Here is a 115,343-nt window from a genome sequence, read left to right on the forward strand (position 1 = left end):
GATTTCTCTCTGTTATCCCCCTCCATAAGGCAGGTTACCCACGTGTTACTCACCCGTCCGCCACTAGATAACGTATCTTCCGGCCGAAGCTTTCCAATACGCATCTCGTTCGACTTGCATGTGTTAGGCACGCCGCCAGCGTTCATCCTGAGCCAGGATCGAACTCTCATAAAAAGTGCTTTTCTTACAAAAAGCATTATCCGCTCTTCCGAGCGGTTTAAGTTCAGTCCAAGTCAAAACGCGCTTAGCTTGTTTTTCCTTTTTACTGTTAAAGTTTGTTTTCGCTGCACATTTCTGTGCTTCTGAATTTTCTCTGCCGGAACTCCGGCTTTTCGTTCTTCTTAGAAGAACTTCTTTTCAAGAATCTTCAGGGTCTGTGTATTATTCGATCTTTGATTTTCAAGGTTCAGTTTTTCTGTCGAGTCAATAAAACTTTAATCGTTTCCTCTTAATTTTTTTATTTTCTCTTCAGACTTTACTGTTCTCTTTCGAGACAGCCATGCTATTATAACAAAGTGATTAACTTTGTCAAGCACTTTCCGAAAAAATATTCAGAAAACGGAGTAAGAGGGATTTGAACCCTCGCGCCGGTTGCCCGACCTACACCCTTAGCAGGGGCGCCTCTTCGGCCTCTTGAGTATTACTCCTCGTTTATCCCTGCCAAAAGGGATTCACCTATACTTTTGAATTTCTTCTTTCGTACCGAACATTTGGTTCTTAGGTGCCTAATTAGAGTAGCAAATTCCCCATTTACTGTCAAGAAAAATTTATATTTTTTTTAGCCCTACCGGACGTATAGTTTTATTTCTTATTTCCATATTTTCTTATCACTTTCCGATTATGTTCTTTATTATTTGCTCTTTTTAAAAAATCCACTCCGGTGATTTTTTTCCGGAATGGATTTTTTTAGCTAATGAATAATATTCAGGAATCAGCTTTTTTATTCCTTATTTTCTTCATTTCGCTCTTTTTAATTCTATTCTTTTTGCTTCTATTTTTTTATTCTATTCTTCTTGATTCTGTTTTTTTATTCTATTCTTCTTGATTCTCTTTGGTATCCTCTCCATTTATTTCTGCGATTTCTGTATCCGCATCTTCTCCCGGATCCGCTTCTGAATCTTCTTCTCCATCGTTTTCACTTTCTCTTACCTTGGCAACGGAAGCAATGGTGGTATCTCCATCCTTATCGATATTCATCAGTTTTACCCCTGAGGCATTTCTTCCGATGATACTGATATTTTCCAGACTCATCCGAATCATAATACCCTCTGTGGTAATCAGAAGAATTTCTCTATCCTGGTCACAAAGCTTAAAGCCTACCAGATCTCCGGTTTTCTCCGTAATCTTGTAGCAACGCATACCCTTTCCGCCACGGTTTTGTGCCTTAAAGGCGGATTTCTCCGTAAGCTTGCCGTAACCCTTTTCAGAAACTACCAGCATATTTTCTCCCTGAGAAGATTCCTGCATACCGATTACTTCATCTCCATCATTCAGTCGGATACCGATTACACCCATGGAGGAACGTCCAGTTCTACGCACATCCTTCTCATTGAACTGAATAGCCATTCCCTTCTTGGTCACCAGAATAATATTTTCATCCTTGGAAAGAAGCTTGGCTTCTATTAACTGGTCGTCTTCCTTCAAGCTAATGGCAATTAAGCCGTTTCTTCGTACATTGGCATATTCGGAAAGGGCGGTCTTTTTCACCATTCCGGACTTGGTGGTGAGGATTAAGTCCTGCTCATCCTTCGGATCTCTCAGGCAGAGGCTGGCATTGACCTTTTCTCCCTCCTGCAAGGGAAGAAGATTCACTAAAGCCGTACCTCTTGCGGTTCTGCTGGCTTCCGGAATCTCATAGCCCTTAATACGGAAAACTCTTCCCATATTGGTAAAGAACATAATGTAATGATGGTTTGTGGTCATAAAGAGGTCTTCAATATAGTCCTTCTCTATGGTCTGCATTCCCTTAATACCCTTTCCGCCACGGTTTTGTTGACGGAAATTTTCCGGAGACATCCTCTTGATATAACCAAGGCTGGTGGAAGTAATCACCACATCATCGTCGGCAATTAAATCCTCCGCATCCAGGATATCATCATAGCTAAAGGACGTTTTTCTATCCTCTCCGTACTTATCTGCAATAACATCCAACTCTTCCTTAATTACCGCAAGAAGCCTTCTCTCATCTCCCAGAATTTCCTTATAGTAGGCAATCTTTGCCAGTAAATCCTGGTACTCGTTTTCCAGACGTTCTCTTTCCAAACCGGTAAGAGCACGCAAACGCATATCTACGATAGCCTGGGCCTGCACTTCGGTAAATGCAAAGCGGGTAATCAAGTTTTGCTTAGCCTCTTCTACATTTTTCGCGGCACGGATAATGGCAACAATCTCATCAATATGGTCAAGAGCCTTTAATAATCCTTCTAAGATATGGGCTCTGTCCTCACATTTTTGTAAATCGTACTGCGTTCTTCTGGTGACCACCTGAATCTGATGTGCCAAAAATTCTTCCAAAATTTCCAGAAGATTTAAAATCTTCGGCTCCCCTCGAACGATACAAAGCATAATCACACCGAAGGTTTCCTGTAACTGGGTGTGCTTATACAGCTGGTTCAGAATTACATGGGGATTCACGTCTTTTCTGCACTCAATGGCAATCTTTGCTTTGGAATTCTTTCCTGCCGCATCGTGGATATAGGTGATACCGTCAATTCTTTTATCTTTTACAAGCTCTGCAATCTTTTCAATGACGCGGGAACGGTATACAAGATAGGGAAGCTCCTTTACCAAAATGCGATTTTTGCCGTTGTGCATGGGCTCAATCTCGCAAATCGCCCGCATCTTAATCTTTCCTCTTCCGGTTCTGTAAGCTTCTTCAATTCCTCTTTTTCCTAAAATCGTCGCCCCTGTAGGAAAATCCGGTCCCTGAATAATGGGAAGAAGTTCTTCTATTTCCGTCTTTCTTCCCGCAATTTTATTGTCAATAATGCAATCCACACCCTTAATCACTTCTCTCAGATTATGGGGAGGGATATTGGTGGACATACCTACTGCAATACCTGTGGCACCGTTTACCAAAAGATTGGGAAAACGGGAAGGAAGAACCACCGGCTCCTCATATTCGTTGGAGAAGTTCGGCATGAAATCCACGGTGTTCTTATTGATGCCTGCCAGCATTTCTCCGGCTAATCTGGACATCTTAGCCTCGGTATAACGCATTGCCGCCGGGCTGTCTCCGTCCTCGGAACCAAAGTTTCCCTGCTTATCAATCAGGACGTGCCGCATAGACCAGGGCTGTCCCATATAAACCAAAGAGCCGTAAATGGAGGAGTCACCGTGGGGGTGATATTTACCCATGGTTTCTCCAACAATTGTGGCACATTTTTTGGTTTTTTTATCCGGAGTAACGCCCAGACTTTGCAAAGCATAAAGCACTCTTCTTTGTACAGGCTTAAGACCATCCCGAACATCGGGAATCGCTCTGGACACAATGACACTCATGGCGTAGTCGATATACGCATTTTCCATGGTCTTTTTTAAGTCCACATCCTGCACTTTATCAAAAATATTTGGCTCCAAAATTGGCCTCCTTTAACTTGCAATTCTTTTTGGAAAAGTCTTTAAATATCCAAATTCGTAACATAGCGGGCATTTTGCTCGATAAATTCTCTTCTGGGCTCTACCTGATCTCCCATTAAGGTAGTAAAGGTAATATCCAGCTCCGCCTTATCCTCGTCACTCATATTTACACGAAGCAATGTTCTGCTTTCCGGATCCAGCGTGGTTTCCTGCAGCTCCTCCGTATTCATCTCTCCAAGACCCTTGAATCGGGATACGTCTGCTCCATCAGATCCGATTTCCTTTAAAATTCTCTGATATTCCTCATCAGAGTAAGCATAGTAATGCTTTTTGTTCTTCTGAATGGTAAAGAGTGGCGGCTGAGCCAGATAAACATGTCCTTTTCGGATAAGCTCCGGCATAAAGTTATAAATAAAGGTCAGCATCAAGGTGGAAATATGAGCGCCGTCCACATCCGCATCCGTCATAATGATGATTTTGTGGTAACGTAATTTGCTTAAGTCAAAATCTTCGTGGATACCTGTTCCAAAGGCGGTAATCATTCCCTTGATTTCCTCATTGGCATAGATTCTATCCAGTCTGGCCTTCTGCACATTTAATACCTTACCTCTAAGAGGCAGTACGGCCTGGGTTTCCGGATTTCTTCCTTCCTTGGCAGGTCCCAATGCGGAATCTCCCTCTACAATAAAGATTTCACATCTTTCCGGATCCTTGCTGCTGCAATCCGCAAGCTTACCGGGAAGTCCCACACCGTCCAATGCGGACTTTCTTCTGGTTAAATCTCTGGCTTTTCTAGCTGCGGCTCTTGCTCTTTGCGCCAAAATAGACTTTTCGCAAATCACCTTGGCAACCGCAGGATTTTGCTCTAAAAAATAGGTCAACTGCTCGGAAACAATACCCTGCACTGCCACCTGAGCCTCTGAGGTTCCCAGCTTCTGCTTGGTCTGTCCCTCAAACTGGGGATCCTCAATCTTTACGGAGATAATGCAGGTTAATCCCTCACGGATATCCTCTCCGGAAAGGTTGGCTTCACTATCCTTTAAAAGCTTATTCTGTCTTGCATAGTCATTAAAGGTTTTGGTTAAAGCATTTTTAAAACCGGTAAGGTGGGTTCCGCCCTCCGGGGTATTGATGTTGTTTACAAAGGTATAGATATTTTCCGTGTAGGAGTCGTTATGCTGCATAGCAACTTCCACCATAATCTTTTCCTTCTCTCCCTCACAGTAAATTACATCCGGATAGAGAGCTTCCTTTCCCTTATTCAAGAAAGTAACAAACTCCTGAATTCCTCCCTCATAGTGGAACTCCTTTTCTTTCTCCTGCCCTTCCCGCTCATCCACAAGACGAATCTTCAGATTCTTGGTTAAGAAGGCGGTTTCCCGAAGACGAATCTTCAAGGTTTCAAAGTCATAAACGCTTTCTTCGAAAATGCTTGCATCCGGAAGGAAGTGTACTTCGGTTCCCTGCTCCTCTTCGCTGCAAGTTCCGATACACTCGATAGGCTTTGTTACCTTTCCCTTGGCAAAGGACATGGTGTAAATCTTGCCCTCTTTATAAACCTTTACATCCAGCCACTCAGAAAGGGCATTTACCACGCTGGCTCCTACACCGTGAAGACCGCCGGAAACCTTATATCCGGCTCCTCCGAACTTTCCTCCTGCATGAAGAACGGTAAAAACAACTTCCAAGGCGGACTTTCCCGCCTTTTTTTGTATATCTACAGGAATTCCTCGTCCATTATCCCTTACGGTAATGGAGTTATCCTGATGAATTTTAACGGTAATGGTATTACAAAATCCGGCTAATGCCTCGTCTACAGAGTTATCCACGATTTCATAAACCAAATGATGCAAACCGCGAACGGAAGTGCTTCCGATATACATTCCCGGTCTTTTCCGAACCGCTTCCAGTCCCTCCAAAATCTGAATCTGATCTGCACCGTATTCCTTAGAACCATGAAGAAATTCTGCTTCATTTCCTCCAAATTCTTCCATCTCTATAGACATAGTTCCTCCTCTTTACTGACACTGCACCTGTCCATTTTCCACATAAAACACATGGTCTATGGGGAATCGATGCTTTACCAATTCTTCCAATCCTGTACATGTAATCAGGCTTTGTAAATTCCCTAACTGCTCTAATAAAAAATTCTGTCTTTTTTGATCCAGCTCTGAAAACACATCATCCAACAATAAGATGGGGTTATCCTGAATTCTTTCTCTCACCAAATCAATTTCCGCTAATTTTAGGGACAAGGCGGCGGTTCTTTGCTGTCCCTGAGAACCGAAATGCCGGATATCCTGACCGTTAATCTGAAAGGACAGGTCATCTCGGTGGGGACCGGAGAGGGTGGTCTGTTGTTTTTTCTCCGCCTCCCTGTTTTTTTCCAGCTGCAAGGAGAAATTTTCCTCGGAAACATTTTCCTCGTAGCTTAGAAGAAGCTCTTCCCGCTTTCCGCTGATTTCCCCATGGATGTTTTCCACCTTTTTCCGTAAATTTTCCACAAAATCTCTACGGAGGGAAATCACCATCTTCCCATGCTTTACCAGTTCCTCATCCCAGGCAAAAAGAGTTTCCTCCAGTTTTGGCCGAAAATACAGTTCCTTTAAAAGCTTATTTCTTTGCTGCAACACTTTATTATACATGGATAAGTGGTAGAGATAAATCTTATCCAGCTGACAAAGCTCCAAATCAATAAATCTTCTTCTTTCCTTTGGCCCGTTTTTAATCAAGGACAGATCCTCCGGAGAAAAAATAATAATATTTCCCAGACCGAAAAGGTCAGAGCTTTTCTTCACCGGAAATCCATCTATAGCCACTCCCTTACTTTTATTTTTCTTTAGGTGAATGTCTATCCGGTGGGAAATTCCCTTTTTCTTCAGGATCATTTTTAAATGGGCTTCCTCCGCCCCGAAATGAATCAATTCTTTGTCCTTACAAAAGCGAAAGGACTTTCCGGTGCTGCCAAAGAAAATGGCCTCCAGAAGATTGGTCTTCCCCTGGGCATTGTCTCCGTAAAGGATGTTATTCTTCTCTCCCAGAGGAAGCTTCAATTTTTCTATATTTCTATAATTTTGTAATTCTATGGATTCGATAATCATCCTACGGCTTCCGCATTAAAGTTAACCGGTAAAATCATGTAGTTGTAGCTTTCCTCCTGATCCCGAATAAAGACGGGAGAGCGGGAAATAGTAAAGTACAAATCCACCTCTTCCTCTTCAATATTCTGAAGAGCATCCATCAGGTAAGTAGGATTAAAGCCGATGAGTAGATCCTTTCCTTCCTGCTGTACCGGCATTTCCGCATCCATTCTTCCGATGTCGGAAACAATTTTCAAAGATAGGCTCTGGTCTTCAATTTTTAAAATCAAAGGCTGCTTATCATTGTCTCTGGCCAGGATTCTGGCTCTGTCGATATTTTCCAAAAATTGCTTACGATTTAAGCGAATCTTGGTTTCGTAATCGGAGGACAACATCTGGCGAACATGGAAATATTCTCCCTCCACCAGCTGGGTTACCACGATGGTGTCTTCAAAGGAAAATTGCAGATACTGCTTGGAAAAGCAAATCTCCACCTTATCCTCCAGCCCTCCGCTGATAATCTTGGAAAGCTCAGACAGAACTTCCTTGGGAACAATGGCGGAGCAGTTGTCATAGGACTCGGAAAGCTCGGTCTTTCGAATGGCAATTCTATGTCCGTCCAAAGCGGTAATGGAGAATTGATTGTCGATAATTTCGAAATATTCTCCTGTCATCTTCTTATTATTCTCCCCCGAAGCGGTGGAAAAAATAGTCTGATTAATCATGTTTCTTAAACTCAGTTGAGAAATCTCTACAATTTCCTGTTTCTCTACGGAAGGAAGGGAGGTAAATTCCTCAGGATTTCTGCCCATGATTTTAAAGACGGACTTTTCACACTGAATGGTACAATTTCCGTTTTCCTCTGTACTGAGAAGAATATTTTTTCCCTCTGTCTGGGGTAAACGTTTGATAATCTCTTGGAAAAGTCTTGCCTCCAAGGCAATCTTTCCCGGCTCCAATATGTCTCCCGGACAAATGCTTTCTATTCCAAAATCATTTTTGTTTCCTGTTAAACGAATCTGCCCCTCAGTGGCGTCCACCAGGATGCACTCCATAATGCTTAGAGTGGTTTTGGAAGCAACAGCCTTCCCTACCACTTGCAGGGTGGAAAGCAAATCATTTTTTTGAAAAGATAATTTCATAGGAGTCCTTTCTTTTTATTCTATAGGAGCTTTATGAAAAGCCGCTAATTTTTATTCTTAACAAGTATCGCTCGTGAGCCTCGTGATATTTTGTTTTTGTTCTTTCTTTTTCTTTAGTAGTGTTATTAGGGGATGTGGAAATGTATAATCCCTAAAACACCTTGATTTTTCAATACTTTATTCTTGCTTTTTTTCTGTGGAAAGGGGAAGGAATAAATGGGGATTAGGGAGAGATTTTTTTCCGTAAAACCTCTATTGTGGATTGCAATTGTTCATTTGTGGACAATTCCTTGGATATCTTGTCGCAACCGTGAATGATGGTGGAATGGTCTCTTCCTCCCAAAAGTTCTCCCACAGTATTTAAGGGAATACTGGTCATTTCTCGGCAAAGGTACATGGCAATCTGTCTGGGAATCACGATTTCCTTATTCTTTCTTTTGGAAACAAGGTCGGAAAGACTCAGACCGTGATGCTCCGCCACTACCTCAATAATCCATTTTGGGGTAAGCTCCTTTTTCTCTGCCGGAGTGATATTGTCCTTTAAAAGCTCCTCTGCAAGACTTAAGGTAACGGGCTGTTTAATCAGGCGGGACTTTGCCACCACCTTGGTTAAGGCTCCTTCCAACTCCCGGACATTGGACTTAATGTTGTCTGCAATATATTTGATAACTTCGTTGTCAATGTTATAGCCTTCCAGCTCTTCCTTTTTCCGAAGAATCGCCATCCTGGTTTCCACATCCGGAAGCTGGATATCCACGGTGAGTCCCACCTCAAAGCGGGAGAGGAGTCGTTCTTCAATATTGTCAATCTTCTTCGGCGGCTTATCGGAGGCGATAATAATCTGTTTTCTATTATCATAAAGGGCATTGAAGGTGTGGAAGAATTCTTCCTGGGTTCCTTCCTTTCCGATTAAGAACTGAATATCGTCTATGAGCAGAACATCCAGTTCTCTATACTTTCTTCTGAATTCCGCCGGGGAAATGTTATTTTTATTACGGATACTGTCGACAAATTCGTTAATAAAGGTTTCGGAGGTAACATAGCGAATCTTGGCATTTTTGTTTTGTTGTAATATGTAATGGGCCACAGACTGCATCAGGTGGGTTTTCCCCAGGCCTGCTCCTCCGTAAATATAGAGAGGGTTATACTGTTCTCCGGGCATTTCCGCCGCCGCCACACAGGCAGCATGGGCTAAGGCGTTGGAGGAACCTACTACAAAGCTGTCGAAGGTATAGCGAGAATTCAGGTTGGCATTTTTTAAGGCCTCCTCCAGTCCAGGCTTTTCTTCCTGATTTTTCTTGGGATAGAGTTCTTTCAAACCTTCTTCATCGGTGATGAGAATCTCAGTATAGATGCCGGTGATTTCCATAATGGAAATCTTCAAGGTTTCGGCATAGCGTTTCCGAATCATACTGATGAATTGCTTCATCTCTACCAGTATAATCAGTTGATCCCCTATAGAATCGTATAATTTTAAAGGGGCAATCCAAATATTATAGGCTACATCCGGCATTTCATTTATTTCTCTGGTATGTAGGAGGATTTCTTCCCATTTTTCTTTTATGAGGTTAAAGTCTTTTGCCATTCCCAGACTCCTTAAAATCAACGACAAGGGGTTTCTCGCTATTTTTTCAAAAAAAAAGTAGCTTTTTTCTGAAAAGACAGTTCTTTTTATTTTACAGCAAGAGAGCCTCTTTCGCAAGTTCACATCCCTAAGGAAAGAAGAATAATTCTTTTCAGAAAATATAGAAAAAAGACAGAAGAATTATTGGATTAAAGATTAAAAAAATAGCGAAAAAGAGTATAAATGGAGTATAAAAATAAAAGCTGTCCACAGAAGAAAGCTAAAAGAAGCCTTTTACCATAGGAAAAAAGAAAAATTATACACTTATCCACAGTTTATAAACAGTTTGTGGATAAGGTGAACAGATGTTTTTGTGGATAGAATTTGTGGATAAGTGCATAATTTTGTGGATAAACCATGTTTTTACAGGATTTTCCGGCTTTATTTAGGAGATAAAGAGGATAAGATATACACATTCCTTTCGAAAAATAAGTTTTTTTCAAAGGGTATTGACGATTTATAGCCCTTTCTATATAATAATCTGCGATGTTTACCCAAAATTAGGAGTTTATTCGGGACCTTTCGTATAAGGACGAATAATTCCCGGAGAAACGATCGGTGGCTTCAGGCCATACACTAAAAAAAGGGAGGTGTCCGTATGCATAAGGGAAAAATGACTTATCAGCCAAAGACAAGACAGAGAGCAAAAGTGCATGGATTTAGAAAGAGAATGTCCACAGCCAACGGTAGAAAGGTTTTGTCTGCTAGAAGAGCTAAAGGTAGAGCAAGATTATCTGCATAATGCAGAAACATAAAGGAAGCTTTCTTGAAAAGCTTTACGGGTAATAAAAACTACCCTGTAGAATACAGAAATGAGGCCGCTGGAAAGCGGTCTTTCTTCAACCTTGGAGATATTTTATGAAGCGTTTTCCTTCCATGAAGTCAAATGAAGAGTTTCAGCATTGTTATAAAAAAGGAAAATCCTATGCCAATGCTTATTTTGTGATGTTGATCGTGGAAAACGGTTTAGACTATTCCCGGCTGGGAATATCCTGTTCCAAGAAGGTGGGAAATTCTGTAGTTCGTCATGGAATCAGTAGAAAGCTTCGAGAGATATTTCGATTACACAAAGAAATCAAAGAGGGGTTAGACATCGTTTTAGTCGTAAGACAGAAGGTAGCTTTTGCAAGCTATTCGGAATTGGAGATTGCTTATCTCGATTTATGTAGCAGGCATCATATACTTAGTAATGGAGAGAAGTTCTGAAATTCTGATTTTTTCAAAGGGAAAATAAATCCCTATTATAATAGGAAGAAACTCGGATAGAAAATACGTTTTATCAGGAAATAAGTTGATAGAAATTGCGAAGCAGCTTATTCCGAAGGAGAGCTTTGATGAAAAAACTGATGTTAAAGATGATTCGTTTTTATCAAAAATTTTTATCTCCTATGAAGGGACATTCTCATTGTAAATACACACCCACATGTTCTCAATACGCCTATGAGGCCATACAAAAGCACGGGTGTGTGAAAGGACTATTGTTGGCAATATGGAGATTACTGCGTTGTAATCCCTTTGCTAAAGGCGGATATGATCCTGTTCCCTAGAGATGAAGGGAGAAAAACTTGATTCAAAATCTGATTATTTTAACCAAAAACACATCCAATCTACCCTTGTTCGGGCCTATCTGGAACTTGATCGTAAGTGCTTTAGGTTGGATTATGAACTGGATTTACCTTTTCTTAGACGGAATTGGTATTCCAAACATTGGACTAGCCATCATTCTGTTTACCTTGGTAACTCGTATTTTGCTGTTCCCAACTTCTTTAAAACAGCAAAAATCCTCCAGAATGATGCAGATTATGCAACCGGAAATTCGTGCTGTACAGGAAAAGTATAAGAATAAGACGGATAATGCTTCCATGATGGCGCAGCAAACCGAGATGAAAGCCATTTATGAAAAGTACGGCACTTCTATGACTGCAGGGTGTTTGCCTTTGTTTTTACAAATGCCGATTATTTTCGCCCTGTATCGTATTATTATGAACATTCCTGCTTATGTTCCTTCCGTAAAGGCAGTTTATGAAAGCGTTTCCACTGCTATCGGAGGCTCTTCTGCGGCACAAAGTCTTCTGGACTTCGGAAAAGCTAATGGCATGGAATCTATTTTAAAGACCTTACACAACTTAGGTCTGGATGACCCCAGTAAGTATAATGCAGATGCAGTTCATAACTTCGTAATTGACTTTTTGTATAAGTTAAATCCTGCGCAGTGGGCCAAGCTTCCGGAAATTTTCCCCTCTGCTACCCAGGTAATTCAGCAGGCTGCAGCAAAGTCTACAGAGATTAACAGCTTTTTAGGCTTAAACCTTTCCACTGCCCCCTCTGCCTATGGATTTACCCCCAATATTTACTGGTTAATTCCTATTTTGGCAGGCTTAAGCCAGTGGGCTTCTACCCTGCTGATGCAGAAGCAGAGTATGCCTGTGGCAACAGAGGAGGGAGATCAGTCCCAGCAGATGATGAAGAGCATGAACGTTATGATGCCTTTGATGTCTGTGTGGTTCTGCTTCAGCTTCGCTTCCGGAATCGGTTTATACTGGATTGCTTCTTCCGTATTTATGCTCTTACAGCAGTTGATTTTAAACTGGTACTTCGGAAAGAAGAGCAATGAAGAGCTTTTACAGGATGCTATGGCTAAGGCCAATGAAAAAAGAGCAAAAAAAGGCTTACCTCCCATTGATGAAAAGACCGTGGAAAACAGATTAAAGCTTATGCAGGCCAAGGAAGATTCTGAAGAAAAGAATCGTATGGAAAAGATTGCAAAGCAAAATCTGAAGACAAAAGAATCTACAGACTATTACAATCAAAATGCGAAAGAGGGATCATTAGCCAGCAAGGCAAACATGGTACAGCTTTACAATGAAAAGCATGAGAAAAAAGAGAAAAAGTAAAAAGCTTAGGGAGAAAAGCTATGGACAAGTTTAGAGTTTCTGCAAAGACGGTAGAAGAAGCGATTACGAAGGCAACCATCTCTTTAGGTTGTACATCAGACAGAATTTCCTACAATGTAATCGTACAGGGAAGCAACGGCTTATTTGGTATCGGGGCAAAGCCCTGGATTATTGAAGCCTGGGAAAAAGATGAAGCGGAAATCGCAAAAGACAAAGCTGCAGCGGAAAAGCCGGTGGCAGTAGAGAAAGCGACATTTGAAAAGAAGGAAGCGGAAGGAAAGAGGGAAAGCTCTTCTGTAGATGAAAAAATGCAGTCTTCCGAGAAAAAAGAAGAAAAAGCTTACGAGGAAAATAAAACATTTTCCCATAATTCTTCTCAGGAAAAAAGAGAGAAGAAGTTTGAAAAGAGGGAAGGTTTTAAGGGCTTTAGCAGAGGAGGCTACGATCCTATCCCTGCGCCTATGTCTTCCGCTCCCGTAAAGAGAGAGGAAAAGTCCTTTGAAGGAAGAAGTTCTGAGAAGAGAGAACTTACGCCTCTTTCCGAAGAGGAGATTGCAGCGGTGACTAAGGCTGCTTTAGATTTCTTAAACTCTGTATTTCAGGGTATGGAAATGGAAGTGGAGCTTCAGACAGAATTTAGAAACAGCAGCAATGAGCTTTACATCAACCTTATAGGACCGGATATGGGCATCCTTATCGGAAAAAGAGGACAAACCCTGGATTCCTTACAGTATCTTTGTTCTTTAGTGGTGAATAAAAACCACGGAGATGAGTATCTTCGGGTAAAGCTGGATACGGAGGATTACCGTAAGAGAAGAGAGCAGACTTTGAGAAGTCTGGCTAAAAATATTGCCTACAAGGTAAAGAAAAATAGGAAATCTGTTCATTTGGAGCCAATGAATCCTTACGAGAGAAGAATTATCCATGCCGCACTGCAAAGTGACAGTCAGGTTTCCACAAAATCCGAGGGAGAAGATCCCTTCCGTCATGTGGTGATTTTCTGTAAAAATGGAGGAAAGTTCCAAAAGGATTTTCGTCATAAGGGAAACCGGATGAGAAGAGACGAAAGAAAAGAAGAAAAGAGAGAAGAGAAGGGTGAAGCATAAGGCTTTCTTGCACCCCATGGAAGAAATAAGAAGAATAATTAGTAAGAAAATTCATTCGGTAAGAGGAACATATTCAGTAAGAAGAAGTCGTCAAAAAAAGTCATAAAACCTAAGTTAAAAAATTGTGTGATGTTGATCAGTAGAGGTCTGAAATAGGGAGAGTTAGTTCTACCCTGATTTCGGACCTTTATTGTTTATCGAGTATATAAAGCTATTTAGCCTTATTTATCATTTCCTTCCTAGGCTTTTCATTGCATTGTAGTGCAAATCTTAGTAAAATACAGAATTGCTGAGGAGGTGAGGATTTGGAAAATACCATTAGCGGCATTGCCACCGCATTAGTAGAAAGCGGAATCGGCATTATCCGGATTAGCGGAAATCAGGCTGTGGAAATTGCCGGAAAAATTTTAAGAACTAAGGGTGGAAGACCTTTAGATATCAGGGAAAGCCACCGGATTCGCTATGGCTTTGTTTTTGACGGCGAAAAGGAAATTGATGAGGTTTTGGTTTCCACCTTTTTAGCACCCAAATCCTTTACCGGAGAAGATACGGTGGAAATTAACTGTCACGGCGGAATCCTTTTGATGCAAAAGGTTTTTCAGGCCACTCTTAAGGCCGGAGCAAGACCGGCGGAACCGGGAGAGTTCAGTAAACGTGCCTTTTTAAACGGACGAATCGATCTTTCTCAGGCGGAGGCAGTGGCGGATTTAATTGCTGCCAAAAGTGAGGACAGTATTCGTTCCTCTCTTTCTCTCCTACAGGGTTCATTGAAAGAGAAAATCAAGAGAATGCGGAGCAGAATCTTGGAGGATACCGCCTTTATTGAGGCGGCATTGGATGATCCGGAGCATATTTCTTTGGAGGGATTTTCGGAGCAGTGTCAAGGACATGTGGAAGAGATTCTTTCCGACATTCAAGAACTTCTAAAGCATCAAAGGGAAGGAAGACTTTTAAAGGAGGGAATTCAAACCGTTATTGTGGGGAAGCCCAATGCGGGAAAGTCTTCTCTTTTAAACTGTTTGGTAAAGGCGGATAAGGCCATTGTGAGCAATATTCCGGGAACTACCAGAGATACGGTGGAGGAGGATATTCGCATCGGTTCCCTTTCCCTTCATTTGATAGATACCGCAGGAATTCGGGAAACGGAAGATATTGTGGAAGAAATCGGTGTGAATCGGGCAAAGGAAGGAATTGAAAAGGCAGACTGCGTTCTTCTGGTTTTGGACGGAAGTCTTCCTTTAGAGGAGGAGGACCGAAAGATTTTAGCTCTTTTAGAGGGAAAAAAGGCTGTGGTGCTTCTCAATAAAATGGATAAGGAAAGCATTTTACAAAAAGAAGAGCTGGAAAAGCTTAGCGGTTTTCCCGTGCTTCCTATTTCCGCCAAGGAGGGAAGGGGCATGGAGGAGCTTGGCCAGAAGCTGGAAGAGCTTTTCTATACCGGAAGTCTTTCCTTTTCCACGGAAACTTATATCCATAGTGAACGGCAGATTGCTGCATTGGAAGAAGCAAAGTCTGCTTTGGAATTGGTCTTGGAGGGAATCCGTCTGGAGTTGTCCGAGGATTTCTTAAGCATAGATTTAATGGGGGCATACAGTGCCTTAGGAAGAATTCTGGGAGAGGATGTTTCCGAGGATTTGATTAATGAGATTTTTGCAAAGTTTTGCATGGGAAAATAGTAAAGAGGGAATATGGCATTTTTAGAAGAACAGGTGGATATTGTAGTGGTGGGAGCAGGGCATGCAGGAGTGGAAGCGGCCCTGGTTTCCGCTAAGCGGGGGCATAAAACCCTTCTTTTTACTCTGAGCCCGGACAGCATTTCCATGATGGCCTGTAACCCCAATATCGGCGGAAGCTCCAAGGGGCATCTGGTCAGAGAATTGGATGCCCTGGGGGGAATGATGGGAAAGGTATGCGACCAATCCTTTCTTCAGTCCAGGATGTTAAATCAATCCAAGGGTCCGGCGGTACATTCCTTAAGAGCCCAGGCAGATAAGCAGGTCTATTCCCAGAATATGCGTCATCTTGTGGAAAATCAGGAGAATCTTCATATTCGTCAGGGAGAAATTGTTTCTCTACTGTGCAATGAGGAAAAGACGGAAATCCGCGGAGTTGTGAGCAGTACCGGAGCCAGATATTATGCCAAGGCAGTGCTGATTTGTACCGGAGTGTACTTGAACGCCCGTTGTATTTACGGGGAAGTTTCCGAGGAAACCGGGCCAAACGGTCTTCGCAGAGCTACAAAGCTGAGTCAGGCCCTTTTGGATTTAGGCTTTCGTTTGCAGCGTTTTAAAACCGGAACCCCTGCCAGAGTGGACAGAAGGTCTCTGGATTTCAGTAAGATGGAGGTACAGAAGGGAGATGTACCTGTGGTGCCCTTCTCTTTTTCCACGGATCCTGATACGGTGCAGATTCCTCAAGAGGATTGCTACCTGACCTATACCTGTGAAGAAGGTCACGAGATGATTCGGGAAAATATTGACCGCTCCCCCATGTACAACGGGGTGATTCAGGGAACCGGCCCCAGATACTGCCCTTCCATCGAAGATAAGGTCATGAAGTTTCCGGAGAAAAATCGCCACCAGATTTTTGTGGAGCCGGAGGGAAGATACACCAACGAAATGTATCTTTCCGGTCTTTCCTCTTCTCTTCCGGAAGACGTGCAAATGAGAATTCTTCGTACCATGGCGGGCTTTGAAAAGGCGGAAATGGTGCGGTGCGGCTATGCCATCGAATACGACTGCCTAAATTCCCTGGAATTGGAAAATACCTTGGAGACAAAGAAGATTTCCGGCCTGTATTTTGCAGGACAAATGAACGGCTCCTCCGGCTATGAGGAGGCGGCGGTACAGGGATTTATGGCGGGAATCAACGCGGTACAAAAGATTGAGGAAAAAGAGCCCTTTGTATTGGATCGTTCCGAGGCCTATATCGGCGTTTTGATTGATGACCTGGTGACAAAGGAGAATAAGGAGCCCTACAGAATGATGACCAGCAGGGCGGAGTATCGTCTTCTGCTTCGACAGGACAATGCAGACCTTCGCCTTCGGGAAAAGGGCTATGCTCTGGGTATGGTTTCCGAGGAGGAAATCAAGGCCACCAGGGAAAAGCAGGAAGCCATCCTAAAAGAACTTCGCCGTATGGAAAATACTTATATCGGAGCAAATGCGGAGAATAACAGAATTTTGGAAAATATTCCCTCTTCTCCTATCCAGTCTGGTATTTCTCTGAGAGAACTTTGTAAGAGACCGGAGTGTAATTATCAAAATATTGCTCCTTTGGATCCGGAAAGACCTTCCCTTTCTCCTTTTATACAGGAAGAAGTGGAAATCGAAATTAAATATGAGGGCTATATTAAGAGACAGATTCAACAGGTGGAAGCTTTTAAGAAGATGGAGCGGAAAAAGCTGCCAAAGGATATCTGCTATCATGATATTCATAATCTCCGTTTGGAAGCCAGACAGAAGTTGGATATGATTCGTCCGGAAAATATGGGTATGGCTTCCCGTATCAGCGGTGTCAGCCCTGCGGATTTATCGGTGCTTTTGGTTTATCTGGAGAAGGAAAAGGAAAGAAGAAAGGAAGAGAAATGACCGAGTTTTTTCGAGAGAAGCTTTCCCATTTAGCAGAGAGCTTAGGACTTTCTTTAACAGAACAACAGCTTTTACAGTTTTATCAATATTATCAGATTCTGGTAGAAAAAAATAAGGTGATGAATCTTACCGCCATTACGGAAGAAGAAGAGGTCATTGTGAAGCATTTTGTGGATTGCCTGGCAATCTGTCAAATGAATGTTTCACGTGAAACATTTTCGGAATGGATAGAGGGAAAGGCGGTGATGGATGTGGGAACAGGGGCAGGATTTCCCGGGCTTGTTCTAAAAATTGCCTTTCCAAGTATTCAGCTTTCTTTAAGTGATTCCTTACAAAAGCGGATTCGCTTTTTGGAAGAGTTGGTGGAAAGCCTTGGCTTAGAAGGGGTAAAATTTTATCACGGTCGGGCTGAGGATCTGGGACACGATAAGAGCTTGCGGGAACAGTATGATTTGGTAGTTTCCCGGGCAGTGGCAAATCTTGCCACTTTAAGTGAGTATGACCTTCCCTTTGTGAAGCCAGGAGGCTATTTTCTGGCTTTAAAGGGCAGAGAAGTGGAAGAAGAATTGGAGCAGGGTAAGAAGGCTATTTTCCTTTTAGGAGGAAAATGTGTGGAGAAGAAAATCTATACCCTGCCGGAAACCGATATGGGAAGAGCTATGCTTTTGATTCAGAAGATAGAGCCCTGCGGAAAAAAATATCCTAGAAAGGCGGGAACTCCGGCTAAGTCACCCCTTAGTTAGAGAAATATTATCAAGTGGAAAAGTTAAATGAAATAGAGGAAGAAAGCATTTTCCCAAAAGAACAGGAAAGGCTTTTGACAGAAAAAGAGCATCCCTATAGGGAGAGAAATAAGGGAATCATTATTCTTTTGATTACGACTGTGATTTGGAGTTTGGCCTTTATTGCCCAAAGTACCGCAATGGATCAGATTGGTCCCTGCGCCTTTGTGTTTTATCGGCACTTTTTATCCGGACTTTGCTTATTGCCCTTTGCCTTTTTAAAGCCATGCTCTAAGGAGGAAAAAAGAGCGGGAATCAAAGGGGGAGCCATTACCGGTATTGTACTGGGATTTGCCAGCGTGATTCAGCAAATTGGCGTCAAAGAAACCACCGTGGGAAAGGCAGCCTTTTTAACGGTACTTTATATTATCCTGATTCCGATTTTTGGCTTAGTTATCGGAAAAAAACCGGAAAAGAAAGTCTGGTTTTGTGCAATTCTGGCTTTGGTCGGGGTTTATTTTATTGCGATTAAGGCAGGAACGAAATTTACTATCGGCATAGGAGATACTTATATCATTCTTTGCTCGGTGCTTTATGCCGTTCAGATTATGCAGGTAGGACACTATGTAAAGAAGGTCAATATCAGCTGGTATATGTCCATACAGTTTTTAGCAGGCTCTTTGGTGGGATTACTGGGCTTTATTTTCTTTGAAAAGTTCTCTTTAATGAGTTTGAAAGCAGCTTTCCTTCCCATTGCTTATGCCGGTATTATGTCCGGGGCAGTGGCTTTTACCATGCAAAGCTATGCTCAAAAAAGATTGGAGGATACTCTTGCTTCCCTTCTCATGTCCACTACCGCCATTTATGCGGCGATTTGGGGATGGTTGTTTTTGGGAGAGTCTTTGGGGATTCGGGAAATCTTCGGCTGCATCATCATGACCATTGCGGTGGTTTATGCCCAGCTGCCGGAAAAGCAGAAAAAAAGAAGCTAGAATTTTTTGTTTTTGGAAGAAGGATAGCAATGGAATAGCTGCTAAAAGAGATAGCTTAGCAAGGAAATAGATAGTAAAAAGTAGCGGGAAGATAAATTGACAGTAATATAGAGCTGGGCTAAAATGTTTCACGTGAAACAAAAGCGGAAATGGAATACAATTCATAGCAAGAATGGGTATAAATATCATATGCGAATATCGTATTTAAATATCGGTAACCAATAGCTTGTTAGGAAATAGTTACAGCACAAAAAGAAAGGCTAAGGGGACTTATGGCGAAGATTATTACAATTGCAAACCAAAAGGGGGGTGTGGGGAAAACCACCACCGCTGTCAATTTGGCGGCTTCCTTAGCGGAGGCAAAACAGAGAGTTTTGCTTTTGGACTTTGATCCTCAGGGAAATGCGGGAAGCGGTATTGGCGTCCGGGAGGAAGATATCAGTATTTACCGGATTCTTAGCGGGGAATTTCCTATAGAAAAGGGCATTGTTCGGGAAGTTTTGGAAAATCTGGATTTTATTGCAGCAGACAGGAACCTTTCCGCCATGGATGCGGAGCTTGCAGAGGAAGAGAATAAAAATTTCTTATTAAAGGAAGTTTTGGAGAATATTCAAAAGGACTATGATTATATCTTTATTGATTGTCCTCCCAGCTTAGGTACCCTTACGGTAAATGCTTTAACGGCTTCTCATTCCGTACTGATTCCTATTCAGTGTGAATACTATGCATTGGAAGGACTTAGCCAAATGATGGAAACCATTTCCATGGTAAAGGATGCCCTAAATCCGGATTTAACAATCGAGGGCATTTTATTTACCATGTATGACAGTAGAAACCTCCTGTCTCAGGAGGTGGTTAAGGCGGTGCAGGAGCATTTTTCAGATCCTATCTTCAAGACGATTATTCCCAGAAATGTTCGTCTGGCAGAGGCCCCCAGCCACGGACTGCCTATTTCCCTGTATGACAACAGTTCTACAGGAGCGGAGGCCTATAGAAAGCTTGCAGCAGAGATTCTGGAAAAAGATATTGCGTATTAAAAACTTGCAGTGGAGATTCTGGAAAAGGATATAGCATATTAAAAACTTGCAGCGGAGATTCTGGAGAAGGACAAAGCGTATTAAAAGCTTGTAGCAGAGATTTTTGCAAAGAATATTATTTACTAAAGTTTAGAAAAATCGGAAAATCAGGAAAGAACAGAAGCTTAAATATAGATTTCAGTCGGATAGAGAAAGGAAGGGAAGGACATGGCAAAGCATGGTTTGGGAAGAGGGGTGGATACCCTTTTTGCCGGAAAGAAGGATGGACGGGAGAAGAAAGAGGAGCAGGCAATGGTGAAGCTTTCCCTGATTCAGCCCAATCCAAAGCAGCCCAGAAAACAATTTTCCCAGGAAGAGTTAGAGGAACTTTCTCAGAGTATTAAACAATTTGGTGTATTACAGCCCTTACTGGTAAAAAAAGAAGGCCCTCTCTTTGAAATTATCGCCGGAGAAAGGAGATTCCGGGCGGCAAAGATGGCCGGTCTTACGGAAATTCCCGTATTGATTCGGGACTATGACGAAAAGCTCAGTAAGGAAGTCGCCATCATTGAAAATATCCAAAGAGAAGACTTAAATGCGGTGGAGGAAGCCATGGCTTACCAAAGTCTACTGACAGAATATCATTTGAGTCAGGAGGAATTGGCGGAAAGGGTGGCAAAAAAGCGTTCCACCATTGCCAACAGTCTTCGTCTTTTAAAGCTTGAGGAAGAGATTTTAGAATATCTCCGTCAGAACCTTTTGTCCGAGGGACATGCCAGGGCCTTGCTATCTGTGGAAAATAAAGAGAAAAGAATTTCTCTTGCCAAGGAATGTGTAGAGAGAAAGTGGAGTGTCCGGGAAATGGAAAGACGGGCTAAAGAAGAAAAAACTCCGACGGAAAGGCAGGAAAAGCCCAAGAATTTAAGTTCTCAGTGGAAAACCATTGTTCACGGCTTGGAAGAGAAAATGAAGGAACATCTAGGGACCAAGGTAAAAATTACAGCAAAGAACGAGGATAAGGGCAAGGTAGAAATCGAATATTACTCGAAGGAAGATTTGGATAGAATTACCCGGATTTTAGAGGGAAGGGGAGAAGAATAAATGGAAGTATTGTTACAGCATGGTAAATTGGTCTTCGTACTGGTTTCCACATTGATTTCGCTCGTTTCTCTCTTTATCGCCCTGAAGGCGGAGGCCAAGTATAAAAAGCTCTATCGCCAGTATGATTATTTCATGCGGGGGAAGGATGCGGAAACTCTGGAGGATTATTTTATTGAGCTGCAGAGGCATGTGGAAAAGCTGGAAGACTTGGAAGAAGAACAGCGGGAAATGCTTAAGATTTTACATAAGAATATCAGACGTTCCTTCCAAAAATGGGGTATCATTCGCTATAATGCTTATGGCGGCATGGGAGGAAACCTCTCCTTTGCCTTGGCAATTTTGAATTATGATAACAGCGGCTTTATCTTTAACTCCGTTCATGCCAAAGAAGGAGGCTTCCTCTATATCAAAGAGGTGGAGGAAGGCAGCACTTCCGTTGAGCTTGGAGCCGAGGAAAAGCTGGCCTTGGAAGAGGCCTTAGGCTATAGGAAGAAGCCCCAGACTTAGGAAAAGAGCTAAATCAGGAAGAAGGTTTAAACTTTGTTAAATAGACTAGGAGAAAGTAAGCAGAAGTTTTGGAATAAAAGAAGAAGTAGGGCTTTGGTATTGGGCGGCATTTTTTTTGTCGCTCTGCTTTTTTATTTTTTCCATTCTTATCGTTCCATGGACCAAAACAATAGAATTTATGCCAATATGGGGAAAAGCAAATTGCCGGTGCTTCATGTATTTTCCTCCGGAAAAGAAATCAATCCCCTCTACGGCTATTTGCAGGAAATGGATGATGCCTTTGTGCGGGACAGCTTAACCTTGCTTCCGGAAAATCGCCGGTGTGAATTGATTTTGGAAGAGGGAAAGTCCGCCCCAAAATCTGTGCATTATGATATTCGCTCCCTGGATGGAGCAGAACTTTTGGAAAAGGACCAGGAGGGAAGCTTACAGGAGGAAGGGGGAAGGGTTCACATTATCCTTCCTATCCAAAACCTGATGAAGGAGGGAAAGGAGTATCTTCTTCGTCTTCAACTGGATCTGGGAGAAAGCAGCGTTTATTACTATACCCGTGTTTTACTGGGGAAGGAGGACATGGGACAGGAAGTTCTGAGCCTTGCGGAGGATTTTACCAGAAAGAGCTTTTCCAAGTCGGAGGCAAAGAGCCTTAGCACTTATCTGGAAAGTGACGATACTATGGATAACAGTTCTCTTGCCCATGTGAATCTGCACTCCTCCTTCCAGCAGATAACCTGGGGAGACAGCGGCATGGAAATGGACGGGGAGCCGGAGATTCGTTTGAAGGAGCTGGACGGTACCATGGCATTGGTACAAATTCAGTACGCCTCAAGAGCTACGGATCAGGACGGAAATGTGCACCGTTTCTTTAATGAAGATAACTATGTGATGCGATATGATCCTCAAAGAATTTTCCTGATGGACTTTGACCGAAGAACCAAGGAACTTTTTGACGGACAGAATTATCGTTACAAGGATAAGAAGATTTTACTGGGTGTGGGGGAAAAGAGTGATATTGAGGCCCTGCAATCCGCTACCAAGAATTTCTATGCCTTTACCGACAAGAATACCCTTTACCGTGCCGACGGAGAAGGAAAGGGCAATATGAATCGAATTTTCTCCTATTCAGAGGGGGAGAAGTCGGTGGAGAAGGAGAGTTTTACCCACGGCATTCATATTTTGAGTGTGGACACCAACGGGGATGTGGATTTTCTGGTATATGGCTATATTCGAAGGGGTCGACACGAGGGTTATACCGGCATTGTCTTTTATACCTATGACAATTCGGAAAATACGGTGGTGGAGAATTTCTTCCTGCCCTTAAAGGCCAGCAAGGAAAAACTGGAGGAAAACATTCAAAATCTTTCCTACTATGCGGACAACCGGATGTTCTACATTTTCTTTGCCGGCAGTATCTATGGGGTGGATACCAACAGTTTCGAGGTTATTACGCTGTCTACCGGTCTTTCGGAAAATGATTTTGCTTCCAGTAGCAGTAAGCAATTTATTGCTTACGGAGAAAAGAACAATGACGGAGAACTGCACAGGGAAATTTCTTTTAGAAATCTCCACGGAGATAAGAATTTGAGCATTTCCGAAGATGGAAAACGACTGAAGGTAATCGGCTTTCTGGGGGAGGATTTCCTCTATGGCTTACAGGATAGTGACAAGGATCAGATTTGGAATCCCCAGGGAGAAGTACCGGTATCGGAGATTCGCATAGTTGGGGAAGACATGAAAACCAAGCTTTCCTATAAAAAGGATGGCCTGTATTTTGCAAATTTCAGTCTGGAAGGAAATCAGCTTCGATTTGATGAATACCAGTTGCAGGACGGGGAATATCAGTATGTGGGGAAGGATAGCCTGCTTTCCAACAAAGAAATCAAAGATGAAAGAAAGATTGTCCTGGAATCCAAGGTTCTGGGAAATATTGGAAAACTGCAGTATCTTCCCATGGTAGGAAAGTCGGTTAGCCAGTTTAGCCTGCATTACCCGGAAAAGTTCTCTATTGAAAAGGCAGGCTCTATCGAGCTTCCGGGAGATACCAAGGAAGAGAATATCCTTTTTTCCGCCTATAGTCTTGGGCATTATCAGGGAGAGTTTTCCACTATGGAGGCGGCCTATAAGAAGATTTATGACCAGTTCGGTTATGTGGTGGATCAGAAGGAGCGGATTGTTTGGAACAGAACGGATCGCCCCAATACTGCTAACCTGAAAATTCAGGAAGAAGACATCAGCAATTTCGTTTCTCAGATTCCGGAGCTTCGAAGGGCTATGGACTATGACAATGGCGTGCTTCTGAACCTTTATGGTATGGATCTTCACGCCGCCCTCTACTATGTGGGGAAGGGATATCCATTGATGATTCGCATGGAGGATCAGTGGGAGTTAATCAGCGGCTACAACAATAGCTTTATCACCGTATACACCCTTGGGGGAAGCAGCATACCCAGAAATATCAGTAGAGAAGAAGCCATCGCCAGATACGAAAAGGTGCATAATGCCTTTTACGGCTATTTAAAGAAGTAAATTTAAAGCAATAAAATTTCCTAAGCAATATAGGTCTGAATGGGGGTATGCTCTCGCTAGCCTTGCTCTGCGTAGAGAAGGACTGCACTCGCTATAAGAAGACGCTCTGATACAGTGTGGGCTATAATTAGGGCACGCTCTCGCTAACCTCGCCTTGACTGAGCAGTGGTTTATGTTAACCACTGCTCACTTTGCTTTGCAAAGCAACTTCCTTCGGAAGTTGGTCTGCATCAGGACGACTTTTCTAATGAAAAGTCTGTCCTTACAGCACTAACTTTAAGCTTCGCTTTAGCTCGCTTTCAGTAAGAACCGGCGGGCTCAGATTGCCCTTATTATAGCCCCACACTGCATCATTCGCTTCAATTATTGATTTTACAGTCCTCCACATCGCTGGCCTTTCACAAGTATTAGGCTCAGACTATCCCATATTCAGACCTATATTGCCGAAAATGTCTTTACTCTTAACAAGTGGCGCAGGCGAAGTTAGCGAGAGCGTGCCCCGGGTTTAGACCTATTAATGCATATACAAAAGCTTGATTATTTTACAACTCCTTTTTTACTTACTCACAAAACCTGCAGAACACGGACTTTTGCTGTTCTTTCCACTCCGGATCCAGGTTATCGCTAATCTCTGCAAATTCATCCAAACTAAGAGTCTCTCCCCGCACATTTTCCGGAAAGGAAAGGGCGGAAAGTACGCTTTTAATCACTTCCTTATCTATGCCTAAACCGGCGGAAAGGGCGTTTACCAAGGTCTTCCGTCTTTGCATAAAGGAAGCTTTAATGGTCTTAAAGAGATATTCCGGATTCTCACATTCCACAGGGGATTCCTTATAAACAGAGAGGTGAATCACCATGGAACTTACCTTGGGGCGGGGAATAAAGCAGTGGGGAGGAACCTCCTGTACAATCTCCGGCTTACTGTAGTACTGCACCGCAAGAGATAAAGCGCCGTAATCCTTGCTACCGGGACCGGCCTGCATTCTCTCCGCCACCTCCTTTTGTACCATGACGGTGATGGAGCTAAGAGGAAGCTTCTTTTCCAGTAAGGAGAGTAAAATGGGGGTGGTAATATAGTAGGGAAGATTCGCTACTACCTTTACGGAATGAAAGTCAGGGTATTCCTTTAAAAGCTCCGTAAAGTCCACCTTTAAAACATCCTGATGCAGGAGGTGAAAATTTTCTTTACCGGCAAGGTTCTCCTCTAAAATAGGAATCAGCTTATCATCAATTTCAATGGCAATCACCTGCCCTGCATGCTCGCAAAGGGCTTCTGTTAAGGTTCCGATTCCGGGACCAATCTCAATCACCAGATCCTCTTTCTGAATCTTGGCGTGAGAAATGATATGATCCAAGACAGATGCATCAATTAAAAAATTTTGACCGAATTGCTTCTTAAACTGGAAGTTTGTCCTTTGCAATACGGCAATGGTCTCTTTGGAATCCACAAGCTTTGCCATCTTAATCCCCCCTCAAATTTTCTTTGTAAAATCTTGCCATATTTTCCTTAAGAAAGCAAGAAGAGAGACCATTCCTTTTTTGCGGAGAGAAATTGACGAAGAATAGCATATATAATACAATGTATTACAGATGAAAGGAGGGATGGAATGACAATCTCTTTAAGACTAAATGAGGCAGACTCTATACTGTTTAAAAAATATGCGGAATTGCATGGGATTAGCGTATCGGAATTGCTTAGACGCTCAGTGATTGAACATATTGAAGAGGAGTATGATTTGCAGGCTTATGAGGAAGCCATAGCGGAATATCATGAAAATCCCATCACCTACTCCCTTGATGAGGTGGAGAAAGAGCTGGGCTTAGGATGAGTTTTAGGGTTGTATTTTCTGATAAAGCATTAAAGCAGATGAAAAAGCTGGACAAGTACACAGCTTCTCTTATCGTTGCTTGGCTTAGAAAGAACTTAGAAGGCTGTGAAAATCCCAGGAAACATGGAAAGGGCTTAACAGCTAATAGAAGCGGACAATGGAGATATAGGGTAGGAGATTATAGAATTATTGCGGAAATCCAAGAAGATAAAGTAATTGTTCTGGTATTGGGAATAGGGCATAGAAGGGAAATTTATCAAAATGATATCTATGGAAAATAAATTGAGCCTAAAGCTACAGGATAGGGAATTTCCCTTTGAATATACTGACCATGACAGAGAAATTGTCCGGGGTATTGTCTTTGATGAAGAGAGGAATTTCTATTTTGTGAGAATTCATAGGGATGATTCTTTCGGAAAAGCCACCTTGATCGAAACTTCCGGCGGCGGAGTGGAAAAGGGAGAAAGCTTGGAGATGGCTATAAAAAGAGAGCTAAAGGAAGAGTTGGGAGCTGAGGTGGAAATCCTCCGAGAAATAGGGATAGTCAGTGACTATTACAACCTTATTCATAGGCATAATATGAATCATTATTTTTTGTGCAAAGTCCGTTCCTTTGGGGAAAAGAACTTGATGCCCTACGAAATCCGAGATTTTCATATGGAAACCTTGAAGCTGTCCTATGAAGAAGCCATAAAGGAATATGAAAAATGCAGTAATACAAAGTTGGGGAGGCTGATTGCCCAAAGGGAAGTTCCGGTTTTGGAAGAGGTAAAGAAGATGCTTTTAATGAATTAGACTTTTTAAAATTGTAAAACATTTGCCAAATAGAAAATAAGTAATATAATAGAAAGTAGGGATTTCCCTACTTTCTATTATATTGAAAGAAGAAGTATAAAAAAGCATATTTAGATTTAGAACTATATTTATGAATTAATGGGGGTGCTTTGGATGATGAATCAAACATTTATTGATAATGCAAAGGTTATGGCAAAAGGACAAGTAACAATTCCAAAGGATATTAGAGAAATTTTAGGGGTTTCTTGCGGTGATAGAATTACATTTGTTGTGGAAAATGGAAGTGTAAGACTTATTAATTCTGCAGTTTATGCTATGCAGATACTCCAGGCTCAAATGGAAGGAGAAGCTGAACAGAATGATTTATCTACAGATGAAGCTATTATGGATCTTGTAAAAGAAGTTCGTGCAGAAAGTGTAGAATAATGAAAATTCTTATTGATACAAATATATTAATATCTGCTGCATTAAGTAGCAAGGGCGTTCCCTATCAAGCATTTGTAAAAGCGGTTAGTTATCCAAATCATGGATTACTCTGTGAACAAAACATTGACGAAATGCGTCGTATTTTTAATAGGAAATTTCCTCATAAAATTCAGGCGTTAGAGGGTTTTCTATCTCTAGCATTATTAACATTGGAGGTGGTATCCATTCCTATTGAGGAAAGTGAGGTGGAAGTCAAAATCCGGGATGTAAATGACCGACCAATACTTAGAGCGGCTATTCATGCCGGAGTAGATATACTATTGACAGGTGATAAAGACTTTTTGGAGTCCGGGATTTTAAATCCTAAGATTATAACGGCGGCAGAATTTGTAAAAGAATTTTAGTGTATAGAGAAGAAATGGGAAAAGTATAGCTTTGTTTGCCCAATAAAAAGAAAAATAGCGAGATGGAAACTTCAAAAATATTAAAAAAATATCTGTCTAAGACTACTTTCCCTTTCTTTTTCAATCCGTTATACTATAAAAGATATATTGTGGCTATTTATGGAGGAATTTATGTTTTCCTTGATTTCAAATGATATCGGAATCGACTTGGGAACATCCAGTATTCTGATTTATATAAAGGGTAGAGGGGTTGTACTGAAAGAGCCCTCTGTCATTGCGGTAAATAAAGAAAATGATGAAGTGGTAGCCTTTGGTGAGGATGCCCGTCTTATGCTGGGAAGAACCCCGGACAATATTTCCGCTGTTCGCCCTCTTCGCCAAGGTGTGATTTCCAATTACACCAGAACAGAGCAGATGCTGAAGTACTTTATCAATAAGGCGGTGGGCAGAAGAACTTTAAGAAAGCCCAGAATCTGCGTTTGTATTCCCAGCGGAGCAACGGAGGTGGAGAAGAAGGCAGTACAGGATGCAGCCAGCCATGCAGGAGCCAGAGAGGTAAGCATTATCGAGGAGCCGGTGGCAGCAGCAATCGGTGCAGGCATCGACATTTACAAGCCCCAGGGAAATATGATTATCGATATCGGCGGAGGAACCTCCGACATTGCAGTCATTGCCTTAGGAGGTCCGGTGGTTTCCGAATCCATCAAGGTGGCGGGAGATGATTTTGATGAAGCCATTCTTCGCTATATGAGAAAGAAGCATAATCTTCTAATTGGGGAAAGAACTGCTGAGGAAATGAAGATCAATATTGGTTGTGCCAGCAAGAGACCGGAGAATGTTACCATGGAGGTTCGGGGACGAAACTTGGTTACCGCCCTGCCAAAGACCGTAGTGGTAAGCTCTGATGAGCTTTTGGATGCTCTCTTAGAGCCGGCAAGCATGATTGTGAATGCGGTACATCACGTCCTGGAAAGAACTCCGCCGGAGCTTGCGGCGGATATCTATGAGCGGGGAATCGTTATGACCGGAGGAGGAGCCCTGCTTTACGGTTTAGACAAGCTGATGCAGGAAAAGACAGGAATCACCACCATGCTGGCAGAGGATCCTCTTACAGCGGTGGCTATCGGAACGGGAAAGTCCATTGATTTAAGTAACGATGATGATGACTTCTAGTCTGGAAGAAATAGAAGGAAATGTATCCCATATCGTTTTTCGCAGCGAGGAAACGGGATACACCGTGTGTAGTATTACGGATAAGGGAGAAGAGTTCACTTTGGTGGGAAGCTTCTCCCATATTTCTGTGTCGGAAAAAATAAAGGCAAAGGGACGCTGGAAGGAACATCCGGTATACGGCAAGCAGTTCAGTGTAGAGGAATATCAGCTGGAGGTTCCGGACAGCCTTTTTGGCATTGAACAATATTTGGCTTCCGGGGCCATTAAGGGAATCGGTAAGGCCATTGCCGCCCGAATCGTAAAAAAATTCAAGGAAGATAGCCTACGGATTATGGAGGAGGAACCGGAGCGTCTTGCGGAAATTCACGGCATTTCCATGCAAAAGGCCATGGATATTGCTACGAACCTTTCAGGGCAACGGGAGCAGCAGGACATTTTCCTCCTCCTACAGGGCTATGGCATCAGCCTGAATCTATCCTATAAGATTTACCAGCATTTTCAGGGAGAGACGCTACGGGTTTTACAGGAAAATCCTTATCGCATAGCAGAGGAGCTGGAGGGAGTCGGCTTTAAGAAATGTGATGAGCTGGCAAAAAAGGTGGGAGTGGAGAAAGAATCCCCCTTCCGTATGCGAGCCGGCATCAACTATACCCTCTTACAGGGAGAGTGGCATGGACATTGCTACCTTCCTTTTTCGATTTTAAAAAGAGAGGCGGAGCGGATTTTAGAGATGCCTCTGGAGGACTTGGAAGAGCAGCTTCTGGAGCTGCAGTTGCAGGGGAAGGTGAAGGTCAAGGGGGAAAATGTCTACCGGGCCAGTACCTATTATCGGGAAATGCGGGTGGCTTCCCGTCTTTTACAGTTAAATGTGGAAGAGGAAGAGGCTCATGTGGATTCCTGGGAAAAGGCCATAGATAAGCTTTTGGACAGGGAAAAAATCACCCTGGACCCTCTCCAAAGAAAGGCAGTGAGCCTGGCCGCATCCTCCGGTGTTTTGGTCATTACCGGAGGGCCGGGAACGGGAAAGACAACTACCATCAAAACCATCTTACAGCTCTTTACCGGACAGGGAAAAAGCATTGCTTTGGCCGCCCCCACCGGAAGAGCGGCGAAACGAATGGGGGAAGCTACGAACTATCCGGCGAAAACTCTCCACCGGCTCTTGGAATACATGGGGCGGGAGGATCAGGAGCAGGAGGATCGGGATTTTTCCCTGTTCCAAAGAAATGAAGAAAATCCTCTGGAATATGATGTGCTGATTGTAGACGAAATGAGTATGGTGGATCTTTATCTGATGGATGCCCTTCTTCGTGCCGTTCCCGTGGGCTGTCGTTTGATTTTGGTGGGGGACAGTGAGCAGCTTCCCTCTGTGGGAGCGGGAAATGTGTTAAAGGACATTATTGCCTCTCAATGCATGAAAACCATTTCCCTAAAGAAGATTTTTAGGCAGGCCATGGAGTCGGATATTGTGGTAAACGCCCATAAAATAAACCAAGGGATAGAGCCGGATCTTGGGAAGAAATCCAAGGATTTTTTCTTTATCCGGGGGCAGGAGCCGAAGCAGATTCTGGAAAATATCGCCATTTTGATGAAGGAAAAGCTCCCCAAATATCTTTCCACCGACCCGCTTTCCATTCAGGTAATGTCCCCGCAGAAGAAGGGACTTTTGGGGGTGGAAAATCTGAACCGCTTTTTGCAGGAACGCTTGAACCCTCCCGGAAAGAACAAGCCGGAATATGAGGGAAGCGGCAACATTTTCCGGCTGGGAGATAAGGTTATGCAAATCAAAAATGACTACCAGCTGGCCTGGGAAATTCCCGGAAACTTTAACCTGCCCATAGAAAGCGGAGAAGGAGTTTTTAACGGAGACATCGGAAAGATTACGGAAATCAATGCCTATCAAAAGACGGTAACGGTGTTCTTCGAGGAAAAAAAGGTGGTTTATAGCTTTCAGGATTTAGAGAATCTGGAGCTGGCCTATGCCATTACCATTCATAAGTCACAGGGATCGGAGTATCCGGCGGTGTTGCTTCCCATGTATCCCGGTCCGAAAATGCTGATGAGCAGAAATATTCTTTACACCGCCATTACCCGGGCCAAGTCCTGTGTCTGCCTTTTGGGGCATCCCAAGGTCTTTCTGGAAATGCTTCACAACGAGCAGGAGCTAAAACGCTACTCCGGTTTGGCTCAGCAATTACAGACTATCGGAGAAAGCTTTTCCGCATCTTTTTCAATGGATAGCGGAAATCCATTTGCGGAATAGGATATCATTCTACTTTCGAGGGCTGTGATTTCTCTTTTCTATAGGTTATTATCCCATAAGCTATTATCACATCATAGGAAAGGGGACTGTATGGATCTTGTTAAAATCGGAAAGTATATTTCGGAAAAAAGAAAGAATTTGGGGCTGACCCAAAAGCAGCTTGCCGAGAAAATAGGTATGAGTGATAAGTCTGTCTCTAAGTGGGAGAGAGGTATTTGCCTTCCGGATGTATCGCTTTATTTTGACCTTTGTTCCATTTTAGGCATTAGTATTAACGAGTTTTTAGCCGGCGAAGATATTGTCCATGAGAATATCGAAAAGAAGTCGGAAGAAAATATCATCAGTGTTGTTACAGACAGTAAGCGCAAACAAAAAAGCTTGAAGTATATCATTTGTGCATTGCTGATTCTTTCCATACTTACAACTGCGGTAATTGCTACTTCCCTATATCGTGCCTATAGGCCGATGAACTATATTACACCGATGGCCGGGAATAGTGTGGAAATGCAGACGGTGAATCTGATTGCCGGGCCGGATGGAGTAAATGCTTATCAATTTACGACCACTGATAAGTTTGCTCGACTCAAGATTTATTATTCAGAATATCATAAGGGAAAACTGTTAAGTAAAGAACCTGTAGAGATTGGCTTTGAGGGTATGGATTCCCCGAAAAATGGAGGCATTATCATCGTTCCGGATTATGATCATGCAATAATAAAGCTTGTTGTTTGGACAGATGATGGATCCAAGTCTTCTGTAGATTTGCCTCTTATGGAAGGTGTTGCAGGAAGGGAATACTATATCAGATCACAAAGTCGAATCGAGGGAAAACCAGAAATTATTTATGACTTTGAAGACGTATTGCTGGGATTGGCTTACGATAAGGATGAGATCACAGTTCCGAATCTTCTTGATTTACTTTTAGGAAAAACCGATGCTTACTCTGAGAATGAGTATATCTATCTTTTCTCTTATGAGTTTTGCAAAAAATAAGGGATTTATATGCATCGAAGCGGAAAGTATTGGATTGACCCGGAAATAAGGGTATTAGTCCGGGAGGATTGTTATTAGCTCGGAAGTATTGGAATACTTCGGTAAAAGAATATCATGAAATCGAAAGATAGAGGAATAGGAGGAGCTATGGGAAAAAAGGAAGACTGGAAAGAAGCCATCATCAATGCCCTCTTTCCTCCTCGCTGCATCCTTTGTGATGAGCTTACGGAAAGCGGAAAAGAAGAAATCTGTCCTGCCTGCAAAGCTTACGAAAAAATCATGGAGGAGCCGGTCTGTAAAAAATGCGGACGAGGGATTCTTTTGGATACGGAGGAGTACTGCGGAAACTGTAAAAGACACCGTTTTTCCTTTTCTACCGGTATGATGCTGTATGAATTAACAGAGGAAGTAGAGGATGCTTTAGTGCTTCTGAAGTATAAAGGCAGAAAAGATAAAGGTGTCTTTTTCGGAAAGAAAGCCGGAGAAGTTTTTCGGGAAAAGATAGAAGAACTGGGGATTCAGGCCATTATTCCTGTGCCGGTTCATCCCATTAGAAGAAAGGAAAGGGGCTATAATCAGGCAGAGGTCATTGGAGAAAGTCTGGCAAAGGTCTGTGGCATCCCTCTGGTTTCAGAGTATTTACAGAGAGTCAAGAAAACAAGAGCTTTAAAGGACTGTAGCCCGGAGGAAAGACTATTAAATCTCTTGGAAGCAATTCACTGTGAAGCATTACCCTCGGATGTAAAGCGTGTGCTTTTGGTGGATGACATTTTTACCACCGGAGCCACCATGGAGGCTTGCAGCAGAAAGCTCCTGGAAGCCGGAGCGGAGGAAGTGCATATCCTTTCCATTGCCGGAAGAGTAGAGCGTTAATAAAAGGAGCTGTAGAAATCAATAAGCTGAAGCGACAGATGCAGTATAGGTATGAAAGAGAGCAATCTGAGCCCGCCGGTACTTGCGAAAAACAAAGGTACTGTAGTTTTTCGCTTAGTACCGATGCAGGGCGAGGTTAGCGGGAGCGTGCTCGATTTCATACCTATACTGCGTCTAAGCGTATCTTAGCAATGCATACAGCCCTTTTTAGAATGACTCTTCCTCAGAGAAGGAAGACCAATATTCCTCAGTTAAAGCAATTAATTCCACCAATGCCTTAGTTAAAGGCTTATCTTTCCTATACACTGCCACCGCATTCATTTTTGGATGTGTCTTACAGGGAATCAGGCGGATGCTGTCCGGTACATGGGCACGGTTATTGCTACCGATAAAGGAGCAGTAATCTGAAGATTCCACCAGAGCCATTTGATAATGGATTCCCTCCACATCCATAGGCACATAGGGGTCAATGCCTGCGTCTTCAAAGGCCATTTCCGCAACGGATCGTTCTGTAGAATCCTTGGGCGCCAGAACAAAGGGAAGTTCGGAAAGCTTAGCCAAATCAATTTCAGTAATTTCGCCCTCTTCTTCCAAAACCTCTAACAAAGGATGATTTTTGGCAATAGCCAAAAGCAATTCTACCTTTCCCAGAAGCTTATATTCCATACGATAGCTTTGCTTATCCCCCATTAAGACAATGCCTAAATCAATGGTGCCGTTTTTCACCAATTCCTGTGCCTTTAGCCCCTTCATGGAAGTAAATTGCAATTTTACATTGGGATGGCTTTCGTGGAATTTCTGGAAAATGTAGCACATCATATAGTCTCCCTGAAGTCCTGAGGCTCCGATGGCAATTTCCTCGTTATGAAGCTGGCTAAGCTCTGCAATCTTGGCATAGCAGTCCTTCTTCATATTCATCATTTTCCGGGCTGTTTCCACATAGATTCTGCCGGCCTCCGTTACGCTACATTCATTTCCTTTGCGGGCAAAGAGCTTTGTGCCCAGCTCCCGCTCCAGATTTAAAAGCTGTAAATTCAAAGCAGGCTGGGAGATAAAAAGCCGTTCTGCCGCCCTGCTGATATTTTTTTCCTCTGCAATTCTTAGGATATGTTCTAATTTCTTTAAGTCCATGCTGTCTCTAATACTCCTTTATCTCAGAAGGATTTTTCTTAAAATTTATGTTCTCAAAAATTCTTTGAGAAGCTTTTTCTATGCTACAGTTTTTGAAAATCCCCTAAGCTGTCTTGTAAAGGTATATCGGCAAAAAAGAAAAGCCTATCAATCTCATTTTATTTGACAGATTCCTTAGTTCCATGTAAAGTGAAAAAAATTTAAATGCAATTTTATTTTGCCACAAGGGAAATGCAATGAGGACACAAACGCAGCCTTTTAGATATATATTGCATAATAACGCCGAAATAAAATAGAGCATTTATTACTGCAAAGCATTAATTCCTTTGAAAGGAGAAAAATACATGAAAAAAAGAGAAGCAGGAGTATTACTTCCTTTATTTTCCCTACCGGGAGAAGAGGGAATCGGAACTATGGGAAAGGAAGCCAGAGCGTTTATAGACTTTTTGGCGGAGACGGGAAACCGGGTTTGGCAGATTCTTCCCATGGGGCCAACAGGTTACGGAGATTCTCCCTATCAGTCCTTTTCCGCCTTTGCGGGAAATCCGTACTTTATTGATTTGGAAACCCTGAAAGAGGAAGGTCTTTTGGAAGAGGCGGATTTGGAAAAGGAACGCTTTAAGGAATCCAAAGAGAAGATTTCCTATGGACTTTTGTATGAGCTAAAGCACAAAATCCTCCGAAAGGCCTATGAAAACTGGCTTTCCAAGGGGGGGAATCTTTCTGTGCTTTTGGATGGAAGAAGCAAGGAAAATTTTGACTATTGCCTCTTTATGGCTTTGAAGGACTTTTTTAACGGAATTCCTTGGCTTTCCTTTGAGAAGCCCTACCGGGATAAAGATCAGGCGACTATAGAGAAGTTTTTGGAGGAGCACAAGCAGGAAGTGGGCTATTATGCCTTTTTGCAAATGCAGTACGATAAGCAGTGGCAGGCTCTTTTAGCCTATGCCCATGAGAAGGATATCCTGATTTTTGGAGATATTCCCATTTACTGTGCCATGGACAGTGCGGATGCTTGGGGAAACAGAGCTCTGTTCCAGTTTGATGAAACAGGCTACCCCTCTTCTGTTGCAGGAGTACCGCCCGATGCCTTTTCCGAGACCGGACAGCTTTGGGGAAATCCCTTGTATGACTGGGAGAAGCACAAGGCGGAAGATTACGCTTGGTGGTGTAAGCGGATGGAATATTGCTTGAATCAATTTGACCTGCTGCGGGTGGATCATTTCCGTGGCTTTGAATCCTATTATGCGGTGGAGTATGGTGCGGAAACCGCTATGGTGGGAGAGTGGCGTGAGGGACCGGGATTCGGTCTATTTCAGGCGATTCAGAAACATTTTCAGAAGGAAGAACTGCCGATTATTGCAGAAGATCTGGGGGTAATCACCAAGGAAGTGGAAGAGCTGATTGCGAAAACCGGCTTTCCCGGCATGAAGATTTTGCAGTTCGCATTTTCCGACTTTGAAAATGTTTACCTACCCCACATGCTACAGGATAGTAATTCCGTGTATTATACCGGAACCCATGATAATGATACTTTAAGAAACTGGTTTGAAACCCTGTCAGATTGGGAGAGAGGAAATGTGTACCATTATCTTTCCCGTTCTCAAAATGACTGGAATGCAATGACAGAGCTTTTGATTAAGACAGCCCTTTCCAGCATTTCCTCCCTATGCATTATTCCGGCAGGAGACTACCTGGAATGCGGAGCAGAGGGAAGAATCAATGCGCCGGGAACTGCGGAAGGAAACTGGCAGTGGCGTCTTCCGGAAAAGGCCTTTAGCGAAGAAAAGAAGGCTCTAATTTCGGACTTGCTTAGGACTTATGGGCGTTTCCATAGTCCCGCGCCCCAAAAATAAAGGAGCCGATACGCACCATGGTAGCTCCTTCTTCGATGGCTACTTCATAATCTCCGCTCATCCCCATGGAAAGCTCCTTAAGGGGAAGAGCGGGGTATTTTTTTTGCAATTCCGTTAAGAGACTTTTTAATGCTCGAAAATGTACCCGGTTTTCCTCCGGATTCTCTGTAAAGGGAGCAACGGTCATCAAACCGCAGAGCTTGACATGGGGGAGGGATTTACATTCCTCCAAAGCTTGTTCCACCTCTTCTAAAAAGAAGCCGGACTTACTTTCCTCCCTGGCCACATTGACTTCCAATAAAACGGAGGCAATTTCCTCTTTCTTGGTGTATTCTTTTTCCACCTCTAAAGCCAAAGGAAGGGAGTCAATGGAATGAATCATCTTTACCTTCCCGGGAAGATATTTTACCTTGTTCTTTTGGAGGGAACCAATCATATGAAAAGAAGGAGCTTCCTTTTGCAAATGGGCGTCCTCCTGCAAGAGAGCAAACTTATCCCGAATTTCCTGTACCTTGTTCTCTCCAAAGTCCCGAATACCATAGCTATAGGCTTCCTGCACAGCAGCGTAGGGTTTTGTTTTGGAAACCCCTATGAGCAGTACCTCCTCCGGCTTTCTTCCGGACCTTTCACATGCCTTACGAATATTTTCCCGAACAATCTGAATCTCTTTTTCCATAGGAGCTTCCTTTCTATTAAAGACATATATACAGATAGCTCTATTATAAAAGCTTTTTAGAGAAAGGACTATAGAAAAAGAGAAGTTAAGCCGCGACTCATAACTCTAATGCAAGCAAAGTTAAGTTGTGACTTATAACTTCAGTGCAAGCAAAGTTAAGTTGCGACTTATAACTCCAGTGCAAGCAAAGTTGAGTTGCAATTCGTAACTCCAGCGCAAGCGAAGTGCAGCGCTTTCAAGTCTGAGCGATTTAGAACAAGCGGTATGTTCCCACTACGAAATATTCCTCCGGAACCTTCCACTCAGGCTTCTTCTCTACGGTGCCTACGGTCCAGCTATCAGGCTTATGGAAGTGGGCGGTAAGAACGGTATGGAAGTAAAACATAACGATACCGTCATTTAAATACCGATCTTCCCTGGTGATATGCTTAACCTCCCGATCCAGAAGATAGAGCATATTGTCCTCTATTAAGAAACGATAGGTCTGGCGATTCAATGCAGCCGGTGCAAGACTTGAGGCATAAAAGGCCTTTTCCCAGTTCGGATCCATGGCATCCTCGGCAAAATCACAGCTCTGTCCGAAAACAGACTGGGAAACCAGTTCAACCATGGCTATCTTAGGTGCAATATGTCCTTTGATTTTCTCCATGCGTACATCGGATCTGGACTTAATATCGATACGATTGCTGTCCTTCTCCGGATTACCGTGTCCAAAGCTGATGCAGGTGGTAACCGTAAGGGGAGAACTAATATTTAAAGCGGTTTTTACCGCCTTTGCTTCGTTAATCGATAAAAAGCAGGTATTTAATTTCAGTTCTGTAAGCTTTAACTCTAACTGTGCTGCCAGATAACCTGCATGGATGTAGCCTTCTTCGCTATCCTCTCCCAAAAGCAGAATATAGTTGGGAGCAAAAAAAGCGTTGCCCATATAACCTACAATTCCTTCTAAACGGGGACCTGCTTCCTTTCCCAATAGAAGAATCTCTGTCTTCTGCTCCGGAATGAGTGGGGACAGCTCCTTCATATACTGCCGTACCTGCTCCAGCAACTTTTCATCTACCTTCTTATCCTTATAGCTACGGATGGAACTCCGTTCCTTAATGAGCTCTCTCCACTTCATAATCTGTCCTCTCTTTCTCCTGAATCAGTGATTTTTTCCAGACTCTTCCTATAAAAATAGGAGAGTTTTTCTAAATAGACCAAAGCTATTTTATCATAAGTACGGGAAAAGCTCTAAGAGAACTTTGTATTTCTATATTTTTCATTGTAGAAAGTCCTGATGGATATTTGTAGAAAATGGAGAGACGAAGAGAAGAATGATATTCTTTTTGTGGAAAGCGGAGCAAAGAGGGAAAGTCATTTATGATATTTGCAGAGAAGGGAGTAAGAAGAGAAGCCTTATGCATCTCCGCTTCCGCGCCGAAATATGGGGTGTAGATTTCCTACTCTTTTTTTAAAATTCTCGAAAGAGTATTGCAGTAGCACGGGGGAAAGAGTATAGTAATAACGTTTCTTAATTTTAAATAGATAGAAAGGGAACAGATGGATTTAAAGAAAGAACATCTTGAATTTATTCAGCAGTTTAAAGAAATTACGGAAAATAAGGAATATTGTAAGTTAAAGGCGGTGCCTCGGCATGGAAGTACCAATACCTTCGACCATAGTGTTCGAGTAGCTTATATGGCGTATCATTTGGCAAAAAGCTGGGGCATGGATGCGGACAGCGCTGCCAGAATCGGTTTCCTTCATGATTTTTGTATGATTGACTATCATAAGGATGACGGTACCACCCATAACGGACGTTGGTACTGCTTTTATCATCCGGAGGATGCGGTGGAGAACTCCGAAGCACAGAATTTCGCTTTAACGGAGACAGAGAAGAGAGCGATTTTAACACATATGTTCCCTCTTTCTACCCGTATTCCCAACAGCAGGATAGCCTATTTATTGACCTTATCCGACAAGACCGTAGCCCTGCAGGAGTCCTGGCAAAATGCGGTGGATGCCTTTGCCAGATTCAGAGAGATTTTGCATCTTTCTCCCAAGAAGGCACCGGTTTATGTACGGAACAGAGAAGATGAAGAATAAAATTTTTCGGAGATTTTTCTCTTATATAAAAATGGAGCGACTTTCGGTTTTCGAGGTCGTTCTATTTTTTATTTTCTCTAATGAATCCATATTTTCGACTCTTTATAGCTCCATATTCCAATTTTTCCCGATGACTCTCTTTTTGATTCGAGGCTTTATACTATACCCTTGTGCTAAATAGGGAAAAGTTGTATTTTTATTTCTGGACAAAAGCTTTTATATGCATAGAGAAATATTATATTGTCGGATAACAATTCTATCGTCAAAAGAATACTATACAGCAAGAAGATTATTTGCTTCCTGCGTGAGAAGGTGAATATTTCATGGAACAAAATAAGGACAACAAAAAATCAATAGGGAAAATGCTCCTTCCCTATCTTTTATTTTTTATGCTGGGATTATGCTGCCTGTTTCGCTTGTCCTATCTTTTTCTGGTCAGCAACTGGGAAGAGCTTACGGTAGATGAGATTCTCTTTCATGTTTTCGCCCCTATGGGGGGAGCCAACGGGCATCTGGTACAGCTTTTTATTATCACAGCCTTGGCCCCTGCCATTCTTTTATGGCTATCCCTCTCTGTATTTTATTATTTTTTCTACCAAAAGCAAAAGATACGAATTTTCCTTCCCAAAATCAAGAAGGCCTTCCTGCCTCTATGCGGATTTTTCAGCATTTTCCTTGTGGCAGTGACCATTGCAGAAGCTTGGGACGGGATATCTCTTGGTTCCTTTTTAAGCTCTCAGTTTCAATCCTCCAAGTTTATTGAAGAGCATTATGTGGATCCGAAGAATGTGGACTTGAAATTTCCGGAGAAGAAAAGAAATCTTATCTATATTTATATGGAGTCCACAGAGCTTACCTTTATGGACAAGGAACACGGCGGAGACTTTCCGGAGAATCTTCTGCCCGAGCTGATGGCCTTGGGGGAAGAGGGAGAGGACTTTGCCGGAGAGGGTGAGAAAAGGAATGGGGGAATTGCCCTTCCCGGAGCCACCTGGACCATGGGAGCGATTTTTGGAGAGAGCACCGGTCTTCCTTTGAAAATCTCCATTGAGCAAAATTCTATGGATAGCCAGAAGCATTTTTTCCCTTCTGTTACCGCCCTGGGAGATATTTTGGAGGAGGAAGGTTATAATCAAAAATTCCTCTTAGGCTCTGTAGGCTATTTTGGCGGAAGAGAGCTTTTCATGGAGGATCACGGAAATGTAGCCGTGGAGGATTTTTCCTATTGGAAAAGAAAGGGAAAATTTCCCAGAAACTATTGGGTGAACTGGGGCTTTGAGGATGAGAAACTTTTTCTGTACGCGAAGGAGGAATTGGAAAATCTGGGGAAGGCGGAACAACCCTTTAATTTAACTCTGCTTACAGTGGATACTCATTTTCCGGATGGTTATGTGTGCAGACTTTGTGAAAGAAAACACCCGAAAAATCAGTATGCGGATGTGTACCAATGTACCTCCCGACAGGTATCCGACTTTGTTCATTGGATACAGCAGCAGCCTTTTTATGAAAATACGACCATAGTTATTTCCGGGGATCACCCCACAATGGATCATGATTTTTGTAATGATGTGGAAAAAAGCTATCAAAGAAAGGTTTTCACCACTTATCTAAATGCCGTTCCCGGGGTGGAAGAAAAAAAATATCGGGAATACAGTACTTTTGATGATTTTCCCACCACTTTGGCAGCCATGGGCGTAGAAATTCCGGGGGATAAGTTGGGGCTGGGCAGAAATTTATTTTCCAAAACCCCAACTCTTATAGAAGAGTATGGTCTGAAGCACGTGAAAAAAGAACTGGAAAAACGTTCCGACTTTATGATTTCTCTGGGACAGATTGATAAAGAATCCGCCTTTATTCAGAAAGAAGAAAAGAAGAAAGAAAAAGAGGAGAAGAAAAAGAAGGAGGTGGAGGAGCAAAGCAAAAAAATAAAAGAAACGCAGAGGAAGTGATGAAGGGTAAGCATTATCCGAAATCGCTTTCGCGCAGTATAGCTTGTAGCAGGGGCACGCTCCCGCTAACCTCGCCTCGCAGGGGTTCTAAGCTTTTAAAAAACAAAAGCCAAGAACCCGCGGGCTCAGATTGCCCCTTATTACAAGCTATACTGCGCGAAAGCTGATGGATACTCGCCTTGCTAACATCACTTCCTCTGTGTTTCTTTTAAAATTTATGCTTAGCGTGTAGGTGAGAGCTAAGAGTGTTCCTCTTAATACAAGCTATACTGTTCGAAAGCTGACGGATACTCGCCTTGCTATCATCACTTCTTTTGTGTTTCTTTTAAAATTTATGCTTAGCGTGTAGGTGAGAGCTAAGAGTGTTCCTCTTACTACGAGCTATACTGTTCGAAAGCTGACGGATAATCGTCTTGCTATCATCACTTCTTTTGTGTTTCGTTGTATTTTAAGATGTAGTCCACCGCCTGAGGCAAGCCGCCTTCCAGAATAGGGGCGGTGATGTAGTTTGCTACAGCCTTACATTCTTCTTTGGCGTTGCCCATGGCGATACCCATTCCCACATGGGAGAGCATTTCCACATCATTCCAGCCGTCTCCGATGGCGGCACATTCTTCTCTTTGAATGCCTAAAGCCTTACAAATGGCTTCTATGCCGGAAACCTTGGAAATATTTCTTTTGGTCACGTCAAAGGATAGACCGTCGGACCAGCGAACCAAATGGCAGTCCGGAATTCTTCTTTCCAGCTCTTCCACTTGCGCTTCATTGAGCACCGGTATCAGCATAAATAGAGGATTCTTCCTGGCTTCCGATAGGGGAAGGATGGGAGGAAGGCCGGATTTGATTTCCGAAAGACAACGTAGCAAAGCATCATTTACAAAGTTGGCATAGAGCCGTCTCTCTTCCAAAAACAGAATGGGAAAGGTGCTTTCTTCCGCCATAGCAAGGACATTTTCCACCATTTCTCCGGGGATGGCTTCTTGTAAAAGTACCTCTCCGTTTTTCGGATCAAAGTAAGGCAGGGGAAGCCCTGCCTCATCAATCAGGAAGTGGTAGTCCTTCGGCTTTTTGGCGCCCTGCTTTTGGAAAACAGGTCTTGCCTTTTCCGGATGCAGGATGTAGTCATAGCCTCCGTCCAAAGTGACAAAGGCATCGAAATACATATCCTCCACCAAGCCTTCATTATAGATTTCCACCCAGTGTCTTCCGGTGGCAATGGCACAAAGCACTCCTGCCTCCCGGGCTCTTTGGACGGCAGCCTTGCTATCCTCCGGAATGATTCCGGTTTCAAAGGGACGAAGAGTGCCGTCGATATCAAAGAAGATGATTTTTATCATGCTTCCTCATTTCCATTTATCTCTTCAGGAGCATCAAAGGCAGAGCTTTTTTCAGCTGCCGGAGTAGAGCTGTTCCCCGAATCGGAGTCGGTCACCGGAGCGGAGGGAGAAACGAGGGTTTCCTTCAAACTGCTTAACAAGCCTGCCATATTTTGGATATCGGAAGGAATAATGATCTTGGTAGCCTTTCCATTGGACACTTTGGCAAAGGTCTCTAAGCTGCGAATGCGAAGTACCGCATCATCCGCACCGGCTTCCTTTAGAAGGCGAATACCTTCCGCCTCCGCTCTTTGCACATTCAAAATCGCCTGGGCACGACCTTCCGCCTCACGGATTTCCTTTTCCTTCTGGGCTTCTGCGGCAAGGATGGCCTTCTGCTTGTCCGCTTGCGCGTTCAGGATTGCGGCCTCCTTGTTACCCTCTGCGGTAAGAATTGCGGACTCCTTGTTACCCTTTGCAAGAGTAATAGCCTCTCTCTTCTCACGCTCCGCCTTCATCTGCTTCTCCATGGCCTCACGGATAGCATCAGGAGGAAGAATGTTCTTTAACTCTACACGGTTCACCTTGATTCCCCAAGGATCGGTAGCCACATCCAAAAGAGAACGCATCTGGGTGTTGATTTCATCACGGGAAGTCAAAGTGGTATCCAAGTCCATGGAACCGATGATGTTACGAAGAGTAGTAGCGGTTAAGTTTTCAATCGCTGCGATGGGGTTCTCCACACCGTAGGCATAAAGCTTAGGATCGGTGATGACGAAGAAGACAACGGAGTCGATTCGCATGGTAACATTATCCTTGGTAATAACCGGCTGGGGCGGGAAGTCCGCTACCTGCTCCTTTAAGTTAATTCTCTTAGCGATACGATCTGCAAAGGGAATCAGGAAGTGAATACCCGGGCGCCATACGGTATGAAAGCGTCCAAGACGCTCCACAACCATGGCACAGGCTTCCGGTACGATACGAATCGTGGTGCTGATTAGAAAAATTACAATGACTAAAAAAACAATAAATGGCATAATTTCTATCCTTTCTTCTTATTGTAGGAAAATGTCGGTTTCGGCGGATTCGTTCCTTTCTTCATAACCGTATCCACCATTTGAGACTGACTGGGATTGTGTGCTTGTTTTAGGGGATTTACTTTGGGAGAAATCACCGAGGAGCCTTTGTGATCCACTTTATTTAATAAGGTGATTTTTCGCCCATTTCCATGATATTCACAGAAATCATCCGGAAGAGAATGGGAACGATTGATAAACACCCGGTCATCCAAAACCCAGGGATTTTTCACGATCTTTTTGCAAACCGGGCAAAAGCGATTCACTAAGGTAGAATCACATATCGGACAAATCAGCATGAACCCTCCTTTCATTAGTCTTAAAAAATATAACAAATGCAACCTTTTAAATATATCATAAAGGAAGAAAAAAGAACAGGGAGAAGAGGAAAAGGAAGAAAGGGGCTGTAATAAAATCGGATTTTGCTGCAAGTTTTGGTGGCATAGGTCTAAAAGGGGGTAATCTGAGCCCCTCAGTACTTACTGAAAGCGAGCAAGGCGATGCTTGAAGTTAGTACTGCTAGGAGGCGAGGTTAGCGAGAGCGTGCCCCCAACTAGACCTATGCCACCAAAACTTATTTATCCTTTTCCATTTTATTACAGCCCCTTTCTTCCTTAGAAAAAATTATAAAAATCGTAAAAAGATAAGATGCTCTTTTCTTGTATCTCCTGCGGAAAGCATGATATTATGGGGGATATTGAAAATCCTGATAGGAGGTTTTCGTGAAGGTCGACATGAAGGCTTTCGGGAAGGCCGATAGAAAGCAAAAGGAGAAGGATGGAAAGAAGAGAGTGGAAAAGGGAAGCCAGCAACGGGCTTGGGAAAATTTATAATGTTCTGTGGCAGGAGGAAAGCCTTGAAAAGAAAGGGATTCTTTTTGTTCTCCACGGGATGCAGGGGCATATCGGAAAATATCGTTACCTTTTTGAGTATATGGCGAAGCAGGGCTATGTGGTTTGCGGCATGGATATGCAGGGGCATGGAAAAAGTGCCAATATCCCCGGCTACTTTGGAGATAATTCCGGTTGGGAAAGTATGATTCATGATATTCACAGAAGCCTCTTGCAGATCAAGAAATGGTTTCCGAATCTGCCGGTTTTTCTCTTCGGCCATTCCATGGGTTCCTTCCTGGCAAGAGACTATGCGGCAAGCTATGGGGCGGACTTAAAGGGCTTACTGCTTTCCGGAACGGCAGGGGGAAGTCCTGTACTGCTTCCGGTGCAGGGCTACATTGCTGTTCAAAAGAAGCTTCGGGGAGCTAAGGATGATGCGCTAAAGGAAAGCATTCTCCTGGCGAAGTATTTCAACAGACATATTCCGAATCCCAAGAGTCTATCAGATTGGATTTGCACTAAGGAAGAGGTGAGTCAGGCAAATGGTCGGGATCCTTTGGCAGTGGGCTTTACTCTGGGAGCTTATGCCGACCTCTTGGCTGCTTTGGTAAGGGTTAATGAATATGCGGAAATCAAAAAGCTGAAGGATATTCCCTGCTTTATTTTTTCCGGCGGTGCGGATCCGGTGGGAGAATACGGCAAGGGTCCGGCAAGTCTTTATGCTATGCTAAAGCAACTGGGAAATCCCAAGCTTAAGCTTCATATTTTCCCCAAACTACGGCATGAAGTCTTGAATGAAGAGGTACGTCCGATTCTTTTACAGGAAATGACGGCGTTTATGGAAGAGGTAAGACAAGAACGTAACTAGGATAGAAGACAAGATTTTTACTAATTAAAATAAAGCGAATGAAAATACCGGGAAGGAGAGGAAATGGAGAAAAAGATACTCTATATCCATCGAAAAGATGTCGATAAAGTAAATAAGGTCCGGGGGGTGGCCATCATCCGAAAGATTCGGCTGCTGTCTGCACCGGAAGAGGAAATACTGAGTCTGCCGGAGGATGCAGAGCTTTTGAAATTCATCGGATTTTCCCCCAAGGAGGTGGGAGACTTTTTGACGGATTTAAAGAAGCTGGGAATCCGGGTGGATTTAAAATGTATGGAAACGGAACATAATAGGGATTGGAGTCTTTTGCAGCTGTATAAGGAGCTGGAGGAAGAGCACCGGTATATGATCGCAAGAAGACAAGAGCAGCAGAACGAGGAAAAGTCTTCTTAATAGAACGATTTTTAAATAAGAAAAAGTCTTCTTAAATACAATAGAACTATTTAGGAATTTATAAAGAGGAGCATTCATTATAAACGGTTTATGGAAAACCATAGTAAAATCAATGTTCCTTAGCGGTTCATGAACTGAAATAAAAAAAGGGAGAAGCTATGCAGGAAGAGCAGGATAAGAAAAAGAGCAGTCGGAAGAAGCCCCAAAGCTTTTTGGGAGAGCTTTTTGAGTGGGTGAAGATTCTTTTGGTGGCGGGAATTGCCGCATTTTTACTGAACAATTATGTGATTGCCAATTCCACCATTCCCACCGGATCTATGGAAAATACCATTATGGCGGGGAGCCGCGTTTTCGGCTCCCGGCTTCATTACCGTTTCGGCCAAGTGGAAAGAGGGGATGTAGCCATCTTTTTGTATGGCTACCAATGTCGAAACGACCATCAAATTTACCGGGAAAACGATAAGGGAGTCTGCCCCTATGACGGCCGGGAGGATAAGAGAAACCAGGTCATTTACTATGTAAAGAGAGTCATCGGTATGCCGGGAGACCATGTGGAAGTAAAGAAGACCGGAGAGGTGGATGCCGGCATGATTAAGAAGCTTGCGGTACAGTCCTCTTCCGGAAAGGTGCCGGTGGGTACCGTATACATCAATGGAAAAGCCATTACGGAAAGTTATTTACCGGAGCCAATGATTGTGGATGGCAACCAATTTCCGGAGGTAGATGTGACCGTGCCGGAGGGCTGCTACTTTATGATGGGAGACAACCGAAACAATTCTGCGGATGCCCGTTTCTGGGGAGAAAACCAGTTTGTAAAGCGGGAGAAAATGTTGGCTAAGGTATACATTTGCTATTGGCCTTTAAACCGGGCAGGATTCATCCATTAAGTCGGAACAGACAGGAGAGTAAAAAAGCGGTGAAACTCCGCTTTTTTTCACATTTTCAACACAGGAACACAGTAGAATCTTAAAAAACGCATTGAAGGAGGTGTCTTTATGGGAAAGACAGAGGGACAGAAGTTAGAAGAAAAGTTGTGTTTTAAGCCTCAGCATATCGCGAAGGAAAGACCGGAGGATTTGCAGAAGGCTATGGACTTTGCAGAGGGCTACAAGACCTTCTTAGACCGGTCCAAGATTGAGAGAGAATGCGTAAAGTACAGCGAGGAGCTGGCAAAGAAGGCAGGCTACAAGGAATTCACAAGAGGCGTGAAGTATAAAACCGGAGATAAGCTGTACTTTATCAACAGAGGCAAGAACATTTTCCTGGTAACCATGGGAAAGAAGCCCTTGGATCAGGGAATTCATTTTAATATTGCCCACATTGATTCTCCCAGAATCGACTTAAAGCCCAATCCGCTTTATGAGCAGGAAGAGCTTTCTTATTTTAAGACTCACTATTATGGGGGAATCAAGAAGTACCAGTGGAGTACCATTCCTCTGGCTCTTCATGGAAGAGTAATGTTCCGGGATGGTAAATATGTGGATTTTGACCTTGGAGAGAAAGAAGGAGATCCCATCCTGGTGATTACCGACCTGCTTCCCCACCTTTCCAAGAAGCAGGACGACCGTAAGTTAAGTGACGGTATCCGGGGAGAGGAGTTAAATATCCTTTTGGGCTCTACCCCCGTTGATGACAAGGAAGTAAAGGAAGCCTTTAAGCTGAAGATTCTTTCCATTCTTCATGAGCAGTACGGCATGGTAGAGCAGGACTTTATGCGGGCTGAGCTTACCTTAGTTCCTGCACAGAAGGCTTGCGATGTGGGACTGGATCGTTCCATGGTAGGCGCTTACGGACAGGATGATAAGGTTTGTGCTTATACTGCTTTGATGGCGGAGTTGGAGTGCAAGACTCCGGAATTTACTTCCCTTACCGCATTGGTGGATAAGGAAGAAATCGGCTCCACCGGAAATACCGGAATGCAGTCCGATGCTCTTCTCCACTTTGTAGAGGATTTGGCGGAGTGTGAGGGAGAGAGAGTACGGGATATCCTGAGAAATTCCATCTGTCTTTCTTCCGATGTAAATGCAGCATACGACCCAACCTGGGCGGATGTATATGAGAAGCAGAACTCCTGTTTCTTTAACCATGGCCCGGTTCTCACTAAGTACACCGGCTCCAGAGGAAAGGGCTATTCCAATGATGCTTCCGCAGAGACTATGCAGAAGGTTATCGGATACATGGAAGATGCCAAGGTTTGCTGGCAGGTGGGAGAGCTTGGTAAGGTAGACGAAGGCGGTGGAGGAACCATTGCCATGTATATGGGTAATATGAATGTGGATACCGTAGACTTAGGAGTAGCAGTTCTTTCCATGCATGCGCCCTTTGAATTGACAGCAAAGCTGGATGTTTATTATACTTACAAGGCATTTTTAGCTTTCAATAGAGAGTAAACTCATTGGCAGCAAAAATATCGAAAACAGGAAAAGAATTTTTCCAAGAAACTAAGGAGTATTATGAGAAAAAGAAAATTATTTGCATCGGCAGCCATTCTGGCTATGGCGATTATGGCAGCAGCCTGCGGCAAGAAGACAGAGACTAAGGAGTCTGAGAAGGCTTCCGGAAGTGAAGTAAGTTCCTCCACCTTAACCGAGGACAGTCCTGAGATTAAAGAGCTGGAAGCTCTGAAGGTTCCCGCTGAGCCTAAGCTTTCCGAGATGGGAAGCATCACTCTCCCGGATTTAAAGAGCATTACCGTTACGGTAGCGCCATTGGAGAATGTAACCCAGGAAGAAGTGGACAATGCCATCCAGCAGACCTTGGATCAGAATCCTACCGTGGTAGATGATGCGGCCAAGGAAGGGGATACCGTAAATATCGACTACAGCGGATCCATTGACGGAAAGAAGTTTGACGGCGGTACAGCGGAGAAGCAGGATCTGAAGCTTGGCTCCGGACAGTTCATCCCCGGATTTGAGGATCAGCTGATTGGCAAGAAGGCCGGAGAAGATGTTACCGTAAAGGTTACCTTCCCGGAGAGCTATGGCAATGAAGAGCTTGCCGGTAAGAATGCGGAATTTGCGGTAAAGATTCATGAAGTAAAGCGTCCTGCTACCTTAACGGATGAATGGGTAAAGAACTATGACGGCACCACTGCGGAAACCGTAGAAAGCTATCGCGATCAGGTTCGTGAGCAGCTTCAGGCCAGAAAAGATTTTAACTACCACTCCAACATTCAGGATCAGGCACTTCAGGCGATTAGTGAAAAAGCTACCGTTAAGCCCTCCGAGAAGCTTATGGAATATGCAAAGGCTTACCTTTTAGATGCAACTCTTAAACAGATGAAGAGCTACGGCCTGTCCGTTGCGGATATCATCAACATGTCCGGAAAGACCGTGAAAGAGTATAAAGAGGATGCCTATGCCAAAGCGGAGGATTATGCAAAGCAGCTTTTCTTAATGCGAAAGCTGGCAGATGATCAGGGCATTAAGGTAACGGATGCTTTATTAGATGAGCTGGCTGAGGCGGAGTCTTCCTTAACCGGAGAAAAGACCAATCGTGTGAAGCTGATTGAGCAGTACGGTAAGGAGCTGGTAGAAGAGGCTGCAATCCGTAATAAAGTGATGGAATACATTGAGTCTCAGATTACCGTTAAGAATGAAGAGCCTTCCGTAATCATGGAGCAGGACAGCGATAAGGGTAAGGAGAGCAAGGCAAGCGAAGCCGAGACAGAGGCTGCAAAGGAGCAGGAGTCTTCTGCAAGCAAAGAATCCTCCAAGGCTAAGGAGGATTCCAAGAAGAAGGAAGAGACTATCGCTTCTACAGAGGAAAGCTCTGTAATGGCTACCATCGAAACCAAGGCAAAAGAGTAATAGACAGCGGCGGAAATTTATTTCGCTTTATGGAAAAAGGTCTGAAAAAGGGAAGTTTCCCGATTTCAGGCCTTTTTTATGCGTAATGAGTACCACTTTCCCAGTGTGGGATATTTCGTTTGCCCCGGACGTATAGCCGGAAACTCTGTAATATCTTCTAAAAAAATCTTGACAAAAATACTTTAGCATAGTAACGTATTAGCATACTAATAAATCAAAGTAGAAAAGAGAAAGAAAGGGAGAAGAGTATGAAAAAGTTTGGAAGAAATCTTTTATGGATAGCAACTGCAGGAGTTTTGGCACTGGGAATGGTGGCTTGCGGAGGAAAGAATACTACCGGAAGTAGCTCCGGAAGCAAGGAAGAGGGCAGTACGCAGGCAGGCAGCGAGCAGGCCGGTACCGAGAAGGCAGGAGAAAAGGCAGAAGCCAAGGTGGAGGGAAGCAACGGAAGCTTCACCGTGGGCTTTGACCAGGAATTCCCTCCCATGGGCTTTGTAGGCGAGGATGGAAACTATACCGGCTATGACCTGGAGCTGGCAGAGGAAGTGGCAAAGAGATTGGATTTGACCTTTGTACCCAAGCCCATTAACTGGGATGCCAAGGATTTAGAATTAAATTCCGGAAACATTGATTGCATCTGGAACGGCTTCGGTATGGAAGGCCGTGAGGACAGCTATACCTTTGTGGGACCTTACTTAGCCAATAAGCAGGTTTTTGTGGTAAGAGAGGACAGCGATATCAGCAGTCTATCCGATTTAAAGGGGAAGGCGGTAGAGGTGCAGAAGGATTCCACCGGACTTACCGCATTAAATCGAGAGGAAAATAAGAGCTTAAAGGATAGCTTCGGCAGCCTCACCGAGGTGGGAGACTACCAGAATGCCATGATGGATTTGGAATCCGGTGCCTGTGACGCCATTTGTATGGATTCCGTAGTGGCGGAATATCAGATTAAGACTTTTAAAAAGAAGGCTAAGGTTCTTTCCGAAAGCCTGACTGAGGAGCAGTACGGTATTGGCTTCAAGAAGGGGAACACCGAACTTGCAGATAAAGTGAAGAAAACCCTTTTGGAAATGAAGGAAGAAGGTGTGATTGATAAAATCAATGAAAAATGGTTTGGCACAAGGGAAGGTTTTATTTTACAATAGGAAAGACAAAATTTTAAAACGGTAAATAAAGGCGTTTTGCAGAGAGTAGTATGGAACATTCACAAACACAATAGAGTGAATGGATCAAGAGAGAAAGACGAAATCAATAGAACAAGATGAAATCAATAGAGCGAGACTAAATCAGTAGAATAAGACTAAATCAATAGAGTAGTAGAGAAGAAATAAAGACGAAAAGGGGAGAAAAAATGGAGTGGACTGTGGTGCTGTGGAAGCTGGGAGAAGGATTGCTGGTGAGTCTGGGAATCTTCGCCATAACCCTCCTTTTTTCTTTGCCCTTAGGTCTTTTGGTGGCCTTTGGGAGAATGCATAAAAACCCCTTGATATCGGGAATCATCAAAATCTACATTTCCTTTATGCGGGGAACGCCCTTAATGCTACAGCTTTTTATGGTGTATTACGGCCCCTATTACATTTTCAAAGTAAGTCTCCATCCGGGTTACCGCATGACTGCGGTATATATCGGATTTATTCTGAATTATGCGGCATATTTTGCGGAAATCTATCGTTCCGGAATTCAATCCATGGACCGGGGGCAGTATGAGGCGGCGGAAATTCTCGGTTACAGCAAAATGCAGTGTTTCTTCCGTATTATCCTTCCCCAGGTTTGGAAGAAGATTCTTCCTTCCATTACCAACGAGGTGATTTCTTTGGTAAAGGATACTTCTTTAGCCTTTTCCATTTCCGTGATGGAAATGTTTACCCAGGCCAAGGCATTGTCTTCTTCCCAGAGCTCCATGTTACCCTTGATTATGGCAGGAGTGCTATACTACATTTTCAATTTTGTGGTAGCCTTTATTATGGAACAGATGGAAAAGAAGATGGCGTATTATCAATAGAATTGGATGGAAAAGCAGATGTGGGAGTGTCCATCTGAGGAATCAATAGGAGAGCGGAATGGCGATTTTAGAAATGAAAAATATCCGAAAGGCATTTTCAGGAGAGGAAATTCTGAAAGGAATTTCTCTGTCCTGTAAGGAGGGCGAGGTGCTCAGCATCATCGGCCCCTCCGGCTCAGGAAAGTCCACATTGCTTCGCATTGCCACCCTCCTGGAAAAGGCGGAGGGAGGAGAGCTTTTCTACGACGGAAAGGCGATTTTTTCGTTGACGGAAGGGCAGAAAAAGCAGGCAACGAAGGAAGAAAAGGAAGAGGCCAAAAAGCTTTTCGGCCTGGTGTTTCAGAACTTTAATCTTTTTCCCCATTGGACGGTTGTGAAAAATGTGATGGATCCCCTGATTCACGTGCAGAGAAAAACAAAGGAAGAAGCGGAAGAAAAAGCCAAAGCAGTGCTTTCCCAAATGGGGCTTTTGGAAAAGGCGGAGCAGTATCCCTATTCCCTCTCCGGCGGACAAAAGCAAAGGGTGGCCATTGCCAGAGCCCTGGCATTAGAGCCGAAGATTTTATTTTTTGATGAGCCAACCTCTGCACTGGATCCGGAGCTTACGGGAGAAGTGCTTTCCGTGATTCGCTCCCTAAAGGGACAGAAGATGGCCATGGTGATTGTTACCCATGAAATGACCTTTGCCAAAGATATTTCCGACCGCATCCTTTTTATGGCGGATGGAGAAGTAATCTGCGAGGGAAGTCCGGAGGAGGTCTTTTCTTCGGAGCAGGAAAGAATGAAAAGCTTTCTGGGAAATTATCAGAATCTTCTTTCCTAAGAGCTGCTCTTAAAAGAAATGAAATGGGGAAAGTAAGAATATCGTAACTTTTTTTCCGGATTTTTTGAATTTATCGAAAGCATAAAGGCAGAAAAAGAGCTTGGCAATGTGTAAAAGTGTAATTTTTGTGGATAAGTCCTCTTAAAATCCCATTTTTGGGAAAATGTACAAAGGACTTATCCACATTTTTGTCGAAATGGATGAATTGCTGTTACGAAAGCGAAAGGAATGAAAACTTGCTTCTTGATGTTCTATTCCCTATTCCTTTGGATGAAAAAATTGAGTCAAGGGAAGAATGGGAAATCCGGGATTAGGCGGAGGAAGCTCTTTCCAAGACAAAAGAACTAGGCTACAATATGGGGCAGAAAGTTTTGGGAAAAGAGCGGAAGAAGGGATTTTACTGTAATGGGGAAGAAAAAAGGAGAAAAGCAGGAAGGAAAAACAGTTTTAGCTAAGCATGAAAAAAGCTTAGCAAAAAAAGCGGAAAAGAAGGCGGAGAAAAAGCGGCAAAGGCAGGAAAGAGAGCAGGCTCTGGAGGCAAGGATTGCGGCTTTAGAAATGGCTTTACAGGAAAAACAAGAGAGAACAAGAGAAACGAACTTCGAGGAACAGAGTGTGAAAGAAGCGGGAGAAACGCTGCCGGAAGCTTCGGAAGAATATACGGAACAAGAGCAGGAAGCTTTAGAACAGGAGAACCCGGGTAATGCAAAAGAGGAAGCCTTAGAAGAGGAGAATTTGAATGCTTTGGAAGCGGAAAAACCGATTCATTCAGAAGATTCGGAGGCCGTTGTTATTGAAGAAGCTTCTGAAAGGAAAGGGATACCGGTCTTTGTGGAGGCTCGCTCCTCCTTCTTTTCTCCGGCCCTTCCTTCCTCCGGAGCAATCAAGGAATTTTTGCAGGCACCGAAGCTTTTACGGGGAGAAATCCGGGAGTACTTGGCGGATCCGGAAGAGGCCATGCTGAAGGAGAAGGAAAAGACAGGACATAAAAGTACCTCTCTGCTTTTTACTATCAGCTTGCTTCTGATGTTTTTCATCGGCTTATACCTTTCCAACGGAAATCCGGCAGCTTCTCTTCAATTTTCCCTGCTCTATGCCTTAAGCTTTTTGCTCTTTCCCTTCTTCCTGGTTCTGTTTTTTTCAGAGGGAAGAAGCTTTTCCTCCTTGTTTTATCTCTTTACCAGGGGAAGATTGGCGCTCTACCTTTTAGCAAGTCTATCCTTTTTTTCCTTGTTGCTAGGTTTTCCTCTGTTTTCCGTCTTTCTGTTTCTTTTGGGCATACCCTTGGGCATTGTGTTGGATTATACAGCCCTGAAAATAGAGTACGGTCAAAGCGGAAAGGTGCTGAAAATCTGCTTTTTATACAGCGTTTTCGCCCTAAGCTTATTCCTGTTTTTCGGATTCTGCTTCGTGGGCTTTAGTCTGCTAAATTATATTCTGGGGCGTTTATGGGAAGGAAATCTGAACCTGAAAGGATTTTTAGAGTTTTTGCTTTCTCATTTTCCAGAATAGGATTTTGTTCATCTTCTCTATTTTTTCAAGCAAAATAAACAAAGGAACTGACTTGTCACCGTATTCTTTCTTCCCTATAATGGGAGAGTACATGTGACAAGTCTTTTATTATTTGCCAAGGGCTTCGGAGGAAAACGGCGGATAGAAAAGACTTCATCTAAGGAGGACGAGAAATGAAGAAAAGAATCTTTGCGGCATTCCTGGCTTTGACCATGGCGTTCAGCTTAGCGGCTTGCGGTGCTTCCGGCGGAGAGAAGAAAGAAAGTGCAAAGACTACCGAGCAGGGTTCCGAGAAGGGTACAGAGGCAGGTTCCGAGAAGGCGGAGGAGAGCAAGGCGGAGAAGAAGGATGCTTCTTCCGGCAAGGGCCTGAAGGTTGGTATTGTTACCGACGTAGGAGGAGTAAATGACGGTTCCTTCAACCAGTCTGCTTGGGAAGGCTTACAGAGAGCACAGAAGGAGCTTGGTATCGAGGCAAAGTATCTGGAGTCTAAGACCGATGCGGACTATAAGCCCAATATCGAAACCTTTGTGGATGAGGACTATGATTTAATTATTTGTATCGGGTATGCTTTGGCAGATGCTTTAAAGGCAGAGTCCGCTTCCAACCCGGATGTAAAGTTTGCCATCGTGGATGATGCTTCCTTAGCGGATGTTTCCAATGTTACTTCCCTGATGTTCGAGCAGGCACAGGTTTCTTACCTTGCAGGATATGTTGCAGGAAAGACCACCAAGAAGAATACCGTAGGTATCGTTTTGGGTATGGCTACAGACATGATGAATCAGTTCGGATACGGCTACACAGCAGGTGTTTTGGATGCCAATGCAAGTGCTAAGGTTTTACAGGCCAATGCCAACTCCTTTGCAGATACTGCAGCAGGAAAGACTGCAGCAAACAACATGGTAACCAATGGAGCTGACGTTATTTTCCAGGTAGCAGGCGGAACCGGACTGGGTGTAATCGATGCTTGTAAGGAAGCGAAGATTTGGGCTATCGGTGTAGACAGTGATCAGAGCTCTATCGCTCCTGAGACCATTTTGACCTCTGCTATGAAGAGAGTGGACAATGCGGTATTTGATGTAAGCAAGGAATTGGTGGAAGGCAACATCAAGGGCGGTGTAAAGACCTATACTTTGGCTGATGAAGGTGTAGACCTTGCTCCCGGTACGGAGAACATTGATCCTGCAGTGGTTAAAGAAGTAGAAGAAATAAAGAAGAAGATTGTTTCCGGCGAGCTGAAGGTGCCAAACAACAAGGCAGACTTTGAAGCAAAGTACGGAGATGTTTACGAGTTAGACAACTAAGTACAGAGAAAATACTACAGGGATGTGAATTTTCTGAAAGAGTAAGACAGGGGAATAGAAAGGACAGAAAATGAAAGAAATATCCATGGAAAAAGTTGAAGCGGCTCGGCAGGCTATGCTGGAAACAGTAAAGTCAAAGAGCTTGACCCACGAGCAGAAGGTAGCCACAATGGCCAATCATGCGGACTCCCTTCTCTCTGTTCTGAACCTTCCCGAAGGACTTTTGGAAGTTTTACGTTGTGAGCCGGAGAAGCAGTGCATTTGCGACCTTTTCGAAGGAAATGCTCCTATGCGTCCCCGCTATATCATCCCGGATTATGAGAAATTCTTTCGAGAGGGCTCCGCTTTCTTGCAGGTAGAGCCTCCCAAGGATTTGTATGAAGCCATTAACGCTCTGCAAATCTTTTATAAGCATGTTCCATCCGTAACCAATTATCCGGTTTATGTGGGACAGCTGGACACCCTGCTGGATCCCTTTGTGCAGGATATGGACGAAGAGCTTGCCTTTAAAATGATTAAACTTTTCTGTATCCAGATGGACAGAACGATTCTGGACTCCTTCGCCCATGCCAACATTGGCCCCAAGGCTACCAAGGCCGGAAGACTTTTGCTTCGGGCTATGGCGGAAACCAAGGATGCAGTCCCGAACCTTACCTTGAAATATGATGAGGAGCTTACCGAGGATGACTTTGCCATTGAAGCCATTCGTTGTGCTATGGCCAGTGCCAAGCCAAGCTTTTGCAACCACCGGATGTATTCCAAGGATTTTTCCGGAAATTATGTGATTGCTTCTTGCTACAACGGCTTGGCATACGGAGGGGGAGCCTATACCCTTGTTCGCCTGATCTTAAGTAATATTGCCAAGAGGGCCAAGGACAGAAAGGATTTTCTGGAGAAAGAGCTCCCCTATATCATGGATCTTTGTGTGCGCTATATGGATGAGCGAATTCGTTTTATCGTGGAAGAGTCCGGCTTTTTCGAGAATAACTTCCTGGCGAAAGAAGGCTTTATCCATAGAGACCGTTTTTCCGCTATGTTCGGCTTGGTGGGACTTGCCGAGGCGGTCAATATTCTTCTGGAAAAGGAAGGAAAGGGTGATTGTCGCTTTGGCCACAGCAAGGAGGCAACGGAGCTTGGGGTAGAGATTATGGATTGCATTTCTGCCTTTAACGAAGCCCACAAGAATCCTTATTGTGAGGTCAGCAACGGACATTTCCTCCTCCATGCCCAGGTAGGGATCTCCACAGATGTGGAAATCAGCCCGGGAACCAGAATCCCCATCGGAGAGGAACCGGAGAATCTGGCAGACCAAATGGAAGTTCTGTCTCATTTCCACCATTACTTCCCCTCCGGAACAGGAGACCTTTTCCCCATTGACAGAACCATTCACCAAAACCCGGAGTATGTTTTGGATATTATGAAGGGGGCTTTCCAAAAGAATCTTCGCTACCTTTCCTTCTATTCCAACGATTCCGACGTGATTCGTATTACCGGATATCTGGTGAAGAAATCCGAGATGGACAAGCTGAAGCAAGGAAAGAGTGTTTTGCAGGACACCGTGGCTTTAGGTCTGGGTGCTGCCGAAAATGGAAAGATTTTGGAGCGTAAGGTTCGCTAAGCATTAAGGGATTGTATTATGTTTTTACGAAAGAGGAGGCGTATTCAAGCTTCCTCTTTTTCGTTATACTGGGAGAAGAGAGGAATTTCGTACCATGCAAGAATTAGCAGTAAAGAAAGAGAAGCAAGAAGATAGAGAAAAGCCGGAAAGTAGAGTCGGGGGGGGACAGGCAGAAATCAAAGTCCCGGTAAACAAGATTATCCCCTTCAGCTCTGTGGACGGTCCGGGAAATCGAACCGCAATATTTTTACAGGCCTGCAATCTGGACTGTAAGTATTGCCATAATCCGGAAACCAGAGCCCTGTGTATTCACTGCGGAGACTGCATTCCGGGCTGTCCCACCAAGGCCATTTATTGGGAAGAAGGAAGGGTAGCCTTTTCTCCGGAAAAATGTATCGGCTGTGACCAATGTATTCATGCTTGCTCACACAATGCCAGCCCCAGAATCCGCCGGATGAGTGCGAAGGAGGTGTTTCAGGAGGCTTCCAAGAACCTTCCCTTTATCCGGGGAATCACCGTGTCCGGGGGAGAGTGTACCCTTTATCCGGAATTCTTACGAGAATTGGGAATGCTCTGTAAAAAGAGGGGCATAGGATTTTTACTGGATTCCAACGGCTATTATGATTTTTCCAAGGACGAAAAAGATTTATTGCCCTACATTGACGGGGTGATGTTGGATATTAAGGCCTATAATGGGGAAGAGCATAAAAGGGTTACCGGTTTTTCCAATGAGGAAATTCTAAAAAATATGCGAATTTTGGCAGAATATGATAAACTCTTTGAGGTAAGGACGGTAGTGGTGCCGGGACTTTTTTCCGGAAAGGATACGGTGGAGAAGGTATCCAAGGAGTTGTCTCCTTATGTAAGGAAGGGACAGAAAATCCGCTACAAAATCATTGCCTACCGGGAGTTTGGGGTACGGGAGCAATATAGGCAGTTTGAGAGTCCCGGTGAGGAAGAACTGAAGGCTTTGAAGGAGCTGGCCGAACAGGAAGGGATGCAGGACATACTCTTGATTTAATTAGGAATTTAAGGGAAATCGAGGAAGGAGAGCATTTGGAAGATGGGAAGAGATGAAGAGACAAAGGCATGGGAAGGGACTCCGAATGCTACAGCTGAAGACGGGAAAGAGCAGGAACCGGTTATTGAAATGCGGGACATTGTGAAGCGCTTTGGAGATTTCGTGGCCAATGACCATGTGCAATTAAAGCTTCATAAGGGAGAAGTTCTTGCGATTTTAGGGGAAAATGGAGCAGGAAAGTCTACCCTTATGAATATTCTCTACGGCATGCTTCGCCCAAGCTCCGGAGAAATTCTGGTTCGTGGACAAAAGGTAGAGATGGACAGCCCGGAAAAGGCTATTTCCTTGGGAATCGGCATGGTGCATCAGCACTTTATGCTGATTCCTCCCTTTACCGTTGCGGAAAATATTATTCTGGGGGCGGAGCCCATGCAGGGGCTTACCGTGGACTTAAACGGAGCGAAGAAAAGGATTCGGGAGCTTTCCGAACAGTACCATTTGATGGTGGATGTGGATGCCAAGGTGGAAGACATCAGCGTAGGCATGCAGCAAAGAGTGGAGATTTTGAAGGTTCTGTATCGGGGTGCGGACATTTTGATTTTAGACGAGCCTACCGCCTCCCTTACTCCCCAGGAAATTGATGAGTTAATGGAAATTATTTCCCATTTGACCAAGGCCGGAAAGTCCATCCTGATTATTACCCACAAATTAAAGGAAATCAAATGCATTGCCCATAAATGTATGATTATCCGACAGGGAAAGTACATTGATACCGTGGATGTATGTTCCTGCTCGGAGGACGATTTGGCAGCCATGATGGTGGGAAGAAAAGTGAATCGAGTAGTGGAAAAGAAGGCTCAGGAGCCGGGGGAAGTGGTACTTTCCGTGAAAAATCTCCATGCCAAGGACTATAGAGGGGTGGAAATCCTAAAGGGACTAAATCTGGAGGTTCGGGCGGGAGAAATCCTGGGACTTGCCGGCATTGACGGAAACGGGCAGTCTGAGCTTGTGGAAATACTAACCGGACTGGCTCATGCTACAGAGGGAGAAATTCAGCTTTTAGGAAAGGATATTTCCTGCAAAAGCCCAAGAGAAATCTTTGATGCAGGTCTTTCCAGCATTCCGGAGGATCGGCAGAAGCATGGACTGGTACTGGACTTCTCCGTAGCGGAAAACCTGATTTTACAAAATTACGGGGAAGCGCCCTACTCTAAGGGAGGAATTTTACAGAAGAAGGCTATAGAAGAGCATGCCTCCAGGATGATTGAGAAATTTGACATTCGTCCGAAGGGCTGCGAAAGCCGTGCAGCAGGACAGCTTTCCGGCGGAAATCAGCAGAAGGTGATTATTGCCAGAGAGGTGGAAAATGACAAGTCGCTTCTCATTGCCTTTAACCCCACCAGAGGTTTGGATGTGGGAGCCATTGAGTTTGTGCATAAATATCTGGTGGAACAAAGAAATAAGGGCAGGGGAATTCTCTTGATTTCCTTTGAGCTGGAAGAGGTTATGGGCTTGTCCGATAGAATCGGCGTTATTTTCTCCGGAAATATTCAGAAAAGCTTCGCCGGAAATGAGGCGGATGAGTATACCTTAGGACTATATATGGCAGGAGGAAAGGAGTAAGTATGAAAGAGAAAATATTAAAGAGTTCCTTGCTTTACACCCTTCTTTCCATCGCCATCGGCTTTTTGGTAGGGGCTGTTTTATTGCAGGCCATCGGGGTTTCCCCGGTGAAGGCCTACGGAAAATTGTATCAGGGTGTTTTTGGTAAGCCTAAGTTTATGTTTTACAGCATCATTTACGGAGCACCCCTGATTTTCACAGGTCTGTCCGTTGCTTTCTCCTTCCGTACCGGAATTTTTAATATCGGCGCAGAGGGTCAGTTTGTGATGGGCAGTTTGGCAGCTGTTGTGGTGGGCATTTTATTTCCTTTGCCTGCGCCCCTCCATGTGCTTCTCTGCCTTGTGGTAGCGGCTCTTGCCGGCGCTTTTTGGGGCTTTTTGGTAGGCCTTCTCAAGGTGAAAAAGGGTATCAATGAGGTGCTTTCCTATATTATGTTTAACTGGATTGCTTTCTATTTTTCCAACTATGTGGTGAATTTAAAGACGATTCATACCGACCAGGGAGCAGAGGCCAGTAAGAATATTTTAGCGACCGCCTCCATGAAGATTCCCCAGGCTTTGATTCCCTTTGCGGGGGGAGCGGAGCTTCATGCCGGAGTGCCTTTGGCTTTGCTCTTTGCCTTTCTGATCTGGTTCATTCTGAGCAAAACCACTTTTGGCTATCAGCTTCGGGCGGTGGGCTATTCCCGCAGTGCTGCGGAGTATGGGGGAATCAATTCCAAGAGAGTTTTCCTTTTGTCTATGTCCTTATCCGGTGTTCTGGCAGGTCTTGGGGGAGCAGTGCAAATCCTGGGTATGTCTGAACGTGTCTCCATGTTTGCCGCCCAGGAGGGCTATGGCTTCCAGGGCATTACGGTGGCGTTGATTGGAGGAACCCATCCCCTTGGCTGCATTTTCTCCGGTCTTTTCTATGGCGCCATGAAGTATGGCGGAAACAAATTAACAACGGTGGATGTTCCTGCGGAAGTGGTAAGCATTATCATGGGAACCATCATCATTTTCATCGCCATCACGCCGGTGATTAAAAATCTGGTACAGAGAGGGTTCCAAAAGAAGGGAGAAAGCCATGCTGAATGATCTGGGATTACTGTTAAATGCGGTTTTGATTTCTACGCCACCCCTCCTCTTGGCAGGGCTTGGTTCTTGTTGCTCCGAGCGTTCCGGTGTGGTAAATATCGGAATCGAAGGAATGATGACTCTGGGCGCCTTTGTAGGAGCCTGTGTAGCCTATTTTACCGGAAACGGATGGCTGGGATTTTTTGCGGGAGGCTGTGCCGGAGCTCTTCTTGGTTTGATTCATGCGGTGGTTTGTGTGTCCCTTCATGCGGATCAAACCATTGCGGGAACGGCCATTAACTTTGTCGGACCGGGCTTTGCAGTTTTCCTTTGTAAGGCGATTTTTGACAATTCTTCAGACACACCGGCTTTGGATTTATCCGCAAAGCTTCCGAAGATGTTTGAAGGGAAGTTTGCCTCAGGTTCCTTCCTGTACAATGTGGTAAGCACCTATTCCGTGGCTTATCTTAGCTTTCTTTTGGTGCTTTTGCTTTGGTTTATTTTCTTTAAAACCCGTTACGGTATGCGGCTCCGGGCAGCAGGAGAACACCCCTGGGCCTGTGAAACCTTGGGAATCAATGTCTATAAGGTTCGTTACATTGCGGTGATTCTTTCCGGCTTTTTGTCCGGCCTGGGAGGAGCCTTTGTGACCTTGGCTACCGTATCCCAGTTCCGCCCTTCCGTTATTGTGGGACAGGGATTTATCGCCATTGCGGCGGTGATTTTCGGAAAATTTACGCCCCAGGGAACCTTCCTGGGCTGCCTGATTTTCGGACTGTGTAACGGTCTTCGTGCATTGCTTGGATCCGGAAATATGGTATCTCCTCACTTGCTCTCCATGATTCCCTATGTGGTAACCATTCTGACCTTGGTATTCTTTGTAGGAGCAGGACATGTGCCAAAGGCAAACGGCAGAATCTTTGTTCGGACGAGATAAGGAAGAGTAGCGAGTATAAAGACAACGATGAAAGTAAAACAACCGGTCAGGGCAATAACTGCGGTTAAAGCAAAGATAGTAGAAGAGTAGGGAAGTAAAGAAATGAATTGGAAAGATTTATGGAATAAAAAATACCTGATGATTTCAGTATATGTATTGCTGACGGCTCTCCTGTATCATCTGGGAAGCCGTTTGGTGGATCATCTGGAAAGGATTCCCTCATTATGGACAAGGCACTTTTCCTGGCTGTCCCAAGTGACTTCTCCTTTGCTCTTGGGATTTGCTTTGGCGTATTTGCTGAGTCCTCTCTGTACCATACTGGAGAGGGCCTTAGGGAAAATTCCTCTTTTTCAGAAGAAAGAGAAATTACGGAAAAATCTGGGCATTCTGCTTTGCTATCTCTTGATATTACTTTTTCTGGTACTGCTTGCCTCTCTTTTTGTATCCGTACTGACCAAAAATATTCAGCTGATTCAGGGAGAAGATTTTGCTAAGGGATTGGAGAGCGTACTGCTTCTTTTAAAAAGTTTTTATGAGGATTTGAACCAAAGAGTTTCAGAGATTCCTATTGCGGGAAATGATTTGCAGGAGGGAATACGGACTTTTTTAGCAAAGCTTTTAAGCTTTGTACAAAACCTGGGCAGTAATTTCATATCCTCCGTGGGAAATATGGGAAGCCTGATAGGCACTCTGCTCTTTGGTATTATTTTTTCTATTTATTTTCTGGCAGATGGGGTAAAGATTGCGCTATATTGGGAAAGAATTTTTCGCCTGATCTTGGGGGAAAAGAGAGTTTTAGCCTTTCGCGGATTTCTAAAGGATGCGGATAGAGCCTTTTCCGGTTATATCCGTGGACAGATGATTGACGGCATCATTATGGCTATTTTGGTTAGTTTTAGCCTAAGTCTTATAGGGGTACGCTATGCCGTAGCCATAGGAATTCTTACCGGAATCGGAAATCTAATACCCTATGTGGGTCCCTTTGTGGCCTATGGAACAACCATTTTAGTGTGTACTCTTTACGGGGATTTTTCTAAATTATTACCGGCTGTCTTAGCCCTGTTTGCGATTCAGACCGTTGATGGAAACGTGATTAACCCCAGACTGCTTTCCAACAGTATCGATATCCATCCTCTACTGGTAATGATCTCTTTAATTATCGGCGGCGCAGTGGGGGGAGTTTTGGGAATCTTCCTGGCAGCCCCCATCGCCGGTTTGATTAAGTTACAGGTGGATCGGATGATAGAAAGAGGGGAAGCAAAGAAGGCGAATTCATAAATTTACGGTTTTCTAATTAGGATAGGGATGAAATTCGTGGCACGCTTTCGCTAGCCTAATCCAATGTATTGAAGGACTGTACTTATCATAAGGATGCGCTCAAATGCAGTATGGGTCTATAATCGTGGCACGCTCCCGCTAACTTCGCCTTCGTAACAGTACTAACTTCAAGCTTCGCTTTGCTCGCTTTCAGTAAGTACTGACGGGCTCAGATTGCCCCTATTATAGACCCATACTGCATTATTCGCTTCACATATTGATTTTTACAGTTCTTCACTTCATCAGATTTTGCAAGTATCGGGCTCAGATTACCACTCGTTTCATCCCTATCCTATAGAAAACCTGGCTGAATTTATTGCTTCACCTCTTAATGATAATTGAAACAACATAGGTTTAAATGCATTCCGGGTGCTGTACCCCTTTCTTTAGCTGAGCTGCTTTTTCTGCACCTTCCAGTCTTTCCACCAGTGCCAAAGCGAAGTCTAAAGCGACGCCCATTCCTCTCCCTGTGATGATCTGTTTTCCGACTTCCACGGCTTTTCCGCTCCATTTTGCGCCGTCTACGTCGGAGATGCCTTCTTCAAAGCCCGGATAGCAGGTGAAGTGTTGCCCTTTCAAAAATCCCAGACGTCCGAAAATGCCGGGAGCGGCACAGATTGCGGCCAGATCCTTTCCTGCTTGGAACTGCTTTTGCAAAGCTTCCAGCAGGCTTTTATTTTCCTCTAAGTGGGGAACGCCCGGGATTCCACCGGGTAAGAAAAGTAAATCTGCGGTGGAAAAATCATTTTCCGTAAGCTCGGAAATATTCTTATCACAGAGGATGGTAATCTGGTGGGAACCCTTCACGAGCTTATCCGGAGCAACTGCAATAAGCTCCACCGATACACCTGCTCTTCGTAAAATATCCACCACCATTAAACATTCAATTTCTTCCGTGCCTTCCGCAAAAAATGCCAGTACCTTTTTCATAGAAACTCCTTTCAACGCTTTTTGTATTTCATTACAGTCATCACTTTCATTACAGCCCTTACTGCCATTACTTTCATTACCGCCATTACTTTCATTGCTGCCGGTGCTTAGCTTTCTTACACTACAATACATATCTTACTCCATTTTTTGAAAAAGAAATAGAGTGAGAAGAACTGTGAGCAGAAGAGCAGGAAAATGTTTGAAAAAGCTTTGGAAAATTTTATCTTGCAAAAAAAAGCTTTTTGAATAAAATATTAAAAGTAGTATAAAATTGTAATAATTTCACTAATCATATCAGTAAAATACGGGACTTCTTTGGCGGAAATGTAGTAAAAGTGGAGTGTAAGGGTGATTGGTTGAAAGAAGGGAGAGTCTATGGGAGAAAAGAAAGAGATAGTAGAGGAAAGTGGAATGATGTCGCAGAACAGCGCAGATGTAGAGAGAGAAGGCGGCTCGAAACAGAACCCGCAAAATAAGGGAGGGCTTGAAGCCTATAAGGAACCGCTGCTTCTCCTGCTGTGTGTAACGATAGGTGCTGTTTTAGGATTGGTATTTCGGGAGAAGGTGGCATTTTTAAAGCCGGTGGGACAGATTTTTCTAAATCTTTTGTTTACCCTCCTGGTACCGCTGATTTTCTTCTCTATTTCCGCCTCCATTGCCAATGTATCGGATACCAATAAGGTCGGAAAATTGCTTTTTTACCTGATTCTGATTTTTGTGGGTACTGCAGCTATCGCAGCTATATTGATGTTTACCGTAGTGCATTTTGTGGGACTGGATACCAATTTGAATCTGGTATCGGAGGCGGTAGAGGAAATCAAGAAAACGGATATGGCTACGCAGGTTGTAGACATGTTCACGGTTTCCGACTTCCCCCTGGTCATCAGCCGGGCCCACATCCTTCCTTTAATTATCTTTTCCATCTTTACCGGAATGGCAGTTTCTCTAATGGGAAAGGAAGGCGAATACGTTGCCAATTTCCTCAGTCAGTGGTCCAAGGTCTTTTATAAGATGGTTTCTCTTTTAATGAAGCTGGCCCCCATTGGAATCGGGGCCTATTTTGCGGATTTAACCGGTACCTATGGAATGGATTTGATTAAAACCTATGGAAGAGCCTTACTTACCTTTTATCCCACGGTTATCGTATATTTCTTCCTTTTCCTTGGCTTCTATGCCTTTCTGGCAGCAGGCCCCTGGGGAGTGAAAAATTTCTTCCGGGTAATTTTTCTTCCGGCATTAACGGCATTGGGAACCAGAAGCTCTGCCGCAGCCATTCCCTTACAGCTGGAATCCTGTGACGAACTGGGCGTTCCGAGAGAGATTTCCTCAGTAGTAATTCCTACCGGAGCCACCTGCCACATGGATGGAGCATGTCTTGCGACAGTGTATGAGATTTTATTGGTTTCCGCTCTTTTCGGCCATTCCTTCCATGGAATAGGAGATTATCTTTATGCGATAGTGGTATCCGTAGTAGCCAGTGTGGCAGTTTCCTCCGTACCCGGTGGCGGAGCTGCGATGGAAACCATGATTCTTGCGGCCTTCGGTTTTCCGCCACAGGCCTTGCCTATGATGCTGATGCTGACCCAGCTTTTTGACGCCGGATGTACCTTGTTGAACTCCTGCGGCGATACGGTGGCCTCCATGCTGATCAGTAGAATCATGCTGGGAAAGGATTGGTATAAGAAGAAGGAAACCGGAAAGCTTTCCTCTGAAAATGCCTGAAGCAGATAAAAGTTGGCTAATTCTCCTTCTGAAAATGCCTAAGGGCAGATGAAAAACCGGCTAAACCGGCTTCTGAAATAAGCCGGCAAGTAACGAAAAAATATCCCCTTTTAAAGCGAAAAAAAGGACGGTATACTTCATTTATATCTATGCATAAAATGGATTTATGCAAAAAGCTCAAATTGATAATTATTTTAATGAAGAAAACAGGATAAAATGCCCAAAAAGGATTGAAAAAGAATTGACAAGCCAGGAGAAATAGGGTAGAATTGCCTTACTCGAATCGATAAGGATTCGACCTAAAAATTGGCGAACAGTTTTAATCGACCCTTACTACTCTATACAGCAGAGAACCCGACGGCAACGCCGGGTTTTTTGCTATCTATAAGGAAATACAAGGATTTTCCCAAAAGGAGTCAGAAAGAAAAGAAAAAGCTCTTATGCATAAGAAAAGAAATTTTATACAATATATCTTAAAGATTAATTATAGTAAAAACACATAAAATAGAGAGTTTTATAAGAATTCAAAATTAGACTTTAACCATTCCCTTAGATAAAATAGATGCGGTCGGAGAAGAATACTCATCATTGTCTTTCCTCAAAATCACTTTTCCGAGAAACAGAAGTGAGCGTAAAACATTTTCCTTTCATAGACCGGAAAGAGCCTATCAGAAGGGAGAATTTTTTTTATCCCGACAAGCGAAAGAAATTTCGCCAGGGAGATTCTGTTTACTGCATTCAATGTTGGAAAGACGTCATAAAAGGAGAAAAAACATGGAGTCTATTGTTACTTATCATGCAACGAAGGTAAGCCCTCAGGAAGTACAGAGAAAGGCAGAGGAGCAGTATGCCGGCGGATATTTCTGCTGTGAGGCGGTAATGTCCGTAATCCGTGACGCTTTCCAGGCTGATGTTCCGGAGTCCGTTATTGCCATGTCTTCCGGTATGTCTATCGGAGCAGGTCGTTCCGGCTGTATGTGCGGAGCTTTAAACGGCGGAATCCTTGCCCTTGGTATGTTCTTCGGTAGAACAACACCGGACGGTCCTAAGGATCCAAAGGTAAATGCTTTAATGGCATTGTCCAAGGAATTACACGATTGGTTTAGAGACTCCAACGCTAAGCATGCCGCTTGCTGCCGTGTTCTTACCAGAGGCTTTGATATGGCAGGGGGAGAGCATAAGAAGCAGTGTATTGCTTTCACAGGACTTTGCGCCGGAAAGGTTGCAGAGATTCTTTGCAGAGAGTTAGGAGTTGAAAATGTTGATTCCGAGCCTATCAAGGGTCTGGAAGCACCTTACCTTCCACCTGTAAAAGAAGTGGTATAAGGAGGAAGTATGGAAAAAATCAAAAGAGTGCCCTTGGCTATTTCCGGTGTGATTTTGGGAATGGCGGCTTTGGGAAATTTATTACAGTCCTACGGTGAGGGGATTCGCCTGATTTTTGGAGGAGTAGCCTTTGTACTACTCCTTCTTCTTCTGTGTAAGGCGATTTTCTTTCCACAAGTACTCAAAGAAGAATTCAGCAATCCCATTGGCGCCGGTGTTACCGCCACCTTCCCCATGGCTTTAATGTTGTTTTCCGTGTATGCAAAGCCCTTTGTTCCGGGCATTGCCTTTCCCTTATGGTGTGTAGCCATCCTGCTACAGATTCTTTTATTCCTCTATTTCACAAAGATCTACGTTTTGCACTTTGAGGAGAAAAATGTCCATACAGTATGGTACATCGTTTATGTGGGAATCGTAGTGGCATCCCTTACTTCTCCTGCTTATAAAATGCAGGCTTTGGGACAGGGAATCTTTTACTTCGGCTTTATCGCCCTGTTGATTCTTTTGGTGGTGGTTTCGAAACGTTATCTGAAAATGCCGGTACCGGAACCTGCAAAGCCTTTAATGATGATCTATGCAGCACCTATGGCTCTTTGCACAGCCGGCTATAATCAGGCATTTGCGGAGAAGAATCAGGGATTTGTACTCTTCTTACTGGCAGCAACCTCGGTGATTTACCTTTTTGCCCTGGTAAAGAGCATTTCCTTCCTGAAGCTCCCCTTCTACCCAAGCTATGCAGCCTTCACCTTCCCCTTCGTTATTTCCGCTATTGCTACAAAGCAAAGCGTGATGGTTTTAGGGAAAATGGGAATGAGCCTTGCCTTCATGCAGCCGGTGGTTTTACTGGAAACCATCATTGCCGCAGGCTTTACCATCTATGCCTGCCTGAGATTTTTGGAGCATATCTTCCTAAAGAAGGCTTAACGAAAAAGAAAGTCTCAAAGGGACTAAGAAAAATAGAATTAAATAGCGCATCGAATCAATAGGTCCGAAGCAGGGGTAATCTGAGCCCATGGGTTCTTAGCTTTTGTTATTTGAAAGCTTAGAACCCCTATGAGGCGAAGTTAGCGAGAGCGTGCCCCGCTTCGGACCTATTGATTTGATACGCATATAGTATTGGTGATAGTCCCTTTGATACCCCCGTTAGTTTCTCCTATTTGTTTCTAAAATTCTCTTTATTCTTTGGGGAATTCCTTGTCACCGTAGTTTTTCTCTGTTATCCTAAGGAAATACTTGCAGGGATGGGACAGAAAGAATAGTTGAAGGACAACGGAAAAGGGGAAGCAATGAGCGATTTTTCATTTAATCATTTTAATTTTAATGTACTGGATCTGCAGAGAAGTTTGCGCTTTTATGCGGAAGCGCTGGACTTACATGAATTAAGCAGAAATGAGCAGGATGATTTTATTATCGTTTATCTGGGAGATGATTCTACTGATTTTCGTTTGGAGTTAACCTATCTGAAGAACAGAACAGAAGCCTATGATTTGGGAGAGCAGGAGTTCCATTTGGCTCTTAGGACTGTGGATATCGGTGCGGCCCATGACCGGCATGAAAAGATGGGATGCATTTGTTTTGAGAATCATGGCATGGGAATTTATTTTATCGAAGATCCGGATGGATACTGGATTGAGATAATTCCGGATAGAACCAAGCCTATTACTTGGCGATAAGATAAGAATAAAGAAAGCGACTTCTAAGGGGTTTTCCCAAGGAAGTCGCTTTTTGCATTCTTAACGAGTATCGCTCGCGTAGTGTGCGGTATCTCGTTTATGAGTTTTACGTTATGTGGTAACAGAACTAAAATTTATAAAATCAAAGATTTAAGGTGATTATTGTCCGTTTAGAAAACCTTCCGCCAGAGCCACGAAAGCGGCACTTCCCTTCCAAAGAACATCCTCATCCACGGTAAACTTGGCGTGGTGGTGGGGGTAATCGGTTCCCTTTTCCGGATTGGAGGAGCTTAAAAACAAAAAGCATCCCGGAACTCTCTGCTGGTATAGGGCAAAGTCCTCCCCGATCATACTGGGCTTATCTATGTGGGTCAGGAGCTTATCCTGAAAAACTTCTTTGAGGCAGCCCTGCGCCAATGCAGTCACATCCGAATCATTGGTAACAGGCGGTGCGCCGAAGTCCATACGGAAGTTTACCGTTCCGCCGAAGGCTTTGGCAGTGTTTTCCGCTACTTCTTCAATACGTTTTGCCAGTCTTTGCCGAATATCTTCCTGAAAAGCTCGGGTAGTCCCTTCAATCCGTACAGTGGAGGGAATCGCATTGTAGAGCTCTCCACCCTGAATCAGGCCGATGGTGAGAATGGCTGGCTCCGTTCCGGCAATTTCTCTGGAGGGAATCGCCTGCAAAGCCAATACAATATGGGCGGCAATGTTGATGGGGTCAATGCCTTTCTCCGGAGTGGAGGCGTGACACCCCACACCCTGCACCTCCAGGATAAAACGATCATAGGACGCCATTACCGGGCCGGGGACACAGACCATAGTACCACTGGGAATATCCTTGCCTAAGATGCTTCCGATATGCATTCCGAAAATGGCATCTACCCCTTCTAAAGCGTCCTTTTCCAGCAAAACAGTAGCCCCCTTTGCCTGCTCTTCAGCGGTTTGAAAGAGAAAACGAATTTCTCCCCTCAGTTCCTCTCGATGGGGATAGAGAACCCGAATAGCGCCCAACAGCATAGCCGTGTGAGCATCATGACCGCAGGCGTGCATACAACCCTTATGCTCGGAACAAAAGGGGAGCTCAGTATCTTCTGTTATGGGCAGGGCATCCATATCCGCCCGAAGAGCCAGAACTTTTCCGGGCTGTTTTCCCTTTAAAGTGGCGATAATGCTGCTGTCCTTTTCAGAAAGCTGATAAGGAATGCCGATTTCATCTAATTGATGAGTGACATAATCTCGAGTTTTTGGCAAATGAAAGCCAAGCTCCGGTATTTTATGCAAGTCCCTTCGCATGGCAATAATCTTTGCTTCTATACTTTTGCATTCTTCCCACCACATACATTTTCCTTCCCTTCTGTCATAAAACTTTCAAGTATTTCGCATTCACCGCATAGAATCCTTTCTATGTATCATAGTATAAAGCCATAAAAAAGTAACGAGTATCCTTTCCAAAATGTTGATGAATGGACATTTTATCTTTCCAAAATGTTGATGAACGGACATTTTATCCTTCTAAAATGTTGATGGATGGACATTTTATCTTTCCAAAATGTTGATAGACGGACATTATAATCAGCTTAGGAAGATAAGCTTGTGGAAGCAAGGGGAGCAAGCTACAATAAAGCCTGGAAGTACAAATTATAGCAGTATAGTAATCAATCACTTTGCTTTGCAAAGCAGTTTATTTCAACGGTATTGCATCTCAACAGTATTGCATTTCAATAAGAAAGGATAAGCATGGATATCTTTAGCTACCAGGCAGAGAAAAATAAAGAGAAGATGGCGCCCTTAGCCGCCAGAATGCGGCCAAGAAGCTTGGAAGAAGTGGTGGGGCAGGAGCATATTTTAGGAAAGGATAAGCTCTTATCCCGTCTGATTCGCTCAGACCAGCTGCATTCTCTTCTTTTTTTCGGACCTCCCGGAACGGGAAAGACTTCTTTGGCGAAGGTGATTGCCAACAGCAGCAAGGCGGATTTTATCTCCATCAACGCTACCACCGCCGGAAAGAAGGATATGGAAGATGCGGTGGCAAGAGCCAAGGAAAATATGGGGGGCTACGGCAGGAAAACCATTTTGTTTGTGGATGAGATTCATCGCTTTAATAAGGCCCAGCAGGATTATCTTCTGCCCCATGTGGAGGAGGGTACCATCATTTTGATCGGGGCGACTACGGAGAACCCCTACTTTGAGGTGAATACCGCCCTGCTTTCCCGTTCCCAGCTTTTTGAATTACACTCCCTTAAGAAGGAAGAAATTGTAAAGCTACTACAAACGGCGGCGCAGGATAAGACTCGAGGTATGGGAAATTATAATGCGGTGCTGGAGGAAGAGGCTTGTACCTTTTTGGCAGAGCATGCCTTCGGAGATGCCAGAGTGGCCTTAAATGCTTTAGAGCTTGCGATTCTTAGTACCAATCCTTCTGCGACCGGGGAAATCCGCATCACCAAGGAGGTGGTGGCGGAGTGTATGCAGGAGAAGCTTCTTCGCTATGACGGGGAGTCGGAGCATTATGACACCATTTCCGCCTTTATCAAATCCATGCGAGGCTCGGACCCTCAGGCGGCGGTATATTATCTTTCGAAAATGCTGCAATCCGGAGAGGATATCCGCTTTATTGCCAGACGAATCATGATTTGCGCATCGGAGGATGTGGGAAATGCGGATCCCCAGGCCTTGGTTTTGGCAACCAGCGCCAGCCTTGCGGTGGAGAGAATCGGCATGCCGGAGGCCCAAATCATTTTATCCCAAGCCTGTACCTATGTGGCTTCTGCCAAGAAGTCCAATGCCTGTGTCAAGGCCATTATGTCCGCTAACGAAGTGGTTCGGGAAAAGGGGAATTTGCCCATTCCTTCTTATTTAAGAGATGCCCACTACGCAGGGCATGAGCAGCTGGGACGGGGCATAGGCTATAAATACCCCCATGACTATCCGGGACACTATGTGGAACAGCAGTATTTGCCCACTGAAATTAAGGACATAATTTTCTACGAGAGAGAAGAATAGTATTATGCGTAGGAAAGAAAATCCGATAAACGTCTTCCTCCGTCAAGGAGAAGCGGGATAGCCCTGCACGTCAGGAAGAGAATTGCACGGTTTCTAAAACCATTGTCACCAAAGAGGGATAGCTCTGCACGTCAGGAAGAGAAGAGATAAGCTTTAGAAAAAATCATGAAAAAGATGTGGAATTCCCTGCATTTTCTTCGTATTCTTTAAGAAATAAGACAGAAAAAGGCAATACTATATTCCCATCTATCTGTTAGTATGAAAATGTTCCTTGAATCGGAACAGTAGACATTTCTGCATTTGACCGTAAAGAAGTGGAAATACAGTAGGAGGACAACTATGAAAAAAGCGATTTTGATTACCATGGCAGGACTTATGATTTTTGCAGCAGGCTGTGGAAAGAAGGCAAGCCAGGAATCAAAGGCGGCAGCAGAGGAGCCCAGCTCTGAAGCATTATCGGAGAATAGTCTTAGTGCCAAGATACAGAAGATTGAAGAAGGAAAGTTAACGGTAGAAACCGGAGAAGGAAAGGTTTACACCTTTGACAGCAAGGGCGCGAAACTGGATTCTACTTGGGACCTGATGGCAGGAGACGAGGTGGAAATCGGCTATGAGGGCACAGAGCCTCAGGACGGCATGACAATTAAAACGGTAACCGTATCCGTTCCTTACGAGTTTACCACAGAGGACTTCAATGACGAGTCCAATCTCTACGGTGAAATCACCGCGGTGGACGACAAGAGCATTACCGTAAAGGAAATTCCCGACTTCCGTGAGGCGGCTACTCAGGGAGAGGATACAGAAGGCAAGAAGTACGGCGACACCTTCGTTTTCCAAAGACCGGCATTTGAGCTGGATCTTACAAAGGAAGGCTTGGGCGTTGGCAAGGAAATCAGCATTTACTACCTGGGAGATGTGAAGAACAATCCGTTGGCTTTCTACACCATTACCGAAGATGCGCTGGAAGAGGAAGAGGCCAACAACCTTCAGATTAAGGGAACCATCGAGAAGGTAGACGGGGATATCGTTACCTTAAAGTGCGATGACAGCCACAGCTTCCGTTTCACCACAGACGGTAACGCGGAGGTGAACAAGGCCGCTACGGAAAATGTTGGAAAGACCGTTGTGGTAACCTACAGCACCTCTCTTCGTGCCAGAGTTTCTGTAGCAGAGGGAATCAAGGCAGCAGAGTAAGGATTGGGGCTTTGCTGAAAGGGTTTTAAAAATGTTTAAAGCCCGGTCGAAAAAGAGATTGAAAAACAAAATTTAAACATGAAAATGAAAAAGGCAGCCGGAGGGAAGCAGAATTCTCTCCGGCTGCTTTTGGCTTATTCAAATACATCCTCATAGCTTTGAAATTCCGCTTTACCTTCAGCCACCAGCTGTGCTTCATAAAGCATAGCTTTTATGCAATTTGGAATTTCATTTTTAAGGGCATAAAATTGTTTCTCAAGCTCTTCTCCTGTGAAACCTTGTCGAAGCAAGTCGTCAAGAATTTCTTTGGAGAAATCCCAATTATCCTCTTTTTGCAAAGTAATCATAAGGAACTCCTTTTCGACTGTTAAGACTCACTATCATACATAATGGTAAAGGGGCCGTCGTTGATTAAAGCAACCTGCATATCCGCACCGAATTGCCCATGAGCAAGAGGTATTCCCTGCTCTTCCGCCTTTTTACAAAAATACTCATATAAGGCATTGGCATGGTCCGGGGCTCCCGCATTGATAAAGCTGGGGCGGTTTCCCCGACGGGTATCTGCATAGAGGGTGAACTGACTCACCACCAAAAGAGAGCCGGAAACATCCCGAATGGAAAGATTGGTTTTTCCATTTTCATCCTCAAAAAGACGGGCATCCAAAACCTTTTTCAGCATCTTATCCGCCACTTCCTCCGTATCGGTCTGGCTTACCCCAAGAAGGATCAAATAGCCCTTCTCAATGGCTCCGATGACATTTCCCGAGACGGAAACACTGGCTTCTTTCACTCTTTGTACTAAACAACGCATAAAACCTCCTTAGGCTATCTTAACGAAACTGCTTCTGACTTTCTTGATATTCAAAACCCGCCGCCTGTAATTTTTGGCAAAGCTCATCTTTATTCAGCTGTAAATCCAAGCACAAATCTTCTAAACTATTGTATTCATCCCTTAATTTCAGATTTATGAAACTAAGTAAGATAAAAGGATCTTTGGGGATATCCATGACTGCTCCTTTCTTTTGGGAGGGAAATGCTACCCTGATAAACGAAGACTATCATAGCATAAAAGAGGAGAAAAATGACGAGTAAACAAACCTGATTATTTGTTGTGGCATATTAAAATAAGAACAAAGAAATATTTATATAAACAAAAATTAGACATATTATATAGTAGAAAGATGCCATAGCGGAATTTTATAAGAGAAAAAGGTTAAAAATTTATAGGAAAATAGAAAAAATTATGATAATATGCCAGGAGATATACATATTAAAACAGGAGCAGATTGGAGATTGCTATGGGTAAGAAGAAAAAGCAAAAAGAGAAAAGAACAAAAATTAAAATCGAACCTATAAGTTTGGAGATATATGACCATAATGACAAATTAGTGCCCCGAATTGAAAGGCCAATAGATGCTCCTGACACAAAACATAATAAAGATAATATAGATATTGATAATAGTGCAGACAAGTTACAACAAAACGAAAAAAATGGATTTATCACAGGACTTAAAATATTAACAGATTTATTTCCCTTAATAAGCGGGATGATTATTGCTAGTATTGTAGTAGTTCAAATATTTTATGCAAATATTGCAGAACAGTATTATCATATTGAAAAGAGTTTATTTTTTACTGAAATAGTCTATGATAAGTTAATATATGTGGGTGGATTTGCCATTTTTAACTTGTTATTTCTCTTGTTGGCGATAGTTATGTATTATAATATCAAAAAGGAGATACCTCTATTTTTTTACATTATTGTATTTTTGATATCTTGTGTTGTTTTGTCTATTGGATTAGATGCATACGTAAAGAGTATATCCCAAGGAATATATCCTGGAGAAGACATCAATGGAATTACTTTATGTATTTTAAAGTATCCTTTGGTATTCATTTTTTTATTGTCTTTTTTGGGAACAGTTGGATTTTGGATTATGCTTGACAATATAGTATTGTCCCATATAGTACTGAAATTACAAACACTTATAAGTAGGATTAAGAGATTATGCAACAAGGATAAAAAAGCTAAAAAAACTGGTAAGGGGGAATGTAAACAATCTAAAATAATCACAATTATAGTAGCAATTATTTTTGTTATCTGTGTTTTATCTGCTGTAGCTGTTATTTGGGCTTGGCTGTGGAATTTTATTTTAGGAGGTGTATTTATTATTAATAAAGAAAGTTATTCCCAAAAGAAAACATACGAAATTGTACAAAATAATAATTATACTGAATTAACTGATACATCAGGACAAATCACTTCAGCCTCAAACATCCAAGTAGTCATTTTACACCGTGGCTCACAAGTGCTGTTAATGAATGGAGAAATAGATGGTAACGAAGTTATAAATCCTCAGGAAGATGTGTCATCCAGTAACTTGGTGATTGATACCAGCTCCTATGAATTTCAGGAAGCGAGTCAATACCGTTTTTATAGAAAAGAATTTAAAAATGTAACGACAAATGCTCCCGAAAATAATGACAAACAAGGAGAATAACCGTGTCCAATACAACATCGGCTTCAGCTTCCGCAACCCATGCTTCTGACCAGTACAATCAAATACAAACAAAGCAAGAACTGATGTCTATGCTATTGGAAGGAAAACTATCCGGAGAAAAGGAAGGATGGCTTTCTTCGGAAGAAGCAAAAATAATTCTACGTAAAAAGCAATAAACTATCTAAATTCGCAATATCTAATTCAACAAAATCCATCTATGCTTTCCTCATAAGCAAAGTTAACTGATACGAGAAAATGAGGAAAGACCATGGGCACAGGCAAGGGAAATGAGAACATTCCTTGGATTTATAGAGGCATAGATTTTCAGACTTTGGGAAAACAAATCAAAAAATATCGTGTGTTAAGAGGGCTTCGACAAAGCGATTTGGCGGAGCTCATTTTTAGTACGACAAATACCATTTCCAGAATAGAAATAGGCGGAATCGGTTGCAGTCTGGAGAATCTCTTACGCATTGCCGATGCCCTGCAGGTCAGCCCGGATGCCCTGCTCTTTGGAAATTTTAATCCCATGTACAGCCGCTTTTATCCCTATTTTTGGGATATGAAGGAAGAGATTTTGCGGAAAATGGAGGAGAACCTTTCTGACATTTTCAAGGAAATATCCTCAAAGGAACAACTGACCTTTGTAGAAAGAGATTTTCAGAAGTGGCTGAAAATGACGAAGCAGAGCCGGGAGGAAATGGAGGCACAGGCGAAGGAGCAGTCGGAAGAAGAGCTTCACTATTCGGTAGAGGATTATTTATTTTCCGCTACAAAGCTAGCGGATCCGGAAGAGAAAGTTGTGGAAGAGAATCCGGAGGAGAAAAAGACCAAGGCTCAGCTTCGGAAAGAGGAAAAGGCAAGACAACGAGAAAGTGCAAGAAAGGAAAAGCAACTTACGCAGGAAGAACAAAGGCAGAGAGTGCGGAAAGAGGCAGTGAGGAAAAAGAAGTAGCATAGGAAATCCATCGAGTTATACGGTGTTGAACTGGAAATTTAAAATCTATCGAGTTGAGAATTGAACCGGATTCAAAATCCATTGGGTTGAAAAAGTGAAATTCATCGAACTGGAAATTCAAAATTTATCGAACTGGAAATTTAGAATTCATCGAATTGGAAATTCAAAATCTCTCGAATTGAAAATATGAAATCTATCGAGTTGAAATTTACAAATCTCTCGAATTGAACTATAATCACAAGAGAAATTGTGGAGGTAGAGCATGAGGAGAGACTTATATCAGGTGAGAATTATTGATGATTCTGTAGAGACTTATTTAAAGACTTTTGGGGCGGTATGCATCGAAGGTCCGAAGTGGTGCGGAAAAACCTGGACTTCTGCCTACCATAGTCGAAGTGAGTTTTACTTGGCAGACCCTACAGGAAATTTTCAAAATAGAAAGCTGGCGGAACTGGATCCGTCTCTTGTTTTAGAGGGAGACGCTCCTCGCTTGTTGGACGAATGGCAGGAGGTTCCCTCCCTTTGGGATGCGGTTCGTTTTGCAGTGGATTTATCAAAGGAAAAGGGAAGATTTATTCTAACCGGTTCTGCGACACCGAATCAGAAGGGCATCCTGCACAGTGGGGCAGGACGAATTGCACGCCTGAGAATGCGGCCGATGTCTTTATTTGAAAGCGGAAAATCCAGTGGAAAGGTTTCCTTAAAGGGCATTTGCTCCGGAAGTCTGGAATCCCAACTTACCGGAGAAGTGCAGCTTAGTGATTTGATTGACTATATTATTCGTGGCGGTTGGCCGAATAATCAGGATTTGCCCTTGGAGCAAGCTGCTTTGCTGCCGAAGGAGTATATTTCTGCAATTCTAAATGATGATATAGAGCGTATAGACGGTGTAAAAAGAGACCGACACAAGATGGAACTGCTCCTTCGTTCTCTTGCCAGAAATGAAGCCACCACAGTGAGTAATAAAAAGCTGAAGGATGATATCAAAGACATTGACCATGAAGACATTGTGGTAGAGACTGTTGCAACCTATTTGGATATTTTAAACAGGCTCTTTCTGATTGATAATCAAAAACCTTACGGTGCAGAATTACGTTCCACAATACGGGTAAAGCAGGCGGAAAAACGGCATTTGGCTGACCCTTCTTTAGCATGCGCTTTACTCAATGCAAGTCCGGAAATGTTGAAAAATGACTTAAATACCTTGGGATTTTTATTTGAGGCTCTGTGTGAGAGAGACTTGAAGATTTATGCCGAATCCTTTGGCGCATCTCTATATCACTATCAGGATTATCGAAATCGGGAAATGGATGCGGTTATTGTTACCCCTGAGGGAGAGTGGTGTGGAATCGAAATCAAGCTGGGAGCGAATCAAATCGATGAAGCAGCCCAAAATCTCTTGAAGATTAAAGAGGAAATTTCGGCGGAAAATAAAGGCAAAGAGCCTAAAAGTCTGTGTGTGGTTTGCGGCCTTAGCAATGCCGCTTATCAAAGAGAAGATGGCGTATTTGTGGTGCCCTTAACAGCGCTGGGAGTTTGATTTTAGGTTTTTTCAAAAATTTGTTGACAAGAAGCTATCCATGTTGTAATATACCATTCGTGCCTTGAAAATTTTAAAGGTTATATGCGGGTGTAGTTCAATGGTAGAATGTCAGCCTTCCAAGCTGAACACGTGGGTTCGATTCCCATCACCCGCTTTTTTTGCCCAGATAGCTCAGTCGGTAGAGCAGAGGACTGAAAATCCTCGTGTCACTGGTTCGATTCCGGTTCTGGGCATTTGCCACACATGCGCGAGTGGTAGAGTGGTACTATGTCTCCTTGCCAAGGAGAAGGTCGCGGGTTCGATTCCCGTCTCGCGCTTGCTACCACCAATAGTGTTGGAAGTTACAAAAAAAGGGGCTTTGGAGAGGTCCTTTTTTTGTGCTTCTAGTTCGGGTTGAATAGTACATTTAAAATGTACTATTCAACTTAGATAGCAATGAATCCTTCTCTTCCAGGTCAAAGATGTATTTATAGGTTGTCTCTACATTTCGATGTCCTAGTAAGGATTGTATTGTTTTAACATTAAAGCCATAGTAGTTAAGCTTTGATGCGTAGGTTCTACGTAGTGCATGGGATGATTTTAAAGGACTGATACCTCGTATTTTTTGGTATTTATATAGCCTGTGATTTAGCATAGATGTGGTTATTAATTTACCATCCTGATAAAAAATATATTCTGATTTTTCCGATAGCTCCTTAATTACATCTAATACTTCCTGCGCTTTTTCCGGAATAGGAATAATTCTATCGCTTGAATCTTCCTGTCCACTACGTGCAGTTTTAGTATATTCAACCACTTTATAGCAATGATTACCATGAGCATCAATACTCTTTTCGTATTGCCGTTGGATATGAATTTTATTATCGCAAATATCACTCCATTTAATAGCAAGTAGTTCTCCAACACGTAATCCCATAAATAAATTGAATTGAATAGCAAGTGGGACAAAGCTCCCAGAATCTTTAAAATCTTTCTTGCACTCCTCTAATATAATAAATTCTTCATGTAAAAGAAAGACTTTTTTTCTTGCATTATTTCTTTTTTTAGCAAGAGTTCTGCTAGTTAATTTTATTTTATCTATGATATTTTCTGAAACATATTCATGAACGAGAGCTAAGTGAAAAACTCCTCTTAGAATGCTGCGTATATTGCTCCATTCTTGGGTTGTAAGCTTTGGAAAGTCTTTTATTAATGAATTAGCCCATTCTTCAATAATGGAGAGACTAATATCTTTTAACTCATATTCTATCCATTTTGAGTGTGCAATATATTTTTCATATCGTTGTTTGTGCCGGAGGATAGTAACGTCTTTTAGATTAGTTTTTTTGAGAGATTCTATCCACTCAGCATAACAATATTTAAATGTATGAATCATTTATTCTCTCCCTATAGATAATTCATTATATATATTATATATAATATTACTTACATTGTAAATATATTATATATATTTTATTTTAGATTTTATACTAAGTATATGATAGATAGATGAATATTGCTACTTTAATATATATTTAATCATGTTCACAAATTGTTCACAAAAATATCTCTTAAAAACAAATTAAAAAGTACTCTACAATGGCTTTTAATAAGACTTCGGCGAGTTCACTATTTTGTTCGCTTATGTTCTTTGCATTATGGTAAAATTCTACAATAGATAAGTTTGTATACATTTATATTATTATTGTGAAAGGATACAGACTATGGAAGAGCTGAATAGTACACTAAATGCTACAGAATCAACTCTAGAATCATTAAATCGGATTCTTACTGCTATACTCGAACGACTTATCCTAGAGTCAAAAAAAGAGCAAGATAAAAGTGTTTTAAATAGACTTAAATCCTATGCTGAGCAGGGTGGGAGGATATATTCGATTCCGATAAATCGCAAGTCACAAGAATTGTTTGAAAATTCTTTAAATACTGAACGTGTGCTCGCTTACAAATGTGAATCGGTTGAGGATCCAGGAAAATACCAGTACCTTGTAAGAGATTGTGATGTTAATAAATTGGTGCCATACATCAAAGAATCAATGTCTATATCGAATGACAATACTGGTCAAAAAGAAAAATTAAGAGACCATAAATATGTTGCCGATAAAAAGCTCGATGATGTTTTAACTAAAGCTGAGGCAAAACTTGCTGCGAAAGAAAAAGATAGGGCTTTAAGAAAAGCAAGAAATAATGATAAAAGAGGTAGGAAATATGAACGATAAATTCTCTTTAGATATGGTAAGTATTCGGCTTATAACAGATAAAAAGCTATACTCTGATACTGCACTTACTTCTCCTGAAAAAGCCGTGGATCTTATCGGGCAAGAAATTGCATCATTTGATCGAGAAGCTGTTGCTATAATTAATTGCTCTACAGCCCTTAAACCTATTAACGCTCATATTGTTTCGATTGGAAGTATAGATACATCCATTGTATCTCCAAGAGAAGTACTTAAAGCGGCTATTTTATCTAATGCTGCTGGTTTTATCCTTATGCACAACCATCCATCAGGTACTTTAAAACCATCAAAGCAAGACTTTATAATGACTGGAAATTTATTCTTTGCCGGTGAATTAATGAGTACTCACTTGATTGATCATATTATAGTTGGTTATAATAATGGAAAACTTGATTTTCATTCATTCACACAACATGACGAATTTAATATTGCTAAAGAAGCTTTCAAACAATCTAGTAGTTTTGCTAACTATTTTAGAGAGCCTTCTCAAAACAATATTGTTAAAGCATCTAAGAATCTTTCAGAGGTACTTTCTAAGTATAAAAGCAAAGAGCCACATCAAGCTTCTGGGAAAAAAGAACATATATAATATATTTACAATATAGAAAATATGTTATATTATATATATAACATATTGAACATATTTAAAAGAAAGGAGCTTAATATGGGAAAGGATTTACAAGATTATCCAAAGAATGAAAATGGTGAAACCCTTATGACAAAAAAAGAGTTAGTAGACTACTTTAATAGCAAGCCGGTGGATGAAGATATATATTTAAACATTTCTTTTTCTGATGAGAAGCAAACTTTTGATCAGGAATTCACACAAGAAGAAATAAGTAAGATATATAAATAGTTTCATCTAATTGAATTGGACGAATAGACTCGGTACTGGACTGAGTCTATTTTTATATTATAAGGAGGAAATAATGGCTAAGCTTAAAGAAAATGAAGAACAAAAAAACGCTCTTGAGAAAGTAAATATGAATATCAGGTATATTGACAGCTTACAAAAAGGATTGTGTAACCCCGTTATAAATATTGAGGTAGATAAAAAGATAAAGAGCCTGGCATTAGAAGAAACTATGAGAACATTTGTTATTAATAGCTTTATCAAATCATTGAAAAAAGATGTTAAAAGACTGTGTAAAAAATTCTCATTTGAGCTTGAGGAGGAAGATTTTAAAATTTTAAATTGTGATTCTTCAAAAGAGCAGCCTAATGAAATTGAAAGCCAGGGTGAAGTAAATTCAGAAGAAGTTTAATATTATATATACAATATTAAAGCGCAATGTAATATATTAGATATATGATAAAATAGGAGAATGTAAAAGAGAATATGAACTGTCCTCATGGAAGATCCACAAATATGTTACTGGGTGAAAATTTATCTATAACATATAATACTAATCCGTATAACAAAAAAAATATTCCTGCAAATGGATTGGGGTGGCTACATACATTAGTTATCGGTGGAACCGGAACAGGAAAATCCAGATATTATGTAAAGCCCAATATATACTCATTACCGACAGATCCGGTAACAGGAAAAGCAATATCTATGGTAATTACAGATCCGAAAGGAGAGCTGCTAAATGATTGTGGAACATTTCTAAAAGAACATGGGTATGAAGTTCGAGTATTTAATCTTTTTGAAATGAATAAAAGCGATTGTTATAATCCCTTTGCTTATATCAGAACTCAACAAGATATATCGGTTCTTGTTGGAGCAATTGTAGAAAATATGACAAATGGCAAAGATCAAGGAGATCATTGGTCTACTACAGCTACGTACGTATTAACTTCTATTTGTTCCTATGTGTACTATGAGATAGATTATAGCGAAGCTAACCTTTCTTCTGTTGTATCGCTTCTTGAAACCTGGTCGCCTACAGATGATAAGTCATCTATATATGATGCAATAATGGAAGATTTAGAAGAAGAAAAAGGATCTGATCATCCGGCTCTTATGTACTACCATAAAATAACAGCTCGGGGAGAAGAACTTGGATCTATATTATCTACTGCATCAAAATGTCTGGGCGTATTTGCGCAAAGATCTATACGAATCATGACAAATACAGATAGTATGGAGCTTGACAAAATTGGTGATCGTCCGTCTGCGCTCTTTGTAATAACTCCTCCTGATACGAAGGTGTTTAATTTTCTCGTATCTTTAATGTATTCTCAGCTGTTTACTGTATTAACAAGCAAGGCCAATAAGGAATACAAAGATTTCGGGCAGACTTTACCACATAAGGTTTGGATGATTCTTGATGAATTTGCTAACACGGGAAAGATACCAGAGTTTGATGTAAAAATCACTTTACTACGAAGTGTAGGAATATTTTGTTCCATCATTGTCCAGGCTCCGTCACAAATTGAAGCGCTGTACGAAAAAACAGCAGGAACAATAATGTCAAACTGTTCTATTACCCTTTTTTTAGGTTCTTCAGGAAATACTAGCAAGGATGATAGTGCTGCGAACTTTATATCTAAAAACTTAGATTATAAAACAATCAGAACAGAATCATATTCTATATCGTACCATAAAGGCGATAACACACCACAAATTAATACTTCCGTACAAGCACAAAAAAGAGAATTAATGACACCTTCGGAAGTAAAAAGAATGAAAAGTGATGAATGCATTATTTTACTAGGTGGACAATTTCCGATTCTGACAAAAAAGCGACAGCAACTTGAGTCTTGCATGAATTACGATATAGCAAAAGAAATTAAAGACTCTCACCCTTCTTTTGAAAGACACACAAAAGATACATATCGCCTGGGGCGCTCATATTCTGAAGGAATTAGGAAAATACAAGATAAAGCCCGGGCTGAAGAAATAGCCTTTAAAGAAGAATTTGAAAAGATTGATGAGATGGAAAGAATGGATAGTAAAAATGCTGCGCAGCTAAGAAATTCAGTGGTTCCGCTAGAAAAGACTCCAAATCTTAAAGGGGTTGGAGGAATTGTGCTGCAGGAAGAAATTTATAAGGAGGAGGAATTAGAACCAGTATGGTAAAGAAGAAAAAAATTAGCATATGGACTATTTCATATTTGATTATTCTTTTGTTAATGTCGCAGTGGTTTGCATCGCATCTTTCATTATGGGAAAGAAGTATAGGTAGCTTTGATATCTTACAATTATCTTCTGTAGTTAATTACTTTGGCATTGTTCCATTTATACCAAAAATATTTTTCAATATTTTTGCTTTAGAAAAAACATCTTATTTGATTGTTTATTCTTGTTTTTTTATCTATCAAGTCCTATCCAGCTTAAAGGTAGAAAGACCAAAAGGAGACAAAGCTACAAAAGGTATAGAATACGGATCAAATCACTTTATGTCTAAAGTTGAAATAGCGGAGTATAAAAAAGAAAGAATGACGAAGGACTTTCCCTATAGCAGGGATTGCCGGATAGATGCATTTTAAAAGAGAGGAAAAACAAATGAAAACAGTTAATGTAGTAAAGAAGATTAAAAGAGACATTGTTAGTAAAATTGAGAGATTTGTATTGATATTTTCCATAATTGGATTTAATCTATGTACAATAGTCTATGCGGAAGATAATAATGAAATTATCAAAGGAACTGTCACTGACATATTTAATTTTATACAGGTCGGATTTTTCATATCCGCCCTTATAACCGGATTGATGGCAGGCAAAAGCTATAGCGATTCTCAAACAAACGACGATCCCGGCGCGAATAAAGCCTTTAGAGGATTGGTTACATCTGCTTTGGTTCTTCTAGCTATAGCTATTGGTGTGACCGTATTTAGGGATAGAATCATCAAAATTATAATCAAGGAATAAAACATCAGGAGGTATTTATGATTACCTTAGCCATATATTTTGTAATATACTTAATTGTTGTATTAATTCCATATTTTTTTCTTTCTGATGTATCTAAGGCTTTATTTGGAATAGAATTTCCACAACCATCAATGGGACTATTGTTTCTGAGCTTTTTGTTTTTTCCCATTATTATAAAGCTATTAAAAATTTCATTCAAAATTTTAGTAGCTGCTATTACTTTTCTTCTTGCTGGCTTTATTTCAATTTTAACTTTTCCGCTTAAAGAAGATAATGTAAAATCAAGTGAAGTATTGGAGCTTAAAGAAGATGAAATACCCATTGAAATTAGAGATTCCGTTCTAGAATAAATGGATTAAGACTTTTTCCTGTTAAATGATAAAAATAGATTCTGCCTAGAAGCAGAATCTATTTTTATTTTCAAAAAAGGAGGTTTATGCTAAGAATTTTAGAAAATCTTTGTTTGTCATATAAAGACGAAATAAAAGGGCTGTATAGCACTAAGCAGCTTAGTCTTCATAAACATAGAACTTTTAAATCATCATTGATTTTAGCAGTTATAGTAAGTGCGTTAATTTTATTTGGAGTTCGTGCTATGACTTATGCTGCAGAAGATGATGCTAATTTTTTTGTCACTAGAGATGAGACAGAGGGAAGTATCATTAAACCGGTAGAGAATGATTCTACAGAGACTAAAGATGAACTTACAGGCGCAGAAAAATTTATTCAGAATACTATGCTGGGGACTATTCTTTCTACCGAGGAAGAAGATGCATTTATGGCTCCGGCTACTCTTTTAAAAAACTCATACGGCTACTTGAATTATGCCATGACAGGGGATGGTGGTGATACAACTATGGATGGTGCAGCTGATTTTGAAGGCCTTACCAATCTTGATTTTTATAAATACATACAAGGGTTTTCTCTAATACTTATGTTTACCCTGTTTTTTTATGAACAATCAGAAGAGTATATTGGAAATTTTGGAGACGTTTCTGTAGAAAAAATAATTCGGCCGTATTTAAAGTTAATTCTGGCCGTATTTTTTATATTTAATATTCAAAAACTACTTTCGGGATTTTTACTTTTATCCAAAGTGTTATGTGAAAGCATTTCTTTAAGTCTATCTTCCGGGCAAATTACTATAGTTGATCAATTAAAAGACCAGTTGACACAAGAAATGGGATTTAATAGGGGAAAAGGTCTTTTAAGTAATGTTAAAAATATTATACCATTTTTATCTGCAATAATTATGCTAGCTGGACCATATATAGTAGCTCAAATTACAAATGTTGGAATGTTTTTTGTGGCTTTCCGGAGACTGTTAGAGCTTGCATGCCTAACTTTGTTTGCTCCTTTTGCTTTTTTTGATATCTACAAAGGCGCAAATTCTCAAGCCCTTCGTTTTATAAGAGGTTATTTAGGGATATGTTTTCAGGCGGCTGCAATAATGGCAGTTTTAGCGGTTTCTTCCATAGCTTGTGGAGTTGTTTTTCAGCAATATTTTGGCTCTATTGATACAACAAAAGGTGCAGTAGATATATCAAAAGTAGCCTGGACAATGGTGGCAATTAAACTTGCTCAACTAACTACCGTAGGAGGAACAGCGCAAATAACAAGAAAAATATTTGGAGGGGACTAGGCATTATGGATTTTGATATGAAAGATTTTGAGGAACTTAAGCAAGATATAAACTTAACAAGGGATCAACTTGAAGACTTAAACAACTTGAGAAAAAACGTGCGTGAATTGCAGAGAATTCGTGATGAGGCTACAAAAGATATTGCAGAAATATATTCGCATTTATTAGACGAAGGCCTTTATACCGGGGAAGTCCTAACTGAGATTCAATGCTTTTTTCAAAACTTGGGTAAATCGAATTTAGCTGAAAATGATTCTAATGTGGAGGACAAATTAGATGGCAAGCAATAGTTTTGAATATGGAGTTCAAAACATTAAATATGATGGTCAGAGGACTTCTATTCCTAAAGAAATTAACAACGTCAAGGACAAATTGGTAGGGAATTTCTCCATTAGAGAATGTTTTTTTATAGTAACTGCCATAGTTGTTTTTTATTTTACTTTAAAGCTTTTTTCAGGTATTTCTTACTTAAAGGAATATAGTTTAATCATATCTGCAATATTGTCCCTTATTCCAATTGGCATAGGATTTTATAAGGTTAATGGATTTACTATGTCAGAATTGTTTTTATTTCTTAACGTGAATCTCAGGTTAAGTAGCCCTAGCCGTTATCCTACTATGAGAAATGAATATGAAAAGTTGGAGGCTATTCATTTTTCTAAGCAAAAGAAATTCAAGGAGAAATGGAGATTTCGCAGAAAGAAATTGAAATTTACCAAAGCAAGAGGGAGGTAATGATGTTTCCTTTTAAGAGAAAACATAAAATTAAACCGCTTAAAGGCTATGTTCCAGTAAAGGGATTTTATCAAGAACTGAATATATTACAAACAGATTCCGGGTTTAGTAAGTTATTTAAAATTAAAGAGATAGATGAACTATGTCAGAAGAAATATGAGGATAAGTTATTAGAATATTTCTTGCTTTTTCTAGAAAAGGTTAAAGGGAAAAAGTATAAAACCAAGCCATTCATTCAGATTTATTCACATGAAAAATCTACTTACATTTTATGTAATCTTGATATGAGGTATGTTGAAGATGCGGAACAGATATTTTTGGAATGTGAGGATCAAGGATTAAACGTGGTTCCTTTAACTGAATGGTTTTCGCTTATACAATCTCATTTTAGAATGATGGATAGGACAGATTCCTTTCAGATTGGAAAAAAATTCTATTTAAGAGACTTATCTCCTATGCCATCGGACATTGTTGAAAAAGAGAAGGATAATCTTTTTAAATCTTTATCTCTTAACAATAAATACGTGAAAACAGTTATGATAGATAGCTTTCCGGAAATCCTTTCTCATGCCTTTTTGACAGAAATCTTAAAACTAGGGACAACAATATCTATATTTTGCAATGCAGTAGATGAAGAAGTTTGTATTGCTGAGCTAAAAAAAGGTTCTTTATCTCTCCCTGAAGAGAAAGTCACTATATTACAAAAAGAGCTGGAAACAAAATCTTTATATAATCTGCAGATATATATTAGTATAGTCGGAGAATGCGAAGAGGATGTAAAAAAACAATTTATGGCATTAAAGGAAATGGCAGCATCTTTTGCAGTTAAGATTAATAGTTTAAATACGCAGCAAACTAAAGCTTTTTGTTCTTCAAGCCCTTTGGGGAAAAATTATATATCTTCTTTTAAAGCAATTAGCAAGGAAAGAATTCTTTCTTTTTTTCCATTTTCTTATATTCAGCACTACGAAAAAGGCGTTTATTATGGAAAAGATGAATATGGAAGAAAGATTTACTTTGACAGGATGTCTACCAAGCTAAATGGATTTTTATTATCCTCCAATCGCAGCACACTGCTAAGAACTATTAAAGAAGAATGTAAATACTTCTTGCAAAATGGAAAGAGAGTAGAAATTTATACAACACAAGAGATTTCTGAGTTGGGAGAATTTTCTTCTATTCAATATCCTGGAACTTTATTTTCCGGAGTGCAGGAAGTAGATAGAGAAATTCTTCGGTATGTTACAAGAAAGATTTTTGGTTTTCAAGGTCAAATAAAGCGAGAGCATAAAGAGATTTTTAACAGAATAATTGATGGATTAGATAATATTTCATTTTCTGCTTTTAAAGAAAGACTTAAAGACGAATCTATTACCTTATACAAAAGAATTGAATTTCTTTCTCTTCAAAGTGAGGTTATAGGAAATTCTAACGTAGATGCGGTGGTACGCATTATTGGAGCAAAATCTCAATCAAGTTATGAGAAAGTTGCAAGAATGTTTTCTGCTATCGCAGATTCTAAAGCAGATGCCGTTTATATATTAGACGGAGAAGAGCTTGTCGGAACCAATCTTCCGGATATTTTCTTTAAGAAAGATTTTTTATTATCGATCTGTTCTTTAAGAAGTAGAGATACCAATGGAAACAAAAAAATGCTGGATTCAACGAATTTTTCTCATCATATAAAGGCTGCACCTTTTTTCCAAATTGGATATTTAGACAGTCAAGATAGAGTGGCTTTAAACCGTGTTTTTTCCTTTAACAAAAAGCAGAAGATGAGTATTAACGATCCGTCTGAAAATACCGGGATTTATCGCTTTCAAGATTTTATAAAGACATACTATAATACCGGGAAAGGAGATTGAGTTGAACAAGTCATTAAAGAAAGAGCTTTTACACATTCCACATTTTAGCATTACAGATAGTATTCCAATGCGTAGTATATCTGAGGATGGAATTATTGAAGTACGAAAAGGTCTTTATTCTAAGACCTATAAAATGCAGGATATAAATTTCAATCTAGCAAAATTAGAGGATAAAGTAGATATCTATATGAATTGGAGAGAAGCTTTATCCTCTTTTGATATTGATAATAGAGTTCAAATCACGATTATCAATAGAATTCTAGAAAGTGATTCTATGATTAAAGATGTGCTATTACAAGAAGCTGGAGACGGATATGATGATTTCCGAGAGGAGTATAATGAAATAATCCGGGATAATGTCCACAAGGAAAAAAATGTACTTAGAGAAAAGTATATTACGATTACGGAAGAAAAGGATTCATTAGAAGATGCTATAAATGAATATAATTCGGTTGAAGAAAATATTTTTTCTCCACTTGAAAAGATGCACGTTTATCTAAATTCATTGGACAGAACGGAAAGATTAACTTTACTAAGAAGTCTTTATAATCCGGATTCAGACCAGGATATAGAGGAAATATCGGTAAATGGAGAAGCTATCTCTGCTTTTAATTTAAATAATTTATATGGCCAAGGCCTAGATATTAAAACGTATGTTGCTCCTTCATCTATGGAATTTTTTTCTAATTATTTTAAAATTGGAGATAAATTTGGAGCCTGCCTTTCTGTCCTTTCTTATCCTTCAGCTATCCCAGACAAATTTCTTACTGAGCTTTCTGAGAGAAAATTTGACTGTATAGTGAGTTTTAATCTTAAGAAGATAGATAAAGCTACATCTTACAAAATGGTGAAAAACAAGCTTCTCAATATTGAGGGTGATGCTGCAGCTATGCAATCAAAAACCTTTTTTATTCCATATACCACAAAAAGAGATTTGGATAATACAGAAGAAATGCTTGACGATCTTTCATCTAGAGATCAAGACTTATGGGAAGTACAATTCCATATTACAGTTTTTGCAAATACATTAACTGAAGTGAAAAAACACATTGATACGATTAGAGATAGGTGTCGTTCAAAGGGGGTTGGTTGCCAAAGAGCATCTACGAATGTAGAGCAAGTTTTCAACTCTTGTCTTCCTTTTGGACAAGACCAAAGCGGAAGAAAAAGAACACTAACAACTGAGGCTATTGCAGGATTTATCCCTTTTTCTGCTCAAGATCTTAGACAAAAGCTTTCCGGAATTTATCGTCCACAATATTTTGGCATTAACAAAGCCACAAAATCCTTGATTTCATATAGTCGATCTTCCGGAGATTCTTACAATATGTTAAGACTAGGATTTACCGGTTCCGGAAAGTCTATGTTTACGAAATTCCAGCAGCTTTCAAATTTTCTTCTAGATCCTGGAGCAGACATTATTTGTATAGATCCGATGGGGGAATATGGAACATTATGCAAAGCATTAGGCGGTCAAGTTATTCATATTACGGGATCTGGTAAAGATAGGATTAATCCCTTTGATATTAATAACTTGTACTCCATCAGCGATAACGTTGATCCAATTGCGAATAAAATAGACTTTATTACTTCCATGGTATCCGTTATGTTTGGCTCTCACACAATTTTATCTTCTTTGCAGCAAACAGAAATTACTCAAGCGGGGAAGAAGATATTTGATGAGTGGAAATATAGCCAAAAAGAAGAAGACATTCCTACTATGGAGGATTTTTATAATGCTCTTATGGAAGTACCGCCAACAACCTTAGATATGGGACAAACCTACGAATTGCAAAAAACAGTTGAAAGATACACACAAAGAGGAACGGATATTTTATTTTCAGAAAAAACAAATATTGATTTAAAAAATCGCTTTGTTGTATTTGATTTGGTAGGCTTAGGAGACAATCTGAAAGAACTAGCCATGCTAGTTATTCTGGAGTACATATATCAAAGAGCTTGTGCTAATGCAAAGCAGAAAAAAATAACTATTTTGGACATTGATGAAGTGCATCTATTCTTTAAATCAGAGTTGGTGTCACAATACTTCTCAAAAATATGGAAAGTTGGTAGGCATATTTTGCTTTATACTTGTGGTATAACGCAGAACGTAACCAATCTTCTAAATTCTGAATCCGGAAGAGATATGATTAAGAACACTGCGTTTGTCCAGCTATTAAAGCAGCACCCTCAGGATGCGATAAGGTTTGGAGAACTACTGAACCTTTCAAAGACAGAACTTGATTATTGCCACAACAGTCAGCCTGGGCATGGACTTTTATCTATTGCTGCTTCGCAAGAATATCCGGTTACTTCAGTTATACCTTTTAAGAATATAATCTCTAAAGAATCGCCAATATATAAATTAATATCAACAAAAATTATTAGAGATGAAATTTAAAATCTTAGAGAGGCAAATACAATGCCTCTCTTTTATTGCAATTTCTTTTTTTGAAAAGGGGTTCTTAGTTAAGGAATGGAGGGAAAATGGCAGCTGATAAGAATTTACAGAATGGGAATAAAGTCACTTTAGATTATCACGGGAGAACATCTGTGGATTCTATGGTAGAATCTGCCCTGAAATCTCCTACTACTGTCGTAAAAGCAAGTGCAGAAGAGTCTTACGAAAGTGCAAATGATTTTCATAAAAAAACTAAGGATATCCAGGAGATTATTGGTGCTGTTGGCAATATAGGTGAGACTAATTTTTTAATTAAAGAATTACAGAAAGAAAGTAATCGTTATATTGCTTCAGAGGTTTTTTTCAAAGGGGATGGTAAATATCTATCCATTGAAAATTACATGAAAGACCAGGAGGCATTAGGAGTATATAAAGGCTATACTAGGGGAATTGATAGAGCTTATTCTGAGCTAATCAACAATCCAGAGCGTTTTTATATGAGAGGATCTAATTCAATTGATGAAAAAAAACTTTTAGTATTTATCCAAAACAAAGATGTAAATGGAACTCCTTTTAATTCCGGATTCCGGAAGAGAGCAGATAGGGCAACGGAATTTATCGAGCTGCATGGACTAGAAGAAAAGATGCGTGAAGCCAAGGGTATTTTTTCACACTCTCAACTAAAAATCCTTCAGAATAATAATCAGATTTTTAGATTTAAAAGCCTTAAAGATTTTGAAGCAGCTCAGGGAATTATTGATACGTATCTTCTTCACAATTTAAATAATACAAATCTTCACATTCTTGGGGCAGCAAAGAAGGAATTAGGGGATTTACCTTTAGCTTTAAAAAAAGGAGGAATTAATCTCGAAATTCTTAAGCGCATGAGGGAAAAAGATATTAAAAAGGCAATAAAATCCTTTGAGGCACTTGGACAAACAGATATTGTTTCTATATTTCGAGCTAAATCCTTATTATCTCATAGCTCGAAGAAAATGAAGGGTTTAGTACAACATAATGCCGTTGGATCTGCTTTAAATATATTAGGAGTCAATCAATTAATGTCTATGGAAGGTGCTGAGGGGCTATCCTATTTAAAAACCTCTTCATCCATAGCGCTTACAAGTGGCCGAATTCTAAAGGGATCAGCTTCAATAGCCGCAGCTACCGGAAGAAATATTTTAAAAGAAACCCCTCTTGGTGAATTGAAGAATCCTTTTTCCGGAGCTTCAGAAAAGATTTTGGGCGGTGTGAGTGATCGTCTGAATCACTCCTTTGCCGGTAATACTATTCGTTTATTGAAGAAAGTCAATGTTGATATTACGTATCAAGCCAGACAGAATTTTTTTCTTCGCCTTTTTGGAAAGCTAAAACAGCAGCTTGGGAAAGCATTTCATTTTTTTACTTCTCCTATACGACTGTTATCCCAATCTGTTAATTTTTTCAAGAAGAAAATTATTATGCCCATAATTTGTATCTTCGGCCTATTTATGTTTTTCATCTTAATTATTGCAAATTCCGGAGGTGGTGGAGGCGCCACTGCATCTAGTGCTGTGAGCGTTATTTTGTCTGACAAAGAGCAACTGGAAGAATTTCAGACTACTTATGATGCTCTAGACAGTAGTTTTTCTTCACAAATATCCGGAATTATTAATGGGTATGCTCATACGACTAATTTAAAGGGAGAGCAAATTCACTTTGGAATTAATGAGCCGGATGAATATAAAAATGGAGTGTTTCAAAAGTTTTTTTATGATGGTAATGCTACGCAAGGTATTTCCAGTAATATAGGAGATTGTATTTCTTGCTTAGTGGTTATGATGCAAAATAATCAATCGCAGCATAGAGAAGAGGCGAAAGAATTATTAACAGCACTTTATAAATCAACTCATAGCTACTCGACTTCAGAATCAGCTTTATATCCTGGAACTAAAGGCTGCAGAGATGCAACATATTTTTGCAATGAAAATAAACCGCAAGTAGATTTAGATTCTTCTCAAGTAACAAAATATTGGTCTACTGATTTAAAGTATAATCCCTGGCTCTATGGCAATCTTTATTCACCAACTAAAGACCAGGAGTGTGAGGTTTGCCGGGCAAAAGGGGATATCCCTTATTCAGGCTATGCAGGCTGCACTGTCACTGGAACATGTTACCATGGAGATGGTGGAAATATGGGACGTAGCTATGGAACTTGCTCTCATTATCAGGCCGTATATTCTTGTCCTGGCCATGAGTATGAAGATAGAACTGGTCATATTAGAATAAGATATTGTGCTGGACCACTTGGATGTGAAGGTTATTATGAGTGTCTAGGCCATAACCATTATGGATGCCCTGGCCATAATACTTATACAGATGGATCTCCTCTAAAAGTATGCTTTGGCCATACGGATTTAAATATGAACGTAAATATTGCATCTCAAGTAAGAATATTCCAAATTGGTGCAGTTCCTGTGTCTGAAGATAATTCAAATTCTACTGCTACACTTATTTATGGTATGAAGGAAGAGGACTTTAATAAACTGTCTGCAGAAGAGCAGGAAAAAGTAGCAGAAGAGTGGTCTAAGAAAGAAGAATCTGCACTAGAGGAGAATGGAACAGAGTAAAGAACAAGGAAATTCCTTGTTCTTTTTTTAAAGGGGAATAGATGATTTGTAGATTTAAGATAAGTGGAATTTTAAAATATAAAAGAATATTTTATGTAGTTTTTCTTCTTTGTCTAATAACTATAGCATTCTCTTTTCGACTTTACTCATTAGCTGCATCTGCAGAGGAAGATGAAATCTGGATGGGATTTGTGCAATATGAGTCTGGAGCTGAAGGAGGAAGAAGCGCCGGATCCGACTATAGTCATGCATATGGAATTGCGCAATTTGATGATCGTTATGATCTTTGGGGATTTGTTGGTAGAGTGTTAGCTGAAGACGAACAGAAATATGCTGCATTTAAAGAGCTGCATAATAAGTACAGCAATACTAAGAGTTTGATCTCTGCAAATTCAGCAGATACGGCAGCCATGGTGAGTGCCTGGCATTCAGTTTACGATGCTGATCCTGAAGGATTTACCAAAAGACAGATTGAAGAGTTTATCTCAAAATACTATCCTCCATGTGTTTCCGGAATGAGTAAACAAGGAATTGATATATCTGATACAGAAAAATATTCTCCGGTTCTTCGAGGCACTTTGCTTAGTATATCAATCTGGGCTGGGAGCAGCGGTGTTCAAAAGGTTATTCAGAAATTGAAATCTTCAATGTCAGAAGAAGAAATGCTTAATATATGCTACTCGCCTTCTACATCTGAGCTTAAAGGGACTAAAACAAAATACTTAAATGGATTTAGGAATCGCTGGGAAAAAGGGCAAAGAAATTCAGCCATTCAGGATTTAGCCAAGTGGAAAAATGGAGAGTCTATAGCCACTTCAAGTGCAGGAGATTTAGGATCTATGCTTCAAGGGGCTGGAATTTTATATGGCATTGATGGTGGTTCTTATACGGATTATGTAAAAGCTTTTATAGATAGTCATGAAGAGTTAATGATTGGATTTAAAGAATCCGGAGGATGGAATTCAGCCAATCAAGAATGGGCAAAAGCCTTACTGACTGAAAGTGACTGGTACAACGACTATGGAATTACATTTACTTCCCTTTCTACGACCTTATCTAGTGGCACTGCTTCAGGATTAGAAATTGCTGGAATTATTGCAGAAAATTACCTTGTGCCGGATAATGGCGGTAACAATCCAGTTGTTTATTTCTCTCAGAGTGGAGGACAGCCCTGGTCAAGTGTACCCTTCGGAGGAGGCAATATTTCCTCTTCAGGTTGTTCGGTAACATCGTTATCCATGGTTCTATCTTATCTAAAGAGTGGTACAGATAAGAGTGGATGGATTTATCCTTCAGATGTTGTGCAAAAAATTATTGAAAAAACAGGGAACTATAATCACTTTTACGCTGGAGAAGCTGGACAAGGGTGGGGAATATTTCCTGCCGTAGCCGGATATTATGGCACGAAGTGTAAAACAATTTCTTCATCTAAAATTACTGAAGAGCTTGCAAGTGGACATCCGGTTATAATGAGCTGCAAGCCTTCAGAATTTACCAATGGAGGGCATTTTATTGTTCTTACAGGAGTTACGGACGATGGATATATTGTAGTTAATGATCCTAATTCCTCTCATCGTGACAAAAGTAGCAGAAAGTACACACAATCTTATCTTTCCTCTGTTGGAAAACAGTGGTGGTCATTTAGTGAATAGTAAATTTATAATATATTAAATATATACATTATAGGAGTAATATGGATAAATTTAGAAAGTTCTGTATTATGGCTTTGATATTAAGCCAACAATTCATATTTTTATCTTTAGGTGGGCAAGAAAAAGGAGGAGATAATGCTTTTAATCAGTATATGAGTACCTTTCCCACCAATGAAAATGGAGAATATGTTAATGAAGATGGAGAAGTATTAGATTGGGATTTTTCAGGATTTAGTGGAGAGGATTCAGCTGGTCTTGAAAATCAAAATACAGCTTCTGAAAATCAAGAAACCATGTCATTTTCTGAAGCTGTTCAAAATCAGCAAATTATCGAAAGTGCCAAAGCTTCTGATGCCTCAGATACTCCTTCTGAAGTAGGAACTATAACGATATTTTTTTATGATAATCCGGATTTTGACTGGTCAAGAAATAACATCAAAGTAGTCCTATGGAGAAATAAAAACCAAAAAGAAGAAATATATCTATACAAGCAAAATGATTTTTATACAACAAAATCTATTCCCATAGGAGAATATACTTTTGAAAAAGGCGAGAGTCTTGATAAGGACTTTTTCTTTTCTAGTGATACCGGGAGTTTCGAAATAAGCCAGGATAAGCCTACTATGATTGAACTTCATTTTGGTAAATCCGTTCCGGAAATCACACTTTCAGAAGAATTGAATGGTTTGCAAGAAAGCCAGGAGAATTTAATCTTACAAAAGAATACAAAGCTGCAGAATCAGCAAAGAAAAATGAGCTATAAAATCAGGATATTTATATTTGTATGTATTGTGTTACTATTTGGCCTTACCTTTATATTTATTAGAGCAGAAAGAAAGAAGATGAAAGAAAGAGAGGGATTGATAGATTAAGTGATTATATCAATATCATTCTAGAAAAAATACTAATTATTGTTTCCTGGAGAGGTAATGGTAACGTCCTTGAAATGAAGCGTTTTTTTGCGTTAAACTTATAGACCGAAAAAGGATTTAGCATTTAGAAGTATTATGTTTCCTGTTTCGGTAGAAGGAACATAACGCAAAAAATAAGTGTGTCAATGGTTTCCCGTAAGGGTTGAGGAAAATAGGGAGTATTTTCCGAGACCATTGACACACGAAAAGCATTATAATGTTTATTGTCCTTTTATTTTATCGTATTCAATCAATTTTTCTTCGTTTTCTTTTATATATTGTTCTATTAGATTTCCAATTACTTCACTGGCACTTTGGCGATCTACATAAGCTATTTTTTTTAAGTCATTGTAGGAACTAGGATATACAGTAATAGCAACAGTTTTCTTGCGCTCCTGGCTAAGTCGTGGACGTCCGACTTTTTTTTCCTGGGGCGTTTCTTCTTTTGTCTCCTCCTCTATTGAGTCATTTAATCCCACTATTGATTTAAAAGCAGATTCCGGATCAAATTTAGCTCGTTTCTTTTCCATTATTTACATCCTTTCAAGAATTCATCTATAAAATCTTTATAGTCTTCAGACACCGTGGATTTATGTGCATAGTTAAATATATCCATTTTATTGGCCTGTGCCTCTTCGATAGCCACTGCAGTTCTTATATATGTTTTATATATAGGTGCAGATATGTATTTACTTAGCTGTTCGGTTAATTCCTTTATTTGCTTACTTATATTTGCCCTAGGATTGAATCTGGTAAATAGAATTCCAGTAATCTTTAAAGCTGCATTACAATACTTTTGTACGCTTTTTACAGTGATATTTAATTGATTTATCCCTGTTGTCGCAAAGATTCCGGCTGTTGTAGGAATAATAATATCTGTTGCTGCAGTAAAAGCATTTACAGTCAGAATTCCTAAAGATGGTGGTGTGTCTATAATTATAAAGTCATACTTTTTCTTCACTGACTCTATAGATTCTTTTAAGCGATATTCTTTTCCTGTTTGAGATAGCTCTTGCTCTGCTCCGGCCAACATAATATTTGATGGTATAATATCAAATCCACTCTTCAGAGATTGAATTGTATCAGTAATATCGGAGTCTCCTCTCATTAACTCATATATTGTTGATACATCCAAGTTTTCTGCTCCACAAGCAGCGGAAAAATTTCCCTGTGGATCCATATCTATTCCCAGAACTTTAAATCCTTTTTGAGCAAGTCCAGCACACATAGCATGAGAAGTGGTTGTTTTTCCGACTCCACCTTTTTGATTAGCTATCGCAATAATCTGCATTTCTTCCTCCCAATTATCTGCTTTATTATTTAAGGGTTCTTGATTTATTATGTTCTTTACTAGTTAATTCGCTTTGTCGTTTTTTGCCTCGTTCTATCACTTCCTTTAGCGTGGGTTTCCTTTTTTCTTCATTTATTTGATCTAATTTAGGAATGTCTTTAATTACTTGATTAAGCCAGTTTGTTTCTTTCTTTTCTATAATTTGTCCTTTATCATAAAGTGCTATAGTTTCGAATTTTTTAGAGTTATCAAAAAACTCGATATAGTCACATAAAGGAATTACTTCTTTTAGCGTTGATAAAGAAGTGTCGTATCTTCTTCGTATATCTCCTTCGTCTATTCCGTGACCACCTTCTTTAACTCTATTTGATACTCTCTTTATTGCTAGCTCCGGAGACTCCAGCCCTACATAACACATCTGAACTGAAAATCCTTTTTCTTTAGCTGCTTTTATCGTGTTGATTATAGAATGGCCTGCAAGAGTGGTTTCTTGATTAAAGGATTTTCCCTCTTCTATGCAGCTTTTTATCTTTTCAACAGCAATCCGCATAGCTCTGAATTGTGCCTTTGTATCTCTCCAATCCCATCCACTTTGAGTTATAATTTCATCAGAATTTATACGGATTCCAATGTCCTTTCCATCAAATAATTTATATAAAGTGGATTTTCCGGCTCCATTTACTCCGGCAAATATTGTATATTTTTTAGTTTCTTCCATTTTTTAGATCTCTTTCTCTTAAAAGTTCATCTTGTTTTTGCTGCAGAAAAAAATCAGATACCATCATGTAAAAGGATTGCTCCTCAGTATTTTCAAGCTCAATATTTCTATTGAGTAATGAGTGTTTAGGATTCATTACTTCCTGGCATTGAGAATACAAGCTGTGTACTTGTGTTTTGAATTGCTTCAATTCTTCCTGTGTCATAATTTTTTTCCTTTCGTTTAACTATCTATAATATATAACTACAATATTATATATATAATAATTATAAAAAATAGTCAATATGTTTTATGTAATAAATATAAAATAAAGGAGGAATTTTCCCCCTTTATTTTATACTATTACTTTGTATTTCATTTCTATATTCTCGAACATATCTATAGTAAGTTGCTTGAGACATTCTGTTTTTTAATTCACTGAAGAGTAGGGCATTAGTAATAACTCCATCCTCTACATTCTTATATTTTTCAAAGAACTTCTTCTTTGAAAGCTTTCTTGGCCGACCATAATCGTCCCAGGAATCACTTAGTCTTTTTTGAGCAATGCCTTCAGCCTGTCGCTTTTGTTTTCTATCCAACTCTGTTGTGGCAAGAAGCTGAAATACAGAAATTAATGTGTCATTAATAAAACTATAAATCGTTTTCATCATTCCGGAATCATTACCTTTTTCTAAAAAAAGATATGTTGTAGGAATATCTAAAAATATAACATCAACTCCTTTTTCTTTAAAGTATGCAAGCTCCCGGGCAGTTTCATCGGCTCGGCCTAGACGATCATATTCGGGTATAATAACAATATCATCCTTACGGACACATTCTTTCAAAGATATATATCCGGATCTTTTGAAATCTTTCCCAGTTTGTTTATCTGTTTTAATATTTCTATCTACGTCAATCTTAAGATCATGTTCAGCACAAAATGTAATAATCTCCTGGATACCTCTTTCTAGATGCTGCTCTTTTGTGCTAACTCTTGTATATCCAAAAATTTCTCTTCCCATATCTCTCCTTTACTATCAAAAAGCATAAACTGATTTATGATACTATCATAATATATATTCTGTAGATTTTGATAGTAAAATTTGGATAATTTTAAATACTATCGAAATGTATACTTTTTAATATTGACGGTTTATCTTTTAACTTAAACTATCCATCTTTTCTTTTCTAATAATTTTTAAAATTTCTTGTTTCTCAACTTCTGTAAACTCATCACCACTATCAATTTTATCTTTTATATGCAGTGGAATTTTATCAATTGATAATTTACTATACAAAAATATATACTCATCACTTGTCATCGCTCTTTTACCTCTCTTTTTCTCTACCTGTCTGTATATCCTCACGGTGAGGATATACAGACAGGTAGGTTTAGTTTTCCTTTTCCTTTTTATATCTCTCAGGTTCTTCTCTTAGCTGCTTTTCTCTAAACTCTCTTAGTTGGTCATCCAATAACTTTTCAAGTTCTCTACTAACATTAATATCCATGAATCCACGTTTAAGAAATAGGCATAATGTCAAAAAAAACATTGCATACAACCACTTTGTCATAAAGGCATCATATATTATCACTTCATTTTTTATGCCAGAAAAAAATATAAGGAAAAACAATAAAATATATCCCAAAATTGCTATCACTATACTTAGAATCCCACGCTTTCGCATAAAATATGCTGCTCGATATCCATCTTCTTCCGCTATTCTTCTTGTTAGTGTCCAAAATACTTGTACTATTCCCGTCGATAACATCAAAATACAACCCACAAAAACAATAATTCTTGATTCCTTAATTATTTCACTCATCTTAGTCTTCCTTTAGTATTCTATTTTTAAATCCAAAAAGTTTTGATTTATAACATCACAATAGTTTCTGTTTTTACATAATATCTTTTCCACGGTTTTCTCTTATTCTTATTTTCATAAACCCACATTTCAGTTTCAACTTCCTTGTTAGGTAAACTAATATCCCTTTTAACGATATGGGGTAACCCTATTCTTCCGATAATGTATTCTCCATTATCAACTCTTTGGCCTTTAAAAACAAAACTATTTATATAATGTATATCCCCATGGTAAGGAGGTACATAAGGCAAACTTTTCATCTCTCTTTCACCTCTCTTTCACCTCTCTTTTCTATGTATTCTCGGTTCTACATTTTCTTTATGTATACTTTTGATAAAAAATAAACCTTAGTGTTTAGATTTGTAGTTATTAATAGTATTGGGTATATTGTTAAGGTCTCTAGAATTAAAATCATCTATTATTTTATGAATACTTTTTCTTGCCATATTTGGTTTCTGTTCGAGGGTCTTAGTAATTCTTTCACATCTTTGTAAAGCTATATCCAGTATCTTGGCCTTTCTATGGGCTAACATAGTACGATAGAATTCTTTTTGTATTCCTGAAATAAACGGAGTATTCTCAATAATTAAGTTAATCTTGTCCATATCGATTCTGGGGTGAATTCGATTGAGCGCTTTTAAACAAGCAGTATTATCAGTAGTGTTTAAAAATTCAAAATAGTTAATTTTTTTATTATCATACTTAATAGCTGAAGTGGGAAAAACATAAATTCTTTCGTTTATTTCCTCTTCAGACATAAGTATTTTTTTCATACCAGCTTCGTTTAATTTTGGATACAAACAAGAACCACAATCATATACAGGTGCTAAACGTATACTTCCTTCCGACTTATTTATAAGAAATCCCCAATTACCATTATGTCTATCAAAATTTCCAATTAAAGCATCTACAATAAACATATCCCAAAAATATTCTTCCAGTAATTTGGTAGATATAACTTCTTGTGTTTGTATAGTGTCCAAAATATCATCTAATTCAGTACCATAACCATTCTCTGAACTATATATAATGGTATTCTTGAGTGAAGCAAAATCCTTTAAGTCAAATCCATTAACTGTAAAATCCTTACATGCCACGACAATTTTATTATTAAATGTTCCCAGAATAGTTTTTTGTGTTTCTATTCCAACACTTTCAAAAATATGACAAGATATATATTCGCTTATAGAACTATTTGAATATTCCGGTTCTAAGCTATTTCTAACTGTGGAAGGAAATTTTAGCATATATGTTTCTCCCTCATATATTATTCCCTTTTTTTTCCCGTTTCCTCCTCCATACATAAGAAGTCTATTTTCTGGACAATTAGTAAAGTCTATCAACATTTTATTCATCCTCCAATCCTATTCCCAAATACTTGTTTCTTAAAAATCTTGCCTGTTCATCAGAGATTTCATAACTATATAGGGCAGAGTTTATGGATCCGTAAACCTCTCCCCAAAGGCAGTCAAGAAGACTTGAATTTTCTTTAATACCCTGCACATATGCTTTTATATCATTTCGTAAATATCTAGGGAGTGTCATTTCCCAAATTTCTTCTTTAGTCATTCAATCTCCTTTCAAGGTTATCTTCTAAAAAATGCCTTATAAAGCTTTAAATCATTTTCTTTATTATCGTTATAGTTCATCTCTTGTATAGTTTCAACTTGCATTCTTTCATACTCTTCTTTTTTATTAGAAATAAATTTATCTAGTTCTTTCCGGAAAACAGGGGATTCCATTAATTCCGGAAGTTTTTTTTGAGGACAATTCTTAAGCTTATCGGCTAACTCTCCTTGAGCTATTTCTTTTAGCTTTTGGATCCTCCTTGTTACATATGGATTATATATACCTGAATCATAAGACTCTCGTAGTTTTTTTGCGAGTTCCGGTAGATTCTCTTTAAATTCGATTAAATAATCCAAAGGCAAAGAGTCTAAGCTTTTAGAGATGTTCTGGAATTCCTGTGTATCTCCTGCAAATAGGCTACCAAATATAAATGCCTTATTAGTGGCCAACGATAAAGCTGTATTTGTCCTGGATAAGTCTCTATATAATTCAGTATTAGTATTAGCTATTTCTTGTAATTCTCTAGCTTCTTTTTCTAGCGCTTCTATCCTAGACTTGAATAGAATAACATCTTCTTCAGTTTGTAACCCGTACTTTAAAGTTAAATCTTTAATACTTTTATAGGGATATACTATTCTTTTTTCTTCTTTAGTAAAATGCTGCAGCTTTTCATCTAATCCGGGATTTATAATATCTTCTGATTTAACTCCCTTGTTACGCTGCACGATATCCTGAAGGATAGTATCTACTTTCCCAAAATAATGCTGAATGATATTATTGGCTTCTTTTTTGTGGACTTTACTAATATCAATTGATTGAAAGTTATCAGGGTATAATTTTACAATTAATCGAAGTGTTTCCATTTCCCATTTAGTTAATGCTACATTATCCTTTATCCCCTTATTTTTTGATATAGGGGTTTCTAATAGAATATTTAGTAATCTATTTGCCTCATCTTTTCTTAACTCATGTATATTTACCCTACTTTGATCTTCACTAGACAATAACTTATTTAATGTATAAGCTTGCTTCTTTGTGATTGCTTCATCATGTTGCTTTTTATATAATTTTTCAAAATATTCATTAGCCTTTTTTAGAAATATTTCTTCATTATTCTTACGTTCATATTCCTGTTTAGAGATTAGGACTGGTGGCCGAACAGCAGTTTTCTCTTGCAGAAAAAGCAGTATATCTTTAGCATCAGTATTTGAAAGATTATTAAGGTTCTCTTTTAGAATTCTATATTCAGATCCAGAAAGTATACTCATTATTTGCTTTTTTTTTCGAAACTCTAGTGGATCTAGAGAGGCAATATTCTTTTTTATATCTTCCGTTGAATATACATTCCTAGATATTTCCTCCGGATTTATACCTAGACTAATTAATAACTTTTCTGCTGTTTTTTGCTTTTCATACTGTTGTAGAATATTCTCCATCTTGTCTATTAATGTATATAATTTTTCTGACTCTCGGCTAGATACAGCTTTTGTTAATCCTGCTTTAAAAAGCCTATCATCTATGTCGCCTTGTGTATTTATTCCGTGCTTTAAACAAGTTGATATAGCGAAATTTAGTAATTCTAATTTGCTTTTTGATGATGCCATGGCTGTATCTTTTACTATTTCTTCGGCCAGTGACAATTCAACAAAGCTGTCTCCTATTCTAGAAATAATCTCTTTAATTAAATTCAAAAGTTGTAATAGTGCAGGTATTCTTTTTCCAGTGACATCATATTTTTGAATATAAATTCCAGCTAAATTTATTTTGCTTGAATGTTGAACTTTGCTCTGATTTATCTTATTAAGTAAGTATTTTTTTTCTTTGATTTTTACATTTTTCTCAATCAAATACTCAAGACCTTCTCGCATATATTTTTTACCTAGTCGATAATCAGAAATAGTAATATCTCCTCTAACATAGGTAAAACTTGTAGACTTTCCTCTTTTTTTTTCAATTATTTTATATCCATTTTCCTCCATTTTCTTTTTCATATCTTCTATATTATTACTTGATAAAGCACATTCTCTGATATCATTTTTGACTTCTTTTGTGAATGATACTATATCTTTTTTTGCTACTTTATCTTCTAAAATCTCAGTCCAGTTTTTTCTTTCCCCAATCCCTTTAATTTCAAAATCTAATCCATATCGTAAAGATATATCTTTTGATAGTTCTTTAACCCGTTTATATAAATGATACGAGTCTTTAAATTTGTGATTTTTATCTATAGCATATGCGCATATGGCAATATGGTTATGAATATTTTCTGTATCTAAATGAGTAGTAATTTTACCTATGAATTCTTCCTCACAAAGCGCTTCGCATAATTCAACTCCTGCTTGATGAATTATTTCAGGATCATAGTCTTTTCCTTTATAAGATGATATAAAATGAAATACATCATTTGCGAAATGTCCTTCATTTAGCCTCTCACTTTTTTTAGCATGATAACTTTTTTCTAAATAATGAGCATACTTAACAAATTCTTTATCTGAACAATTTATCTCTGTTACTAGTAATCTATTATCTTCTTCATAGAAAATCTTTTCATCTCTTTCCATATATTCACTTAATGAACTTATAGATGATTTTTCATCAGAAAATGTAACTTTTTCCGGATTAGAAATGTAGTTATTTAGAGAATCAATTCCTCTTGATTTTTCACTTTTATGTTTTATTTTTATATATTTTTCTACACTCATTTTTCTAAACTCTTTCATAAAAAATCAATTTTTTTTAAATGTGAGACGGCTGAGCTTTGCTCGGTTTAAGGTTGAAAACCTTCATAAATAAAGTTGAAAACTTTATCATTTGACTACATTGTAGTCATTTCTTGCTACTGTTTTTTTAAGCTATATAGAAATGGCTATTTTACTGGCATTATTCATATTGTTTCTGCTATACATTTTACTTATTTCAATCACTTTATATTTTAAATATTTCATATTTCTCCTTTTTCTATTCCGTTTCCGGATTGTATATTTTTAGTTATATTTTTTATGTATCTACAGTAGAATCTATTTCGTTTTAAAGACCTTGAGAGCCTACATAAAAGATATTCTCCTGGCTTACTATTTGCTATGAGATTTTCTATATCAATTTCATTCTCATTAGGCAGCTTCCAGCCATCATAAAATATAGGGACTAAAAGTATTTTACTGTCTTCAGAATCTTGGTAATCACTTTGCGTTTCGTAAATAAAATTATCGAGAATAGTATTTACCTCATCCATTGTTAAGTTTGCCTCTTGATATTTTCCATTGCTTTTTATTTTTTCAAGTAGGTAGTCTTTACAATTTTTATCTTTCTCTAAAATTGCTCGTAGAACATCAGGATTAGATTTATTACTATCTACTTCCAGCACCTTTAGTATGCAGCCTTCTTTTTGTGTCATTCTAATTGTTTCAAGTAGTATTCCTTCTACTATTTTTTTTTGGGCATAGCGTTTCATGAAACATATTTCCTTCTCTTTTTTTCCTTTTGCTTTTCGAAATATCTTTTTGTACTCATACGCAAAGTGTCTTTGTTTAAGATATCGCAAAAATCTCCAACCGCAATTTCTTGCCAGGTCTTTAGATCCATATAATATCTTTCTATAACTGTTCGTATTAAGATATCTTCTACTTCCATTAACTCTTTTCTAAGCTTCTTTTCTTTTTTTAGACGTTTCTCGTTAAACTCGACTATTTGCTTTTCAATCTCCACAAGTTTAACTGCAAGCATGGATGTTCGGTCTGATATATCCGTCCCTCCGGGAATTCCGGTTTGAGCTTTTGAAGGAACGCAGCAAGCTTTCGCTTTAAACATCTGATAGTTCTCTTGTATCTTTAATAACTCCTTAGATAATTTTCGATACTCACAAAAATCTTTTTCTTGCATAATTTCCTCCTTACCTTGTTCCTTTCAGACGAGCTTGGAATCTTTGCATTGCAAGTTCATCATAATCCAATTCATCTTTCTCATTTTGCAGTACATCCATGGAGTTATTTTTTTGTCTGTAGCTTTGTAAATCATGTTGTATCTCACACGATAGTCCTATATTTGCAGAATTCTTTGAGTTAAAGAGACAAGTAAGTAGATAGCTCCTAATATTTTTAATCTCATTATTTTGGCTTGCTTTTGTTAGAGATTTCAAAACATAGTCCAGGTGAGAATCATCTAGCTTTAGAAGCTGAGCTTTTACAACAGAATAGGGATAATTCTTTTGATTAATTCTAACCTTATCTTGTGGTATAGAAATGATTTCGGCCATAAGGTCTATAATTTCATCTACCTTATCCTTTGCTCCTGGGTTCTCTAATATATAGTCTTCATAGCGAAAATTCTTTTTGATGAGATTTTGATACTCTAAAAAGGCTGAAGCAGGATCTTCAGCGATATCCATCTCATCCTCATCTATCTTCGCAGCCGGATAGGTAGATGGTTTTTTATCAGTTGTTATATCTGGTTTATTATATGGTATAGGTCTGCCCTCAGAGGCAAATGCATTTTTCTCCTGGGGCAAATCCATTTGCCCTGTGGGGCGGATGCATTTGCCCTGTAGGGCAAATGAGGATTTATGCGGTTCTACGGAGTTTTTTTCGGTATAATCCTCCGGATCCACTATGTGATACAGAATTAGAGTTTTTCTTGTTACTGCATACCACGCAGTTCTGTCGTATTGATTTTGATTATAATTTCCCTTTAACAATAGACCTTCTAGAATAAGCTTATCTAGAGATGTTCTAATCACTTTAGGAGTCATATAAGGAAAAAGCTTTGAAAAGGCTTCATTGGAATTGTAAGTCCAGTAAAAGCCATCATAAAAATTTTTCTTATTCGCCTTGTTTTTCTCGCACCAAAAGAGTATATTATCTAACAGTATTGCACAATTCACACCATATGAAGTTGCAATCTCTACATTGAAATAGTGTTGCATAAATACCTCACTTTTATGAGGTAGTAGCTTGTAAAATCGGAAACGGGTTCGATTCCCGTCTCGCGCTCTCTAAGATAAAGAAAAGAAGCCTGTAAATCAGGCTTCTTTTCTTTATGATGACCTTTTGGCTAACTGGGATTTATTGGAGAAGGGCGAAAAAACTTTTACTATTGAGCCTTTAAAATAGGGGGGGATATGTTACAGCCTGAATTATTGAGCGTTTCTCCTAAGGACGACTATAAGCTTTTGCTTTTATACGAAAACGGGGAAAAGAAAATCTTTGATGTCTCGCCATACATAAGCGGGGCGTGGTATGGGGAATTAAAAGACCTTGAAGCATTTAAAAAAGTAAGGGTTGCAAACCATTCCGTAGAGTGGGAAGGTGGCCAGGATATCGCACCGCATGAATTGTATAACAATTCCATCAGTGTATAAAAATGTTTTGCTTTCTATAACTGTCTGTATCGCAAACAATAAAGTTTTGAAATTCGCCGTCTTCTAAACTTAGCTTTTTAGAGGGAGTCGGAATAGGAGTGCTATTGTTTTCATAACTTACTAATGTCATAGCTAGAACATCCTCAGCCATATAAAGAGCATCTCCTAAATCATCCCCACAGGTGTAACAGCTTTCTAAGTCAGGAAAGTTTACGGAAAATTGTCCATTTTCTTCAGGTGTAAAAACTGCAGGATAAACGTATTTCATTTTCTTTCTCCTCTTTCTATTGCGTTATCAAGTATCTTTGCTTTTCTCTGTGCCAACATAGTTCGATAAAAATCTTTTTGAATACCTGAAATATACGGGGTGCTCTCAATAATAGTATTAATTTTATCCATATCGATTCTAGGACAAATTCGTTTAAGCGCCTTTAAACAGGCAATATTATCAGTAGTATTTAGAAATTCAAAATAATTAATCTTTCTATCCTTATACTGAATTGCTGAACTTGGAAAAACATAAATTCTATCGTTCATTTCCCTTTCCGAGGAAAGGATATTTTTCATGCCGGCTTCAGTGAGATTAGGATATAAGGAAGAGCCACAGTCATACACGGGAGCTAAGTGTATGATCCCTTTCGACTTGTTAATCAGAAATCCCCAATTCCCATTATGCCTGTCAACATTTCCAATGAAAGCATCTACAATGAACATATCCCAAAAACGTTCTTCAAGCAGTTTGCCGGATATGACTTTTTGTGTTTGTATAGTTTCTAAAATACCATCTAATTCAGTATTGTATCCACTCTCTGTATTACTGAGAATAGAATTTTTGAGGGAAGCAAAATCCTTTAATACAGAGCCATCCTCGGTAAAATCCTTGCAGGCTACGGCAAGCGTATCTTTATATGTTCCAAGAATGGTTTTCTGGGTATCTATCCCTAAGCTTTCATAGATATGGCAAGAAAGATATTCATTGATAGAACTATTATCATTATCCTGCTTCAAGCTGTTTCTAACGAAGGAAGGGAGCTTCAGCATATAGCTTTCATTATCATATTGAATGCCTATTTTCTTTCCATTTGCTCCTCCATACCAAAGTAGTTTATTTACCGGACAATCTGTAAAATCAATCGACATGCTCGTCGTCCTCCAAATTGATGCCTAAGTATTTTTTTCGTAAAAATCTTGCCTGTTCATCAGATATTACATAACTGTATAGGGCAGAATTTATAGAACCGTAGACTTCTCCCCAAAGACAATCCAGGAGACTTGAATTTTCTTCTACTCCTTTTACGTATGCTTCTATATCATTTCGCAAGTATCTTGGAAGAGTCATTTCCCAAATTTCTTCTTTTGTCATGCAGCCTCCTTTTAAAACAATGTCCTTAAAATGTTAATTAATCGGTGTACGGATTTCCTTCAAAATATCCTCGTTTTCACTTGGGTTTTCTTCATCAATCCATTTCCAAGAAATCACATAGTCTAAAAAATAGGACTGTTTTTCCAATGCAAGCATTCCCAGCTGTAAGCAGCTGAAAAGATTATCCTCTCCTCTATAAATAAGGCGATAAGGCATTTTGCTTGTATTTTCCACTTTTCCGGATCTATTATCAAAAGCCTTGTTTGCTATTTCGACTAATGAGTTTAAAATATCTTGCGGCGTATCTTCCCGAATATCCATCAGGCTTTGAAACATAATTTTTCCTTTCTATATGCTCTTTCCCTATAGCGAAAATGGAAATTATAGAGCATAACTTCTATAATTCCCATTTTTTGAATTTTAACGAGATATTGCTGGCAAAGTATACGGTATCTCGTTATGCTTCAGATATCCATTCCATCGCTCGATTGAACCACGGAATACCAGAATCTTTAATCTGTAAATGCTTGTTGTTTAGATTGGCCACTTTTTTGTATCTGATGGTATTATCAAAAAAAGCTACAGAGTCGCATAAGGGTGCTACTTCTTTTAGCATTTTCAGAGAGGCTTCATAGCGCCTTCTGATGTCTTCCTCTTTGATGCCGTGGCCGCCTTCCGTTACTCTTTTTGCCACCCGCTCAATAGCCAGTTCAGGACTTTCTAAACCGATGTAACACATTTTTACGAAAAATCCTTGTTCCTTTGCAGCTTGGATGGTCTTCACAATGGAAATACCGGAGAGGGTGGTTTCCTGATTGAAGGAAGTACCGGATTGAATACAGCGATTGATTTTTTCTAAGGCAATGCGCATGGATTTAAACTGCGCTTTTTCATCTCGCCAGTCCCAGCCATTGCTAAACAAGATTTCGTCCGCATTGATCCGTTCTCCAAGCTCTGCCTGTTTTAGCAAGCTGTATAATGTGGATTTTCCGGCTCCGTTTACGCCTGCAAAGATTGTATATCTCTTATTGTTTTCCATTGGCCTGCTCTTTCCTTTTTAGTAGCTCTTCCTGTTGTTCCTGAAGAAATAATTCAGATAGGGTCATATAGAACTTGAACTCCTCGGCATTTTCAAAATCGATTTCGTCAAACAAAATCATATTTTCCGGAGATAGTGTTTCCCGACACTGCTCATATAAATGCTGTAGCTTGTCTTTCAATTCGGTATGCTTTTCGGGCATCGTTTATCCTCCTTCCTATAAAGTAAAGTGGATGTTTTCCTTTGGCGTTTTGCAGTAATTTTGTTACAACAACTCTTTTACAACTATTCTTTTATAGTAATTTTCTTACAGCAATTCCTTCACCATTCTCTGCAATAGCGGCACATTTCTTTCCATAAACCAGGGATTTTTCTTAATCCATCCATAGTTTAGAGGGCTGGGGTGCACCAAGGGAAAATTCAGTATTTCCGAAGAAGCCTGTCCCGACAACAGCAGAGAATTTGTCCCATGGGCTTTACCCCAAGCGTCTCCGTAAGAATATAGTAAGTCCTTCAAGGGGAGCTTTGCCCCCTTCGGATCATAGTGGGCAATGGCGTATTTTCCAATCAAAATCCGAAGTTTTACTTTGGGAAGAAGTGTGGCTACCGCATCATGGTATTTTCGCATAAAGGGGCGGGGCGGAAGATCCCCACCCTTTCCTTTTCCCGGATAGTAAAAGTCCATAGGGATAATGGAGATGGATTTCCCATAAAAGACTTCTTCGGAAATGCCCATCCACTCCATCAGGCGTTTTCCGGAAAGGTCGTGGAAGGGGATGCCGGATTCCTCCACCTTCCTGCCGGGAGCCTGCCCCACCAGAAGAATCCGGGACTCTTCATGGAACTGAAAAATGGGAGGAATGCCCCGTTCTGTATAGCTTTGATTTTCCGGAAGGGCCTTGATTTCCGCAATCAGCTCTTTCAGTGCTTTATTATTCTGTTTCATCAGCTAAACTATCTCCATTTTTTTCAAATAAGTCTAGTTATTTTTTCTCACCAGTAGACTATTCGCTCTTCTTTAAAAACTTGCATCAAGCGTACTTTTTATATACTGGGCTTTTTCTCTTTTCTAAGCTAGGCTGAAGATTTTCCCTTATGCAATCCCGTTTAAATCATAGTCCGCAAGATATTTCGCCGCGGTATCGCAGATTCCCCTAAGGCAGCTCTCCTGGAAGGGACTTTCCAGACCGGCATTCTTTAAGAGCTTTGTGAAAACCACGGAACCGCCCTGCTTGGTATAAGCCATATAGTGCTGCCATGCTTCCTTCTGATCCTTCTGAATCAGGTTCCAGAACTGGAGAGCAACGGTTTGTGCCAGGCAGTAGTCGATGTAGTAGAAAGGAGAAGAGTAGATATGGTGCTGTCTTTGCCATCCCTCCCCCTCACTATAGAAAGGAATTTCTCCGTCCAGCTTTAACCAGGGCTGATAAATCTGCACCAGCTCCTTCCATTTGGCGTGCCGCTCAGCAGGGCTAAGCTCCGGATTTTCGTATACGATATGCTGAAAATGATCCACCATGGTGCCATAAGGAATAAAGCATAAAGCGCCAGCCAAGTGAGAATAATTGTATTTTCCGGCATCCTCTCCGAAGAATTCCTCGGAAAATGCCTCTGCAAAGAATTCCATGGACATGGAATGGACTTCGCAGGCCTCAAGGCTTGGCCAAATGCACTCATAGGGCACCCGATTGCGATTCAGGTAAGCGGCAAAGGCATGACCTGCCTCGTGGGTAATCACCTCAATATCATGCTGGGTTCCGTTGAAGTTGGCAAAGATGAAAGGTGTCTTGTAGTCCTGGAAGGAGGTGCAATATCCCCCACCCTGCTTGCCCTTGGTGGAGAGCAGATCCATTAACTCATCATCAATCATGTGGTTAAAAAATTCTGACGTTTCCGGAGAAAGCCAGTCATAGAACTTCTTTCCGGAGGCAACAATCTCGTCCGGATTTCCCTTTGGCTTCGGATTTCCGGAGCGGAATTCAATGGCCGCATCCGCATAGCTTAGGGGATAGGATTTGCCCAGTCGCTCTGCCTGTCTTTCGTAAATCTTTGCGGCAACGGGCACCACATATTTCTGCACAGCCTCACGGAACTTTTGCACATCCTGCTTGTTGTAGCAGTTTCTTCTCATCCGGTAGTAGCCAAGCTCGGTAAAGTCGGTATAGCCCAGCTTCTTCCCCATTTGATCCCGAAGATGCACAAGCTTGTCATACAAACGGTCCAGCTCTGCCTGATTATCCTTATACCACTGTCCCTCCGCCTTCCAGGCAGCCAGTCTTCTGGTATCATCCTTGTCATTTTTAAAGGGAGACATCTGGGAAATGGTGTAAATCTTCCCCTCAAAGGGAATCTGTGCACCGGCCAGAAGCTTTTCATAGGCGGTGGTCAGTTCATTTTCCTCCTGCAACATGGGGATGATTTCCGGGGAAAATGTCTTTAAGTCGATTTCTGCGTTCAGGAACATGATGTTCCCATATTTTTTGGCAAAATTATCTTTAAAGGGAGAGTCTAAAAGGGCCTTAGTCCATTCCTGATTAAATTCCTGAATCTGAGGATAGGCATTGTTCCAATAGTTTTGTTCCTCATCGTAGAATTTATCTTCCGTATTAATGGAGTGGCGAACCAGGGCAAGGTTGCACATGGTAAATACATGGCCTTGCAGCTTTTCATTTTCTAAGAAAAGAGCCTCCGCCTCTTCGAAATCCTTGGCTTCCTTCAGCTTTTGAATCAGCGCCTTCATTTCCTCTTTAATGCTTTCCACGGAAATGCGCTCATAGGGCATATCTTTAAATTTCATTTTTTATCCTCCAATAGATTAGCCAACGAGATAAACATCTTGATAATAAGACCATTTTTCCGGTCGGTCAATGGGGGGAGGGAATTCGGTCGGGGCTGAGGGAAAAGCCCGGAAGAACTGTGGCGGGCAGAGGGAGAAGTCCGGAAGAACTGTGGCGGGCAGAGGGAGAAGCCCGGAAGAATTGTGGCGGGCAGAGGAGTGAAGGCTCGGAAACCTTTAGCCGGGGGGGAGGCAACGAGATATCGCACACTACGCGTGCGATACTCGTTAAGAATAAAAAATCACCCGGACCCGAAGGCCCAGGCGATGGAGGGATAGCATAACGAAATCTATAGTTTCTTGAATTGCTTTTATATCTAGCTCTATAGCATAGCTTTAAAGTTTGAATTTTGCTAAAAGCTCTTCCATGTTTTGTACCTGATCGAAAAGCTTTGCGCTGCTGGCGGCGGACTCTTCGGCGGTGGCGGAGTTATGCTGTACCACAGCGGATACCTGTTCCAAGCCCTGGGCAATTTCTTCCACGGATTTGGACTGGCTCTGAGAAAGGCTTGCGATTTCCGTAATCTTCTCATGCATTTCCTGAGAACGCTTCACAATCTGTGCCAAGGACTTTGTGGCTTCCTCAGTCATTTGAGAACCGGTCTCGATGGAGCGGACGGTGTTTTCAATGAGGGCGGTGGTGTTCTTTGCCGCCTCTGCGGATTTTCCGGCAAGGTTTCTAACCTCATCCGCAACCACGGCAAAGCCGCGGCCGAATTCTCCGGCTCTTGCCGCCTCAACGGCTGCATTTAAGGCTAAGACATTGGTCTGGAAAGCAATGTCGTCAATAGTATGAATAATGTTGCTGATTTCCTGAGCGGTATGGTTCATTTCGCTCATGGAGTCATTTAAGGCATTCATTTGTGTACTGCTGGATTCCAGCTCCGTCTCTGTGGTTTTGGAAAGGAGAGCGGCATTTTCCGCATTGTCTGCATTGTTTCGTACCTGATCGGATACGGCCTGAATGGTAGCGGAAAGCTCTTCTAAGGAGCTGGCCTGTTCAGCGGCTCCTTGAGAAAGCACATCGCTGCCATGGGAAACTTCCTTGGCGGAGGCATTGACCTCTTTAGAGGCATTGTCAATTTCCTGCAAGGTGCCCTTCAGCATGGACTGGATGGTCTTCAAGGAATCGCAGATGGCGGAATAATCTCCCTTGTACATCTTCGGGCAAGCGGCTTCATCCCGGAAATTTCCGGCAGCCATATTGCCTAAACGGCTTACGATATCCGCAATAACGGACTTTAAGTGGGCATTCATATCCTTAATGGCCTTTACGGTGCTTCCCACCTCGGTTTCATCTACGGGAAGAGCCAAATGGGTATTCATCAGTTCACCCTGAGAAAGTCCCAGCATACAATTTTTGATAGCAAGGAGAGGTTTCATCAGCTCTGTCCGAACGAAGAACACGGTTATGAGTACGAAAATAATGGTGGGAATCAGGAGGAAAAGGCTGAGAAATTGGGTCAGGGCAGCCATTTGTTCTGCAGCATGACTCTCTCCCTGCGTTCTTTCCGCTACCTCATCATAAAGAGTGTCATAGTCATCGGAAACCGCCTGCTCCTTCTCCTGATAGTCCTGACTGTAGAGCAAGTCCAAGGCTCCCTTAAGATCTCCCTGTTCCACCATGGTAAAGGACTGAGCCTCTAAACCGGCAAGATAGGTAGAGGCATCGGACATTCCCTTTAAGGCGGCCTCTTCGGACTCGCTTAAACCGTATTTATGCATGACCTCCACGGCATTTTCCCGGTTTTTATCCACGGTCAGTTCCTTGTTGTAGGCATCCAAATAAGCCTTATCGCCTGTTGCGGCATAGGCTCTGGAGGTTTTACTCAGGGTAACACTACCATCGGAATAGTCTCCGGCAGCCACGGTTAATTCAAACTGCTCCTTTATAAGCTCTGTAGCTTTTTTGCTTTGCACCTTATTTACTACACCGGCAAATGCGGTAAGGAGCAAAAGCAGAATACTCCCAATCGAAAAAAAGGCTAATTTAGTGGACTGGTTCCATCTCTTTTTCATAATCCCCTCCTAGGATGAGTCCAATATCTTGGTCTTCATTGTTTTTGCATACTATTCTGCATACTAATAGTTTAAGATAATGGTATTTTGCTTACGGTTCTGTGTAAGTATTAGATTATCGGCAAGATACAAAATTAATTAAGCCCTAAACTAAGACAAAGAGTAAATAAGAATAAATATTATTTTTTAGAGCTTTGTTAAAATTATACAAATAGATGAAAAGGGAAAGAGTCTTTCCGTCTATAGAAAAGCCCTTAGGAATGGGGTATACTAAAAAACAGAACAAATAGAGGTTAAAGGCAGAAAGCAAATGTCACAAACCCTCAGCAGAACAAAAGGATAAGACATAAAGGAGGCAGAAGATGGCTTGTACAACGATTTTGGTAGGAAGAGAGGCATCCTACGACGGATCCACTATGATTGCAAGAAATGAGGATTCCGGCTCAGGATCATTTTCCCCTAAGAAGTTTATAGTGGTGGAACCCAAGGACCAGGGCGAGACTTATACCTCGGTACTGTCCCATGTGACCATTCCCCTTCCCAAGAATCCCCTTCGCTATACCTGCATGCCCAATGCGGTGGCAGGAGAAGGCATCTGGGGTGCAGCAGGGGTAAACAGTGAAAATGTTTCCATGACCGCAACGGAAACCATTACCAGTAATGAACGAGTGCTCTCCGGAGACCCTCTGGTAGTGTATAAGAAGGCGGAAGACGGAGAAGAGGAGCAAATCGGCGGAATCGGTGAAGAGGATTTAGTTACTTTGGTGCTTCCTTACATTCATTCTGCAAGAGAGGGTGTGCTTCGTTTGGGTGAGCTGCTGGAGCAGTACGGAACCTACGAGATGAACGGCATTGCCTTTTCCGATGCAGAGGAAATCTGGTGGCTGGAAACCATTGGCGGACATCACTACATTGCCAGAAGAGTGCCGGACAATGCCTATGTGATGATGCCAAACCAGCTGGGCATTGACTACTTTGACTTTGAAGATGCCTTTGGGCAGCAGGAGGAATACATCTGTTCCAAGGATTTAAAGGAATTTATCAAAAAGAATCATTTGGATCTTCGATTTGAAGACGAAATCGAAAAGACCGGGGGGGACTGGATTAATCCAAGAGAGTGCTTCGGCTCCCATTCCGATGCGGACCATGTGTATAACACCCCAAGAGCCTGGTATATGGCAAGATATTTTAACCGAAATACCTTCCGTTTCGAAGGGGAAAATGCGGAGTTTACCCCGGAATCCGATGACATTCCCTGGTGCTTATGCCCGGAATTAAAGATTACTCCGGAGGATGTAAAATATATCCTTTCCGCACATTTTCAGGGTACTCCCTACGACTGCTACGGAAAATACGGGGAGGAAAAGGAAAGAGGAAAGTACCGTCCCATCGGGATTAGCAGAAACAATTTCTTAAGCCTTACCCAGATTCGTCCGAATGTGCCTAAGGAATATGCGGTTTTGGAATGGGTTTGCTTCGGCTCCAACACCTTCAACGCCTTCGTGCCCTTCTATGCCAATATTGACAAGACTCCGGAATACTTTGCCAATACGGAAAAGCGGGTAACTACGGAAAGCTTCTACTGGGCAAATCGCATTATCGGGGCTTTGGCAGATAGCCAATACAGCCACTGCCGCTCCCATATTGAGCGTTACCAGGGCAAGGTGCCCACTAAGGCTTATACGATTATGAAGGCCTTTGAAGAAGAGCTGGAAAAGCACGGAAAGAAGAAAAAAGGAATTTCCTCCCTATTAGAAGAATGCAATGAAAAGATAGCGGACATGGTAAAGAAAGAAACCGAAGACGTACTGGATAAAGTACTCTATGAAGTCAGCTGCCAGATGAAGAACGGCTACGGTCGCTCGGATGCTTAACATGGGCGAGGTTAGCGAGAGCGTGCCCTGATTACAGACCTATACTGCATAAAAGCCAATTATTCAAAGAACTTTTTTGGGGAAAAGCCCTACTCCCCTTGCCAGTTCTTCCGCTTTCCCCTTATAATAGGTGGGAAAAAGCCATTTTATAGTAAAGTTCCGAAATATCGGAAGCAGAGAGGGGAAAAATGATTGCAGCAAGTAATGTAACCTATCGTGTAGGGAAGAAGGCCCTTTTTGAAGAGGTCAACATCAAGTTTACGGAGGGGAACTGTTATGGGGTAATCGGTGCCAACGGTGCCGGTAAGTCCACCTTGTTAAAGATTTTATCCGGAGCCTTGGAGCCCAGTTCCGGTGAAGTCATCATTACCCCGGGACAGCGCTTGTCCGTATTGGAACAGGATCAGTTTAAATATGATGCTTATCCCGTACTCAGTACCGTAATCATGGGAAATAAGCGTTTGTATGAGGTAATGCAGGAAAAGGATGCTCTCTATGCAAAGGCGGATTTTTCCGACGAGGACGGTATCCGTGCAGCGGAGCTGGAGGGAGAATTTGCCCAGATGGACGGCTGGAATGCGGAGTCCGATGCGGAGACCATGTTAAACGGCTTAGGAATCGGCCCGGAGCTTCACCACAAGATGATGAACGAGTTAAAGGGTTCCGAGAAGGTGAAGGTACTTTTGGCTAAGGCGCTTTTCGGAAATCCGGACATTCTGCTTTTGGACGAGCCTACCAACCACTTGGATTTGGGTTCTATCGAATGGCTGGAGGACTTCCTCATTAACTTTGAAAATACCGTCATTGTAGTCAGCCATGACCGTTACTTCTTGAATAAGGTTTGTACCAACATTGCG

Annotated in this window: 111 protein-coding genes, 4 tRNA genes and 1 rRNA gene (1 of these 116 running past the window's edge); 73 read left to right on the top strand and 43 right to left on the bottom strand. The window is 41.0% G+C overall.

Features of this window, described 5'->3' with window-relative positions; genetic code table 11:
* The 7 genes from HNQ46_RS04485 to dnaA form a co-directional block, all read right to left on the bottom strand.
* Nucleotides 1-174 (bottom strand): 16S ribosomal RNA (locus tag HNQ46_RS04485); the annotation flags it as partial.
* A gap of 385 nt (nt 175-559) precedes the next feature.
* Nucleotides 560-647 (bottom strand) — tRNA-Ser (locus HNQ46_RS04490).
* A gap of 385 nt (nt 648-1,032) precedes the next feature.
* A complete protein-coding gene (gyrA, locus tag HNQ46_RS04495; protein ID WP_183683391.1) occupies nt 1,033-3,579 on the bottom strand; it encodes a DNA gyrase subunit A in 2,547 nt (848 codons plus the stop codon).
* A 41-nt stretch (nt 3,580-3,620) separates the two neighbouring features.
* On the bottom strand, nt 3,621-5,585 hold the full coding sequence (gyrB, locus tag HNQ46_RS04500) for a DNA topoisomerase (ATP-hydrolyzing) subunit B (protein WP_183683393.1): 1,965 nt from the start codon (nt 5,583-5,585) through the stop codon (nt 3,621-3,623).
* 12 nt (nt 5,586-5,597) lie between these two features.
* Nucleotides 5,598-6,680, bottom strand: a complete 1,083-nt coding sequence (recF, locus tag HNQ46_RS04505; protein ID WP_183683395.1) for a DNA replication/repair protein RecF — start codon at nt 6,678-6,680, stop codon at nt 5,598-5,600.
* Nucleotides 6,677-7,801 (bottom strand): DNA polymerase III subunit beta, encoded by a 1,125-nt coding sequence (gene dnaN / locus HNQ46_RS04510; RefSeq protein WP_183683397.1) that lies wholly within the window; start codon nt 7,799-7,801, stop codon nt 6,677-6,679. The genes recF and dnaN overlap by 4 nt, the downstream gene beginning before the upstream one ends.
* A gap of 223 nt (nt 7,802-8,024) precedes the next feature.
* Nucleotides 8,025-9,386 (bottom strand): chromosomal replication initiator protein DnaA, encoded by a 1,362-nt coding sequence (gene dnaA / locus HNQ46_RS04515; RefSeq protein ID WP_183683399.1) that lies wholly within the window; start codon nt 9,384-9,386, stop codon nt 8,025-8,027.
* A gap of 637 nt (nt 9,387-10,023) precedes the next feature.
* Here dnaA and rpmH point away from each other — a divergent pair.
* From rpmH to HNQ46_RS04580, 13 genes are all read left to right on the top strand, one after another.
* The gene (rpmH, locus tag HNQ46_RS04520) at nt 10,024-10,167 is read left to right on the top strand and encodes a 50S ribosomal protein L34 (RefSeq protein ID WP_007158318.1); all 144 of its coding nucleotides are present in this window, start codon (nt 10,024-10,026) and stop codon (nt 10,165-10,167) included.
* Nucleotides 10,168-10,283: 116 nt separating this feature from the next.
* Nucleotides 10,284-10,631, top strand: a complete 348-nt coding sequence (gene rnpA, locus HNQ46_RS04525; protein ID WP_007158317.1) for a ribonuclease P protein component — start codon at nt 10,284-10,286, stop codon at nt 10,629-10,631.
* Between the two features lie 128 nt (nt 10,632-10,759).
* A complete protein-coding gene (gene yidD, locus HNQ46_RS04530) occupies nt 10,760-10,972 on the top strand; it encodes a membrane protein insertion efficiency factor YidD (protein ID WP_040649643.1) in 213 nt (70 codons plus the stop codon).
* 21 nt (nt 10,973-10,993) lie between these two features.
* Complete coding sequence (locus HNQ46_RS04535) at nt 10,994-12,319, top strand: YidC/Oxa1 family membrane protein insertase (protein WP_183683695.1); 1,326 nt, start codon at nt 10,994-10,996, stop codon at nt 12,317-12,319.
* Nucleotides 12,320-12,339: 20 nt separating this feature from the next.
* Nucleotides 12,340-13,425 (top strand): RNA-binding cell elongation regulator Jag/EloR, encoded by a 1,086-nt coding sequence (jag, locus tag HNQ46_RS04540; protein ID WP_183683401.1) that lies wholly within the window; start codon nt 12,340-12,342, stop codon nt 13,423-13,425.
* Between the two features lie 305 nt (nt 13,426-13,730).
* Nucleotides 13,731-15,101 (top strand): tRNA uridine-5-carboxymethylaminomethyl(34) synthesis GTPase MnmE, encoded by a 1,371-nt coding sequence (mnmE, locus tag HNQ46_RS04545; protein ID WP_183683403.1) that lies wholly within the window; start codon nt 13,731-13,733, stop codon nt 15,099-15,101.
* Between the two features lie 12 nt (nt 15,102-15,113).
* On the top strand, nt 15,114-17,015 hold the full coding sequence (mnmG, locus tag HNQ46_RS04550) for a tRNA uridine-5-carboxymethylaminomethyl(34) synthesis enzyme MnmG (protein WP_183683405.1): 1,902 nt from the start codon (nt 15,114-15,116) through the stop codon (nt 17,013-17,015).
* Nucleotides 17,012-17,758, top strand: a complete 747-nt coding sequence (gene rsmG / locus HNQ46_RS04555; RefSeq protein WP_183683407.1) for a 16S rRNA (guanine(527)-N(7))-methyltransferase RsmG — start codon at nt 17,012-17,014, stop codon at nt 17,756-17,758. The genes mnmG and rsmG overlap by 4 nt, the downstream gene beginning before the upstream one ends.
* Nucleotides 17,759-17,772: 14 nt before the next feature.
* Nucleotides 17,773-18,729 carry a DMT family transporter gene (locus HNQ46_RS04560; RefSeq protein WP_183683409.1) on the top strand — a complete coding sequence of 319 codons (957 nt, stop codon included), beginning with the start codon at nt 17,773-17,775 and terminating at the stop codon, nt 18,727-18,729.
* Between the two features lie 272 nt (nt 18,730-19,001).
* Complete coding sequence (locus HNQ46_RS04565) at nt 19,002-19,766, top strand: ParA family protein (RefSeq protein ID WP_183683411.1); 765 nt, start codon at nt 19,002-19,004, stop codon at nt 19,764-19,766.
* A 207-nt stretch (nt 19,767-19,973) separates the two neighbouring features.
* Nucleotides 19,974-20,846, top strand: a complete 873-nt coding sequence (locus HNQ46_RS04570) for a ParB/RepB/Spo0J family partition protein (RefSeq protein ID WP_183683413.1) — start codon at nt 19,974-19,976, stop codon at nt 20,844-20,846.
* Nucleotides 20,847-21,353, top strand: a complete 507-nt coding sequence (locus HNQ46_RS04575; protein ID WP_183683415.1) for a DUF4446 family protein — start codon at nt 20,847-20,849, stop codon at nt 21,351-21,353. It begins immediately after the preceding gene.
* 33 nt (nt 21,354-21,386) lie between these two features.
* Nucleotides 21,387-23,879: a hypothetical protein gene (locus HNQ46_RS04580; protein ID WP_183683418.1), complete on the top strand. Its 2,493-nt coding sequence runs from the start codon at nt 21,387-21,389 to the stop codon at nt 23,877-23,879.
* A 560-nt stretch (nt 23,880-24,439) separates the two neighbouring features.
* Here the strand turns inward: HNQ46_RS04580 and rsmA are convergent.
* Nucleotides 24,440-25,339, bottom strand: coding sequence for a 16S rRNA (adenine(1518)-N(6)/adenine(1519)-N(6))-dimethyltransferase RsmA (rsmA, locus tag HNQ46_RS04585; protein WP_183683420.1), 900 nt, complete (start codon nt 25,337-25,339; stop codon nt 24,440-24,442).
* A 147-nt stretch (nt 25,340-25,486) separates the two neighbouring features.
* On the opposite strand from rsmA, the gene relB reads away from it, so the two are divergent.
* The 9 genes from relB (at nt 25,487) to HNQ46_RS04630 (ending at nt 32,635) form a co-directional block, all read left to right on the top strand.
* Complete coding sequence (gene relB / locus HNQ46_RS04590; protein WP_183683422.1) at nt 25,487-25,708, top strand: type II toxin-antitoxin system RelB family antitoxin; 222 nt, start codon at nt 25,487-25,489, stop codon at nt 25,706-25,708.
* The gene (locus tag HNQ46_RS04595; RefSeq protein ID WP_183683424.1) at nt 25,705-25,989 is read left to right on the top strand and encodes a type II toxin-antitoxin system RelE family toxin; all 285 of its coding nucleotides are present in this window, start codon (nt 25,705-25,707) and stop codon (nt 25,987-25,989) included. Before relB ends, HNQ46_RS04595 begins: the two co-directional genes overlap by 4 nt.
* On the top strand, nt 25,979-26,503 hold the full coding sequence (locus HNQ46_RS04600) for an NUDIX domain-containing protein (protein WP_183683426.1): 525 nt from the start codon (nt 25,979-25,981) through the stop codon (nt 26,501-26,503). Before HNQ46_RS04595 ends, HNQ46_RS04600 begins: the two co-directional genes overlap by 11 nt.
* 153 nt (nt 26,504-26,656) lie before the next feature.
* Nucleotides 26,657-26,929: an AbrB/MazE/SpoVT family DNA-binding domain-containing protein gene (locus HNQ46_RS04605; RefSeq protein WP_036597488.1), complete on the top strand. Its 273-nt coding sequence runs from the start codon at nt 26,657-26,659 to the stop codon at nt 26,927-26,929.
* Nucleotides 26,929-27,333, top strand: a complete 405-nt coding sequence (locus tag HNQ46_RS04610; RefSeq protein WP_183683428.1) for a putative toxin-antitoxin system toxin component, PIN family — start codon at nt 26,929-26,931, stop codon at nt 27,331-27,333. Before HNQ46_RS04605 ends, HNQ46_RS04610 begins: the two co-directional genes overlap by 1 nt.
* Before the next feature lie 171 nt (nt 27,334-27,504).
* Entirely contained in the window at nt 27,505-28,506 is a 1,002-nt protein-coding gene (gene mreB, locus HNQ46_RS04615; protein ID WP_183683430.1) for a rod shape-determining protein, read from the top strand.
* Nucleotides 28,490-30,769 (top strand): SF1B family DNA helicase RecD2, encoded by a 2,280-nt coding sequence (gene recD2 / locus HNQ46_RS04620; RefSeq protein ID WP_408637133.1) that lies wholly within the window; start codon nt 28,490-28,492, stop codon nt 30,767-30,769. The genes mreB and recD2 overlap by 17 nt, the downstream gene beginning before the upstream one ends.
* Nucleotides 30,770-30,859: 90 nt before the next feature.
* Nucleotides 30,860-31,762: a helix-turn-helix domain-containing protein gene (locus tag HNQ46_RS04625; protein WP_183683434.1), complete on the top strand. Its 903-nt coding sequence runs from the start codon at nt 30,860-30,862 to the stop codon at nt 31,760-31,762.
* Between the two features lie 147 nt (nt 31,763-31,909).
* Nucleotides 31,910-32,635: a ComF family protein gene (locus HNQ46_RS04630; RefSeq protein WP_183683435.1), complete on the top strand. Its 726-nt coding sequence runs from the start codon at nt 31,910-31,912 to the stop codon at nt 32,633-32,635.
* Nucleotides 32,636-32,842: 207 nt separating this feature from the next.
* Here the strand turns inward: HNQ46_RS04630 and HNQ46_RS04635 are convergent, their stop codons facing one another.
* Nucleotides 32,843-33,766 carry a LysR family transcriptional regulator gene (locus HNQ46_RS04635; protein WP_183683437.1) on the bottom strand — a complete coding sequence of 308 codons (924 nt, stop codon included), beginning with the start codon at nt 33,764-33,766 and terminating at the stop codon, nt 32,843-32,845.
* A 344-nt stretch (nt 33,767-34,110) separates the two neighbouring features.
* On the opposite strand from HNQ46_RS04635, the gene malQ reads away from it, so the two are divergent.
* Nucleotides 34,111-35,622 carry a 4-alpha-glucanotransferase gene (malQ, locus tag HNQ46_RS04640; protein ID WP_183683439.1) on the top strand — a complete coding sequence of 504 codons (1,512 nt, stop codon included), beginning with the start codon at nt 34,111-34,113 and terminating at the stop codon, nt 35,620-35,622.
* Here malQ and HNQ46_RS04645 read toward each other — a convergent pair.
* Nucleotides 35,579-36,298: a YggS family pyridoxal phosphate-dependent enzyme gene (locus tag HNQ46_RS04645; protein WP_183683441.1), complete on the bottom strand. Its 720-nt coding sequence runs from the start codon at nt 36,296-36,298 to the stop codon at nt 35,579-35,581. The two genes, malQ and HNQ46_RS04645, sit on opposite strands and share 44 nt — an antisense overlap.
* A gap of 250 nt (nt 36,299-36,548) precedes the next feature.
* Complete coding sequence (locus HNQ46_RS04650; protein ID WP_183683443.1) at nt 36,549-37,418, bottom strand: nitroreductase family protein; 870 nt, start codon at nt 37,416-37,418, stop codon at nt 36,549-36,551.
* Nucleotides 37,419-37,840: 422 nt separating this feature from the next.
* Between HNQ46_RS04650 and HNQ46_RS04655 the strand changes: the two genes are divergently transcribed.
* Together HNQ46_RS04655 and HNQ46_RS04660 are read left to right on the top strand one after the other, a co-directional pair.
* Nucleotides 37,841-38,386, top strand: coding sequence for an HD domain-containing protein (locus HNQ46_RS04655; protein WP_183683445.1), 546 nt, complete (start codon nt 37,841-37,843; stop codon nt 38,384-38,386).
* A 323-nt stretch (nt 38,387-38,709) separates the two neighbouring features.
* Nucleotides 38,710-40,335: a sulfatase-like hydrolase/transferase gene (locus tag HNQ46_RS04660; RefSeq protein ID WP_183683447.1), complete on the top strand. Its 1,626-nt coding sequence runs from the start codon at nt 38,710-38,712 to the stop codon at nt 40,333-40,335.
* Between the two features lie 422 nt (nt 40,336-40,757).
* On the opposite strand, the gene HNQ46_RS04665 is transcribed toward HNQ46_RS04660, so the two are convergent.
* The 3 genes from HNQ46_RS04665 to HNQ46_RS04675 are packed head-to-tail and all read right to left on the bottom strand — an operon-like array spanning nt 40,758 to nt 43,026.
* Nucleotides 40,758-41,672 (bottom strand): HAD hydrolase family protein, encoded by a 915-nt coding sequence (locus HNQ46_RS04665; protein ID WP_183683449.1) that lies wholly within the window; start codon nt 41,670-41,672, stop codon nt 40,758-40,760.
* Entirely contained in the window at nt 41,669-42,688 is a 1,020-nt protein-coding gene (locus HNQ46_RS04670) for an SPFH domain-containing protein (RefSeq protein ID WP_183683450.1), read from the bottom strand. The genes HNQ46_RS04665 and HNQ46_RS04670 overlap by 4 nt, the downstream gene beginning before the upstream one ends.
* Nucleotides 42,689-42,693: 5 nt before the next feature.
* Complete coding sequence (locus HNQ46_RS04675; RefSeq protein ID WP_183683452.1) at nt 42,694-43,026, bottom strand: hypothetical protein; 333 nt, start codon at nt 43,024-43,026, stop codon at nt 42,694-42,696.
* Between the two features lie 538 nt (nt 43,027-43,564).
* Between HNQ46_RS04675 and HNQ46_RS04680 the strand changes: the two genes are divergently transcribed.
* The 16 genes from HNQ46_RS04680 to HNQ46_RS04755 all read left to right on the top strand — a co-directional run bounded on the left by HNQ46_RS04680 (nt 43,565) and on the right by HNQ46_RS04755 (nt 61,821).
* Nucleotides 43,565-44,428, top strand: a complete 864-nt coding sequence (locus HNQ46_RS04680) for an alpha/beta fold hydrolase (RefSeq protein ID WP_334298772.1) — start codon at nt 43,565-43,567, stop codon at nt 44,426-44,428.
* A gap of 63 nt (nt 44,429-44,491) precedes the next feature.
* Nucleotides 44,492-44,839 carry a DUF3783 domain-containing protein gene (locus HNQ46_RS04685; protein ID WP_183683456.1) on the top strand — a complete coding sequence of 116 codons (348 nt, stop codon included), beginning with the start codon at nt 44,492-44,494 and terminating at the stop codon, nt 44,837-44,839.
* A gap of 158 nt (nt 44,840-44,997) precedes the next feature.
* The gene (gene lepB, locus HNQ46_RS04690) at nt 44,998-45,726 is read left to right on the top strand and encodes a signal peptidase I (RefSeq protein WP_183683458.1); all 729 of its coding nucleotides are present in this window, start codon (nt 44,998-45,000) and stop codon (nt 45,724-45,726) included.
* Nucleotides 45,727-45,834: 108 nt separating this feature from the next.
* On the top strand, nt 45,835-47,229 hold the full coding sequence (locus HNQ46_RS04695) for an aminopeptidase (protein WP_183683460.1): 1,395 nt from the start codon (nt 45,835-45,837) through the stop codon (nt 47,227-47,229).
* Between the two features lie 63 nt (nt 47,230-47,292).
* A complete protein-coding gene (tig, locus tag HNQ46_RS04700) occupies nt 47,293-48,648 on the top strand; it encodes a trigger factor (RefSeq protein ID WP_183683462.1) in 1,356 nt (451 codons plus the stop codon).
* Between the two features lie 248 nt (nt 48,649-48,896).
* Nucleotides 48,897-49,793, top strand: a complete 897-nt coding sequence (locus tag HNQ46_RS04705) for an amino acid ABC transporter substrate-binding protein (protein WP_183683464.1) — start codon at nt 48,897-48,899, stop codon at nt 49,791-49,793.
* Between the two features lie 206 nt (nt 49,794-49,999).
* Nucleotides 50,000-50,650 (top strand): amino acid ABC transporter permease, encoded by a 651-nt coding sequence (locus HNQ46_RS04710; protein WP_183683466.1) that lies wholly within the window; start codon nt 50,000-50,002, stop codon nt 50,648-50,650.
* A gap of 58 nt (nt 50,651-50,708) precedes the next feature.
* Nucleotides 50,709-51,473: an amino acid ABC transporter ATP-binding protein gene (locus HNQ46_RS04715; RefSeq protein ID WP_183683468.1), complete on the top strand. Its 765-nt coding sequence runs from the start codon at nt 50,709-50,711 to the stop codon at nt 51,471-51,473.
* Nucleotides 51,474-51,878: 405 nt separating this feature from the next.
* Entirely contained in the window at nt 51,879-52,985 is a 1,107-nt protein-coding gene (locus HNQ46_RS04720; protein WP_183683470.1) for a hypothetical protein, read from the top strand.
* A gap of 173 nt (nt 52,986-53,158) precedes the next feature.
* The gene (locus HNQ46_RS04725) at nt 53,159-54,289 is read left to right on the top strand and encodes a BMP family ABC transporter substrate-binding protein (protein WP_183683472.1); all 1,131 of its coding nucleotides are present in this window, start codon (nt 53,159-53,161) and stop codon (nt 54,287-54,289) included.
* 70 nt (nt 54,290-54,359) lie between these two features.
* Nucleotides 54,360-55,907, top strand: a complete 1,548-nt coding sequence (locus tag HNQ46_RS04730) for a YjjI family glycine radical enzyme (protein WP_183683474.1) — start codon at nt 54,360-54,362, stop codon at nt 55,905-55,907.
* A gap of 94 nt (nt 55,908-56,001) precedes the next feature.
* On the top strand, nt 56,002-56,928 hold the full coding sequence (locus HNQ46_RS04735; RefSeq protein WP_183683476.1) for a YjjW family glycine radical enzyme activase: 927 nt from the start codon (nt 56,002-56,004) through the stop codon (nt 56,926-56,928).
* A 129-nt stretch (nt 56,929-57,057) separates the two neighbouring features.
* Nucleotides 57,058-58,551 carry an ABC transporter ATP-binding protein gene (locus tag HNQ46_RS04740; RefSeq protein ID WP_183683697.1) on the top strand — a complete coding sequence of 498 codons (1,494 nt, stop codon included), beginning with the start codon at nt 57,058-57,060 and terminating at the stop codon, nt 58,549-58,551.
* A 2-nt stretch (nt 58,552-58,553) separates the two neighbouring features.
* The gene (locus tag HNQ46_RS04745) at nt 58,554-59,627 is read left to right on the top strand and encodes an ABC transporter permease (protein WP_183683478.1); all 1,074 of its coding nucleotides are present in this window, start codon (nt 58,554-58,556) and stop codon (nt 59,625-59,627) included.
* Nucleotides 59,617-60,543, top strand: a complete 927-nt coding sequence (locus tag HNQ46_RS04750) for an ABC transporter permease (RefSeq protein WP_183683480.1) — start codon at nt 59,617-59,619, stop codon at nt 60,541-60,543. Before HNQ46_RS04745 ends, HNQ46_RS04750 begins: the two co-directional genes overlap by 11 nt.
* Nucleotides 60,544-60,645: 102 nt before the next feature.
* Complete coding sequence (locus HNQ46_RS04755; protein WP_183683482.1) at nt 60,646-61,821, top strand: AI-2E family transporter; 1,176 nt, start codon at nt 60,646-60,648, stop codon at nt 61,819-61,821.
* Nucleotides 61,822-62,214: 393 nt separating this feature from the next.
* On the opposite strand, the gene HNQ46_RS04760 is transcribed toward HNQ46_RS04755, so the two are convergent.
* Nucleotides 62,215-62,922 (bottom strand): DJ-1 family glyoxalase III, encoded by a 708-nt coding sequence (locus HNQ46_RS04760; RefSeq protein WP_243155851.1) that lies wholly within the window; start codon nt 62,920-62,922, stop codon nt 62,215-62,217.
* Nucleotides 62,923-63,165: 243 nt separating this feature from the next.
* Here HNQ46_RS04760 and HNQ46_RS04765 point away from each other — a divergent pair, with 243 nt between their 5' ends.
* The 4 genes from HNQ46_RS04765 (at nt 63,166) to HNQ46_RS04780 (ending at nt 67,511) form a co-directional block, all read left to right on the top strand.
* On the top strand, nt 63,166-64,512 hold the full coding sequence (locus HNQ46_RS04765) for a dicarboxylate/amino acid:cation symporter (protein ID WP_183683484.1): 1,347 nt from the start codon (nt 63,166-63,168) through the stop codon (nt 64,510-64,512).
* Between the two features lie 774 nt (nt 64,513-65,286).
* On the top strand, nt 65,287-65,838 hold the full coding sequence (locus HNQ46_RS04770) for a C-GCAxxG-C-C family protein (RefSeq protein ID WP_040649634.1): 552 nt from the start codon (nt 65,287-65,289) through the stop codon (nt 65,836-65,838).
* A 9-nt stretch (nt 65,839-65,847) separates the two neighbouring features.
* Entirely contained in the window at nt 65,848-66,762 is a 915-nt protein-coding gene (locus tag HNQ46_RS04775; RefSeq protein WP_183683486.1) for a TDT family transporter, read from the top strand.
* 362 nt (nt 66,763-67,124) lie between these two features.
* On the top strand, nt 67,125-67,511 hold the full coding sequence (locus HNQ46_RS04780; RefSeq protein WP_183683488.1) for a VOC family protein: 387 nt from the start codon (nt 67,125-67,127) through the stop codon (nt 67,509-67,511).
* Nucleotides 67,512-67,670: 159 nt separating this feature from the next.
* Here HNQ46_RS04780 and HNQ46_RS04785 read toward each other — a convergent pair whose 3' ends face one another.
* Nucleotides 67,671-68,852, bottom strand: a complete 1,182-nt coding sequence (locus tag HNQ46_RS04785) for a M20 metallopeptidase family protein (RefSeq protein ID WP_183683490.1) — start codon at nt 68,850-68,852, stop codon at nt 67,671-67,673.
* 399 nt (nt 68,853-69,251) lie between these two features.
* On the opposite strand from HNQ46_RS04785, the gene HNQ46_RS04790 reads away from it, so the two are divergent.
* A complete protein-coding gene (locus HNQ46_RS04790) occupies nt 69,252-70,517 on the top strand; it encodes a replication-associated recombination protein A (RefSeq protein ID WP_183683492.1) in 1,266 nt (421 codons plus the stop codon).
* 339 nt (nt 70,518-70,856) lie between these two features.
* A complete protein-coding gene (locus HNQ46_RS04795) occupies nt 70,857-71,711 on the top strand; it encodes a hypothetical protein (RefSeq protein WP_183683494.1) in 855 nt (284 codons plus the stop codon).
* Nucleotides 71,712-71,845: 134 nt separating this feature from the next.
* On the opposite strand, the gene HNQ46_RS04800 is transcribed toward HNQ46_RS04795, so the two are convergent.
* Genes HNQ46_RS04800 through HNQ46_RS04810 form a run of 3 tightly spaced genes read right to left on the bottom strand, consistent with a single transcriptional unit; the run spans nt 71,846 to nt 72,718 of the window.
* Nucleotides 71,846-72,058 (bottom strand): hypothetical protein, encoded by a 213-nt coding sequence (locus HNQ46_RS04800; protein WP_183683496.1) that lies wholly within the window; start codon nt 72,056-72,058, stop codon nt 71,846-71,848.
* Between the two features lie 20 nt (nt 72,059-72,078).
* Entirely contained in the window at nt 72,079-72,522 is a 444-nt protein-coding gene (dtd, locus tag HNQ46_RS04805) for a D-aminoacyl-tRNA deacylase (protein ID WP_183683498.1), read from the bottom strand.
* A gap of 19 nt (nt 72,523-72,541) precedes the next feature.
* Entirely contained in the window at nt 72,542-72,718 is a 177-nt protein-coding gene (locus tag HNQ46_RS04810) for a DUF4250 domain-containing protein (RefSeq protein WP_007158254.1), read from the bottom strand.
* Nucleotides 72,719-73,009: 291 nt separating this feature from the next.
* Here HNQ46_RS04810 and HNQ46_RS04815 point away from each other — a divergent pair, with 291 nt between their 5' ends.
* The 7 genes from HNQ46_RS04815 to HNQ46_RS04845 all read left to right on the top strand — a co-directional run bounded on the left by HNQ46_RS04815 (nt 73,010) and on the right by HNQ46_RS04845 (nt 77,030).
* Entirely contained in the window at nt 73,010-74,212 is a 1,203-nt protein-coding gene (locus HNQ46_RS04815) for a hypothetical protein (protein ID WP_183683500.1), read from the top strand.
* 2 nt (nt 74,213-74,214) lie between these two features.
* The gene (locus HNQ46_RS04820) at nt 74,215-74,388 is read left to right on the top strand and encodes a hypothetical protein (protein ID WP_183683502.1); all 174 of its coding nucleotides are present in this window, start codon (nt 74,215-74,217) and stop codon (nt 74,386-74,388) included.
* A gap of 92 nt (nt 74,389-74,480) precedes the next feature.
* Nucleotides 74,481-75,167: a helix-turn-helix domain-containing protein gene (locus HNQ46_RS04825; RefSeq protein ID WP_183683504.1), complete on the top strand. Its 687-nt coding sequence runs from the start codon at nt 74,481-74,483 to the stop codon at nt 75,165-75,167.
* 265 nt (nt 75,168-75,432) lie between these two features.
* Nucleotides 75,433-76,710: an ATP-binding protein gene (locus HNQ46_RS04830; RefSeq protein WP_183683506.1), complete on the top strand. Its 1,278-nt coding sequence runs from the start codon at nt 75,433-75,435 to the stop codon at nt 76,708-76,710.
* Nucleotides 76,711-76,796: 86 nt separating this feature from the next.
* A tRNA-Gly gene (locus tag HNQ46_RS04835) sits at nt 76,797-76,867 on the top strand.
* Between the two features lie 6 nt (nt 76,868-76,873).
* Nucleotides 76,874-76,946, top strand: a tRNA-Phe gene (locus tag HNQ46_RS04840).
* Between the two features lie 12 nt (nt 76,947-76,958).
* Nucleotides 76,959-77,030, top strand: a tRNA-Gly gene (locus HNQ46_RS04845).
* 89 nt (nt 77,031-77,119) lie between these two features.
* Here the strand turns inward: HNQ46_RS04845 and HNQ46_RS04850 are convergent.
* Entirely contained in the window at nt 77,120-78,088 is a 969-nt protein-coding gene (locus HNQ46_RS04850; RefSeq protein ID WP_183683508.1) for a tyrosine-type recombinase/integrase, read from the bottom strand.
* 328 nt (nt 78,089-78,416) lie between these two features.
* Here HNQ46_RS04850 and HNQ46_RS04855 point away from each other — a divergent pair, with 328 nt between their 5' ends.
* The 16 genes from HNQ46_RS04855 to HNQ46_RS04930 all read left to right on the top strand — a co-directional run bounded on the left by HNQ46_RS04855 (nt 78,417) and on the right by HNQ46_RS04930 (nt 94,543).
* Nucleotides 78,417-78,929: a hypothetical protein gene (locus tag HNQ46_RS04855; protein WP_183683509.1), complete on the top strand. Its 513-nt coding sequence runs from the start codon at nt 78,417-78,419 to the stop codon at nt 78,927-78,929.
* Entirely contained in the window at nt 78,919-79,536 is a 618-nt protein-coding gene (locus HNQ46_RS04860) for a JAB domain-containing protein (RefSeq protein WP_183683511.1), read from the top strand. Before HNQ46_RS04855 ends, HNQ46_RS04860 begins: the two co-directional genes overlap by 11 nt.
* A 75-nt stretch (nt 79,537-79,611) precedes the next feature.
* A complete protein-coding gene (locus HNQ46_RS04865) occupies nt 79,612-79,803 on the top strand; it encodes a hypothetical protein (protein ID WP_183683513.1) in 192 nt (63 codons plus the stop codon).
* A 73-nt stretch (nt 79,804-79,876) separates the two neighbouring features.
* Entirely contained in the window at nt 79,877-80,212 is a 336-nt protein-coding gene (locus HNQ46_RS04870) for a hypothetical protein (protein ID WP_183683514.1), read from the top strand.
* A 104-nt stretch (nt 80,213-80,316) separates the two neighbouring features.
* Entirely contained in the window at nt 80,317-81,975 is a 1,659-nt protein-coding gene (locus HNQ46_RS04875) for a VirD4-like conjugal transfer protein, CD1115 family (RefSeq protein ID WP_183683516.1), read from the top strand.
* Nucleotides 81,969-82,385: a hypothetical protein gene (locus HNQ46_RS04880; protein ID WP_183683518.1), complete on the top strand. Its 417-nt coding sequence runs from the start codon at nt 81,969-81,971 to the stop codon at nt 82,383-82,385. Before HNQ46_RS04875 ends, HNQ46_RS04880 begins: the two co-directional genes overlap by 7 nt.
* Before the next feature lie 16 nt (nt 82,386-82,401).
* Complete coding sequence (locus HNQ46_RS04885; protein WP_183683520.1) at nt 82,402-82,767, top strand: hypothetical protein; 366 nt, start codon at nt 82,402-82,404, stop codon at nt 82,765-82,767.
* Between the two features lie 17 nt (nt 82,768-82,784).
* Nucleotides 82,785-83,117, top strand: a complete 333-nt coding sequence (locus tag HNQ46_RS04890) for a hypothetical protein (protein ID WP_183683521.1) — start codon at nt 82,785-82,787, stop codon at nt 83,115-83,117.
* A gap of 86 nt (nt 83,118-83,203) precedes the next feature.
* Entirely contained in the window at nt 83,204-84,409 is a 1,206-nt protein-coding gene (locus tag HNQ46_RS04895) for a hypothetical protein (protein WP_183683522.1), read from the top strand.
* Nucleotides 84,410-84,414: 5 nt separating this feature from the next.
* On the top strand, nt 84,415-84,699 hold the full coding sequence (locus tag HNQ46_RS04900; RefSeq protein ID WP_183683523.1) for a hypothetical protein: 285 nt from the start codon (nt 84,415-84,417) through the stop codon (nt 84,697-84,699).
* A complete protein-coding gene (locus tag HNQ46_RS04905; RefSeq protein ID WP_183683524.1) occupies nt 84,686-85,144 on the top strand; it encodes a PrgI family protein in 459 nt (152 codons plus the stop codon). The genes HNQ46_RS04900 and HNQ46_RS04905 overlap by 14 nt, the downstream gene beginning before the upstream one ends.
* A 2-nt stretch (nt 85,145-85,146) precedes the next feature.
* Nucleotides 85,147-87,009 carry a hypothetical protein gene (locus HNQ46_RS04910; protein WP_183683525.1) on the top strand — a complete coding sequence of 621 codons (1,863 nt, stop codon included), beginning with the start codon at nt 85,147-85,149 and terminating at the stop codon, nt 87,007-87,009.
* 1 nt (nt 87,010) lies between these two features.
* The gene (locus HNQ46_RS04915) at nt 87,011-89,410 is read left to right on the top strand and encodes a VirB4-like conjugal transfer ATPase, CD1110 family (RefSeq protein WP_183683526.1); all 2,400 of its coding nucleotides are present in this window, start codon (nt 87,011-87,013) and stop codon (nt 89,408-89,410) included.
* A gap of 86 nt (nt 89,411-89,496) precedes the next feature.
* Nucleotides 89,497-92,019 (top strand): hypothetical protein, encoded by a 2,523-nt coding sequence (locus HNQ46_RS04920; protein WP_183683527.1) that lies wholly within the window; start codon nt 89,497-89,499, stop codon nt 92,017-92,019.
* Nucleotides 92,020-92,060: 41 nt separating this feature from the next.
* On the top strand, nt 92,061-93,671 hold the full coding sequence (locus HNQ46_RS04925; RefSeq protein ID WP_183683528.1) for a C39 family peptidase: 1,611 nt from the start codon (nt 92,061-92,063) through the stop codon (nt 93,669-93,671).
* A 41-nt stretch (nt 93,672-93,712) separates the two neighbouring features.
* Complete coding sequence (locus HNQ46_RS04930) at nt 93,713-94,543, top strand: hypothetical protein (RefSeq protein WP_183683529.1); 831 nt, start codon at nt 93,713-93,715, stop codon at nt 94,541-94,543.
* A 260-nt stretch (nt 94,544-94,803) separates the two neighbouring features.
* Here HNQ46_RS04930 and HNQ46_RS04935 read toward each other — a convergent pair whose 3' ends face one another.
* From HNQ46_RS04935 to HNQ46_RS05000, 14 genes are all read right to left on the bottom strand, one after another.
* Nucleotides 94,804-95,112: a hypothetical protein gene (locus HNQ46_RS04935; RefSeq protein WP_183683530.1), complete on the bottom strand. Its 309-nt coding sequence runs from the start codon at nt 95,110-95,112 to the stop codon at nt 94,804-94,806.
* On the bottom strand, nt 95,112-95,873 hold the full coding sequence (locus tag HNQ46_RS04940; RefSeq protein ID WP_183683531.1) for a ParA family protein: 762 nt from the start codon (nt 95,871-95,873) through the stop codon (nt 95,112-95,114). The genes HNQ46_RS04935 and HNQ46_RS04940 overlap by 1 nt, the downstream gene beginning before the upstream one ends.
* 25 nt (nt 95,874-95,898) lie before the next feature.
* Nucleotides 95,899-96,591 carry a zeta toxin family protein gene (locus HNQ46_RS04945; protein WP_183683533.1) on the bottom strand — a complete coding sequence of 231 codons (693 nt, stop codon included), beginning with the start codon at nt 96,589-96,591 and terminating at the stop codon, nt 95,899-95,901.
* A complete protein-coding gene (locus tag HNQ46_RS04950) occupies nt 96,578-96,796 on the bottom strand; it encodes a hypothetical protein (protein ID WP_183683535.1) in 219 nt (72 codons plus the stop codon). The genes HNQ46_RS04945 and HNQ46_RS04950 overlap by 14 nt, the downstream gene beginning before the upstream one ends.
* A 124-nt stretch (nt 96,797-96,920) precedes the next feature.
* Nucleotides 96,921-97,592, bottom strand: coding sequence for a recombinase family protein (locus tag HNQ46_RS04955; RefSeq protein WP_183683537.1), 672 nt, complete (start codon nt 97,590-97,592; stop codon nt 96,921-96,923).
* A gap of 138 nt (nt 97,593-97,730) precedes the next feature.
* Nucleotides 97,731-97,892, bottom strand: coding sequence for a hypothetical protein (locus HNQ46_RS04960; RefSeq protein ID WP_183683539.1), 162 nt, complete (start codon nt 97,890-97,892; stop codon nt 97,731-97,733).
* A gap of 70 nt (nt 97,893-97,962) precedes the next feature.
* Nucleotides 97,963-98,394 (bottom strand): hypothetical protein, encoded by a 432-nt coding sequence (locus HNQ46_RS04965; RefSeq protein ID WP_183683540.1) that lies wholly within the window; start codon nt 98,392-98,394, stop codon nt 97,963-97,965.
* Nucleotides 98,395-98,441: 47 nt separating this feature from the next.
* Entirely contained in the window at nt 98,442-98,693 is a 252-nt protein-coding gene (locus tag HNQ46_RS04970; protein ID WP_183683542.1) for a hypothetical protein, read from the bottom strand.
* Nucleotides 98,694-98,780: 87 nt separating this feature from the next.
* Nucleotides 98,781-99,788: a HipA domain-containing protein gene (locus tag HNQ46_RS04975; RefSeq protein ID WP_330604536.1), complete on the bottom strand. Its 1,008-nt coding sequence runs from the start codon at nt 99,786-99,788 to the stop codon at nt 98,781-98,783.
* Nucleotides 99,781-100,002: a hypothetical protein gene (locus HNQ46_RS04980; RefSeq protein WP_183683543.1), complete on the bottom strand. Its 222-nt coding sequence runs from the start codon at nt 100,000-100,002 to the stop codon at nt 99,781-99,783. Before HNQ46_RS04980 ends, HNQ46_RS04975 begins: the two co-directional genes overlap by 8 nt.
* Before the next feature lie 17 nt (nt 100,003-100,019).
* Nucleotides 100,020-102,704: a relaxase/mobilization nuclease domain-containing protein gene (locus tag HNQ46_RS04985; RefSeq protein ID WP_183683546.1), complete on the bottom strand. Its 2,685-nt coding sequence runs from the start codon at nt 102,702-102,704 to the stop codon at nt 100,020-100,022.
* A 239-nt stretch (nt 102,705-102,943) separates the two neighbouring features.
* The gene (locus tag HNQ46_RS04990; protein WP_183683548.1) at nt 102,944-103,453 is read right to left on the bottom strand and encodes a hypothetical protein; all 510 of its coding nucleotides are present in this window, start codon (nt 103,451-103,453) and stop codon (nt 102,944-102,946) included.
* Nucleotides 103,450-103,881: a hypothetical protein gene (locus HNQ46_RS04995; protein ID WP_183683550.1), complete on the bottom strand. Its 432-nt coding sequence runs from the start codon at nt 103,879-103,881 to the stop codon at nt 103,450-103,452. Before HNQ46_RS04995 ends, HNQ46_RS04990 begins: the two co-directional genes overlap by 4 nt.
* Nucleotides 103,882-103,891: 10 nt before the next feature.
* Nucleotides 103,892-104,920, bottom strand: a complete 1,029-nt coding sequence (locus HNQ46_RS05000; RefSeq protein WP_183683552.1) for a DUF6017 domain-containing protein — start codon at nt 104,918-104,920, stop codon at nt 103,892-103,894.
* Between the two features lie 195 nt (nt 104,921-105,115).
* Here HNQ46_RS05000 and HNQ46_RS05005 point away from each other — a divergent pair, with 195 nt between their 5' ends.
* A complete protein-coding gene (locus HNQ46_RS05005) occupies nt 105,116-105,355 on the top strand; it encodes a DUF2442 domain-containing protein (RefSeq protein ID WP_183683554.1) in 240 nt (79 codons plus the stop codon).
* Here the strand turns inward: HNQ46_RS05005 and HNQ46_RS05010 are convergent.
* The 9 genes from HNQ46_RS05010 to HNQ46_RS05050 form a co-directional block, all read right to left on the bottom strand.
* Nucleotides 105,345-105,623 carry a type II toxin-antitoxin system HicB family antitoxin gene (locus HNQ46_RS05010; RefSeq protein ID WP_183683556.1) on the bottom strand — a complete coding sequence of 93 codons (279 nt, stop codon included), beginning with the start codon at nt 105,621-105,623 and terminating at the stop codon, nt 105,345-105,347. The two genes, HNQ46_RS05005 and HNQ46_RS05010, sit on opposite strands and share 11 nt — an antisense overlap.
* Nucleotides 105,620-106,495 carry a HipA domain-containing protein gene (locus HNQ46_RS05015; protein WP_183683558.1) on the bottom strand — a complete coding sequence of 292 codons (876 nt, stop codon included), beginning with the start codon at nt 106,493-106,495 and terminating at the stop codon, nt 105,620-105,622. Before HNQ46_RS05015 ends, HNQ46_RS05010 begins: the two co-directional genes overlap by 4 nt.
* On the bottom strand, nt 106,485-106,718 hold the full coding sequence (locus tag HNQ46_RS05020; protein ID WP_183683560.1) for a hypothetical protein: 234 nt from the start codon (nt 106,716-106,718) through the stop codon (nt 106,485-106,487). Before HNQ46_RS05020 ends, HNQ46_RS05015 begins: the two co-directional genes overlap by 11 nt.
* Before the next feature lie 33 nt (nt 106,719-106,751).
* The gene (locus HNQ46_RS05025) at nt 106,752-107,054 is read right to left on the bottom strand and encodes a hypothetical protein (protein ID WP_183683562.1); all 303 of its coding nucleotides are present in this window, start codon (nt 107,052-107,054) and stop codon (nt 106,752-106,754) included.
* A 121-nt stretch (nt 107,055-107,175) separates the two neighbouring features.
* On the bottom strand, nt 107,176-107,757 hold the full coding sequence (locus tag HNQ46_RS05030; RefSeq protein ID WP_183683563.1) for a zeta toxin family protein: 582 nt from the start codon (nt 107,755-107,757) through the stop codon (nt 107,176-107,178).
* Complete coding sequence (locus tag HNQ46_RS05035; protein ID WP_183683565.1) at nt 107,744-107,959, bottom strand: hypothetical protein; 216 nt, start codon at nt 107,957-107,959, stop codon at nt 107,744-107,746. Before HNQ46_RS05035 ends, HNQ46_RS05030 begins: the two co-directional genes overlap by 14 nt.
* 105 nt (nt 107,960-108,064) lie before the next feature.
* Entirely contained in the window at nt 108,065-108,703 is a 639-nt protein-coding gene (locus tag HNQ46_RS05040) for a uracil-DNA glycosylase family protein (protein ID WP_183683567.1), read from the bottom strand.
* 147 nt (nt 108,704-108,850) lie between these two features.
* On the bottom strand, nt 108,851-110,554 hold the full coding sequence (locus HNQ46_RS05045; RefSeq protein ID WP_183683569.1) for a M3 family oligoendopeptidase: 1,704 nt from the start codon (nt 110,552-110,554) through the stop codon (nt 108,851-108,853).
* Nucleotides 110,555-110,929: 375 nt separating this feature from the next.
* A complete protein-coding gene (locus HNQ46_RS05050) occupies nt 110,930-112,612 on the bottom strand; it encodes a methyl-accepting chemotaxis protein (protein WP_183683571.1) in 1,683 nt (560 codons plus the stop codon).
* Between the two features lie 362 nt (nt 112,613-112,974).
* Between HNQ46_RS05050 and HNQ46_RS05055 the strand changes: the two genes are divergently transcribed.
* On the top strand, nt 112,975-114,486 hold the full coding sequence (locus HNQ46_RS05055) for a C69 family dipeptidase (protein ID WP_183683573.1): 1,512 nt from the start codon (nt 112,975-112,977) through the stop codon (nt 114,484-114,486).
* A 188-nt stretch (nt 114,487-114,674) separates the two neighbouring features.
* Nucleotides 114,675-115,343 carry the 5' end (the start) of an ABC-F family ATP-binding cassette domain-containing protein gene (locus HNQ46_RS05060; protein ID WP_183683575.1) on the top strand. 969 nt of this gene lie beyond the right edge of the window, so 669 of the gene's 1,638 nt are visible here — the first part of the coding sequence; its start codon is at nt 114,675-114,677; its stop codon lies beyond the right edge, outside the window.

The organism is Oribacterium sinus, assembly GCF_014202695.1.
GTDB classification, from domain to species: Bacteria; Bacillota; Clostridia; order Lachnospirales; family Lachnospiraceae; genus Oribacterium; species Oribacterium sinus.

Bases quoted from the DNA above. Each gene is read 5' to 3' on its own strand.
- HNQ46_RS04715 (WP_183683468.1), top strand. From the start codon at position 50,709: ATGGCGATTTTAGAAATGAAAAATATCCGAAAGGCATTTTCAGGAGAG.
- HNQ46_RS05055 (WP_183683573.1), top strand. From the start codon at position 112,975: ATGGCTTGTACAACGATTTTGGTAGGAAGAGAGGCATCCTACGACGGA.
- HNQ46_RS04650 (WP_183683443.1), bottom strand. From the start codon at position 37,418: ATGAAGTGGAGAGAGCTCATTAAGGAACGGAGTTCCATCCGTAGCTAT.
- HNQ46_RS05010 (WP_183683556.1), bottom strand. From the start codon at position 105,623: ATGAAATACGTTTATCCTGCAGTTTTTACACCTGAAGAAAATGGACAA.
- rsmG (WP_183683407.1), top strand. From the start codon at position 17,012: ATGACCGAGTTTTTTCGAGAGAAGCTTTCCCATTTAGCAGAGAGCTTA.
- HNQ46_RS05050 (WP_183683571.1), bottom strand. From the start codon at position 112,612: ATGAAAAAGAGATGGAACCAGTCCACTAAATTAGCCTTTTTTTCGATT.
- dnaA (WP_183683399.1), bottom strand. From the start codon at position 9,386: ATGGCAAAAGACTTTAACCTCATAAAAGAAAAATGGGAAGAAATCCTC.
- HNQ46_RS05015 (WP_183683558.1), bottom strand. From the start codon at position 106,495: ATGTCGATTGATTTTACAGATTGTCCGGTAAATAAACTACTTTGGTAT.
- HNQ46_RS05030 (WP_183683563.1), bottom strand. From the start codon at position 107,757: ATGGAAAACAATAAGAGATATACAATCTTTGCAGGCGTAAACGGAGCC.
- HNQ46_RS04810 (WP_007158254.1), bottom strand. From the start codon at position 72,718: ATGGATATCCCCAAAGATCCTTTTATCTTACTTAGTTTCATAAATCTG.
- yidD (WP_040649643.1), top strand. From the start codon at position 10,760: ATGAAAAAACTGATGTTAAAGATGATTCGTTTTTATCAAAAATTTTTA.
- mnmG (WP_183683405.1), top strand. From the start codon at position 15,114: ATGGCATTTTTAGAAGAACAGGTGGATATTGTAGTGGTGGGAGCAGGG.
- HNQ46_RS04975 (WP_330604536.1), bottom strand. From the start codon at position 99,788: ATGAATAAAATGTTGATAGACTTTACTAATTGTCCAGAAAATAGACTT.
- HNQ46_RS04695 (WP_183683460.1), top strand. From the start codon at position 45,835: ATGGGAAAGACAGAGGGACAGAAGTTAGAAGAAAAGTTGTGTTTTAAG.
- HNQ46_RS04685 (WP_183683456.1), top strand. From the start codon at position 44,492: ATGGAGAAAAAGATACTCTATATCCATCGAAAAGATGTCGATAAAGTA.
- HNQ46_RS04965 (WP_183683540.1), bottom strand. From the start codon at position 98,394: ATGAGTGAAATAATTAAGGAATCAAGAATTATTGTTTTTGTGGGTTGT.
- HNQ46_RS04720 (WP_183683470.1), top strand. From the start codon at position 51,879: ATGGGGAAGAAAAAAGGAGAAAAGCAGGAAGGAAAAACAGTTTTAGCT.
- recF (WP_183683395.1), bottom strand. From the start codon at position 6,680: ATGATTATCGAATCCATAGAATTACAAAATTATAGAAATATAGAAAAA.
- HNQ46_RS04675 (WP_183683452.1), bottom strand. From the start codon at position 43,026: ATGCTGATTTGTCCGATATGTGATTCTACCTTAGTGAATCGCTTTTGC.
- recD2 (WP_408637133.1), top strand. From the start codon at position 28,490: ATGATGATGACTTCTAGTCTGGAAGAAATAGAAGGAAATGTATCCCAT.
- HNQ46_RS05005 (WP_183683554.1), top strand. From the start codon at position 105,116: ATGTTACAGCCTGAATTATTGAGCGTTTCTCCTAAGGACGACTATAAG.
- HNQ46_RS04710 (WP_183683466.1), top strand. From the start codon at position 50,000: ATGGAGTGGACTGTGGTGCTGTGGAAGCTGGGAGAAGGATTGCTGGTG.
- HNQ46_RS04655 (WP_183683445.1), top strand. From the start codon at position 37,841: ATGGATTTAAAGAAAGAACATCTTGAATTTATTCAGCAGTTTAAAGAA.
- HNQ46_RS04945 (WP_183683533.1), bottom strand. From the start codon at position 96,591: ATGGAAGAAACTAAAAAATATACAATATTTGCCGGAGTAAATGGAGCC.
- HNQ46_RS04670 (WP_183683450.1), bottom strand. From the start codon at position 42,688: ATGCCATTTATTGTTTTTTTAGTCATTGTAATTTTTCTAATCAGCACC.
- HNQ46_RS04890 (WP_183683521.1), top strand. From the start codon at position 82,785: ATGATTACCTTAGCCATATATTTTGTAATATACTTAATTGTTGTATTA.
- HNQ46_RS04600 (WP_183683426.1), top strand. From the start codon at position 25,979: ATGGAAAATAAATTGAGCCTAAAGCTACAGGATAGGGAATTTCCCTTT.
- HNQ46_RS04910 (WP_183683525.1), top strand. From the start codon at position 85,147: ATGTTTCCTTTTAAGAGAAAACATAAAATTAAACCGCTTAAAGGCTAT.
- HNQ46_RS04970 (WP_183683542.1), bottom strand. From the start codon at position 98,693: ATGAAAAGTTTGCCTTATGTACCTCCTTACCATGGGGATATACATTAT.
- HNQ46_RS04880 (WP_183683518.1), top strand. From the start codon at position 81,969: ATGGTAAAGAAGAAAAAAATTAGCATATGGACTATTTCATATTTGATT.
- HNQ46_RS05035 (WP_183683565.1), bottom strand. From the start codon at position 107,959: ATGCCCGAAAAGCATACCGAATTGAAAGACAAGCTACAGCATTTATAT.
- HNQ46_RS04865 (WP_183683513.1), top strand. From the start codon at position 79,612: ATGGGAAAGGATTTACAAGATTATCCAAAGAATGAAAATGGTGAAACC.
- HNQ46_RS04785 (WP_183683490.1), bottom strand. From the start codon at position 68,852: ATGTGGTGGGAAGAATGCAAAAGTATAGAAGCAAAGATTATTGCCATG.
- HNQ46_RS04630 (WP_183683435.1), top strand. From the start codon at position 31,910: ATGGGAAAAAAGGAAGACTGGAAAGAAGCCATCATCAATGCCCTCTTT.
- HNQ46_RS04990 (WP_183683548.1), bottom strand. From the start codon at position 103,453: ATGAAACGCTATGCCCAAAAAAAAATAGTAGAAGGAATACTACTTGAA.
- HNQ46_RS05025 (WP_183683562.1), bottom strand. From the start codon at position 107,054: ATGTTTCAAAGCCTGATGGATATTCGGGAAGATACGCCGCAAGATATT.
- HNQ46_RS04730 (WP_183683474.1), top strand. From the start codon at position 54,360: ATGAAAGAAATATCCATGGAAAAAGTTGAAGCGGCTCGGCAGGCTATG.
- relB (WP_183683422.1), top strand. From the start codon at position 25,487: ATGACAATCTCTTTAAGACTAAATGAGGCAGACTCTATACTGTTTAAA.
- HNQ46_RS04920 (WP_183683527.1), top strand. From the start codon at position 89,497: ATGGCAGCTGATAAGAATTTACAGAATGGGAATAAAGTCACTTTAGAT.
- HNQ46_RS04870 (WP_183683514.1), top strand. From the start codon at position 79,877: ATGGCTAAGCTTAAAGAAAATGAAGAACAAAAAAACGCTCTTGAGAAA.
- HNQ46_RS04960 (WP_183683539.1), bottom strand. From the start codon at position 97,892: ATGACAAGTGATGAGTATATATTTTTGTATAGTAAATTATCAATTGAT.
- HNQ46_RS04740 (WP_183683697.1), top strand. From the start codon at position 57,058: ATGCGGGACATTGTGAAGCGCTTTGGAGATTTCGTGGCCAATGACCAT.
- HNQ46_RS04885 (WP_183683520.1), top strand. From the start codon at position 82,402: ATGAAAACAGTTAATGTAGTAAAGAAGATTAAAAGAGACATTGTTAGT.
- HNQ46_RS04850 (WP_183683508.1), bottom strand. From the start codon at position 78,088: ATGATTCATACATTTAAATATTGTTATGCTGAGTGGATAGAATCTCTC.
- HNQ46_RS04860 (WP_183683511.1), top strand. From the start codon at position 78,919: ATGAACGATAAATTCTCTTTAGATATGGTAAGTATTCGGCTTATAACA.
- HNQ46_RS04625 (WP_183683434.1), top strand. From the start codon at position 30,860: ATGGATCTTGTTAAAATCGGAAAGTATATTTCGGAAAAAAGAAAGAAT.
- HNQ46_RS04725 (WP_183683472.1), top strand. From the start codon at position 53,159: ATGAAGAAAAGAATCTTTGCGGCATTCCTGGCTTTGACCATGGCGTTC.
- HNQ46_RS04825 (WP_183683504.1), top strand. From the start codon at position 74,481: ATGGGCACAGGCAAGGGAAATGAGAACATTCCTTGGATTTATAGAGGC.
- HNQ46_RS04775 (WP_183683486.1), top strand. From the start codon at position 65,848: ATGGAAAAAATCAAAAGAGTGCCCTTGGCTATTTCCGGTGTGATTTTG.
- HNQ46_RS04660 (WP_183683447.1), top strand. From the start codon at position 38,710: ATGGAACAAAATAAGGACAACAAAAAATCAATAGGGAAAATGCTCCTT.
- HNQ46_RS04780 (WP_183683488.1), top strand. From the start codon at position 67,125: ATGAGCGATTTTTCATTTAATCATTTTAATTTTAATGTACTGGATCTG.
- HNQ46_RS04830 (WP_183683506.1), top strand. From the start codon at position 75,433: ATGAGGAGAGACTTATATCAGGTGAGAATTATTGATGATTCTGTAGAG.
- HNQ46_RS04570 (WP_183683413.1), top strand. From the start codon at position 19,974: ATGGCAAAGCATGGTTTGGGAAGAGGGGTGGATACCCTTTTTGCCGGA.
- HNQ46_RS04755 (WP_183683482.1), top strand. From the start codon at position 60,646: ATGAATTGGAAAGATTTATGGAATAAAAAATACCTGATGATTTCAGTA.
- HNQ46_RS04635 (WP_183683437.1), bottom strand. From the start codon at position 33,766: ATGGACTTAAAGAAATTAGAACATATCCTAAGAATTGCAGAGGAAAAA.
- HNQ46_RS04705 (WP_183683464.1), top strand. From the start codon at position 48,897: ATGAAAAAGTTTGGAAGAAATCTTTTATGGATAGCAACTGCAGGAGTT.
- dnaN (WP_183683397.1), bottom strand. From the start codon at position 7,801: ATGAAATTATCTTTTCAAAAAAATGATTTGCTTTCCACCCTGCAAGTG.
- HNQ46_RS04995 (WP_183683550.1), bottom strand. From the start codon at position 103,881: ATGCAAGAAAAAGATTTTTGTGAGTATCGAAAATTATCTAAGGAGTTA.
- HNQ46_RS04595 (WP_183683424.1), top strand. From the start codon at position 25,705: ATGAGTTTTAGGGTTGTATTTTCTGATAAAGCATTAAAGCAGATGAAA.
- dtd (WP_183683498.1), bottom strand. From the start codon at position 72,522: ATGCGTTGTTTAGTACAAAGAGTGAAAGAAGCCAGTGTTTCCGTCTCG.
- HNQ46_RS04610 (WP_183683428.1), top strand. From the start codon at position 26,929: ATGAAAATTCTTATTGATACAAATATATTAATATCTGCTGCATTAAGT.
- tig (WP_183683462.1), top strand. From the start codon at position 47,293: ATGAGAAAAAGAAAATTATTTGCATCGGCAGCCATTCTGGCTATGGCG.
- malQ (WP_183683439.1), top strand. From the start codon at position 34,111: ATGAAAAAAAGAGAAGCAGGAGTATTACTTCCTTTATTTTCCCTACCG.
- HNQ46_RS04980 (WP_183683543.1), bottom strand. From the start codon at position 100,002: ATGACTAAAGAAGAAATTTGGGAAATGACACTCCCTAGATATTTACGA.
- HNQ46_RS04985 (WP_183683546.1), bottom strand. From the start codon at position 102,704: ATGAGTGTAGAAAAATATATAAAAATAAAACATAAAAGTGAAAAATCA.
- HNQ46_RS04575 (WP_183683415.1), top strand. From the start codon at position 20,847: ATGGAAGTATTGTTACAGCATGGTAAATTGGTCTTCGTACTGGTTTCC.
- HNQ46_RS04905 (WP_183683524.1), top strand. From the start codon at position 84,686: ATGGCAAGCAATAGTTTTGAATATGGAGTTCAAAACATTAAATATGAT.
- HNQ46_RS04790 (WP_183683492.1), top strand. From the start codon at position 69,252: ATGGATATCTTTAGCTACCAGGCAGAGAAAAATAAAGAGAAGATGGCG.
- HNQ46_RS04605 (WP_036597488.1), top strand. From the start codon at position 26,657: ATGATGAATCAAACATTTATTGATAATGCAAAGGTTATGGCAAAAGGA.
- HNQ46_RS04925 (WP_183683528.1), top strand. From the start codon at position 92,061: ATGATTTGTAGATTTAAGATAAGTGGAATTTTAAAATATAAAAGAATA.
- HNQ46_RS04745 (WP_183683478.1), top strand. From the start codon at position 58,554: ATGAAAGAGAAAATATTAAAGAGTTCCTTGCTTTACACCCTTCTTTCC.
- HNQ46_RS05020 (WP_183683560.1), bottom strand. From the start codon at position 106,718: ATGACAAAAGAAGAAATTTGGGAAATGACTCTTCCAAGATACTTGCGA.
- HNQ46_RS04930 (WP_183683529.1), top strand. From the start codon at position 93,713: ATGGATAAATTTAGAAAGTTCTGTATTATGGCTTTGATATTAAGCCAA.
- HNQ46_RS04815 (WP_183683500.1), top strand. From the start codon at position 73,010: ATGGGTAAGAAGAAAAAGCAAAAAGAGAAAAGAACAAAAATTAAAATC.
- HNQ46_RS04800 (WP_183683496.1), bottom strand. From the start codon at position 72,058: ATGATTACTTTGCAAAAAGAGGATAATTGGGATTTCTCCAAAGAAATT.
- rsmA (WP_183683420.1), bottom strand. From the start codon at position 25,339: ATGGCAAAGCTTGTGGATTCCAAAGAGACCATTGCCGTATTGCAAAGG.
- HNQ46_RS04955 (WP_183683537.1), bottom strand. From the start codon at position 97,592: ATGGGAAGAGAAATTTTTGGATATACAAGAGTTAGCACAAAAGAGCAG.
- HNQ46_RS04855 (WP_183683509.1), top strand. From the start codon at position 78,417: ATGGAAGAGCTGAATAGTACACTAAATGCTACAGAATCAACTCTAGAA.
- HNQ46_RS04565 (WP_183683411.1), top strand. From the start codon at position 19,002: ATGGCGAAGATTATTACAATTGCAAACCAAAAGGGGGGTGTGGGGAAA.
- HNQ46_RS04900 (WP_183683523.1), top strand. From the start codon at position 84,415: ATGGATTTTGATATGAAAGATTTTGAGGAACTTAAGCAAGATATAAAC.
- rpmH (WP_007158318.1), top strand. From the start codon at position 10,024: ATGCATAAGGGAAAAATGACTTATCAGCCAAAGACAAGACAGAGAGCA.
- HNQ46_RS04760 (WP_243155851.1), bottom strand. From the start codon at position 62,922: ATGTATTGTAGTGTAAGAAAGCTAAGCACCGGCAGCAATGAAAGTAAT.
- HNQ46_RS04950 (WP_183683535.1), bottom strand. From the start codon at position 96,796: ATGACACAGGAAGAATTGAAGCAATTCAAAACACAAGTACACAGCTTG.
- HNQ46_RS04940 (WP_183683531.1), bottom strand. From the start codon at position 95,873: ATGCAGATTATTGCGATAGCTAATCAAAAAGGTGGAGTCGGAAAAACA.
- HNQ46_RS04645 (WP_183683441.1), bottom strand. From the start codon at position 36,298: ATGGAAAAAGAGATTCAGATTGTTCGGGAAAATATTCGTAAGGCATGT.
- gyrB (WP_183683393.1), bottom strand. From the start codon at position 5,585: ATGTCTATAGAGATGGAAGAATTTGGAGGAAATGAAGCAGAATTTCTT.
- HNQ46_RS05040 (WP_183683567.1), bottom strand. From the start codon at position 108,703: ATGAAACAGAATAATAAAGCACTGAAAGAGCTGATTGCGGAAATCAAG.
- HNQ46_RS04735 (WP_183683476.1), top strand. From the start codon at position 56,002: ATGCAAGAATTAGCAGTAAAGAAAGAGAAGCAAGAAGATAGAGAAAAG.
- HNQ46_RS05000 (WP_183683552.1), bottom strand. From the start codon at position 104,920: ATGCAACACTATTTCAATGTAGAGATTGCAACTTCATATGGTGTGAAT.
- HNQ46_RS05045 (WP_183683569.1), bottom strand. From the start codon at position 110,554: ATGAAATTTAAAGATATGCCCTATGAGCGCATTTCCGTGGAAAGCATT.
- HNQ46_RS04795 (WP_183683494.1), top strand. From the start codon at position 70,857: ATGAAAAAAGCGATTTTGATTACCATGGCAGGACTTATGATTTTTGCA.
- jag (WP_183683401.1), top strand. From the start codon at position 12,340: ATGGACAAGTTTAGAGTTTCTGCAAAGACGGTAGAAGAAGCGATTACG.
- HNQ46_RS04770 (WP_040649634.1), top strand. From the start codon at position 65,287: ATGGAGTCTATTGTTACTTATCATGCAACGAAGGTAAGCCCTCAGGAA.
- HNQ46_RS04895 (WP_183683522.1), top strand. From the start codon at position 83,204: ATGCTAAGAATTTTAGAAAATCTTTGTTTGTCATATAAAGACGAAATA.
- rnpA (WP_007158317.1), top strand. From the start codon at position 10,284: ATGAAGCGTTTTCCTTCCATGAAGTCAAATGAAGAGTTTCAGCATTGT.
- lepB (WP_183683458.1), top strand. From the start codon at position 44,998: ATGCAGGAAGAGCAGGATAAGAAAAAGAGCAGTCGGAAGAAGCCCCAA.
- HNQ46_RS04875 (WP_183683516.1), top strand. From the start codon at position 80,317: ATGTTACTGGGTGAAAATTTATCTATAACATATAATACTAATCCGTAT.
- HNQ46_RS04935 (WP_183683530.1), bottom strand. From the start codon at position 95,112: ATGGAAAAGAAACGAGCTAAATTTGATCCGGAATCTGCTTTTAAATCA.
- mreB (WP_183683430.1), top strand. From the start codon at position 27,505: ATGTTTTCCTTGATTTCAAATGATATCGGAATCGACTTGGGAACATCC.
- HNQ46_RS04765 (WP_183683484.1), top strand. From the start codon at position 63,166: ATGGGAGAAAAGAAAGAGATAGTAGAGGAAAGTGGAATGATGTCGCAG.
- HNQ46_RS04750 (WP_183683480.1), top strand. From the start codon at position 59,617: ATGCTGAATGATCTGGGATTACTGTTAAATGCGGTTTTGATTTCTACG.
- HNQ46_RS04665 (WP_183683449.1), bottom strand. From the start codon at position 41,672: ATGATAAAAATCATCTTCTTTGATATCGACGGCACTCTTCGTCCCTTT.